The 111,739-nt window shown below is 62.4% G+C and carries 110 protein-coding genes, 2 pseudogenes and 1 riboswitch (2 of these 113 cut by a window edge); of the genes and pseudogenes, 57 read left to right on the top strand and 55 right to left on the bottom strand.

Going from position 1 to position 111,739, the window contains the following annotated elements; genetic code table 11:
* The 3 genes in view from C5J24_RS14640 to C5J24_RS14630 are tightly spaced (at most 29 nt apart) and all read left to right on the top strand, a layout consistent with a single transcriptional unit that may run on beyond the window.
* Positions 1-752: the 3' portion of a metal ABC transporter ATP-binding protein gene (locus C5J24_RS14640; protein WP_105418797.1), read on the top strand. Its footprint begins 16 nt before the window's first position; only the last 752 of its 768 coding nucleotides appear in the window; its start codon lies beyond the left edge, outside the window; its stop codon occupies positions 750-752.
* A complete protein-coding gene (locus C5J24_RS14635) occupies positions 749-1,621 on the top strand; it encodes a metal ABC transporter permease (RefSeq protein ID WP_105418795.1) in 873 nt (290 codons plus the stop codon). Before C5J24_RS14640 ends, C5J24_RS14635 begins: the two co-directional genes overlap by 4 nt.
* A 29-nt stretch (positions 1,622-1,650) precedes the next feature.
* A complete protein-coding gene (locus C5J24_RS14630; protein ID WP_105418794.1) occupies positions 1,651-2,550 on the top strand; it encodes a metal ABC transporter solute-binding protein, Zn/Mn family in 900 nt (299 codons plus the stop codon).
* Between the two features lie 43 nt (positions 2,551-2,593).
* On the opposite strand, the gene C5J24_RS14625 is transcribed toward C5J24_RS14630, so the two are convergent.
* The 9 genes from C5J24_RS14625 to C5J24_RS31880 form a co-directional block, all read right to left on the bottom strand.
* Positions 2,594-2,902 carry a Dabb family protein gene (locus tag C5J24_RS14625; protein ID WP_046631154.1) on the bottom strand — a complete coding sequence of 103 codons (309 nt, stop codon included), beginning with the start codon at positions 2,900-2,902 and terminating at the stop codon, positions 2,594-2,596.
* 63 nt (positions 2,903-2,965) lie between these two features.
* Complete coding sequence (locus C5J24_RS14620; RefSeq protein WP_205836940.1) at positions 2,966-3,775, bottom strand: endonuclease/exonuclease/phosphatase family protein; 810 nt, start codon at positions 3,773-3,775, stop codon at positions 2,966-2,968.
* A 3-nt stretch (positions 3,776-3,778) separates the two neighbouring features.
* A complete protein-coding gene (locus C5J24_RS14615) occupies positions 3,779-4,507 on the bottom strand; it encodes a bifunctional 2-polyprenyl-6-hydroxyphenol methylase/3-demethylubiquinol 3-O-methyltransferase UbiG (protein ID WP_105418793.1) in 729 nt (242 codons plus the stop codon).
* A gap of 24 nt (positions 4,508-4,531) precedes the next feature.
* Positions 4,532-4,972: a ribonuclease HI gene (rnhA, locus tag C5J24_RS14610; RefSeq protein WP_046664522.1), complete on the bottom strand. Its 441-nt coding sequence runs from the start codon at positions 4,970-4,972 to the stop codon at positions 4,532-4,534.
* Positions 4,969-5,952, bottom strand: a complete 984-nt coding sequence (locus C5J24_RS14605; RefSeq protein ID WP_105418792.1) for a homoserine kinase — start codon at positions 5,950-5,952, stop codon at positions 4,969-4,971. The genes rnhA and C5J24_RS14605 overlap by 4 nt, the downstream gene beginning before the upstream one ends.
* Positions 5,953-6,094: 142 nt before the next feature.
* The gene (ispH, locus tag C5J24_RS14600) at positions 6,095-7,102 is read right to left on the bottom strand and encodes a 4-hydroxy-3-methylbut-2-enyl diphosphate reductase (protein WP_105419089.1); all 1,008 of its coding nucleotides are present in this window, start codon (positions 7,100-7,102) and stop codon (positions 6,095-6,097) included.
* A gap of 4 nt (positions 7,103-7,106) precedes the next feature.
* Positions 7,107-7,298 (bottom strand): DUF1304 family protein, encoded by a 192-nt coding sequence (locus tag C5J24_RS32565; protein WP_256427174.1) that lies wholly within the window; start codon positions 7,296-7,298, stop codon positions 7,107-7,109.
* A gap of 59 nt (positions 7,299-7,357) precedes the next feature.
* Positions 7,358-8,005 (bottom strand): invasion associated locus B family protein, encoded by a 648-nt coding sequence (locus C5J24_RS14590; protein WP_105418790.1) that lies wholly within the window; start codon positions 8,003-8,005, stop codon positions 7,358-7,360.
* 134 nt (positions 8,006-8,139) lie between these two features.
* A complete protein-coding gene (locus tag C5J24_RS31880; RefSeq protein ID WP_172723980.1) occupies positions 8,140-8,451 on the bottom strand; it encodes a hypothetical protein in 312 nt (103 codons plus the stop codon).
* On the opposite strand from C5J24_RS31880, the gene coxB reads away from it, so the two are divergent.
* The 9 genes from coxB (at position 8,417) to C5J24_RS14550 (ending at position 16,782) form a co-directional block, all read left to right on the top strand.
* On the top strand, positions 8,417-9,301 hold the full coding sequence (gene coxB / locus C5J24_RS14585) for a cytochrome c oxidase subunit II (RefSeq protein WP_046631144.1): 885 nt from the start codon (positions 8,417-8,419) through the stop codon (positions 9,299-9,301). The genes C5J24_RS31880 and coxB overlap by 35 nt on opposite strands.
* An 18-nt stretch (positions 9,302-9,319) precedes the next feature.
* The gene (gene ctaD, locus C5J24_RS14580; RefSeq protein WP_105418788.1) at positions 9,320-11,026 is read left to right on the top strand and encodes a cytochrome c oxidase subunit I; all 1,707 of its coding nucleotides are present in this window, start codon (positions 9,320-9,322) and stop codon (positions 11,024-11,026) included.
* Positions 11,027-11,093: 67 nt separating this feature from the next.
* Complete coding sequence (locus C5J24_RS14575; RefSeq protein ID WP_105418786.1) at positions 11,094-12,050, top strand: heme o synthase; 957 nt, start codon at positions 11,094-11,096, stop codon at positions 12,048-12,050.
* On the top strand, positions 12,050-12,187 hold the full coding sequence (locus C5J24_RS31875) for a hypothetical protein (protein ID WP_046664528.1): 138 nt from the start codon (positions 12,050-12,052) through the stop codon (positions 12,185-12,187). Before C5J24_RS14575 ends, C5J24_RS31875 begins: the two co-directional genes overlap by 1 nt.
* A 9-nt stretch (positions 12,188-12,196) precedes the next feature.
* The gene (locus tag C5J24_RS14570; protein ID WP_105418784.1) at positions 12,197-12,832 is read left to right on the top strand and encodes a cytochrome c oxidase assembly protein; all 636 of its coding nucleotides are present in this window, start codon (positions 12,197-12,199) and stop codon (positions 12,830-12,832) included.
* Positions 12,833-12,883: 51 nt separating this feature from the next.
* Positions 12,884-13,759, top strand: coding sequence for a cytochrome c oxidase subunit 3 (locus C5J24_RS14565; RefSeq protein WP_046664530.1), 876 nt, complete (start codon positions 12,884-12,886; stop codon positions 13,757-13,759).
* 67 nt (positions 13,760-13,826) lie between these two features.
* Positions 13,827-14,597, top strand: a complete 771-nt coding sequence (locus tag C5J24_RS14560; RefSeq protein ID WP_046664531.1) for an SURF1 family protein — start codon at positions 13,827-13,829, stop codon at positions 14,595-14,597.
* Positions 14,598-14,690: 93 nt separating this feature from the next.
* Entirely contained in the window at positions 14,691-16,106 is a 1,416-nt protein-coding gene (tldD, locus tag C5J24_RS14555) for a metalloprotease TldD (RefSeq protein WP_105418782.1), read from the top strand.
* A gap of 19 nt (positions 16,107-16,125) precedes the next feature.
* Entirely contained in the window at positions 16,126-16,782 is a 657-nt protein-coding gene (locus C5J24_RS14550; protein ID WP_245446641.1) for a glutathione S-transferase N-terminal domain-containing protein, read from the top strand.
* Here C5J24_RS14550 and C5J24_RS14545 read toward each other — a convergent pair.
* The gene (locus C5J24_RS14545) at positions 16,763-17,071 is read right to left on the bottom strand and encodes a pyrophosphatase (RefSeq protein ID WP_105418781.1); all 309 of its coding nucleotides are present in this window, start codon (positions 17,069-17,071) and stop codon (positions 16,763-16,765) included. The two genes, C5J24_RS14550 and C5J24_RS14545, sit on opposite strands and share 20 nt — an antisense overlap.
* Positions 17,072-17,199: 128 nt before the next feature.
* Between C5J24_RS14545 and C5J24_RS14540 the strand changes: the two genes are divergently transcribed.
* The 3 genes from C5J24_RS14540 (at position 17,200) to C5J24_RS14530 (ending at position 19,485) form a co-directional block, all read left to right on the top strand.
* A complete protein-coding gene (locus C5J24_RS14540; RefSeq protein WP_105418779.1) occupies positions 17,200-17,991 on the top strand; it encodes a sulfite exporter TauE/SafE family protein in 792 nt (263 codons plus the stop codon).
* A gap of 165 nt (positions 17,992-18,156) precedes the next feature.
* Positions 18,157-19,140, top strand: coding sequence for a polysaccharide deacetylase family protein (locus C5J24_RS14535; protein WP_172723979.1), 984 nt, complete (start codon positions 18,157-18,159; stop codon positions 19,138-19,140).
* Positions 19,141-19,143: 3 nt separating this feature from the next.
* Entirely contained in the window at positions 19,144-19,485 is a 342-nt protein-coding gene (locus tag C5J24_RS14530) for a type II toxin-antitoxin system RelE/ParE family toxin (RefSeq protein WP_105418775.1), read from the top strand.
* Between the two features lies 1 nt (position 19,486).
* Here the strand turns inward: C5J24_RS14530 and C5J24_RS14525 are convergent, their stop codons facing one another.
* Both C5J24_RS14525 and pdxH read right to left on the bottom strand, forming a co-directional pair.
* Positions 19,487-19,798 (bottom strand): helix-turn-helix domain-containing protein, encoded by a 312-nt coding sequence (locus tag C5J24_RS14525; RefSeq protein WP_105418773.1) that lies wholly within the window; start codon positions 19,796-19,798, stop codon positions 19,487-19,489.
* Between the two features lie 65 nt (positions 19,799-19,863).
* A complete protein-coding gene (pdxH, locus tag C5J24_RS14520) occupies positions 19,864-20,484 on the bottom strand; it encodes a pyridoxamine 5'-phosphate oxidase (RefSeq protein WP_105418771.1) in 621 nt (206 codons plus the stop codon).
* Positions 20,485-20,548: 64 nt separating this feature from the next.
* Here pdxH and C5J24_RS14515 point away from each other — a divergent pair, with 64 nt between their 5' ends.
* The 4 genes from C5J24_RS14515 (at position 20,549) to C5J24_RS14500 (ending at position 24,006) form a co-directional block, all read left to right on the top strand.
* Positions 20,549-21,007: an RT0821/Lpp0805 family surface protein gene (locus C5J24_RS14515; RefSeq protein ID WP_046664537.1), complete on the top strand. Its 459-nt coding sequence runs from the start codon at positions 20,549-20,551 to the stop codon at positions 21,005-21,007.
* A 271-nt stretch (positions 21,008-21,278) separates the two neighbouring features.
* Positions 21,279-22,427: a DnaJ C-terminal domain-containing protein gene (locus C5J24_RS14510; protein WP_105418769.1), complete on the top strand. Its 1,149-nt coding sequence runs from the start codon at positions 21,279-21,281 to the stop codon at positions 22,425-22,427.
* Between the two features lie 150 nt (positions 22,428-22,577).
* Positions 22,578-23,396 (top strand): enoyl-ACP reductase FabI, encoded by an 819-nt coding sequence (gene fabI, locus C5J24_RS14505; protein ID WP_046631120.1) that lies wholly within the window; start codon positions 22,578-22,580, stop codon positions 23,394-23,396.
* Between the two features lie 22 nt (positions 23,397-23,418).
* Positions 23,419-24,006 (top strand): histidine phosphatase family protein, encoded by a 588-nt coding sequence (locus C5J24_RS14500; protein ID WP_105418767.1) that lies wholly within the window; start codon positions 23,419-23,421, stop codon positions 24,004-24,006.
* Positions 24,007-24,063: 57 nt separating this feature from the next.
* Here the strand turns inward: C5J24_RS14500 and C5J24_RS14495 are convergent, their stop codons facing one another.
* The gene (locus C5J24_RS14495) at positions 24,064-24,324 is read right to left on the bottom strand and encodes a DUF1344 domain-containing protein (RefSeq protein ID WP_037084286.1); all 261 of its coding nucleotides are present in this window, start codon (positions 24,322-24,324) and stop codon (positions 24,064-24,066) included.
* A 298-nt stretch (positions 24,325-24,622) separates the two neighbouring features.
* Between C5J24_RS14495 and C5J24_RS14490 the strand changes: the two genes are divergently transcribed.
* The 5 genes from C5J24_RS14490 (at position 24,623) to C5J24_RS14470 (ending at position 30,781) form a co-directional block, all read left to right on the top strand.
* Positions 24,623-27,784, top strand: coding sequence for an EAL domain-containing protein (locus C5J24_RS14490; protein ID WP_245446639.1), 3,162 nt, complete (start codon positions 24,623-24,625; stop codon positions 27,782-27,784).
* Positions 27,785-27,918: 134 nt separating this feature from the next.
* Positions 27,919-29,016, top strand: coding sequence for a chorismate synthase (gene aroC, locus C5J24_RS14485; RefSeq protein WP_046664542.1), 1,098 nt, complete (start codon positions 27,919-27,921; stop codon positions 29,014-29,016).
* 12 nt (positions 29,017-29,028) lie between these two features.
* Positions 29,029-30,129 (top strand): 3,4-dihydroxy-2-butanone-4-phosphate synthase, encoded by a 1,101-nt coding sequence (gene ribB, locus C5J24_RS14480; protein WP_105401986.1) that lies wholly within the window; start codon positions 29,029-29,031, stop codon positions 30,127-30,129.
* Positions 30,130-30,218: 89 nt separating this feature from the next.
* A complete protein-coding gene (locus C5J24_RS14475; protein WP_105418763.1) occupies positions 30,219-30,473 on the top strand; it encodes a BrnT family toxin in 255 nt (84 codons plus the stop codon).
* The gene (locus C5J24_RS14470) at positions 30,464-30,781 is read left to right on the top strand and encodes a BrnA antitoxin family protein (RefSeq protein ID WP_046664545.1); all 318 of its coding nucleotides are present in this window, start codon (positions 30,464-30,466) and stop codon (positions 30,779-30,781) included. Before C5J24_RS14475 ends, C5J24_RS14470 begins: the two co-directional genes overlap by 10 nt.
* A 6-nt stretch (positions 30,782-30,787) precedes the next feature.
* Here the strand turns inward: C5J24_RS14470 and C5J24_RS14465 are convergent, their stop codons facing one another.
* The 12 genes and pseudogenes from C5J24_RS14465 to C5J24_RS14415 all read right to left on the bottom strand — a co-directional run bounded on the left by C5J24_RS14465 (position 30,788) and on the right by C5J24_RS14415 (position 41,858).
* Complete coding sequence (locus C5J24_RS14465; RefSeq protein WP_105418761.1) at positions 30,788-31,789, bottom strand: Gfo/Idh/MocA family protein; 1,002 nt, start codon at positions 31,787-31,789, stop codon at positions 30,788-30,790.
* Between the two features lie 196 nt (positions 31,790-31,985).
* Positions 31,986-32,126: pseudogene (locus tag C5J24_RS32200) on the bottom strand (mannonate dehydratase); the annotation flags it as partial.
* 21 nt (positions 32,127-32,147) lie between these two features.
* Positions 32,148-32,265: pseudogene (locus tag C5J24_RS32670) on the bottom strand (hypothetical protein); the annotation flags it as partial.
* 21 nt (positions 32,266-32,286) lie between these two features.
* Positions 32,287-33,354, bottom strand: a complete 1,068-nt coding sequence (locus C5J24_RS14455; protein WP_105418759.1) for an ABC transporter ATP-binding protein — start codon at positions 33,352-33,354, stop codon at positions 32,287-32,289.
* 4 nt (positions 33,355-33,358) lie between these two features.
* Entirely contained in the window at positions 33,359-34,591 is a 1,233-nt protein-coding gene (locus tag C5J24_RS14450; RefSeq protein ID WP_245446638.1) for an AGE family epimerase/isomerase, read from the bottom strand.
* A gap of 2 nt (positions 34,592-34,593) precedes the next feature.
* Positions 34,594-35,487, bottom strand: a complete 894-nt coding sequence (locus C5J24_RS14445; protein WP_205412865.1) for a carbohydrate ABC transporter permease — start codon at positions 35,485-35,487, stop codon at positions 34,594-34,596.
* Positions 35,484-36,371 carry a carbohydrate ABC transporter permease gene (locus C5J24_RS14440; protein ID WP_105418757.1) on the bottom strand — a complete coding sequence of 296 codons (888 nt, stop codon included), beginning with the start codon at positions 36,369-36,371 and terminating at the stop codon, positions 35,484-35,486. Before C5J24_RS14440 ends, C5J24_RS14445 begins: the two co-directional genes overlap by 4 nt.
* A gap of 120 nt (positions 36,372-36,491) precedes the next feature.
* Positions 36,492-37,799, bottom strand: a complete 1,308-nt coding sequence (locus C5J24_RS14435) for an ABC transporter substrate-binding protein (protein ID WP_105418755.1) — start codon at positions 37,797-37,799, stop codon at positions 36,492-36,494.
* Between the two features lie 88 nt (positions 37,800-37,887).
* Complete coding sequence (locus C5J24_RS14430) at positions 37,888-39,159, bottom strand: neutral/alkaline non-lysosomal ceramidase N-terminal domain-containing protein (RefSeq protein WP_105418753.1); 1,272 nt, start codon at positions 39,157-39,159, stop codon at positions 37,888-37,890.
* Positions 39,156-40,295, bottom strand: a complete 1,140-nt coding sequence (locus C5J24_RS14425; protein WP_105418751.1) for an N-acetylglucosamine-6-phosphate deacetylase — start codon at positions 40,293-40,295, stop codon at positions 39,156-39,158. The genes C5J24_RS14430 and C5J24_RS14425 overlap by 4 nt, the downstream gene beginning before the upstream one ends.
* A gap of 2 nt (positions 40,296-40,297) precedes the next feature.
* On the bottom strand, positions 40,298-41,077 hold the full coding sequence (locus C5J24_RS14420) for a sugar isomerase domain-containing protein (RefSeq protein ID WP_105418749.1): 780 nt from the start codon (positions 41,075-41,077) through the stop codon (positions 40,298-40,300).
* Entirely contained in the window at positions 41,070-41,858 is a 789-nt protein-coding gene (locus tag C5J24_RS14415) for a 6-phosphogluconolactonase (protein ID WP_245437330.1), read from the bottom strand. The genes C5J24_RS14420 and C5J24_RS14415 overlap by 8 nt, the downstream gene beginning before the upstream one ends.
* A 236-nt stretch (positions 41,859-42,094) precedes the next feature.
* Here C5J24_RS14415 and C5J24_RS14410 point away from each other — a divergent pair, with 236 nt between their 5' ends.
* From C5J24_RS14410 to glgB, 7 genes are all read left to right on the top strand, one after another.
* Positions 42,095-43,087 (top strand): LacI family DNA-binding transcriptional regulator, encoded by a 993-nt coding sequence (locus C5J24_RS14410; protein WP_105418747.1) that lies wholly within the window; start codon positions 42,095-42,097, stop codon positions 43,085-43,087.
* Positions 43,088-43,151: 64 nt separating this feature from the next.
* The gene (locus C5J24_RS14405) at positions 43,152-43,445 is read left to right on the top strand and encodes a DUF3175 domain-containing protein (RefSeq protein ID WP_105418745.1); all 294 of its coding nucleotides are present in this window, start codon (positions 43,152-43,154) and stop codon (positions 43,443-43,445) included.
* A gap of 25 nt (positions 43,446-43,470) precedes the next feature.
* A complete protein-coding gene (locus tag C5J24_RS14400) occupies positions 43,471-43,989 on the top strand; it encodes a cupin (RefSeq protein WP_105419079.1) in 519 nt (172 codons plus the stop codon).
* 331 nt (positions 43,990-44,320) lie between these two features.
* The gene (locus tag C5J24_RS14395; RefSeq protein ID WP_105418743.1) at positions 44,321-45,301 is read left to right on the top strand and encodes a tripartite tricarboxylate transporter substrate binding protein; all 981 of its coding nucleotides are present in this window, start codon (positions 44,321-44,323) and stop codon (positions 45,299-45,301) included.
* A 258-nt stretch (positions 45,302-45,559) separates the two neighbouring features.
* Positions 45,560-48,814, top strand: coding sequence for an alpha-1,4-glucan--maltose-1-phosphate maltosyltransferase (locus C5J24_RS14390; RefSeq protein WP_105418741.1), 3,255 nt, complete (start codon positions 45,560-45,562; stop codon positions 48,812-48,814).
* Positions 48,815-48,832: 18 nt separating this feature from the next.
* A complete protein-coding gene (gene treS / locus C5J24_RS14385; protein WP_371674393.1) occupies positions 48,833-52,138 on the top strand; it encodes a maltose alpha-D-glucosyltransferase in 3,306 nt (1,101 codons plus the stop codon).
* Positions 52,135-54,342 (top strand): 1,4-alpha-glucan branching protein GlgB, encoded by a 2,208-nt coding sequence (gene glgB / locus C5J24_RS14380; RefSeq protein WP_105418739.1) that lies wholly within the window; start codon positions 52,135-52,137, stop codon positions 54,340-54,342. The genes treS and glgB overlap by 4 nt, the downstream gene beginning before the upstream one ends.
* Positions 54,343-54,392: 50 nt before the next feature.
* Here glgB and C5J24_RS14375 read toward each other — a convergent pair whose 3' ends face one another.
* The gene (locus tag C5J24_RS14375; RefSeq protein ID WP_105418737.1) at positions 54,393-55,586 is read right to left on the bottom strand and encodes a winged helix-turn-helix domain-containing protein; all 1,194 of its coding nucleotides are present in this window, start codon (positions 55,584-55,586) and stop codon (positions 54,393-54,395) included.
* A gap of 108 nt (positions 55,587-55,694) precedes the next feature.
* Here C5J24_RS14375 and C5J24_RS14370 point away from each other — a divergent pair, with 108 nt between their 5' ends.
* The 3 genes from C5J24_RS14370 to C5J24_RS14360 are packed head-to-tail and all read left to right on the top strand — an operon-like array spanning position 55,695 to position 57,568.
* Positions 55,695-56,372: an energy-coupling factor ABC transporter ATP-binding protein gene (locus C5J24_RS14370; RefSeq protein ID WP_105418735.1), complete on the top strand. Its 678-nt coding sequence runs from the start codon at positions 55,695-55,697 to the stop codon at positions 56,370-56,372.
* A complete protein-coding gene (locus tag C5J24_RS14365; protein ID WP_105418733.1) occupies positions 56,369-56,974 on the top strand; it encodes an energy-coupling factor transporter transmembrane protein EcfT in 606 nt (201 codons plus the stop codon). The genes C5J24_RS14370 and C5J24_RS14365 overlap by 4 nt, the downstream gene beginning before the upstream one ends.
* A gap of 30 nt (positions 56,975-57,004) precedes the next feature.
* Positions 57,005-57,568 (top strand): biotin transporter BioY, encoded by a 564-nt coding sequence (locus tag C5J24_RS14360; RefSeq protein WP_105418731.1) that lies wholly within the window; start codon positions 57,005-57,007, stop codon positions 57,566-57,568.
* A gap of 14 nt (positions 57,569-57,582) precedes the next feature.
* Here the strand turns inward: C5J24_RS14360 and C5J24_RS31865 are convergent, their stop codons facing one another.
* Positions 57,583-57,981: a thioesterase family protein gene (locus C5J24_RS31865; protein WP_172723976.1), complete on the bottom strand. Its 399-nt coding sequence runs from the start codon at positions 57,979-57,981 to the stop codon at positions 57,583-57,585.
* Between the two features lie 147 nt (positions 57,982-58,128).
* Between C5J24_RS31865 and C5J24_RS14350 the strand changes: the two genes are divergently transcribed.
* From C5J24_RS14350 to dxs, 8 genes are all read left to right on the top strand, one after another.
* On the top strand, positions 58,129-59,061 hold the full coding sequence (locus C5J24_RS14350; protein WP_105418729.1) for a histone deacetylase family protein: 933 nt from the start codon (positions 58,129-58,131) through the stop codon (positions 59,059-59,061).
* Between the two features lie 3 nt (positions 59,062-59,064).
* Positions 59,065-59,319 carry an exodeoxyribonuclease VII small subunit gene (locus C5J24_RS14345; protein ID WP_038540522.1) on the top strand — a complete coding sequence of 85 codons (255 nt, stop codon included), beginning with the start codon at positions 59,065-59,067 and terminating at the stop codon, positions 59,317-59,319.
* 161 nt (positions 59,320-59,480) lie between these two features.
* Complete coding sequence (locus C5J24_RS14340) at positions 59,481-60,416, top strand: TAXI family TRAP transporter solute-binding subunit (RefSeq protein WP_245446647.1); 936 nt, start codon at positions 59,481-59,483, stop codon at positions 60,414-60,416.
* 195 nt (positions 60,417-60,611) lie between these two features.
* On the top strand, positions 60,612-62,720 hold the full coding sequence (locus C5J24_RS14335) for a TRAP transporter permease (RefSeq protein WP_105418725.1): 2,109 nt from the start codon (positions 60,612-60,614) through the stop codon (positions 62,718-62,720).
* A 10-nt stretch (positions 62,721-62,730) separates the two neighbouring features.
* Complete coding sequence (locus tag C5J24_RS14330; protein WP_105418723.1) at positions 62,731-63,090, top strand: DUF1850 domain-containing protein; 360 nt, start codon at positions 62,731-62,733, stop codon at positions 63,088-63,090.
* 89 nt (positions 63,091-63,179) lie between these two features.
* On the top strand, positions 63,180-63,572 hold the full coding sequence (locus C5J24_RS14325) for a DUF86 domain-containing protein (protein WP_245437329.1): 393 nt from the start codon (positions 63,180-63,182) through the stop codon (positions 63,570-63,572).
* A 10-nt stretch (positions 63,573-63,582) separates the two neighbouring features.
* A complete protein-coding gene (locus C5J24_RS14320; RefSeq protein WP_105418722.1) occupies positions 63,583-64,506 on the top strand; it encodes a pirin family protein in 924 nt (307 codons plus the stop codon).
* A 101-nt stretch (positions 64,507-64,607) separates the two neighbouring features.
* On the top strand, positions 64,608-66,527 hold the full coding sequence (gene dxs / locus C5J24_RS14315) for a 1-deoxy-D-xylulose-5-phosphate synthase (protein ID WP_105418720.1): 1,920 nt from the start codon (positions 64,608-64,610) through the stop codon (positions 66,525-66,527).
* A gap of 24 nt (positions 66,528-66,551) precedes the next feature.
* Here the strand turns inward: dxs and C5J24_RS14310 are convergent, their stop codons facing one another.
* The 5 genes from C5J24_RS14310 to C5J24_RS14290 all read right to left on the bottom strand — a co-directional run bounded on the left by C5J24_RS14310 (position 66,552) and on the right by C5J24_RS14290 (position 72,005).
* Positions 66,552-67,391 (bottom strand): 2OG-Fe(II) oxygenase, encoded by an 840-nt coding sequence (locus tag C5J24_RS14310; protein ID WP_105418718.1) that lies wholly within the window; start codon positions 67,389-67,391, stop codon positions 66,552-66,554.
* 256 nt (positions 67,392-67,647) lie between these two features.
* Complete coding sequence (locus C5J24_RS14305; protein WP_105402015.1) at positions 67,648-68,235, bottom strand: YceI family protein; 588 nt, start codon at positions 68,233-68,235, stop codon at positions 67,648-67,650.
* Positions 68,232-68,825, bottom strand: a complete 594-nt coding sequence (locus C5J24_RS14300) for a cytochrome b (protein WP_105418716.1) — start codon at positions 68,823-68,825, stop codon at positions 68,232-68,234. Before C5J24_RS14300 ends, C5J24_RS14305 begins: the two co-directional genes overlap by 4 nt.
* A 121-nt stretch (positions 68,826-68,946) precedes the next feature.
* Positions 68,947-69,942: a DUF4424 domain-containing protein gene (locus C5J24_RS14295; RefSeq protein WP_105418714.1), complete on the bottom strand. Its 996-nt coding sequence runs from the start codon at positions 69,940-69,942 to the stop codon at positions 68,947-68,949.
* Between the two features lie 122 nt (positions 69,943-70,064).
* Positions 70,065-72,005, bottom strand: a complete 1,941-nt coding sequence (locus C5J24_RS14290) for a methyl-accepting chemotaxis protein (RefSeq protein ID WP_105418712.1) — start codon at positions 72,003-72,005, stop codon at positions 70,065-70,067.
* A 153-nt stretch (positions 72,006-72,158) separates the two neighbouring features.
* Between C5J24_RS14290 and C5J24_RS14285 the strand changes: the two genes are divergently transcribed.
* Both C5J24_RS14285 and C5J24_RS14280 read left to right on the top strand, forming a co-directional pair.
* A complete protein-coding gene (locus C5J24_RS14285) occupies positions 72,159-72,923 on the top strand; it encodes a TlyA family RNA methyltransferase (protein ID WP_105418710.1) in 765 nt (254 codons plus the stop codon).
* A complete protein-coding gene (locus C5J24_RS14280; RefSeq protein ID WP_105418708.1) occupies positions 72,920-74,164 on the top strand; it encodes a class I SAM-dependent RNA methyltransferase in 1,245 nt (414 codons plus the stop codon). The genes C5J24_RS14285 and C5J24_RS14280 overlap by 4 nt, the downstream gene beginning before the upstream one ends.
* Before the next feature lie 26 nt (positions 74,165-74,190).
* On the opposite strand, the gene C5J24_RS14275 is transcribed toward C5J24_RS14280, so the two are convergent.
* The 5 genes from C5J24_RS14275 to C5J24_RS14255 all read right to left on the bottom strand — a co-directional run bounded on the left by C5J24_RS14275 (position 74,191) and on the right by C5J24_RS14255 (position 77,856).
* Positions 74,191-74,565, bottom strand: a complete 375-nt coding sequence (locus C5J24_RS14275) for a hypothetical protein (protein WP_105418706.1) — start codon at positions 74,563-74,565, stop codon at positions 74,191-74,193.
* Positions 74,566-74,648: 83 nt separating this feature from the next.
* A complete protein-coding gene (locus C5J24_RS14270; RefSeq protein WP_105418704.1) occupies positions 74,649-75,407 on the bottom strand; it encodes a crotonase/enoyl-CoA hydratase family protein in 759 nt (252 codons plus the stop codon).
* 11 nt (positions 75,408-75,418) lie between these two features.
* Positions 75,419-77,212, bottom strand: coding sequence for an acyl-CoA dehydrogenase (locus C5J24_RS14265; protein ID WP_105418702.1), 1,794 nt, complete (start codon positions 77,210-77,212; stop codon positions 75,419-75,421).
* A gap of 108 nt (positions 77,213-77,320) precedes the next feature.
* Positions 77,321-77,641, bottom strand: coding sequence for a type II toxin-antitoxin system PemK/MazF family toxin (locus tag C5J24_RS14260; protein ID WP_105418701.1), 321 nt, complete (start codon positions 77,639-77,641; stop codon positions 77,321-77,323).
* On the bottom strand, positions 77,641-77,856 hold the full coding sequence (locus C5J24_RS14255; RefSeq protein ID WP_080719117.1) for an antitoxin MazE family protein: 216 nt from the start codon (positions 77,854-77,856) through the stop codon (positions 77,641-77,643). The genes C5J24_RS14260 and C5J24_RS14255 overlap by 1 nt, the downstream gene beginning before the upstream one ends.
* A 134-nt stretch (positions 77,857-77,990) precedes the next feature.
* On the opposite strand from C5J24_RS14255, the gene C5J24_RS14250 reads away from it, so the two are divergent.
* A complete protein-coding gene (locus C5J24_RS14250; RefSeq protein WP_105419071.1) occupies positions 77,991-78,986 on the top strand; it encodes a transporter in 996 nt (331 codons plus the stop codon).
* Between the two features lie 67 nt (positions 78,987-79,053).
* Here the strand turns inward: C5J24_RS14250 and C5J24_RS14245 are convergent, their stop codons facing one another.
* From C5J24_RS14245 to C5J24_RS14235, 3 genes are all read right to left on the bottom strand, one after another.
* The gene (locus tag C5J24_RS14245; RefSeq protein ID WP_105418699.1) at positions 79,054-79,506 is read right to left on the bottom strand and encodes a BA14K family protein; all 453 of its coding nucleotides are present in this window, start codon (positions 79,504-79,506) and stop codon (positions 79,054-79,056) included.
* A gap of 193 nt (positions 79,507-79,699) precedes the next feature.
* Positions 79,700-80,122: a BA14K family protein gene (locus C5J24_RS14240; RefSeq protein ID WP_105418697.1), complete on the bottom strand. Its 423-nt coding sequence runs from the start codon at positions 80,120-80,122 to the stop codon at positions 79,700-79,702.
* Positions 80,123-80,225: 103 nt separating this feature from the next.
* Positions 80,226-81,470, bottom strand: a complete 1,245-nt coding sequence (locus C5J24_RS14235; protein ID WP_105402028.1) for an aromatic ring-hydroxylating dioxygenase subunit alpha — start codon at positions 81,468-81,470, stop codon at positions 80,226-80,228.
* Positions 81,471-81,571: 101 nt separating this feature from the next.
* Positions 81,572-81,806: riboswitch (cobalamin riboswitch) on the bottom strand.
* A gap of 165 nt (positions 81,807-81,971) precedes the next feature.
* Here C5J24_RS14235 and C5J24_RS14230 point away from each other — a divergent pair.
* The 4 genes from C5J24_RS14230 to C5J24_RS14215 are packed head-to-tail and all read left to right on the top strand — an operon-like array spanning position 81,972 to position 85,444.
* Positions 81,972-82,583 (top strand): DUF6656 family protein, encoded by a 612-nt coding sequence (locus C5J24_RS14230; protein WP_105419069.1) that lies wholly within the window; start codon positions 81,972-81,974, stop codon positions 82,581-82,583.
* A 33-nt stretch (positions 82,584-82,616) separates the two neighbouring features.
* Positions 82,617-83,594, top strand: coding sequence for an L-threonylcarbamoyladenylate synthase (locus tag C5J24_RS14225; RefSeq protein ID WP_105418695.1), 978 nt, complete (start codon positions 82,617-82,619; stop codon positions 83,592-83,594).
* A 27-nt stretch (positions 83,595-83,621) separates the two neighbouring features.
* Entirely contained in the window at positions 83,622-85,067 is a 1,446-nt protein-coding gene (locus C5J24_RS14220; protein ID WP_105418693.1) for an FAD-binding oxidoreductase, read from the top strand.
* A complete protein-coding gene (locus C5J24_RS14215; RefSeq protein WP_105418691.1) occupies positions 85,064-85,444 on the top strand; it encodes a winged helix-turn-helix domain-containing protein in 381 nt (126 codons plus the stop codon). Before C5J24_RS14220 ends, C5J24_RS14215 begins: the two co-directional genes overlap by 4 nt.
* 16 nt (positions 85,445-85,460) lie before the next feature.
* Here C5J24_RS14215 and C5J24_RS14210 read toward each other — a convergent pair whose 3' ends face one another.
* Positions 85,461-88,052, bottom strand: a complete 2,592-nt coding sequence (locus tag C5J24_RS14210) for a DUF1217 domain-containing protein (protein ID WP_172723975.1) — start codon at positions 88,050-88,052, stop codon at positions 85,461-85,463.
* Positions 88,053-88,356: 304 nt separating this feature from the next.
* Here C5J24_RS14210 and C5J24_RS14205 point away from each other — a divergent pair, with 304 nt between their 5' ends.
* Positions 88,357-88,923 carry a DUF6101 family protein gene (locus C5J24_RS14205; RefSeq protein ID WP_037084360.1) on the top strand — a complete coding sequence of 189 codons (567 nt, stop codon included), beginning with the start codon at positions 88,357-88,359 and terminating at the stop codon, positions 88,921-88,923.
* Positions 88,924-89,003: 80 nt separating this feature from the next.
* Here the strand turns inward: C5J24_RS14205 and ubiA are convergent, their stop codons facing one another.
* From ubiA to C5J24_RS14185, 4 genes are all read right to left on the bottom strand, one after another.
* A complete protein-coding gene (gene ubiA / locus C5J24_RS14200) occupies positions 89,004-89,954 on the bottom strand; it encodes a 4-hydroxybenzoate octaprenyltransferase (protein ID WP_105418687.1) in 951 nt (316 codons plus the stop codon).
* 123 nt (positions 89,955-90,077) lie between these two features.
* The gene (locus C5J24_RS14195) at positions 90,078-90,887 is read right to left on the bottom strand and encodes a MipA/OmpV family protein (protein WP_105418685.1); all 810 of its coding nucleotides are present in this window, start codon (positions 90,885-90,887) and stop codon (positions 90,078-90,080) included.
* Between the two features lie 100 nt (positions 90,888-90,987).
* Positions 90,988-92,244: a cyclopropane-fatty-acyl-phospholipid synthase family protein gene (locus C5J24_RS14190; protein ID WP_105418683.1), complete on the bottom strand. Its 1,257-nt coding sequence runs from the start codon at positions 92,242-92,244 to the stop codon at positions 90,988-90,990.
* 170 nt (positions 92,245-92,414) lie between these two features.
* On the bottom strand, positions 92,415-94,712 hold the full coding sequence (locus C5J24_RS14185) for a Tex family protein (protein WP_105418681.1): 2,298 nt from the start codon (positions 94,710-94,712) through the stop codon (positions 92,415-92,417).
* Between the two features lie 226 nt (positions 94,713-94,938).
* On the opposite strand from C5J24_RS14185, the gene C5J24_RS14180 reads away from it, so the two are divergent.
* The 5 genes from C5J24_RS14180 to C5J24_RS14160 all read left to right on the top strand — a co-directional run bounded on the left by C5J24_RS14180 (position 94,939) and on the right by C5J24_RS14160 (position 101,571).
* Positions 94,939-95,148 (top strand): hypothetical protein, encoded by a 210-nt coding sequence (locus C5J24_RS14180; protein ID WP_105418679.1) that lies wholly within the window; start codon positions 94,939-94,941, stop codon positions 95,146-95,148.
* A 146-nt stretch (positions 95,149-95,294) separates the two neighbouring features.
* Positions 95,295-96,566 carry a phosphoribosylamine--glycine ligase gene (purD, locus tag C5J24_RS14175; protein ID WP_105418677.1) on the top strand — a complete coding sequence of 424 codons (1,272 nt, stop codon included), beginning with the start codon at positions 95,295-95,297 and terminating at the stop codon, positions 96,564-96,566.
* A 101-nt stretch (positions 96,567-96,667) separates the two neighbouring features.
* Positions 96,668-97,186, top strand: a complete 519-nt coding sequence (locus C5J24_RS14170; protein WP_105418675.1) for a plant virulence effector HPE1-like domain-containing protein — start codon at positions 96,668-96,670, stop codon at positions 97,184-97,186.
* Between the two features lie 279 nt (positions 97,187-97,465).
* Positions 97,466-99,319: a methyl-accepting chemotaxis protein gene (locus C5J24_RS14165; protein ID WP_105418674.1), complete on the top strand. Its 1,854-nt coding sequence runs from the start codon at positions 97,466-97,468 to the stop codon at positions 99,317-99,319.
* 398 nt (positions 99,320-99,717) lie between these two features.
* Complete coding sequence (locus C5J24_RS14160; RefSeq protein WP_105418672.1) at positions 99,718-101,571, top strand: methyl-accepting chemotaxis protein; 1,854 nt, start codon at positions 99,718-99,720, stop codon at positions 101,569-101,571.
* 66 nt (positions 101,572-101,637) lie between these two features.
* Here the strand turns inward: C5J24_RS14160 and C5J24_RS14155 are convergent, their stop codons facing one another.
* The 6 genes from C5J24_RS14155 to C5J24_RS14130 all read right to left on the bottom strand — a co-directional run bounded on the left by C5J24_RS14155 (position 101,638) and on the right by C5J24_RS14130 (position 108,641).
* Entirely contained in the window at positions 101,638-101,952 is a 315-nt protein-coding gene (locus tag C5J24_RS14155) for a DNA-binding protein (protein WP_105402043.1), read from the bottom strand.
* Between the two features lies 1 nt (position 101,953).
* Entirely contained in the window at positions 101,954-102,274 is a 321-nt protein-coding gene (locus tag C5J24_RS14150; protein ID WP_105418670.1) for a type II toxin-antitoxin system RelE/ParE family toxin, read from the bottom strand.
* Between the two features lie 48 nt (positions 102,275-102,322).
* Positions 102,323-104,665, bottom strand: coding sequence for a glycine--tRNA ligase subunit beta (glyS, locus tag C5J24_RS14145; protein ID WP_105418668.1), 2,343 nt, complete (start codon positions 104,663-104,665; stop codon positions 102,323-102,325).
* A gap of 88 nt (positions 104,666-104,753) precedes the next feature.
* Positions 104,754-106,685 (bottom strand): DUF2207 domain-containing protein, encoded by a 1,932-nt coding sequence (locus C5J24_RS14140; protein ID WP_371674312.1) that lies wholly within the window; start codon positions 106,683-106,685, stop codon positions 104,754-104,756.
* Positions 106,686-106,727: 42 nt separating this feature from the next.
* Positions 106,728-108,002, bottom strand: a complete 1,275-nt coding sequence (locus C5J24_RS14135; RefSeq protein ID WP_105418664.1) for a 3-phosphoshikimate 1-carboxyvinyltransferase — start codon at positions 108,000-108,002, stop codon at positions 106,728-106,730.
* Positions 108,003-108,089: 87 nt separating this feature from the next.
* Entirely contained in the window at positions 108,090-108,641 is a 552-nt protein-coding gene (locus C5J24_RS14130; protein ID WP_046611032.1) for a LemA family protein, read from the bottom strand.
* A gap of 200 nt (positions 108,642-108,841) precedes the next feature.
* Here C5J24_RS14130 and C5J24_RS14125 point away from each other — a divergent pair, with 200 nt between their 5' ends.
* Positions 108,842-109,036, top strand: a complete 195-nt coding sequence (locus C5J24_RS14125; RefSeq protein ID WP_105402048.1) for a hypothetical protein — start codon at positions 108,842-108,844, stop codon at positions 109,034-109,036.
* 46 nt (positions 109,037-109,082) lie between these two features.
* Here the strand turns inward: C5J24_RS14125 and C5J24_RS14120 are convergent, their stop codons facing one another.
* From C5J24_RS14120 to C5J24_RS14110, 4 genes are all read right to left on the bottom strand, one after another.
* Positions 109,083-110,036, bottom strand: coding sequence for a glycine--tRNA ligase subunit alpha (locus C5J24_RS14120; RefSeq protein ID WP_105419067.1), 954 nt, complete (start codon positions 110,034-110,036; stop codon positions 109,083-109,085).
* A gap of 206 nt (positions 110,037-110,242) precedes the next feature.
* Positions 110,243-110,371: a hypothetical protein gene (locus tag C5J24_RS32560; protein WP_256386079.1), complete on the bottom strand. Its 129-nt coding sequence runs from the start codon at positions 110,369-110,371 to the stop codon at positions 110,243-110,245.
* A gap of 29 nt (positions 110,372-110,400) precedes the next feature.
* Entirely contained in the window at positions 110,401-110,592 is a 192-nt protein-coding gene (locus C5J24_RS14115; protein WP_007772443.1) for a hypothetical protein, read from the bottom strand.
* Between the two features lie 27 nt (positions 110,593-110,619).
* Positions 110,620-111,486, bottom strand: coding sequence for a S49 family peptidase (locus C5J24_RS14110; protein ID WP_105418663.1), 867 nt, complete (start codon positions 111,484-111,486; stop codon positions 110,620-110,622).
* A 166-nt stretch (positions 111,487-111,652) separates the two neighbouring features.
* Between C5J24_RS14110 and C5J24_RS14105 the strand changes: the two genes are divergently transcribed.
* Positions 111,653-111,739, top strand: the start of a protein-coding gene (locus tag C5J24_RS14105; RefSeq protein ID WP_105418661.1) for an Nramp family divalent metal transporter. 1,254 nt of this gene lie beyond the right edge of the window; 87 of the gene's 1,341 nt are visible here — the first part of the coding sequence; its start codon is at positions 111,653-111,655; its stop codon lies beyond the right edge, outside the window.

Below are 111,739 nucleotides of genomic sequence, written 5' to 3'. Positions count from 1 at the left end.
CGCTCGATAACCTCACGGTCACCTACGACCGTCATCCCGCCGTCCATCACGTCTCGGGTTTCTTCCGGGCCGGCAGCCTGACCGCGATTGCCGGGCCGAACGGCGCCGGCAAATCGACGCTGATGAAGGCGATCATGGGCGAATTGAGGCCCGCGGAAGGGCGGCTGCAGCATCACCTCGTCCGCAGCGATTTCGGCTATCTGCCGCAAGCGGCGGACATCAACCGGCGTTTCCCGATCTCCGTCCTCGATACGGTCCTGCTCGGCGCGTGGCGGCATACGGGAGCCTTCGGGGCGAACGGAGCGAAGGAACACGCCCAGGCGGCCGCGACGCTCGCCGCCGTCGGCCTCGGCGGGTTCGAACGGCGGCCGATCGGCTCGCTTTCGGCTGGCCAGTTCCAGCGGGTGCTGTTTGCACGCCTCCTGCTTCAGGATGCGAAAGTCATCCTGCTCGACGAGCCATTTACCGCAATCGACGCGCGCACGACACAGGACCTGCTCGACATCGTCGCGCACTGGCATGGCGAGGGCCGCACCGTCATCGCCGTGCTGCACGACCTCGAACAGGTGCGGACGCATTTTCCCGAGACCTTGCTTTTGGCCCGCGAATGCATCGCCTGGGGGCCGACGGCGGAGGTGATGTCGGCCGGCAATCTGCTCAAGGCGCGGATGATGGCGGAGCGATGGGACGACGGCGCCGGGATTTGTGAGAGCCCAAGCGGAAAGGCCCCTACCAACGGGGTTGTCGCATGACCGCCTACGATCTGCTGATCGCGCCGTTTGCCGATTACGGCTTCATGCGCCGGGCGCTGGTCGCCTGCCTGTGCCTGGCGCTCGGCTCCGGACCGATCGGCGTCTTCCTGATGCTGCGGCGCATGAGCCTGATGGGTGATGCCATGAGCCATGCGGTGTTGCCGGGTGCGGCGATCGGTTATCTCGTCGCCGGCTCGCTGTCACTGACGGCGATGGGGATCGGCGGGCTCGTGGCGGGTCTTTCCGTGGCTCTGCTCTCCGGCGTGGTCAGTCGCGCCACCGTGCTGCAGGAAGATGCGAGCTTTGCGAGTTTCTACCTGACCTCGCTGGCCCTGGGCGTGCTGATCGTCTCGCTGCGCGGATCCAATATCGACCTGCTGCACGTGCTGTTCGGCACCATTCTCGCGATCGACGGCCCCGCACTCGCCCTCATCGGCTCGATCACGTCGGTAACGCTCATCGCCCTTGCCCTGGTCTACCGGCCACTGGTGGCGGAGTGTTTCGATCCGGGCTTCCTGCGCACCGTCGGCGGCCGCGGGCCGGTTTATCACGCACTGTTCCTGCTGCTCGTGGTGCTGAACATGGTCGCGAGCTTCCAGGCGCTCGGTACGCTGATGGCGGTCGGGCTGATGATGCTGCCGGCCGCGGTGGCACAGCTCTGGGGCCGCAGCCTGACCGCAATGATAGCTCTTGCCGCCGGCACGGCGGCCGTCTCTGGCTATGTCGGGCTGGTCGCCTCCTATCACCTCGAACTCGCCTCCGGCCCGACGATCATCATGACGGCGGCGGTGATTTACGGCCTTTCCATTTTCTTCTCGCCGTCGGGCTTTGCCCGGCGGCTGTTTCCCAGCCCACATCTGAAGGGCTGATACCACCGGTCAATCTCAAGGAGACCTCGATGATATCCCGCAGACTGCTTCTCTCCGCCACCATTCCCGCCCTCATGGCCTTTTCCGCCGTGCCGGCCTTCGCCGACACGCTCAAGGTCGTCGCCTCCTTCACGGTGCTCGGCGATGTCGTCTCCCAGGTGGGCGGCAAACACGTGAAGGTGACGAACCTTGTCGGCCCGAACGGAGATCCCCATGAATTCGAGCCATCGCCGACGGACGCCCGAAACCTCAAGGCGGCGCAGGTGGCCTTCGTCAGCGGCGAAGGCCTGGAAGGCTGGATGGACCGGCTGATCACCGCCTCAGGCTACAAGGGCAAGCCGGTCGTGGTGTCTGAAGGGGTGAACACGCGCACCATGGACGAAGACGGCAAGACGGTGACCGATCCGCATGTCTGGAACAGCCCGGTCAACGTGAAGGTCTGGGTCGCCAATATCGAGAAGGCGCTGTCAGAGGCGGATCCGGCCGATGCGGGCGCCTTCAAGGCGAATGCCGAAGCCTATCTCCAGAAGCTCGACGCGATGAATGCCTACGCGCATTCCAAGTTCGACGCGGTGCCGACCGACCGCCGCAAGGTGCTGACCAGCCACGATGCCTTCGGTTATTTCGGCCGCGAATACAATGTCAGCTTCCTGGCGCCGCTCGGCCTCTCGACCGAGACCGAAGCCTCGGCCGCCGACGTCGCCAAGCTGATCCAGCAGATCAAGGCCGAGGGCGTAAAAACCTACTTCCTCGAAAACTCCAACGATCCGCGGCTTGTGAAGCAGATCGCCAAGGCGACCGCTGCCCAGCCGGGCGGCGAACTTTATGTCGAATCGCTCTCGGATGCCAAGGGGCCGGCGCCGACCTATGAAAAGATGTTCCGCTACAATGTCGATCAGATCGCCGCGGCGATGGCGAAGTCGAGCTGACCCCGCGATAGTAGGCTGCGGGCAAACGCCCGCGGCCCTTTCCTCAGACCGCCATATCGAAAACCAGAAGCCCCGACAGCCCGCCGTCCGCAGAGCCGATGATCCGGTCGCCGACAGCTATGTGGTCCGGATGGACGAGATAGGCGTCGCGGGCCTCGGGGTTCTCGAAGGTCACGATGAAACCGTCGAGAAAGCCGCCGTTCAGGCCTTCCGGCGAAACGTTCTGGCCGAACTTCACGTCGAGGATGCCGGGCGTGACATCTTTAAGCGCGGCGACCGCATCGTAGATCGACTGCTTGTCGGCCTGCTGGATGGCCGCCTTGAACCGAACGAATACGCAATGCAGGATCATGAGCGGACCTCCCCGGGTTGTTGGCGGCAGAATAGTGACTGATGCTGCGAGCGCAACAGCGGCTCAGGCGATTTCCAGAAGAAGCGCGCGGTGGTCGGAAACTTCAGGCTCGGCGACCACGTCGAAACTCTCGACCTTCACATCCGGCGTCACCAGCAGGTAGTCGGCATAACGGCCGTCCTTCGGATACCAGGAGGTGCGGGTGTCGGTGAAGCCGCGGGTGGTGACGAGATCGGTAAGGCCGAGTTTTCCGAGGATGGCGAAGGTCTCGCTGCCGGGCAGAAGATTGAGATCGCCGCAGACGACCAGCGGCTCACCCGGCTGCCAGGCCTTTTCGATCAGCGCGACGAGAGCATGCGCCTGGGCCAGCCGGGCCGGCGTGTCGCCCTTTCCGGCAAGATCCCGCAGCCCGTGCATCTGCACGATGGTCACCGCCGAGCCTATCCCGTAGCGGTGGATGCGGACGGCGTGGGCGTTGCGCGAGCGCGGATGTTCGCCCCAGCCGCCGGCCGAAAACTCTCCATGGACGAAACCAAGCTGCTGGCCGATGATGGGCAAAGAACCGCGCACGAACGTGGCGAGGCCGAATTCGGAGCCGACCTCCCGCTCACCCTCGAACAGCGTACCGCGGGCGGCCGGAGCGTACATCGCCTCATGGTCGGGCAGAACCGCCTTCACATCCTCGTAGAGGCTGGCCCGCTGCGGCAGTTCGAAGGCGCCGTCGCGATAGGCCAGCCAGTCGGCGGCTGCATCCGGCGTGCGGGTGACTTCCTGCAGGCAAAGCACATCCGGATCGGTGTCCTTGAGATATTGCATCAGCGGCGCATGGACGCGGCCGCCCCAGGCGTTGAGGGAGATCAGGCGCAGGGTCATCGCTCAGCGCTCCGCGGAAACCATGAGGATCATCGGACGATCCATTTCCTCGGCAAGTGCCGGATTGGCAGCAAGCTGATCCGGCGAGGGATGCCATTCGATGACACGGCGGATGGCAAAACCGCCATCGATCAGCGTGTTCAGCGTCGTGCCGATGGTGCGGTGATATTTGACGACGCCCTTGGCGAGCCAGTCGGTCGTGCGCGGGCTCTCGACCGAATAACCATCCACCGGCCAGAATCTCTGGCCCGCGTCATCCGTCCGCCAGCCGGGATTTCGGGAGGCCATGTAGATCGGGTGTTCGATGGTGAAAACGAACTTTCCACCCGGCGCGAGGGCAGAATGAACCTCTTCTACCTGCCGGCCGAAATCCTCAAGATAATGGAAGGCGAGCGAGCTGTAGGTGAGATCGAAGGCTGCCGCGGGCAATTCGACCCGCTCCAGATCGGCAATCTCATAAACGATGGCCGGGTGGGCGTTTTCCGTCCGGGCCTTGCCGATCATGTTTTCCGAAAGATCGAGGCCAAGCACGGAGGCAGCGCCCTCCTCTGCCGCAAAACGGGAGAACCAGCCGAAACCGCAGCCAAGATCGAGGATGCGCAAGCCGTTCAGCGCGGGAAGCAATGTGCGGATCGTCGGCCATTCGGCGGCGCCGGCCAGCCCATGCACAGAGCGGCCGAGCTGGCTGTAGCCCTCGAAAAATTCCGGTGTGTCGTAGACGTTCTGGGCCATCGATCCTCTCCCAGGCTTGGCCGGTTATCTTTTCTTGAACGGCGCCATGCCGAGGCGGGCAAGCTCATCGGCGCGCTCGTTTTCCGGATGGCCGGCATGGCCCTTCACCCAGTGGAGCGTCACCTTGTGCTTGTTGCGCGCTTCCTCAAGCTGCTGCCAGAGTTCGGCATTCTTCACCGGCTTCTTGTCGGCGGTCTTCCAGCCGTTCTTCTTCCAGCCGAAGATCCATTTGGAAATGCCATCCATCACATATTTGCTGTCGGTGTGAAGGTTGACTTCGCACGGGGTTTTCAGCGCGTTCAGCGCGGAGATCGCCGCCATCAGCTCCATGCGGTTGTTGGTTGTCTCCGCTTCGCCGCCGAACATTTCCTTTTCCGTGTCGCCATAACGCAGGATGGCGCCCCAGCCGCCCGGGCCGGGATTGCCGGAACAGGCGCCGTCGGTGAAAATCTCTACCTGCTTCATGATGCGGACAGTCTTTCTTCAGTCAGCCCGTACTCGGTGGCTGATGCAATTTGGCGGTGGAAGCGCAGCTTGCGCAGATATTCAAGCGGGTCCTTCTTGACGACCAGCGCGCCGGCCGGCGTCGTCAGCCAGTCGTAAAGCCGCGTCAGGAAGAACCGCAGCGCCGAACCGCGGGCGAGGATCGGCAGGGCCTCGATCTCGCCTGCGTCGAGTGGACGGACGCTCTGGTAGCCTTCGAGCAGCGCCTGGCCCTTGGTGAGGTTGTAGGCGCCGTCCTTTTCGAAACACCAGGCATTCAGGCAGATCGAGACGTCATAGGCGAGCAGGTCGTTGCAGGCGAAATAGAAGTCGATCAGGCCGGACAGCTCGTCGCCGAGGAAGAAGACATTGTCCTGGAAGAGATCCGCATGGATGACGCCGGCCGCCAAATCCTTCGGCCAGTTCCGGTCCAGGTGATCGAGTTCCGAGGAGATTTCGTCCTGCAGGCCGGTTTCGACTTCGTCGGCGCGCGCGGCGGACTTTTCCCAAAGCGTCTTCCAGCCTTCGACGGAAAGCGAGTTCGGGCGCGTCAGCTCGAAATCCTGGCCGGAGAGGTGCATGCGGGCGAGCGCCTTGCCGACCTCGCGGCAATGTTTCGCCTCCGGCTTCCTCAGCCACATGCCTTCGAGGAAGGAGATGAGCGCGGCGGGCCGGCCGGACAGGGTGCCGTAGAGATTTCCGTCGTTGCGCGGCAGGGGCAGCGGGCAGGACAGGCCACCGGCCGCCAAATGCTGCATCAGGCCGAGGAAAAACGGCAGGTCGCGCTCGTCCGTCCGCTTTTCGTAAAGCGTCAGGATCAGCGGATCGCGGGTCGTATGCAGCAGGAAGTTCGAATTCTCGACGCCCTCGGCAATTCCCTTGTAGGAGGTCAATTCGCCGACATCGTATTCGGTCAGGAACTGCTTCAGGTCGTCTTCGGTGATATCGGTGTAAACGGCCAAGGTGTCATCCCGCTTGATTCTGCCGCGCAGATAGGTGATGGGGCTTTCCTAGCGGCTCGCCCGGCCCTTCGCTAGAGGTCAGGGCGTCCGAAGCTGAAATCGGACCACTCTATCGTTTTTTCAGGCTTCGCCGGGCTGCTCCTCACCCATTCACCCAGGCCATGTCATCAACCGTCAGAGGCACGCCGCGCAGCTCGCGGTTGACGAGGAAGTTTTCGGTTTCCTCCGCGGTGATCGCCAGCTCGATCTCGGCGTCGAAACGCTCCTTGAAGGCGGCGATGATCTCGTCGACGATGACTTCCGGGGCGGAGGCGCCGGCGGAAAGGCCGAGCGTGCCGATTTGGCCGATCTCGTCCCAGTTCAATTCGGAGGCGCGCTGCACCAGGAGGGAGCGCTTGGCCCCTGCCCTCAGCGCCACTTCGACCAGCCGCTTGGAATTCGACGAATTGGGAGCACCGACGACGATAAAGAGGTCGCAGCCGGGGGCAGCTTCCTTGACCGCTTCCTGGCGGTTGGTGGTGGCGTAGCAGATGCTGTCGGCGGAAGGCGCCGTGAGGTTCGGGAAACGCTCCTGCAGCTTGGCGATGACGCCTGCCGTGTCGTCCACCGAGAGGGTCGTCTGGGTGACGTAACCGAGATTGTCCGGATCTTCGGGGACATAGGCTTCCGCGTCGGCGATCGTGTCGATGAGCGACACCGTGCCCGGCGGCAGCTGGCCCATCGTGCCGATCACTTCCGGATGGCCGGCATGGCCGATCAGCACCACATGGCGGCCGAGGCGCTGGTGGCGCATCGCCTGCTTGTGGACTTTCGACACCAGCGGGCAGGTCGCGTCGAGATAGAAGAGATTGCGGGCCTCGGCATCCTCGGGCACGGATTTCGGTACGCCATGTGCGGAGAAGACTACCGGCTGCTCGCGATGTTCGGCCGGGATCTCGTCCAGTTCCTCGACGAAAACGGCGCCCTTCGCTTCGAGACCCTCGACCACATAGCGGTTGTGGACGATCTCGTGGCGGACATAGACCGGCGCGCCATAGGCTTTCAGCGCCAGCACGACGATCTGGATCGCCCTGTCGACGCCGGCGCAGAAACCGCGCGGGCCGCAGAGACGAATCTTGAGCGGGCTTTTTTCAGGTATGGATGATGCCATCAAATCAGGACGCCAGGACTGTCAGCACGAGAGCGAAAATGGCCGGACCGCCCTGGATGAGCAGGATGCGCGGCTTGACCGACCACGCGCCATATATAGCGGCAATGATCACGCACACAAGAAAGAAGAGCTTCAATTGGAAAGCGAAGGCGGGATCGCGTGGCGCACCATGTCGTCGAAACGCACGGGAAATCACGCCTGCCCTCAAGGCCCATAAAGCTCCGATCGCCTTCTTATGACGTCACGCTTATGACGTCACGGAAGCGCGTCGTAGCCTGGGCCGAAGCCGGTGAGCTCGATCGGAATACCGACCCGGTCCTGATCTGCGGATTCGCGCAGGGCAAAGACGGCAGCCTTGCCGGCGCGCAGGATGCGCATCAGTTCCTCGTCGATCTCCACTTCCACATAACAGCCCTCGGAGAAGCAGCGGGTGAAATAGGCGCGGCCGATATTGTTGTTGTCGACATAGAGTTCCATGCCGTCCTTCAGGAGCACGCCGAGCGGCGCGAGGATGCGCAGGATGCGTGCCTTGCGGTCGGCGGTCTTCAGCACCACCACCGACAGGCCGACTTCCGGCCGGTCCTCGGCGATGACGTTCTGCATCAGCGCGCACTGGTCGGCGGAAGCGCCGGCCGGCCGGTCGCAGATGATCGACCACGCGCCATGGTTCTCGCGCACGTTGCCCGGGGGCTGCGCCTGCTGCCCCGGAGGCTGCTGGGCCTGCCCGTTCGGCGCCGGCCGGGGTGCCTGCGGTCCCGGCTTGGCGCCCTGTGCCGGAACGGGGGCCGACTGGGGTGCAGCGGGCCGCGGGCCGGGCTGCGGCTGCTGCGCCAACGCGGGAAGCGAAACGGCGGCTGCAAGCATCACGGCTAGACCGGCGCAGATCAGGGAGGGACGACCCATGGAAACCTCTGGAAGACGAATCAGTGCGGCTATTCTTGTCGTTCACTAGACGAAATGAAAAGCCCTGACCTCTTTCCAGTGGAGTACGGCGAAAGTGGGACCCGCCGGGCCACGTGGCCCAGCCGTCACTTTTGTCAGGAAAAAGCCGGATTTTGGCCCTCGTGCGGTCTATAATGACGCAGCCGGAGGTGTTGAAGGCCTTTGAAATAAGACCTCGGCCCGGTCGAAAAAGCAGGCTGCGGCCCCTGATTATCGCGGGATTCCAAGCTTATCCCCGAGGCGCAAAAATGCCGCACGGGCTTTTCCCGCCAGATATTGCGGCGGCAGGCAAACTGTGATTGAAGCAGACCATATAGCTTGGATTCTGCGTTCGGTTTGATCGAGATCAGACGCATGGGGAGATATGTAGTGATGAACAGGGCTTTTGCAGTGATGACGGCGCTCATCTGTCTGCTCTTTGCTTCCGCAGGTTTTGCGGACCAGCCACATCCGTGGCAGATTGACTTCCAGGCGGCAGCAACGCCGATCATGCACCAGATCCGCTGGTTCAACCACTATACGCTGTGGTTCATCGTGCCGACCACGCTTTTGGTTCTGGCCCTGCTGGTCGTCGTCGTCGTTAAATTCCGCGCCAGCGCCAATCCGGTACCATCGCGGACCAGCCACAATACGGCGATCGAGATCATCTGGACGCTTGGCCCGGTTCTCATCCTCTTCTTCCTCGCCATTCCCTCCTTCAATCTCCTGAATGCCCAGCTCGAAATTCCGGAATCGGACATGACGGTCAAGGCCACCGCCACCCAATGGCAGTGGAACTATGAATATGAAGGCACGCCAGCACCGGTCGCCTTCGACAGCTTCATGCTGAAGGACCAGGACCGCGCCGCCGCCGGCAAGACCGATCCTGCCGTCTATCCGCGTCTTCTCGCCGTCGACAACGAAATGATCATCCCGGTCAACAAGACCGTGCGCGTGCTGGTGACCGCCGCTCCGTCCGACGTCATCCACGCCTTCGCAATGCCGGCTTTCGGGCTCAAGATCGATGCCGTTCCGGGCCGCCTGAACGAAACCTGGTTCAAGGCAGAGAAGGAAGGCCTCTATTACGGCCAGTGCTCCGAACTGTGCGGCAAGGACCACGCGTACATGCCGATCGCCATCCGCGTCGTCTCGGAAGACAAGTACAAGACCTGGCTCGCAGCTGCTGCGACCGACCTGCCGGGCGCCTACAAGGCTCTCGTGGCTGCGGTCGACAAGCCTGCCGGCAATTTTGCCGTCGCGGCAAATGAATCCAAGTAATACAGAGGAGTGAGGACAATGGCTGGACATTCCGCTCACGACGATCACGCTCATGCTCGCACCTCTCACGATGATGCGCATGCCCACGACGATCATCATGATCATTCGCACACGCCGACCTTTGCTCAGCGTTGGCTGTTTTCGACCAACCACAAGGACATCGGCACGCTCTACCTGATCTTCGCGATCTTCGCGGGCATCGTCGGCGGACTTCTGTCGGTCGCCATGCGTATGGAACTGCAGGAACCGGGCATCCAGATCTTCCATGGTCTGGCATCGATGGTCTACGGTTTCCAGGGCGATGCTGCCATCGACGGCGGCAAGCACATGTTCAACGTGTTCACCACCGGCCACGCGCTGATCATGATCTTCTTTATGGTCATGCCGGCGATGATTGGCGGTTTCGCCAACTGGATGGTGCCGATCATGATCGGCGCGCCGGACATGGCCTTCCCGCGCCTGAACAATATCTCCTTCTGGCTGATCGTGCCGGCCTTCCTGCTTCTGCTGCTTTCGATGTTCGTCGAAGGTCCTGCGGGCGCTTACGGTGTCGGCGGTGGCTGGACCATGTATCCGCCGCTCGCGACCATGGGGCATCCGGGTCCGGCCGTCGACCTGGCGATCTTCTCGCTGCACGTCGCCGGCGCCTCCTCGATCCTCGGTGCGATCAACTTCATCACCACGATCCTCAACATGCGTGCTCCGGGTATGACGCTGCACAAGATGCCGCTGTTTGCCTGGGCCGTGCTGGTCACCGCCTTCCTGCTGCTGCTCTCGCTGCCGGTTCTGGCGGGCGCCATCACCATGCTTCTGACCGACCGCAACTTCGGCACGACCTTCTTCTCGCCGGAAGGCGGCGGTGACCCGATCCTCTACCAGCACCTGTTCTGGTTCTTCGGCCACCCGGAAGTGTACATCCTGATCCTGCCCGGTTTCGGCATCGTCAGCCACATCGTCTCGACCTTCTCCAAGAAGCCGGTCTTCGGTTATCTCGGCATGGCTTACGCCATGGTCGCGATCGGCGCCGTCGGCTTCATCGTCTGGGCCCACCACATGTACACGGTCGGCATGTCGCTCGATGCGCAGCGCTACTTCGTCTTCGCGACGATGGTCATCGCGGTTCCGACCGGCATCAAGATCTTCTCCTGGATCGCCACGATGTGGGGCGGGTCGCTGACCTTCTCGACGCCGATGATCTGGGCGATCGGCTTCATCTTCCTGTTCACCGTCGGCGGCGTCACGGGCGTCCAGCTCGCCAATGCCGGCCTCGACCGCTCGCTGCATGACACCTATTACGTCGTGGCCCACTTCCACTACGTTCTGTCGCTTGGCGCGGTCTTCGCCATCTTCGCGGCCTGGTACTACTGGTTCCCGAAAATGTTCGGCTACATGTACAGCCAGCGGATCGGCAACCTGCATTTCTGGGTCATGTTCATCGGCGTCAACCTGGTGTTCTTCCCGCAGCACTTCCTGGGTCTTGCCGGCATGCCGCGCCGTTACATCGACTATCCGGATGCGTTCGCCGGCTGGAACTACGTTTCTTCCATCGGCTCCTACATTTCCTTCGTCGGTGTGCTGATCTTCCTCTTCGGCGTCTGGGAAGCCTTCGCAAAGAAGCGCATTGCCGGCGACAATCCCTGGGGCGAAGGTGCGACCACGCTGGAATGGCAGCTTTCTTCGCCGCCGCCGTACCACCAGTGGGAACAGCTTCCGCGCATCAAGTAAGCGCTAGATCCTTGAAAAAGGGCATCGCGGCAGCGCGATGCCTTGAAATACCAAACAGGACGGTTCAATGACGGTTATGGACAATCACGACGCTCTCGGCACCGATGGAGGCTCACGCCTCTCGGAAGCGAGTGCGCGCGATTTCTTCGAACTCCTGAAGCCGCGGGTGATGTCGCTCGTGGTCTTCACCGCATTCGCCGGTCTCATTCTCGCGCCGGGTCAGATCAACCCGGTCCTCGGCGTGATTTCCATTCTCTGCATCGCCGTCGGCGCCGGCGCCTCGGGTGCGCTCAACATGTGGTACGACGCCGATATCGACGCGATCATGACCCGCACCGCCAAGCGCCCGATTCCGGCCGGCCGCATCCTGCCCGCGGAAGCGCTTGCCTTCGGCCTGACGCTCTCGGTCTTCTCGGTCGTCATCCTCGGCCTTGCGGTCAACTGGTTCTCGGCGGGCCTGCTCGCCTTCACCATCTTTTTCTATGTCGTTGTCTACACGATGTGGCTGAAGCGCTCGACGCCGCAGAACATCGTCATCGGCGGCGCTTCCGGCGCCTTCCCGCCGATGATCGGCTGGGCCTGCGTCACCGGCGGCGTATCGCTCGACAGCATCCTGCTTTTCCTGATCATCTTCCTGTGGACGCCGGCGCATTTCTGGGCACTCGCGCTCTTCAAGATGCGCGACTACGGCTCGGTCGGCGTGCCGATGATGCCCAATGTCGCAGGCGAGGCCTCGACCAAGAACCAGATCATCGTCTATGCGGTACTGACTGCGGTGATCGCTGTCGCTCCTACCCTCACCGGACTTGCGGGCCTCGGTTACGGCATCTTCGCCGCCTTGCTCGGTGCGATCTTCGTCATCTGTTCCATCGCCGTCCGGCGCATGCCCGACGGCGATGAGAAGATGATGCCGGCGAAGAAGATGTTCGCCTATTCGATCTTCTATCTCTTTGCGATCTTCTCGGCCCTGCTGGCCGACCGGCTGCTCGCGGGATTGCCGCACCTCGTGGGAGGTCTGCTGTGATGGAAAAAATCAAGCTCAGCGAAGCCCAGAGGAAGTCCCGCCGCAACCGCAATGTCGCGCTCGGCATCGTTCTCGCCGGGCTCGTGGTCCTCTTCTACATCATGACGCTGGTGAAAATCGGCGGAGTCGGGAACTAGGGTGGAGCGATGACGGACGTCAATCAGAACGGTCAGGCAAAGCGGGTCAGCAACAGCGCGATCTTCGCCGGCTGCGCCGTTTTCGTGGCTGGCATGGTCGGTGCCGCCTATGCTTCCGTGCCGCTCTACCGGCTGTTCTGCCAGGTCACCGGCTATAACGGCACGACCCAGCGCGTCGAGCAGTATTCCGACAAGATCCTGAACAAGCCAATCCAGGTGACGTTCGACGCCAACATTTCGCCGGGCCTGAACTGGGAGTTCAAGCCCGCCAAGGCGGTCAGTCCGAAGATCGGGGAGACCGTGCAGATCGAATACACGGCGACCAACCGGTCGTCCAAGCCGACGACGGGCAGTGCCGTGTTCAACGTGACGCCGATGGAAGCGGGCGCCTATTTCAACAAGGTCGAGTGCTTCTGCTTTACCGAGCAGACGCTGCAGCCCGGCCAGTCGGTCCAGATGCCGGTGGTGTTCTTCGTTGACCCGGAGCTCGCCACGGCCCAAGAGACCAAGAACATCAAGACGATCACCCTGTCCTACACCTTCTATCCGAGCGAACCGGGCAAACCGGTCGCGGCTCTGCCGGAAGGCCCGAAGGCAGGCGCCCAGAAGACGGGCGCCCAGAACACAGGCGTGGGGAAACTTTAAGAGGGTTCGCCGGTTTTCCGGCGGAGCAGGCATTCATCCGGGGATTCTGACATGGCCGACGCGCATCAGAAAAATCACGACTACCACATCATCGATCCGAGCCCGTGGCCGATCCTGGCTTCGCTCGGTGCCTTCGTCATGACCTTCGGCGGCGTCGCCTACATGCGCTATCTGAAGGGCGGCGAGTTCCATCTTTTCGGCCTTAACTGGGCGAGCCCATGGTGGTTCTACGGCGGCCTGGCGATCATCATCTACACGATGATCGGCTGGTGGACGGACACGGTCAAGGAAGGCAATTCGGGCGCTCATACCCGCGTCGTTTCGCTGCATCTGCGCTACGGCATGATCATGTTCATCGCTTCGGAAGTGATGTTCTTCGTCGCCTGGTTCTGGGCCTTTTTCGATGCCAGCCTCTACGCCAACGAGGCGATCCAGGCGACCCGCGTCGAGTTCCTCGGCGGTCAGTGGCCGCCGAAGGGCGTCGAGGTGCTCGACCCCTGGCACCTGCCGATCTACAACACGGTCATCCTGCTTCTGTCCGGCACCTGCGTCACCTGGGCTCACCATGCGCTGCTGCACGGCGACCGCAAGGGCCTGATCAGCGGTCTGGCGCTGACCGTCGCACTCGGCATCCTGTTCTCCTGCGTCCAGGCTTACGAGTATATCCACGCTCCGTTCGCGTTCTCGAACTCGATCTACGGCGCGACCTTCTTCATGGCGACCGGCTTCCACGGTTTCCACGTCCTGGTCGGCACGATCTTCCTGGCTGTCTGCCTGCTGCGCGCCATCAACGGCGGTTTCACGCCCACCCAGCATTTCGGCTTCGAAGCCGCTGCCTGGTACTGGCACTTCGTCGACGTGGTGTGGCTGTTCCTCTTCTTCGCCATCTACATCTGGGGTGGCTGGGGCGCACCGCTCGCCCATTGAGCCAGGGGACATGAATTCCGGGAGGGCGGCGACAAGCCGCCCTTCTGCTTTTTGAGGACTGGAACGAATGGCAACCAAGGCTCCCTCGCAAACCACATCGGATAAGAGGCCCGTCCGCGGCCGTGGCCGGGTGATCGCGACCGCCGTCGTGGTGCTGGCGGCGCTCGCCATCCTGCTGTCGCTCGGCACCTGGCAGGTGGAGCGGTTGCATTGGAAGGAAGGCCTGCTCGCCGATATCGCCCAGCGGCGGTCGGCGGCACCCGTCGCGCTTTCCGATATCGAGGCGATCGGGAAATCCGGCGGCGATATCGAATACCGCCGGGTATCGGTCACCGGCACGTTCAACCATGCCGGGGAGCGGCATTTCTTCGCGACCTTCGGCGGCCAGACCGGCTTCTACGTCTATACCCCGATGACGCTTGCCGACGGCCGCATCCTGTTCGTCAACCGCGGTTTCGTGCCCTATGAGATGAAGGACCCGAAAACCCGTACGGCCGGGGAGGTTGCCGGCCAGCAGACCGTCACCGGTTATGCGCGGGTGCGGCTTGGCGAAAAGCCGTCCTCGATCGTCCCGGACAACGATCTCGCCAAGAACATTTTCTACTGGAAGGATCTCGACGCCATGGCCTCGACCACCGGTATCGATGCGTCGAAGGTCGTGCAGTTCTTCGTGGATGCCGATGGGTCGATCGTCAATCCGGGCGGCTGGCCCAAAGGCGGCGTCACCCAGTTCGACCTGCCGAACAGCCACCTGCAATATGCCGTGACCTGGTACGGCCTTGCCGCGGCCCTCGTTGCCGTCGTCATCGGCATGATCTTCCGCCGCAAACACGCCTGAGCCGGCAGGTTAGGCTTGCTTCGGTCCCTCCCCGGACCTACATCGGTTGGAGCAGAGCGCGCGTCTTCATAGGGCAGCGCCGAAGGAGCACCCATGAACACCGACCTTCTCAACCTTTTCGACTGCGACGAGACCAAGCTGCGCTCGATCCTCTCCGAGGCGCTTACCGGCGCCGATGACGGCGAGCTTTTCGTGGAACATGCCCAGGCGGAATCGCTGACCTTCGACAACGGCCGCCTGAAGGGCGGTTCGTTCAACACCGACCAGGGGTTCGGGCTGCGCTCTGTCGCCGGCGAAGCGGTCGGTTATGCCCATGCAGGCGAGCTTTCGGCGGCAGCGCTGTCCCGCGCCTTGGATGCGGTGCGGGCCGTCACCGCCGGTTATTCCGGCTCCTACGCGGCCGCTCCCCAGCGCACCAACAAGAAATATTACGGCGACGAGAACCCGATCGGATCCCCGAGCTTCGAAGAGAAGGTCAAGCTGCTCACCGATATCGACGCCTATCTGCGCTCCAAGGACGACAAGGTACGGCAGGTAACGGCAACGGTGTCCGCAAGCTGGCAGGTGGTCGACATCCTCCGCGCCGATGGCCACCGCGTGCAGGACATCCGCCCGATGACCCGCATCAACATTTCCGTCGTCGTCGGCGACGGCGACCGGCAGGAGAGCGGTTCGTTCGGCACCGGCGGCCGCATCGGCTTCGGCGATTTCGTGACGGAAGGCAACTGGCAGACCGGCGCCGACGAGGCGCTGCGCCAGGCGCTCGTCAACCTGACCGCCATCGACGCGCCGGCCGGCACGATGGATGTCGTGCTCGGCTCCGGCTGGCCGGGCGTGATGCTGCATGAGGCGGTCGGCCACGGGTTGGAAGGCGATTTCAACCGCAAGAAGACCTCGGCCTTTGCCGGGCTTCTCGGCGAGATGGTCGCGGCCCCCGGCGTCACGGTCGTCGACGACGGCACGATTGACAACCGCCGCGGCTCGCTCACCATAGACGACGAGGGCACGCCGTCGGCCTACAACGTGCTGATCGAGAACGGCAAGCTCGTCGGTTACATGCAGGATCGCCAGAACGCCCGGCTGATGGGCGTCCAACCGACCGGCAACGGCCGCCGCCAGGGTTATGCCTATACGCCGATGCCGCGGATGACCAATACCTACATGCTCGGCGGCGACAAATCGCCCGAAGAGATCATCGCCTCGGTGAAGAAGGGCATCTATGCCGTCTCCTTCGGCGGCGGCCAGGTGGACATCACCTCGGGCAAGTTCGTGTTCGGCTGCACCGAGGCTTACATGATCGAAAACGGCAAAATCGGCCCCGCCATCAAGGGCGCCATGCTAATCGGCAACGGCCCGGATGCGATGCGCCGCGTCTCGATGGTCGGCAACGACATGAAGCTCGACACCGGCATCGGCAATTGCGGCAAGGGCGGCCAATGGGTCCCCGTCGGCGTCGGCCAGCCGCATCTGCGGATGGACCAGGTGACGGTGGGCGGGACGAAGGCGTAAGGCGCTTCCGGGAGATGTTATGCGCCTTTTATCGCGGCGGCAGAATTCAGCCGGCGAACGAGTGCGCATCGCGCTCAATCTCAAGGCCATTCCCTATACCTACCTGCCCGTGGGATCGTTAGCGCCCGGGGAATACCTGCGCCTCAACCCACAGGGATTGTTGCCCGCCCTCGACATCGGCGGGCAGATCATTCCCCAATCGTCGGCGATCCTCGACTATCTCGAGGAAAGCCATCCTCTGCCCGCGCTTCTGCCTAAAGACCCGCTGCTTCGCGCGCAGGCGCGGGGTTTTGCTGGGCTCATCGCATCCGAAATGCATTCGATCACTGTGCAGCGGGTGCGCCGGTTCCTCCAAACCGATCTGGAACTCAGTTCAGAGAAGGTGCAGCAATGGGTTTTGCACTGGCTGACGTCCGGACTGAAGGCGTTGGAAGAGACGCTGCGCGATCGGCATGAACACTTCGCCTTTTGTTTCAGCAACGAGCCGGGATGGGCGGACCTGCATCTTATTCCGCAGTTGAGCAACTGCGCAGGCTCGGTTGTGATCTCTCGGCCTACCCGGAACTCCTGGCCGTCGAAGCGAAATGCGTCGAGCTTCCTGCCTTCCGTTTGGCACGCCCGGAAGCGCAGCCGGATTTCCCCGGCGCGATCTGATCCTATTCCTCATCCGGCCTGAACAGCCATTTCCGCTCGATCGCCGCTGCCAGGTCAATCCGATTGTTGCGGGCAAACAGCAGGACGTGGCCGAGAAGATCGGCCGTCTCGTCGGCGAGGTCGCGGGCGAGAGCCTCGTCGCTCCTGCCCTTCTTCCGTCCGCGGCCGGTGGCGCGGTTCCAGGCCTGGGTCAGCTCGCCCATCTCTTCCTGCAGCTTCAGGAGAAACCAGTCGGGATCGCGGACCATTCCGTGGGTTTCGGCGTAATCCGCGGATGCGGCCTCGAACTGTTCGACAAGTTTGCCCAGCATGGCGTTCTCCTTTTGTATCCACAGGAGAATGCCGATTCCCGCGCCGTGTCCAGAGGGTTTGCTTGACACCCTCATCCAAATCCCGGCAGGTGCGGGTCACTCGATCCCATCTGCATACGGCATTTTCCATGGATTCCGCCAACCCGATTTCCGCTTTGCTGGATGCATGGATTCCGGGCCATGGGCCGGCACAGCTCGTCTTTCTGTTCCTCTCGGCGCTGATCGCCGGGCTGGCGCGCGGGTTTTCCGGGTTTGGCGGAGCGCTGATCTTCGTTCCACTCGCCGGTGCCGCCGTCGGGCCGAAGATCGCCCCTGCCCTGCTGCTCGTCATCGACGGCGTGACGACGCTCGGCATGGTGCCGGACGGCTGGAAGCGCGCCAACCGCCGCGAGGTGGGCACGATGCTGATCGGGACGCTGATCGGAGTGCCGGCCGGCACGACCCTCCTGGCGGTGATCGATCCGACGGCGCTGCGCTGGCTGATCTCGGTCGTTGTGCTCTTTCTGTTGGTCTTCCTGATTTCCGGCTGGCGTTACCACGGCAAACCGAAGACGCCGCTGACGATCGGCGTCGGAGCGCTTGCCGGCCTGTTCGGCGGTGCCGCGCAACTCTCCGGTCCGCCGGTCGTCGCCTACTGGCTCGGCGGTGCCATCCCGCCGCTCACCGTGCGCGCCAATCTGATCCTCTATTTCGCGCTTTCGACGGTGATTTCCGCCACCGCCTATATCGTCGGCCACCTTTTGACCCTCGACGTTCTTGCGCTCGCGCTAATCGCCGGGCCGGGTTACGGCCTCGGTGTGCTCGCCGGTTCGAAACTGTTCGGCTTTGCCTCCGAAGGCACCTTTCGGCGCATCTGCTTCATGCTGATCGCCATGGCGGCGATCGTCAGCCTGCCGCTTTTCGACGCGCTGCGGCCCTGACCAAAATCAAGCCCCTCTTTGTTCAGCAAGGCTTAACCCGTCCGGCAGTAGGGTCGCGCACTACGAAGTAACGTGGGCGTGATCGCGGTGGGGAATACCAGGGAGAGGTTTCAGGCGCTTTGGCGCCGGGATGTCAAACGCCGGCTTGTCGCCGGCGGCCTCGACATGGCTGCTGCACTTGCACGTGCCGGGATGATGCCCAATGCCCGCGGCCACGGCGCCATTTTCACGCTCCACCATGTGCGGCCGAAACAGAGCCGGCCACTGCAGCCGAGCGGCCATCTGGAAGTGACGCCGGATTTCCTCGGCGAAGCGATCGAGCGGCTTTCGGCCGAAGGTTACGAATTCATCCCCTTGAGCGACGTGCCGGCACGGCTTGCCGCGCCGACCAAACAGCCGTTCGCCGCCTTCACACTCGATGACGGCTACCGCAACAATGCCGAATACGCGCTGCCCGTGTTTGCCCGCCACGGCGTGCCCTTCACCATTTTCGTCACCCGCGGATTTGCCGAGCGGACCCATTCGCTCTGGTGGGAGACGGTCGCCGAACTGCTCGGACGCGAGCGGGAAGTGAGCTTCGATTTCGGCGGCGGGCCTGAAATCCTCAACCTCACCTCGGAGGCGCGCAAGTTCGACGCCTTCGACCGGTTTTCCAGCTATGTCCTCGAAGTCGAGGAATCCACCGCCGTCTCACGGATCGATGCGCTGGCGAGAAAACACGGCGTCGATCCGCTGAAGATCACCGCCGACCTGACCATGAATGCAGAAGAGCTCCGCTCGGTCGCCGCCCATCCGCTGGCTTCGCTTGGTGCCCATACGACGAGCCACCGGGCCGTCGCACGGCTTTCGGCGGAAGACGCCCGCGCGGAAATGAAGCAGTCCGCCGACTGGATCGAGGCTTTGACCGGCGAACGGCCGGACACGATCGCCTATCCCTATGGCAGCCGCGCCGCGGTCTCCGAGCGCGACTGCGCGATTGCCAAGGAACTCGGCTTTTCGGTCGCGGTGACGACCCAGCCCGGCACGCTCTGCGCCAGATCCATGAACCGGCTCACCGGCCTGCCGCGCATCTCGCTCAACGGCTACTACCAGCAGCCGCGCTATGTCTCGGCCCTCGCCTCAGGCATCCCGTTCGCGATCGGGCGATGAAACATGGCGAAGTCCTTTGAATTCGTGAATTCTTCCACGAAAAAGGCCTTCCAGGAACTTCCAAAAGATATCCAGATCCAGTTCGCCAACGACCTCCAGCGGGTCCAAGAAGGGCTTCAGCCTCTTTCGGACTTCAAGCATCTGAAGGGCATTGGAAATGGCGTCATAGAGCTCATCGAGAACGGGAGCCCGGCCTATCGCGCCGTCTATTGCGCCAAATATCTCGATACGGTTTTCATTCTCCACGCCTTCACCAAGACGACGAATGGCGTCAACCGCAAGGCAATGGATACGGTCCAGGGTCGCCACAAGACGATGTTGCAAATCGTCAAAAATCGCAAATAGATCAGGCCGCCTCAACCACCTCGCAGATCACCCTGTGCTCGGCGCTGAAGGACGGCTTCAGGCGAACGCCGAGCTTCGCAAGATAGCCGATCAGCTTGTCTGCCGAGAACAGATGTATCTTTCCGCGCATCAATTCGCTGACGCGGGGTTGAGGAATGTCGAGCGCCCCGGCGATATCCGCCTGCTTCCATTTCCTGTCTTCAAAGATGGCGATCAGGGTCGTCAGCAGGTCCGAGCGAAACCGTAGGTCGGCAGCCTCGATCGGATCCTCCGTGACGGCGTCAAAGATATTCTCAAAGACCAGGCGTTCCATCTTCGACCTCGATATACGACTTTCCGTATAATCTAGATGCAAACACATGCCTGGTCAATGACAGATCACGGATACATCCGCACCTTTTCCCAAGGTCCGTCGGCGACGGAGCGGCGGAATTCGATGCGGTCGTGCAGGCGGAACGGGCGGTCGTGCCAGAACTCGATCGACACCGGCTTGATGCGGAAACCGGACCAGTAGGGCGGGCGCGGAATGTCGCCGATCGCGTAGCGGGCGGTGTATTCGGCTACCGATTTTTCGAGCGCGAAGCGGGTTTCGAGCGGACGGGACTGTTTCGACGCCCAGGCGCCGATGCGGCTGCCGCGGGGGCGCGAGGCGTAATAGGCGTCCGCCTCGGCGTCGCTCACCACCTCCACCTCGCCGCGCAGGCGAACCTGGCGACGCAGCGATTTCCAGTGGAAGCACATCGCCGCCTTTTTCTGACCGAGGATCTCGCGGCCCTTCTGGCTTTCGAAATTGGTATAGAAGACGAAACCGTTTTCGTCATACCCCTTCAACAAGACCATGCGAACGTTCGGCATGCCGTTTTCGTCGACGGTCGCAACCGCAACGGCATTCGGATCGTTGGGTTCTGAGCTCTCGGCATCCTTCAGCCAGGAACCGAAAAGCGCGAAAGGTTCGTTCTCCGCGGTGAAGTCACCAGTTGTTAACCCGCTCTCAGACATATTGAATAAAATACTCCCAATCTCATGAAAAATGCCCGAGTTTTTCAGTCGGACAGGACGCACGGTGGTAGTGATAGCAAAGTCGAAGAGCCGCACAAAGAGGTCGTTTCTCCTCGGCAGACGGGCAGCCGCCCTCTGCCTTGCAGGGCTTTCGCTTGCCGGTTGTACCAGCAGCCTCGATCTCTTCGGAAGCGCGCCCAAAGTCGACCGCTCGATCGCGACCGGCACCGTGCCTAGCGCGTCTCAGCCTACCGGTGCGACGCTTTCCGACGAGGCGACGGTGCGTAACGCCGTCTCCTCGGCCGATCTTGCCAAAGTCGGAGCAGCCTCGGTTCCGTGGGCGAATACCACGACCGGCAGCGCCGGCGTCGTCTCGCAAATCCGCGAGGCCCGCAACGGCGAGCAGATCTGCCGCGCCTTCACCACCACGCGGCATTCCTACGAGGGTATCGCCATGTTCTCCGGCCAGACCTGCCTGACCGGCAGCGGCGACTGGATGCTGACGGCCTTCGACCGCCAGTAGTCGCGGTCGTCCCTCCCCCAAGACCGAGCCTGCAAAATTCGTTTCGGGCGTTTCCGTGAAATCGCGCTGGAAACCATTCGTTTACCTTAACGACCACGACTGGAGGCGGCGTAACCACTGATTCACAAGTCCTAACATAGGCTCGCCTGATGTAAGCAGTAATCTGCCCGGAACATGAGGAACCGGCCGATGGCTGTCGGAGTTGTGACGAGTATCGGGGGTCCAATGATCAAGCGGGGGCCCGCCGTTTCAAGTAACCGGTGGTCCCACAATGCGTGATCCCTATTCTCTTCTTGGCGTGAAGCGCAATGCCGAGCCCGACGAAATCAAGGCAGCCTGGCGCGCCAAGGCCAAGACCGTTCATCCCGACCAAAACCAGGACGATCCGTCTGCGACGAGCCGTTTCGCAGAGATCGGCCAGGCCTACGAGGTCCTGAAGGATCCCGAGCGCCGCAAGCGATACGACAGGGCCGCCGAGATGCACCAGACCATCATGCAGCAGCGCAATGCCGCCCGCGAAGCCGCCGAGCGCGCCAAGGCCGCAAAGGCCAATGCCGAAAAGGTCATGGAAGAACTCGCCAAGACCAATGCGCAAAACGCCAAACCCCAGGCACAGGGACAGGCGCAGGCTCGCGGCCAGTCCCAGGCCCAGGCCCAATCTCAGGCTCATCCCCAGAACCAGTCCGGCCCGGCAGGCGAGACGCCGGAGGACATGATCGAGCGTATCTTCGGCGCCGCGGCGGCCGACCAGGCAAAATCTCACACGGGCGGCTCGGCGCAGACCAACGGCGATTCGGCGGAAACAGCCAAGGCAGATGTATCGGGGAGCGAAAGACCGCCCCTGCCGGCGCTTGCCATCGACCTGATCGCCTCCATCGTGCGCCGCTTCCGCGGCACGACGCCTGCTCCCGAAAAGGCTCCGGATATTTCCGTCGAGGCAACGGTGACCTTGGAGGACCTCCTGAAACTCAACGCGGTCACGCTGAAGATGGCTGACGACCGCGAAGTCCGCCTTGTGCTGGAAAAAGGCATGACGGAAGGCCATGTGGCGCGGTTGAAAGGCCAGGGCCTCAAGCTCGCCGGCATGAAATCCGGCGATCTTCTCGCCTCTATCAAGGTTTCCCGCGACAGCCGTTTCCGCGTCGAAGGTTTCGATCTTCACACGACCTTGTCGATTTCGCTCGAAGACGCGGTGCTTGGCGGCGACGCCTCGGTCGAGACGCCGGAAGGCAACCGCAACATCAGCATTCCGGCATGGTCCGGTTCCGACCAGACGGTTCGGCTGAACGGCCTTGGCCTTCATGACGATGCCGGCGGCCGCGGCGATCTCGTCGTCGAACTGCGCGTCGTCCTGTGGGAAAAACCGAACGAAAAGGTCACCGACCTGATGCGGCACATGCGTCACGGGCTGTATGTCTGACGGCATCGCCTAGTATGACAGTTTTGCGTCGGTATTCACCGCTAAGCACCCTTTGTTACGGCTACTAACACGAGATGATCCAAGTCTGCTTGAACCCTTGAGCTGCCTATGTCATAGGCAGCGTTCATCTAAGGTATCAGGGGACTATGAATGGTTCAGGCTTCCGGCCTCATGGCAGGCAAACGCGGTCTCATCATGGGCGTTGCCAATAATCGTTCGATCGCGTGGGGCATTGCCAAGGCCATCCACCAGCATGGGGGGGAAGTCGCGTTCACCTACCAGGGCGATGCACTCAAGAAACGCGTTGAGCCGCTCGCCGCCGAGTTGGGCGCCTACATGGCCGGCCATTGCGACGTCGGTGACGAATCGACCATCGACGAGGTTTTCGACAATCTCGAAAAACACTGGGGAAAGATCGACTTCCTGGTGCATGCGATCGGCTTTTCCGACAAGGACGAGCTGACCGGCCGCTATGTCGACACCTCGGCGGACAATTTCGCCAAGACAATGCAGATCTCGGTCTATTCCTTCACGTCCGTCGCAAGGCGGGCGGAAAAGCTGATGACCGACGGCGGCTCGATGCTGACCCTCACCTATTATGGTGCCGAAAAGGTCATGCCGAACTACAACGTCATGGGCGTTGCCAAGGCGGCACTCGAAGCCAGCGTCAAATATCTTGCCGTCGATCTGGGTCCGAAGAACATTCGCGTCAACGCGATCTCGGCCGGGCCGATCAAGACGCTTGCCGCTTCCGGCATCGGCGACTTCCGCTACATCCTCAAATGGAACGAATACAATGCGCCGCTGCGCCGTACCGTCACCATCGAGGAAGTGGGTGATGTCGGCCTCTACATGCTGTCCGACCTGTCGCGCTCCGTCACCGGCGAAACCCATCATGCCGACAGCGGCTATCATGTCGTCGGCATGAAGGCCGTCGATGCGCCGGACATTTCGGTCATCAAGGACTGATGCTGTTCCAGGGACGTCTGCCGTGCTCATCTACATGATCCGCCACGGGCAGACGGACTGGAATGCCGAAGGCCGGCTCCAGGGCCAGCAGGACATTCCGCTCAATGCGCTCGGCCGTTCTCAGGCAACGCGGAACGGCGAGCGGCTGCGCGAGATGATCGGCGCGGCGGACGGATTCCGCTTCGTCGCCAGCCCCCTGTCGCGTACCCGCGAAACCATGGAACGGCTGCGTACCGCCATGGGCCTCGATCCCCTCGCCTACGGAACCGACGAACGGCTGATCGAGGTCTCCTTCGGCGACTGGGAGGGCCATACGCTTGAGGAAATCAGCCATGTTTCTCCTGAGCGATTGAGCGCTCGCGCCGAGCAGAAGTGGAGTTTCATCCCGCCGGGGGCGTCGGCGGAAAGCTATGAGATCCTCTGCTGGCGGATCGGCGCCTGGCTGCAATCTCTCGACGGTCCGACCGTCTGCGTCAGCCATGGCGGGGTGATCCGCTCGCTCTTCCGGCTGATCGGCAACCTCGACGAGGACGAGGCCGCCACCGTTCCGACCCCGCAGGATCGCATCCTCGAGGTCGATACCCGCAACAACCGGATACAATGGCTCTGAACTGCGCCAACCCTGCGCATCGGATATTCTAAATTATACTTCGCTAAATCTTCAGTCTTACTGGACGATCTGAAGGTCGTCGACGACGCGGTTGCCATCGACAACCGTGTAGAAGACCAGCACTTTGACGCCCGCCTTCAGGCCTTCGAAATTGAACTCCTCGGGCACCTTATAGGTCTTTCCGTCGTCCAGCGTGAAGTTGAGCGCCTTTGCGTCCACGGCCTTGATCGTGGCTTCGACATCGGCACTTTGCGCCCAGCTGTTGAGGGGCGAAAAGACGCTGGCCGTGGCAAGCAGAGCAGCAATCAGGATGCGCATGGTCGAAAGCCTTGATGAGGTCGATGATGTCTCGTTTCGACGCACAGATAGCCTGCTGATTGTGGCGAAAATCGCCCGGCACCATGACATTTTCCGTATAAGTAATGAGCTGATAGTTAACGCTTTTCGAGAACCGAATGCCGCCTTGCGGCCGAGCCAGTCACGCCGGCGAACTTATTCAAAGTATTCGTACAATAAATCGCGCCAAAGTTTGTAGGGTGGGATGAAAGCGTAAATTAACCCCCTCCCCATAGGCTGTTCCGTCATGCCACAGGGGTTAATGAGAAGGTTCGCGCGCGTGAAATTCTGGCCGTCGTCCGGTTCCAAGTCACTGCGCCTGGCGCGCAGCACCAAGACGCCGACGGCAATCGCGTTCGTTATCGCCCTTACGGTGATCTCGACCGGCGTGATCGTCGACCAGCGTTATACCGAGGGCTTTCGCAGCGACCTTCGGGCGACGACGGAAAACGTTGCCGGCCTGTTGGCACGGCGCCTCATTGCGCGCGTGGAGACCGACACCGCCGCCGCTGGCCATCTGGCTCACGCCCTGAGGGAGGACGCCGAAGGCTCGGTTGATGAGTTCAAACATTACGTCGACAAGGAACTTGGCGAGGCGACGCATTTTTCCGGCGTCGCGGTCGCGCCCAATTTCGAGTTTCCCCAGGTCATCACGCGCGACGGCGTTGCCGGCGGCACGCCACGCAAGATCGACAGGATCGATGTGCCACGCCTTGCAGACGACCTGAAATCCGTCAACGGCCGGAACCGTGTATCGCTGCTGAGCGGCAGCCAGGAGGGACACCTGACCCTGGTCGTGCCGGTGCCGAAGGAAGAGGACGGCACCGACCTGTGGGGCGCCATCGCCGTGCTGATCGACAAGCAGGGCCTGATGGAAGCTTCCGGCGTCACCTTCTCCCCCGCCACGGCGATGAAACCGAACCTGATTAATCTCGAGTGGCTGAATGTCGTCCTGCGGGACGTGGACCGGCCGGAATATTTCGCCTTCTTCGGCAATGATTCCATCGAGGACCAGTCTCCGATGAAATGGACGGTGCCGATCGGTGGTGCCAACTGGACGCTCCTCGCCGCCCCTCGTTCCGGCTGGGACATCGTGCCGCCCAATCAGCTCGTGATCCGCCTCGCCCTCGTGATTGCCGCACTCGCGGTGATCGTGCCGATCTTCATCGCCACCTCGCTGATCTCGGAGCGCAACCGCAATATCGAGGCGCTGAAGGCGCGTGAACTCAATCTGATAGAGCTATCGCAGCGCTTCAACCTTGCCATGGAAGCTTCCAATATCGGGATCTGGGAGGTGACCGGCAACAGCAACAGTCTCTTCTGGGACAGCCGAGCCGCCGGGCTGCACGACAAGCCGGCTGCAAGCGAAGGCAATCGTCTCTACGACTGGCTCGGATCGATCTATCCGCCCGATCGGACGGCGGCGGAGACACATTTCCTCGACTGCGCCTCCGGCAACATGCCTTGCAGCGAGACCTACCGCGTGCAGTTGCCGGACGGCACTCTGCGATACCTGAGGTCGGCGGGTGCAAACTATCGCAATGCCGACGGTACGCTACGCACCACCGGGATTGTCTGGGACGTCACCGGCGACGTGGTATTGACCCAGACGCTGCGCAACGCCAAAGAAAATACCGACATCAAGAACGCCGAACTGGAGCTGGCGCTCGATGAGCTGTCAAACCGCGAGCAGGACCTGGAAGAGCTGTCGACCAAGCTGGACCTCGCGCTCGACTCCTATAACTGCGGCATATGGGAATCAAACCCGGTAACCCGGGTCGATACCTGGGATGCCCGCATGTGCCAGCTGCACGGCATCCCCTTCACCAACGGCTTCGTCCGGGTCGATGACTGGATCGAGCTTATCCATCCCGACGACCGGGAGCTTGCCAAACTCAGCTCCTATCATTTCACGGAGAACTTCCGGCCGGATCCGCTGGTCGTGCGGGTGCCCCAGCCGGATGGCTCGATCCGCTACATCCGCTCCATCGGCAAGATGCACAAGACGCGCGACGGATTCAAAAAGGTGGTGGGCATCGCCTTCGACGTCACCCAGGATGCCATCCTGACCAGGGAACTCAAGGCTGCCAAGGACGAGGCCGATGCGAAGAACGCAGAGCTCGAACTCGCCAAAAGCCGGATCGAGCACAATTCCCTGCATGACCCGCTGACACTGCTGGCCAACCGCCGCAAGCTCGACATCGAACTCGACCGGCTGTCGCGCTCCAGCCATACCGAGCGCCAGAAGTTCTCGATCCTGCATCTCGATCTCGACCGCTTCAAGCAGATCAACGACACGCTCGGTCATGCGGCCGGCGACGCGATGCTCGTGCACGCCTCGCGCATCCTGTCGCGCAACGTCCGCGGCAGCGATATCGTCGCACGTATCGGCGGCGACGAATTCGTGATCCTCGCCTCCGGCAATTCCAGCGCCGAAGAGATAGGCCAGCTCGCCCAGCGCATCATCGCGGAATTTCACCAGCCGATCGATTTCGAAGGTTTCGCCTGCCGCTGCGGCGTATCCATCGGTATCGCCCAGGCAAGCGGCATGAATGTCGATGCGCGCCGTACTCTCGTCAATGCCGATATCGCGCTCTACCGGGCGAAGGGCATGGGCCGCAACCGATACGAATTCTTCACGCAGAACCTGCAGGCCGAGATCGTCAGCCACAAGCGTACCGCCGACGAGGTGCTGGCCGGCATCGACAACGACGAATTCATCGCCTTCTACCAGCCGCAGTTCGATGCCCGCACCAACCAGCTGACCGGTGTCGAGGCGCTGATCCGCTGGAACCATCCGCATCACGGGATTCTTGCGCCCGACCGGTTCCTGAAGATTGCCGAAGACCTCAATGTGTCCGCCGCGCTCGACCATATCGTGCTCCAGACGGTCTTGAAGGACAAGATGCGCTGGGCAGCACTCGGCATCCGGATACCGAAGGTTTCCGTCAACGTCTCTTCGAAGCGGCTGCATGACGAGGCACTGATCGACACGCTGCAGACGCTGGCGATCGTGCCCGGCGAGATCTCATTCGAACTGGTGGAATCGATCTTCCTCGACGAGAGCGAAGCATCGGCGGCCGGCAATCTCCAGCGGATCAAGGAACTCGGCATCGATATCGAGATCGACGATTTCGGCACCGGCCATACCTCGATCGTGAGCCTTCTGAAGCTGAAGCCGAAGCGGCTGAAGATCGACCGCCAACTCGTCATGCCGATCCTGACCTCGCCGCAGGAACGGGCGCTGGTGCGCTCGATCATCGACATCGCCCGTTCGCTCGGCGTCGAAACGGTGGCGGAGGGGGTCGAGACCATGCAGCATGCGAGCCTTCTGCGCGAACTCGGCTGCGACCTGCTCCAGGGTTATGCCTTCGCCCGGCCGCTTTCGTTCGACGATTTCACCGCAGCCGCGCATGCGGGCTGGCGCAAGGCCGCGGCCTAGAGCCACCATTGTTCACCAATCGCGCCGCGACTGTTCTGCCAAGAAACACTTGTCGCCCGGCAACCTTTTCCATATGACAACCGCGTCAGAAGTTGGCGGAAGGCCAGCTCCGCCACAGCTGGTCCTGTAACGCCATGTCGCACAACACTTTCGGTCACCTTTTCCGCGTCACCACCTGGGGTGAAAGTCATGGTCCGGCACTCGGCTGCGTGGTCGACGGCTGCCCGCCCGGCATCCGCTTCACGCTTGCGGAAATCCAGGCCTGGATGGACAAGCGCAAGCCCGGCCAGTCCCGGTTCGTGACGCAGCGGCGAGAGGACGACATCGTCAAGGTGCTCTCCGGCGTGATGATGGACGCCGACGGCGAGACGATGATCTCGACCGGCACGCCGATCTCCATGCTGATCGAGAATACCGACCAGCGCTCCAAGGACTACGGCGAGATCGCCCGCCGCTACCGTCCCGGCCATGCGGACTATACCTATGACGTCAAATACGGCATCCGCGACTATCGCGGCGGCGGCCGCTCCTCGGCCCGCGAGACGGCAGCCCGGGTTGCCGCCGGCGCGCTCGCCCGCAGGATCGTGCCGGGCGTGCAAGTCCGCGCCGCGCTGATCCAGATCGGCAAGCACAGGATAGATCGCGCCAACTGGGACTGGGATCAGGTCGGCCAGAACCCGTTCTTTTGCCCGGATGCAGCGATGGTGCCTGTCTGGGAAGACTATCTCGACGGCATCCGCAAAGCCGGTTCCTCGATCGGCGCCGTGGTGGAGGTGATCGCCGAAGGCGTGCCCGCCGGTCTCGGCGCTCCGGTCTATGGCAAGCTCGATCAGGATATCGCCAGCCTTCTGATGTCGATCAACGCCGTCAAGGGCGTCGAGATCGGCGACGGTTTCGGCGTCGCAGAACTTTCCGGGGAGGAAGACGCCGACGAGATGCGCATGGGCAATGACGGCAAGCCCATCTTCCTCTCCAACCATGCAGGCGGCATTCTCGGCGGCATCTCGACCGGCGAGGCGGTGGTCGCCCGCTTCGCGATCAAGCCGACCTCCTCCATTCTCACCGAGCAGCGCTCGATCGACGTCGACGGCAACAATGTCGAAGTCCGTACCAAGGGCCGCCACGACCCCTGCGTCGGCATCCGCGCTGTGCCGATCGGCGAAGCGATGGTTGCATGCGCGATTGCCGATCACTATCTCCGCGACCGGGCCCAGACGGGGCGAAATCTCTAGGAAACAACACCCATGGCCTATGATCAGAAGCGCGTCGTCGATGCCCTCCGCGCATTCGAAGCCGGCGAAATCGTCGTCGTCACCGATGACGACGACCGCGAGAACGAAGGCGATCTGATCGTCGCCGCGGTCCACTGCACGCCCGACAAGATGGCCTTCATCGTGCGCCACACGTCCGGCATCGTCTGCGCGCCGATGCCGCGCGAGGAGGCCAAGCGGCTCAACCTCAATGCCATGGTGGCGGAAAACGACAGCGCCCATACGACCGCCTTCACCGTCACCGTGGACTTCAAGCACGGCACGACGACCGGCATTTCTGCCGAGGACCGGACGCTCACCGTCCGCAATCTTGCCAATCCGAATGTCGGCGCGAGCGATTTCGTGCGGCCCGGCCACATTTTCCCGCTGATCGCCCGCGAAGGCGGCGTGCTGATGCGCTCCGGCCATACGGAAGCGGCCGTCGACCTCTGCAGGCTCGCCGGCCTTCCGCCGATCGGTGTCATCTGCGAACTCGTCAATGACGACGGCACCGTGACGCGCGGCCAGCAGGTTACCGACTTTGCGGCCAAACACGGATTGAAGCAGGTTTCCGTCGCCGACCTGATCGCCTATCGCCAGCGCAAGGAAACGCTGATCGAACTGCAGACATCGTTCGACGTCGAGACGCCGCACGGCAAGGCGAAGGCGCATGCCTATTCGCTGCCTTGGGACCCGATGCAGCATGTGGCGGTGGTCTTCGGCGACATCCGCGACGGCGTCGACATTCCAGTCCGCCTGCATCTCGAAAACGTCACCCGCGACGTGTTCGGCACGCAGCGCTCGGTCGATCGTTACATGGCGAAAATCGAGGAAGAGGGTCGCGGCGTGATCATCTACCTGCGCGAAGGTTCGGTCGGCGTTGGCCAGAAGGACCATGGCCGCAAGCTGCGCCAGGACCAGGAAGGTCATGCCGAAGCCCAGGCCCGCGAGAGCGAATGGCTGGAAATCGGCCTCGGCGCACAGATCCTCAAGGATCTCGGCGTCACTTCGATCAAGCTGCTGACCCGTAGCGAGCGCCACTATGTCGGCCTCGAAGGTTTCGGCATCAAGATCGCCGAGACGGTGATCTGCTGACCGCCCTCAATCCTTAGGGTTGTAAAAGGTTTCGTACCGTTCCATCGTCGCTCGTTGTCGGGCGGCGATTTTTCGTGTACGGATAATAGTTGAAAATCATTTGGGACGAGACGAAGCGGATTGTGAATCTCGAGAAGCACGGTCTCGATTTCGCTGATGTTGGCTTTTTTCACTGGGAAACGGCTGTGATGGAACGTGGTCATTCCGGCCGCACCAAAGCCATCGGCTATTTCGAAGATGGTACCGCGGTGGTGATTTTTGTGAAGCTGGGGACGGAAGCCACCTCGATCATCAGCTTCCGACCCGCCAACGCGAAAGAAAGGAGGCTTCTCCTATGGCAATGAAGCATCGAACTCTAAAAGAATTCCAGCCGGGGCGCGGCTACACCAAGGAAGATTGGGACTCCGTGGACAGCCCGCCGCTTACTGATGAAGAACTAGCGAGCATGCGTCCCGCACGTGAAGTCATGCCGCCGGAATTCTTCGAAGCTATCGAAGAACTTCGCCGTACTCGCGGCCGGCCGAAGGTCGAGGCGCCGAAGGTGGCCGTCACGCTGAGGCTCGATCCGGACGTGCTCGAAAAATTCAAGGCGTCCGGCAAGGACTGGCGCGCCAAAATGGCCGAGGAACTGCGCAAGGCAGCCGGCCTCTGAGACGGTCTACCGGCCAGCAGCCAGAATCTGCTCGATGAAGTGGTGCGCCTTGAGCGCATCCTCGCCGGTGACGCGCAGCGGTGCACCGGTTCGAACCGCATCGATGAAATTCCCGATCAGGGCCCGGTGCATCTCGTGGCCGAAGGCCATAGGATTGGCGCCGGCCCCGCTGCCGGAATTCTGGCCGCCCTCGGTGACGCTGGTGCCGTCCATGAAGGCGGCCTTCAGCGTATCGCCGGTCAGGACTGCCGTACCGTGGGTGCCGAGCAGCTCGATGCGTTCCGGCAGGCCGGGATAGGCGCAGGTGGTGGCGTTCAGCGTCCCGATCGCACCGTTTTCGAATGCGAAGGTCGCCGTCACCAGGTCTTCGGTCTCCATCGAATGGATCGGGCTGGTGCGGACGAAGGACGAGACGTCTTTCGGGGTACCAGCATAACTCAGCAGCAGGTCGATCGTGTGGATGCCCTGGGTCAGCAGCACGCCGCCACCATCCCGTGCCATCGTGCCGCGGCCTTCGACGTCGTAATAGCTTTGGGGTCGCCAGTTGCGGATCGCGACGGACGCCTCGATCAACTGCCCCAACCGCTCGGACTTGACGATCTCATCGAGTTTCAGCGCCGCCGCGCGAAAACGGTTCTGCAGCACCATGGACAGCAGCACGCCCGCTTGCCTCGCGGCACGGACGATCGCCTCGGAGCGCTCGAACGAGATATCGAGCGGCTTTTCCAGCAGGATATGCTTCTTCGCCGCCGCGCAACGCTCTACGAGTTCCAGATGGCTGCTTGGCGGGGTGAGGATCAGCACCGCCTCGATCGTCTTATCCGCGAAGATCGCATCGAGATCGCCGGTCGTTGGGATCGGGTATTGGGCGGCAAACGCTTCACGCCGGGCTGCCGTCTGGCTGAAAGCCGCGACGCATTCGATCCTGTCGGACAAATCGAGCAGGGCGCGGGCGTGGTGACCCGCTGCCATGCCGAGCCCGATGATTGCTACTTTCAACTTCGTCATATTAACCTCCCGGTACACATAAAATATCGTTTGCGGCGAGCCGCCCCTCATCCGCCTGCCGACACCTTCTCCCCGCTGGGGAGAAGAGACATGCCGAGCCGTCACTCCTCCTCCTCTCCCCAACGGGGAGAGGGTGGCCGAGCAAAGCGGAGGCCGGGTGAGGGGGCCGCTTGTTCCGGCGTCCGCCAAGCAAGCCTTAACCCAAAACCTCAAGCGTGCGCATGATGCCGCGCAGCTCTGCCAGCCCTTTCAGTCGACCGATGCAGGAATAGCCGGGATTGACGCGTCTGCCTATGTCGTCGACGATCGCGTGGCCGTGGTCGGGTCGTGACGAGATCATTGTCGGGATTGGCGCCGTAGGAGCCGGTACAGAGCGTGATGCCGTTCGACGGTGACTTAATCCCGGCGCCGGCCTGTTTCACATGCGAAAGCTTGACCGTGTCGTCCGGTCCGAACCAGCGCCAAGTCTGTTCCATTGTCGTCCTGCCTTATGCTTGTCAGCCGAGCCGCATGCCGGTGGCGGCGTCGAAGATGTGGCTGTTGGTGGGCGCGAGCGCCAGATTGAGCACCTCGCCGGTCTTGATGAAAAGCCGCTCGCGCAGCTGCGCCGAGAATTTCTGGCCGTCGACGGAGCCCTGCACGAAGGTTTCCGAACCGGTTGGCTCGATATTCGTCACGGTCATCGGAATACCCTCGTTTCCGGCGGCGATGGCGAGATGTTCGGGGCGAATGCCGTAGGTGACAGCGGTGCCGGGGGCGGCGGAAGCCTCCGGTCCAAGCGGCAGGCGAACACCGTTTCCGGTCAGCACGGACTTACCGTCATCGGCCATCGTGCCGGAGAGGAAATTCATCGAGGGCGAGCCGATGAAGCTCGCGACGAAAGTATTGACCGGCTTGTCGTAGAGCTCCAGCGGCGCGCCGACCTGTTCGACGATGCCATCCCTCATCACCACGATCCGGTCCGCCATGGTCATCGCCTCGATCTGGTCGTGGGTCACGTAGACGGTGGTGGTCTTGATGCGGGCATGGATATCCTTGAGCTCCGCGCGCATCTGCACGCGCAGCTTGGCATCGAGGTTGGACAGAGGTTCGTCGAACAGGAAGACCTTGGGATTGCGGACGATGGCCCGGCCCATGGCGACGCGCTGGCGCTGGCCGCCGGAGAGTTGCTTCGGGTAACGCTTGAGGTAATCGGTAAGTCCGAGGATACGCGCGGCATCATTGACCCGCTCGGCGATCTCCTCTTTGGATTTCTTAGCGAGCCGCAGCGAGAAGCCCATGTTCTCGGCAATCGTCATATGCGGGTAGAGCGCATAATTCTGAAAAACCATGGCGATATCGCGGTTCTTCGGCTCGACCTCGTTGATGACGCGACCGTCGATGCGGATCGTGCCGCCCGAGATGTCTTCAAGCCCGGCGATCATCCGCAACAGCGTGGACTTGCCGCAGCCGGAGGGGCCAACGAGGACGACGAAGGCGCCATCCGGCACATCGACCGACACGCCCTTGATGGTCTCGAGGTCGCCATAGGCCTTGCGGACGTTCTGGATTTCAACGGAAGCCATGTATTTATCCTGAAACTGCTCGGGTTCGGGGCTTCAGCCGATCTGCGGCGCGGATGGCGGCGAGCAGGCTGAGGCCGGTGTGGTAACCCGGATCGAGATCCGGCGTGGCGGGCACGAAATCGACGGGGCCGTCCCTGGTCATCGTCTGGTAGGCGAGCGGCGGTGTGCCGCGCCAGTAGCGCTCGAAGAACGCGCCGTGGGCGGCCTTCCAGACATCGAGGCTCTCGGCACTGCCGGTGCGTTCATGAACAAGGGCGGCGGAACGGATGGCTTCCGGCAGCGACCACCAGGGGCAATAGGGGCTTTGGGCCTCGCCAGTCTTGATGGACACCGTGAGCGTGATGCCCGGCCCCACGAAGCCCTTGCGGAAGGACGAGACGAGGATGCGTTCCAGCGTTTCGATCAGTGCCGGATCGGCGGTGTCGTCGAGATAGTCGAGCGCGAAGCCGACGAACTCGATTCCGTGGCCGACATTGCATAGGTCCTCGCCCGGCACGTTGCGCAGCAGGCCGGTCGCGGCATCGTAATGCCTGTCGATGACATGGGCGATGAACCGATCGGCAAAGGCGAGATGCGCCGTGTGGCCGGCGCGCTTTAGCATGCCTGCGGCACCGAGCAGGATCATCCGCGGGCCGAAATCTTCGGGCTGGACGGCAAGGCTGTGGAGCGAGAGCGGCCGGCGTTCGTCCATCTGGAAACGGCCCGTTTCAACGGCGGTGATCACACGGTCGAAATAGGCGAGGTGACCGGCGATATCCGGCAGGCCATATCGGCTTGCGGCTGCCACCAGCCCCTTGGCCACGAAGGCGTCCGAATAGGTGTAGATCAGCGCCGGTTTTTCCTGAGCGTGGAGCACGTTGGACTGATCCGCATAGACGGCCTGCAGGTCGCGATCGTAGCAGAAATAGGCGTGACCATCCGGCTTGCGCAGGGCAGCCAGAAGCTCGTAGAGGCGGCGGCCGGCGGTATCGAGCTTTTTCGCGAGCGGCGGCAACTCGTCTTCAAAGAACTCCGCATGTCCGACCAAGGCTTCCAGCCCCCGCCCCTGAATCCAGCCGTGGGTGTAATCCGGGCCACGGGTGCCATCCTCCGAACCGTAATCCTTCAGCGTCAGGCTGTTCTGCTTGGTGTTCAAAAACCCACCGCCGAGTATCGGCCGCTGCAGCATCCAGTAGAGAGTGCCGGCATTGGCGGCGGCATAGGTTGTGCGGGCTTCTGCCAAGAAATCCATCGCCATCGTCACTCCTTGAGCCCGGTGCTGGCAACGCCCTGCACGAAATTTCGGCGCAGGATGACGAAGAGCAGGATGGATGGAATGAGGACGGTGGCGGAGGCGGCGCTGAGGCGGCCGAGATCGACCGTGAAGCCGGTCTGGAAAAGCGCCAGCCCGACCTCGATCGTATAGCTGGTGCGGGTCGTGGTGACGATCATCGGCCAGGCGAAGGCGGTCCAGGCCTGGAAGAAGGCGAGCACCGCCAGTGCGCCGAGCGCGCCGCGCAAAAGCGGCAGAACGATATGCAGGAAGATCCAGAACTCGCCGGCGCCATCGATACGGGCCGCTTCCAGCAGTTCGTCGGGGATCGAGTGGATAACGTTCTGGCGGATCAGGAAGATGCCGAAGCTCATCACCAGATAACCGAGCAGCAGGCCCCAGACGGAGTTGAGGATGCCGAGGCTTTTCGCCTGAAAATAGAGCGGGATCATGTAGACCTCGAACGGCACGATGGCGGTTGCGAGGAACAGCGCGAAGAGGATGTTCAGCGTCCGGAAGCGGAACTTGCCGAAGATGTAGCCGGCGATCGCCGAGGTGGCGACGATGGCGATCGTCGACATCACCGCAAAGGCGATGCTGTTGGCGATCCAGCGCAGGAGTGGCGTTTCGCCAAGCACGGCCGCGAAATTGGCAATGGTCGGGTCGCGCGGGATGATGGTCGGCGGCCAGCTGAGCATTTCGGCCGGGGTCTTGAAGGCGTTGGCGACCAGGAATACCAGCGGCAACAGCATCAGGATCGAGACGACGATCAGGAAGACGTCGATCGCGAAGTTCATCACCCGCTTCTTGCGGCGCAGACGCACGCCCTCGGAAAGTTCTTCGGTGGTGGGTTCGATATAGTTCACGGGATTGGTGGTCATGCCTTGCCCCTTTCCCGCAGTGTCGAGAACTGGATGAGCGTCAGGCCCAGCACGATGACCAGAAGCACGACGGCCTCGGATGCCGCGTAGCCGACGCGGTAATTGCGAAAGCTGTTTTCCAGCATGTCGAGAACCAGAACCCGCACCTGCCGTCCGGGCGCCCCTTGCGCATCGGAAGCGAGCACGAAGGCCTGGGCGTAAACGTTGAAACCGGAAACCAGCGTCACGACCGACACATAGAGCGTGATCGGTTTCAGCATCGGGATCGACAGGTACCAGAAGCTCTGCGGTCCGGAGGCGCCGTCGAGCTTGGCGGCTTCATAAAGCGAGACCGGCAGGTTCTTGAAGCCGACGATATAGATCAGCACCGCATACCCCAGCGCCTGCCAGGAGCAGAGCACGATGATGCAGATGACCGACAGGACCGGATCGAACAGCCAGGATTGCGCCGGGATGCCGAAGAAAGTCAGAAGCGCATTCAGCGGGCCGAGGCGAGCGTCAAAGATCCATTTCCAGGCCATGGCGGCGGGAACCAGCGACACGACATGCGGAATGAAGATCGCGGTCTCGTAAAAACCGGCCATCCGCGAGCGGGTGCGATGAAAGATCAGCGCGGCGATGACCAGCGCCATCGGGATGGTCAGGATCAAGACGCCGAAGGCGATGATCGTGGTGTTGACCAGCGCATCGATGAACAGGTGGTCGCCCATCAGCTCGCGGAAATTCGCAAGGCCGACGAAGGGCTTGTTCTTCGACAGGATGTCCCATTTGAAAAGGCTGAGCCTCAGCGTGTCGGCGATCGGATAAAGCCGGACATAGGCAAAGATTGCCAGGGTCGGCAAAATCGCAAGGATCGCAAAAATCCATCTTTTGCGCTTCAGCATAGAGTTTTGGCCTGTAGACAGCAGGGTTCGGCCGCGGCGCGGGTCGGACCCTGGATCCCCGTTTAAGTGCCCGGAGCAATGATGCCCCGGGCCCATGCGATTGGCGAGTGGTGCCGGCGATTATTTCGCGCCCAAGCCTTCGCGGGTGAGGATTGTGTTCACTTCGTCGCTGGCCTTCTTGAGGAAGGCATCGATCTTGGCATCGTCGCCGGCCATGGACGCGTCGCCGAAGGCAACGACGAGCTGCGCGGCAACGCGGGTCAGGATCTCTTCGATCGGGCCGATCGACGGCAGCGTGAAGAACTCGTAGCCCTTCGGATAATCGACGAAGGCGGCGAAGGCCGGCTGCTTGGAGGTGACGGCCGAATAATCGACGCCTGAGCGGTTCGGCAGCCAGCCGACGTTCTGGAGCAGCCAGACGAGGTTTTCCGGCGAGTTGGCCGCCTTTGCAAATTCCCAGCCGGCTTTGGCATCGGCACCCTTGCCGGCGACGTAGAGGTTGGTGGGCAGCGCGATCGAACCCTTCGGCAGCGGCGCGGTGGCGTATTTCAGATCCGGCGCTTTCTTGGCGATATCGCCGATCACCCAGGATTCGCGGATGAACATCGCGGTCTGGCCGCGCTCGAAGGCATCGGCGTCCGCCGGCATCTCTGGGGAGACCGTCTTGGTGGTGAAGATGTTGGTGAGATACTGTTTCAGCGCCTTGCGGCCCGCTTCGTTGGCGAAATTGGGCTTCCACTTGCCGTCGCCGGCGGGGGCGAGGATCGCGCCGCCATATTGATGCATGTTGATCCAGAATTTCTCGGCAATGCCCTGGCCGCCGCCCGAGAGGCGCATGCTCCAGCCGGAGACGGTGGCCTTGCCAGATGCATCGCGCTTGGTCAGCTTCTCTGCATAGGCGGAATAGTCCTCCATCGTCTTCGGCGGGGCGGTCAGGCCGGCAGCCTTGAACATGTCGGTGTTGTAGTAGAGAGCGCCCTGGCCGCGGAAGAGCGGCACGCCGTAGATCTTGCCGCCCTTGCCTGCGGTGTCGCTGAAGAACTTGTCGAAGTTCTTCGGATCCTTCACGAAGGTCGAGATATCCGCCGGGGCTTCCGGAAGAAGATCGTTTTCAAGGTAGCGGGTAGCGGTCGAACCGGAGAGCTCGATGACCGTCGTGCCGTCCTGGCCTCCGGTGAGGCCAAGCGCGACGCGCTTTTCATGCTCGCGAAGGGCAATCGCCTCGACCTTCACCTCGAGTTTCGGATAGGCGGCCTTCATGCCCTGCGCGACATGTTCATAGAACGGCGCCATTTCCGGATAACCGCTCCAGACCGTCAGCGTTTCGGCCGAAACGGCGGACGCGCCCGAGAGAAGGGCTGCGCCGAATGCCGCGCTCATAAGCAGCGCGCGGGTCGAAATCCTCGTCTTTGCTGATCTGTTTTTCATGTCCCTGTTCCCTTGTTGTTGTTAACAAAAAGCTCTCATGCAACCGGTTGCGTGTCAAGCATCGGATCGTTTCCGGCGGCCCCTTGGCTCATGCGGCGCCGCTTCCGCTGGAGGTCTCGTTGGCGAGCCGGATGGCGCAGGCCGCAAGCGTTTCCGCCGAGCCCGGCGCGAAGGTCGCCGCCAGGCCGTAATAGCGATGCGCCTCGTCCACCTCGTAGCCGCCGAACCGGAATTCGCCGGCCGGCGGGATGTAACCGGGATTGTCGTCGGCAAAGCCGATGACGAAGGCTGGCTTGTCCAGACCAAGTGCAGCCCGGATTGTCAGCGCCGTCTCCGCAAAGATCTCACCCGGCAGCGCGACGATCGGCACGCCGCCCCAATCGAGCACGGTCACCCGCGCGGCAAGCGGCTCGGGCTGGGTAGGCGCTATGTCGCGCGCCCAATCCGCCCAATAGCCGAGCAGGCTTTTGCGGGCGGGTTCGACGTTCAGGGCCTCGTCCCGCCAGCGTTTTTCGAGGGTTTCCGGCGGTTCGGTCTCGCGGCACTCGAAGGTGAGGCTGACGATCGCGTTGCGGGCGCTGACGGCGTCCGAAACCGGGTGTTCCGCAGCGCCAAGCGCCGCCTCGGCAATCTTGCGGCCGATCCGTTCGGCGGCAGCAAAGCTGCGATCCGGGTTCGCGGCAAGCGAGATCGAGGCATGCGCCGAGTGGCCGGTATTGGCGTCGCCGACGCAGCCGGTCATGAACAGGGCGACCGCGCCGGGATGAGCTTCTTCCAGCGCATGGCGAACGAAATGGGGATAATCGGCCGTCCAGAGGAGATTGTCGGCCGCCAGCACGACCGGATGGCACGCATAGGCGGTGACGACGGCGATCATGTTGCCATCCGCAGCGCGGATGCGAAGATGTGGCAGGGAAGTGTCCACGGGTCCGCCGGGATGGCGCCGATTGCGCGCAATCCCCGGATCACTTCCCTGCCCCACAGTGATGGTTGCCGGCCGGCGCGCCGTGGCGGCCTTGTCGATGGCGGCGATACAGGCATCTTCCAATCGCTCCAGATAGGCCGGATCAGCGGCGATGCTGAGCCGTCCGGCCATGGAAACCGGACCACCGTGATTGTGGAGTGCTGCGACCACGACGTTTTCTGCCGGCAGGACGCAGCGCCTGCGGATCCGGGCGCTCGTCGCGGCATCGATGCCGATGACATCGGCGACAACGATGGCGGTATCGCCGACCACCACGGCACGCGCCGTCAGGGCGTCATGGGCGCCCCTGGCCGACAGCGTGCGGGCCGCAAAGCCGGACATCGCAAGGCCGGGCGGCGGGGTGATATCGACGATGGCAACTCCGGCCCGGATCATGCGCAGGACGCCTTTTCGCCGTGGACCCAGGTTTCGCGGATAGACAGTTCCCGCTCGCCTTCCGACCATTCGAAGCGGATGAGGTCGGCCCGCGCGCCGACTTCCAGCCGTCCCCGTCCACCGACGAAACGGCCAGGATTTACGGTCGCGAGGAGAAGCGTATCGGCAAGTGGAAGGCCTGCCATCTGCGACGCGATCGCGACATTGGCCGATAGCGGCAGGCTGGCGCCGGCGAGATAGGGCGTGCCGGCGACGCTGATGCGGCCTTCGGCAGACACCTCGACGCGGCCGCCGACCGGCTGGTCGTAGATGCCTGGGGGCATGCCGGCGAGCGCCACCATGTCCGACACGAGGATCGCCCGATCCAGGCCCTTGGCGCGCAGCATGGCCTTGAACGTGTCGGCCGGCAGGTGCCAGCCATCGGCGATGAAGCTTGCCGTCAGCCGGTCGTCGGCAAGCTGCGCCCAGATGAAATTCGGGTGCCGCGGCAGCATGGCGGCGGCGCCGTTGCCGAGATGAGTGGAAAGGACCGCACCCGCCTCCGCCGCCGCTTGGATTTCCTCCGGCGTCGCGGCTGTGTGGCCGAGTGCCACGTGGACGCCTCTCGCCGTGAGAGCGCGGATGTAATCGACGCTGCCCTCATGTTCCGGCGCAAGCGTCACCATCGAGACCAGATTGCCGGATGCGTGCTGCCAACGGTCGAACTCTTCGATCGACGGCGGACGGACATGCGCCAGCGGATGGGCGCCGCGCGGGCCGTCCTTGTCCGAAATCGACGGGCCTTCGACATGTATGCCCGGCACCATTTCGGCGATCAGCCGGTGGCCGGCGCGGATTTTTGCGATATCGGCGAGGGCCTGAAGGAGGGACGTCTCGGGCGCCGTGATAAGGGTCGGCAGCCAGGTTGTGACGCCGACGCTTAGCAATTCCTCGCAAAGCGAGAGGAGGATGTTGGGAGTGACTTCGCCACTGTTCAGATCGAAGCCGCAACAACCGTTGACCTGCAGGTCGATCAGCCCGGCGGAGAGGTAACGCGGGCTGGTATTTTCCGCCGGGCGGATGGCGGCAATCCTGCCGTCGGCGACTTCGATCGCAAAACCTTTGCCGGTGCGGGGATCGATACCGTCGACGACCATGGTCAGAGCGCCCTCACCCGGCCTTGGAAATTGGCGATGAAGCGGCCGTTCGCCTCGTCGCCTCCCGGCGCATTGCCGCTGCGCCAGACCGGCGGCTCTATCCCCCGTTCGACAAGCTTCGCCACCGTGCGGATCACCAGGCAGTTCAGGGTGAATGCGTTGGCGAAGGTGGAGATTGCCGCGATATTTTCGCCCATGCCGGGGACCTTCACCACCGCATCGCCGATCGGCACCTTGCAGTCGATGGCGATATCAACGATGTCGTGGAGGTTTTGTCTGGTCGGATGGCGGGCCGGATGGTCCGGCGAGGTTTTCGACGCGTGCTCGCGGGAACTGACGCCGATCAGGAAGGCGCCGCGGCGTTTGGCCTCCAAAGCCGCATCGATCAGCGCGGCATTGATGCCGTAGGCGTTGACGAGGATCAGCAGGTCGGCATCTCCCAGCCGCTGGTTTGATATCACCACCTTGCCGTAGCCGGGCGTGCGCTCGATCGCCATGGAGCGGAGCGCACCGTTCGAGAGCAGCGTGCCCTCGTCGAGGATGGCGCTGATATGCATCAGCCCGCCGGCGCGGAAAAAGACCTCCTGCGAGGCGAGATTGGAATGGCCGCCGGGGCCGTAGATATGCACCAGCCGATCGGCGGCGATCTGATCGGCGAGTTTTGCCGCCGCCTGGTCGAGAGGGGCCTTTTCTTCCTCCAGAACCCGGCGCATCAGGGCATGGGTCGAGGCAAGATAACCTTCGCAGAGCGCGTCCGCATCGATGACGGGATGATCAGGCATCGGGGTCGGAGTCCTTGTCGATATAAAGGGTGCAGGCGGCGTGGAAACGCAGGACGCTTGCCGGGCATTCGGTGGTCAGCGGGCCGTAGAGCGTTTTCGAAACGGCATCGCGTTTGACGGCGCCCGGCACCACGCAAAACATCCGGTCGGCCCTGAGCAGGCGCGGCACGGTCAGCGTGATCGCTTCGTTCGGCACTGAAGCAAGATCGGAAAAGCAGTCGTCATCGACCTGCTGCTGGCGGCAGATATCATCCAGTTCGACGATCTTGACGTCCAGCGGGTCGTTGAAATCGGCGACCGGCGGGTCGTTGAAGGCAATATGGCCGTTGACGCCGATGCCGAGGCAGACGAAATCGATCGGCCCTTCGTTCAGCAGATCGGAATAACGGCGCACTTCGGCGCCCGCATCCGGCTCGGGGGTGATGCGATGCACGGCGGCGAACGGCAACTTGGCGAACACATGTTCGTCCAGCCAGTTGACGAAACGCGCCGGCGAGGACGGCGACAGGCCGATATATTCGTCCATGTGGAAGGCGGTGACGCGGCCCCAGTCGATGCCCGACGCGGCGCAGAGCGCCTTCAGCATGTCGGCCTGGCTGGGGGCGGCGGCGAAGATCATTCTGACCCCGGCTTGGCTCGCGAGGCGCTCGACCAAGGCGGCGGCAATGTCGGCGGCGGCAGCGGCACCCATCTCGGCCCGTGTTGCAAAGCTTTCGACCGAGAGGCGGTCGAAGGTCCGCCGCGTTTCCGGCGAAGGACGATGGGCGGTGGCGATGGTCAACGCAGTCTCCATGTTCATGCCATGGGAAGCCGGCGGCGCGCAGCGCTATAGAATGGCCGCATCCGTTGCAGTTCCCCTTGTTCTTATTGACCGAAGACTTCCATGCAACCGGTTGCATGTCAAGTGGATGAATGTCAGTCTGCAAGGGTGGGGCAGAATTGATAGCGCCTCGGACTTCATGCTAAGTGCCAGGGCCAAACGGGCGAGTTCTCAATTTCCACGATCAAGCGGGGCCGATGATCAAGCGGACCAAAGGCGTCACCATCAGCCAGGTCGCGGATGCGGCAGGCGTTGCGCGTTCCAGCGTCTCGCGCGCCTTCACGCGGCCGGACATGCTCTCCCCGGAAACCGTGACGCGGATCATGAAGGCGGCGGAAGCGCTCGGTTATGTGCCTAACCACACCGCGCGGGCGCTCAGCACCGGGCGGCACGGCAATGTCGGTCTGATCGTGCCCGATATCGCCAACCCGTTCTTTCCGCCGCTGATCCAGGCGGCCCAGCTCGAAGCTGACAGGTCCGATTTCTGCATCTTCCTCGGCAATACCGAGGAGAATCCGAAGCAGGAGGACAAGCTGGTCGGCCGGTTCGCCGGCCAAGTGGAAGGCCTCGTGCTCGCCTCCTCACGCCTTTCGGACGAGCGCATCCGCGCCCATGCCGGCCAATTGCCGCTGGTGCTGATTAACCGCGATATCGACGGCATCCCGCGGGTGCTGATCGACAGCGGCTCGGGTGTTCGCGAGGCCGTCGAGCATCTCGCGAAGCTCGGGCACCGCCGGATCGTCTATGTCAGCGGTCCGTCGAATTCCTGGTCAAACAAGCAGCGCCGCACTGCCATCAAGGCTGCGGCATCAAGGCTTGATATCGTGGTCGAAACCGTGCCGGCGGTGCTCGCAAGCTACAATTCCGGCCGCAACGCGGTGAGCGCGATCCTCGCCACTGGCGCCACGGCGGCCGTCGCCTTCGATGACCTTACGGCGCAGGGCGTGCTGGCCGGGCTTTCCGAAAAGCGGGTCTCGGTGCCCGGCGATTTCAGCCTGATCGGCTGCGACGACGTGCTTGGGGCCGTCACCTATCCCGCGCTGACATCCGTCTCCAACCGATCGACGGAGGCTGGCCGGGTCGCCGTCTCGCTGCTCCTCGACATGCTGCAGTCGCGCGCCATCCGCGACGTGCGCTATGTGCTGGAAACGCATCTCGTGGTGCGTAATACGACGGCCGCGGCGCGATAGACGCGGGAACCTTGCCGGCAGCGGCCGGTTTGGGAGGATATGCAATCTTCCACGGGAGGTTCCCATGCCAAAGAAGAACAAGAAGAAATGGTCGAAGGACGTTGCCGAACACAGCGACGCCATGGACCTGAAGGATGGCGTGTTCAAATCGCGCAGCCCGAAAAAGATCGCCGATTCCCTCAAGCACTCCGCCGAAACAAGCGACAGGCGCAAGTCGAGCCCGTTCCAGTCGGCCATGTCGATGCTGAATTTCTACATCAACCGCGCCGGCGAACAGCTTTCGAAATCGCGCCGCTCCACCCTGGAAAAGGCCAAGGACGAGCTTCGCAAGGATTTCGGCCGTGGATCGAAGCATTAAGATCACGCCGCCGAGCCTCGATGCCATGACCTCAACCGCCGACTCCACCTTCGAACCCATTTTCTTCGAGCCCAGCGACTGGGTGCCGAACAATCCCGGTTTGCCGGTGCTGGTCTGTCGCCAAGCCATCGCGGCGGAAGGCGAGATGGCGCCGAAGTTCGAAAGCCGGTTCAGCGAAAATGGCTGGGAGGGGATCTGGCGCAATGGCGTCTTCGATTATCAGCATTATCACACCGGCGCCCACGAAGTGCTGGGCATCGCCGGCGGCCGGGCACGGCTGCTGATCGGCGGGCCTGACGGCACGGAACTCAGCGTCCATGCCGGAGACTGCCTGATCCTGCCTGCCGGCACCGGCCACATGCGGATCGATGCCAGCCGGGATTTCCTGGTGATCGGCGCCTACCCGCCCGGACAGGAGGCGGATATCCAGACAGGGCCGGCGAGCGAAGCGCACCTTGCCCGGATCGCCAGCCTGCCGCTTCCCAGGACAGATCCTGTGGGAGGCGCGGGTGGTGCTCTTCTTCGCGCATGGTCGCGGCGCTGATCTTTCAGTTTACCCGCATGTAACCAGCACGTCGGCGCATGCCCCAAGAATGACGAGCCTCCTATCTTGGTCCGGCTTTCCGAGTGGCGGAATATTGCAGTTTCGTGCTGGAAATCGCCCACAAAACAAGCATTGCAACGTTGCAGCATAAGCGCGGCCCTTAGAGCCATTAGATTTCGGCTTGAAGGCGCTTTCACGCCGGCAGAGCGTTTGACGGCCTTCAAAATGTATGGCCTCCTTATATCACGACGCGAGCGGGAGGAGACTGTTCGCGTCATCACATTCCGGCTTCGCCCGCGATGTTCCGGACTGACTCTAGGAGGAGAGTGCAGTGAAGAAATTTCTAGCAGGCGCCCTAGCGCTGGTGTTTTCCGCATGCGTTCCGGGAGGTATAGCCACCGCCGCCGACGACAATTACCCAAGCCGGCAGATCACGCTGATCGCCGGTTTCCCGGCCGGCAGCGGCGCGGACGTCTATGCCCGCTTCTTCGCCAAGAAACTCGAAGAGCAGCTCAAGCAGACCGTCATCGTCGACAACAAGCCGGGCGGCCTCGGAAGCCTTTCGGTCGTGGCGCTCAAGAACGCCAAGCCGGACGGTTACACGATGCTGATCGGCTCGGCAGACCAGTTCACCGCCGCACCCTACGTCTTCAACGCCCCGCCCTATGATCCGCTCAAGGATTTCGATTATGTCGCGCCGGTGTTCAGCCAGGCATTCATGATGCTGGTCAACGCCAAGTCGCCCTACCAGAAGATTTCCGACCTGACCAAGGCGATGAAGGAAAAGGGCGCCAAAGGCTCCTACGCCACGTCGAACTTCCCGTCTGTCATCCTGGCCGAAATGTACAAGGCCAATACCGGCGTGCCGGACACGCTTCAGGTTCGCTACAAGACCAGCGCGGACTCGCTCAACGACTTTGCAAGCGGTGCCATCGATTACATGGTCGGCGACCCGGTCTTCGGCCTTGCCCGCTCGCGTGACGGAACGTTGCGCGTGCTGGCCGTCAGCACTGCCAAGCGCATTTCGTCTGTCCCGGACATCCCCACCTTCGCCGAAGAAGGCGTGCCGAATGTCGACGTCCGCATCTGGTGGGTTCTCGCCGCGCCGAAGGGCACACCGAAGGCCATCCTCGACAAGATGCACAAGGTGATGACGCAGGTCACCACCAGCGAGGACGCCCGCAAGTTCGTCGGCACCAATGGCGGCGAGCCGATGACGCTCGACAGCCCGCAGGCGACCCTCGACTATGCGACGATGGACACCAAGCGCTGGGAAGGGTGGGCCAAGATCGGCAAGATCGAAAAGCAATAGGCTTCCGGAAACATGACCGCACCAGCAAGGCCGGAGCGATCTCCGGCCTTTTCTGTTTCAGCTTGTCGGAAAATAAGGCCTACGAGGCGCCCTCGGGGACAACTGCGGATTGATCATCCGCTTCAATGACTTCCGTCAAGATGCATGTCCGGAGAGCGTGAAAACCGGCTGGCCTCAGGACTTTTATCGGAACAAGCGCCGCCGCCCGACAGTTAGACCGCAAATTCGACGGCTCTAATCTGCGGCGAGGAAAATCCGATGAACACGCGCCCCCAATTCATCGCCGGGACATCCCTCGCGCAACTCCCACCACAGATCTACTACGTTCATCCCCTGATGCTGAGAGGGCTCGACGCCTGGCGGGAAGTTTTCGCGCATGCCAGGGATCTCGGTTTCGATACGGTGCTGACGGCGTCGCTTTTCGAACGGGGCCGCAATGCCAGCGTCTTCGTGACGAAGAATTTCGATCGGCTCGACCCGGAGCTTCAGCTCGGTTCCTCCGTCGAGGACGGCATAAAGGCGCTGATCCAGGCGGCAGGCGAAAGCAAGGTCAAGCTGATGCTCGACCTCGTGGTCGACCGGGTCGCGGTGGATGCGGGACATGCCGGGCCGATCCTTGCCGATCCGCGCGTCGCGCCGCGCGACAGCTGCAGCCGCGGCATCGATTTCATGAGCGAAGCCCGCCATATCGAGGATTGGCGCAACCGCATGGCGCGGCTTGCCGGCCTCGGGATTGCCGGTTTCCGCTGCCTCGGCATCGGCCGCCTGGCGCCGGAAGCCTGGTACGACCTGATCGTCTCGACCCGCAAGGCGACGCCGGAAACCACCTTCCTGGCATGGACGCCCGGCACCTCTTTCGAGGATCGGAGGGCGCTCGAGGGCGCCGGTTTCGACGGCAGCTTCTCGTCGCTTGCCTGGTGGAACCTGGAGGAGCGCTGGATCCTCGACGAATACCAGATCCAGCGGCAGCTCGGGTATCAGGTCACGTTTCCGGAAGCGCCTTTCGGCAAACGCATCGCCCATGGCACAGACAGTTGCGAAGTGCTGCAAAGGAAGGCGGTCCGATCGCTGAAGCTCGCCTCGACCTTCGCAAGCGGGCTGATGATCCCGATGGGTTTCGAATTCGGCGCTTCCACGCCGCTCGATCCGCTGCACGGTGACGGGATGGGCCTCCGGGGCCTGCGCGAACAGGGCTCCTTCGACCTCTCGGTCGATATACGCAGCGTCAATGCCGGTACCAACAAGACCGCTGCCGGGTTCGCCCGCCAGCCGCTCCGTCTCATCTCCACCAGCCAGACGCCCGCCGTGGCGCTGATGCAGACCGACCGGGAAGACGTCCGTTCGGCGCAGAAGGTGCGGGTCGTGGTTTTGAACCGCGATCTGCGCCGTGCCGTGGCGGCACCCTTCAACGCCCTCCGCGAGGCGGCGTCGCCGTTCCTGCCGCTCGAAGCGCCGGAGGCGGATGGCGAAGCCTTTGCCGCACAGCTCAAGCTGAAACCCGGCGAGATCAGGATATTCGAAGGCCGGTCGTCGGTGCCGATTGTCGATGCCGCGCCGGTACCCTCGGTCGACAAGGCGACCGCCTCACCCCGGCTGGCAATTGAGAAGATCACGCCTTCCGTCGATGACGGCCGTTTCGTGGTCAAACGGGTGGTCGGCGAGACGGTGAAGGTCGAGGCGGACATTTTCGGGGATGGCCATGATCCGTTGGCGGCGGCGCTGTTGTGGCGTGCGGCCGACGAGACGGAATGGACCGAGGAGCGCATGCAGCTCGTGCTGAACGATCGCTGGAACGCGGAATTCACGCTGAAGCGGATGGGCCGCCACGAGTTCCTGATCGAAGCCTGGCGCAATCCCTTTGCGATCTTCCGCCATGAGTTCGTGAAGAAGCACGAGGCGCGGCTCGATCTGCGGCTGGAAATCCAGGAGGGCATCAACCTCGTTCTCGATGCGCTGGACAATTCGTCGGGCAGGATCAAGACCCGCCTTAAAAGCCTGTTCGACAAGCTGACCGAGGTGCAAGACCCGCAGCGCACGGAAATCCTTCTGGCGCCCGAGACCGCGGATCTGATGGCGGAGGCCGACCGCCGGCCGTTCAAGGTCCGCTCGCAGGCGATCCCGGTCGATGCGGAACGTATCGCTGCCGGTTTCGCCAGTTGGTACCAGATCTTTCCCCGCTCGCAGAGTGGCGATCCGAACCGGCACGGCACCTTCGACGACGTCATCAGGCGACTGCCCGCCATCCGCGACATGGGTTTCGACGTTCTCTATTTCCCGCCCATCCACCCGATCGGCAAGACCAACCGCAAGGGCAAGAACAATTCGCTGAGCCCCGCACCGGAGGATCCGGGCAGCCCCTATGCGATCGGCTCGGAGGAAGGCGGCCATGATGCTATTCACCCTGAACTCGGCACGTTCGAGGACTTCCGCCGGCTGGTGGACGCCGCCAAGGACGAGGGCCTCGAAATCGCGCTCGACCTCGCGATCCAGGCTTCGCCCGACCATCCGTGGCTGAAATCGCATCCCGGCTGGTTCGACTGGCGGCCGGACGGAACGATCCGTTATGCGGAAAACCCACCGAAGAAATACGAAGACATCGTCAACGTCGATTTCTACGCCCATGACGCAATCCCCTCGCTCTGGGTCGAGCTCCGCGATGTCGTGCAGAAATGGGTCGACAACGGCGTAAAGCTGTTCCGCGTCGACAATCCGCACACCAAACCCTTCCCCTTCTGGGAGTGGCTGATCGCCGACATCCGCGCGCGGCATCCGGACGTCGTCTTCCTGTCGGAGGCCTTCACCAAGCCGAAAGTCATGTACCGGCTCGCCAAGGTCGGCTTCTCGCAGTCCTATACCTATTTCACCTGGCGCAATGCCAAGTGGGAGCTCGAGCAGTATATGCGCGAGATCACCACCGAGGAGCCGAAGGAGTTCTTCCGGCCGCATTTCTTCGTCAACACCCACGACATCAACCCGGACTTCCTGCAGAACGCGCCGCGTCCCGCCTATCTGATCCGCGCAGCACTTGCCGCGACGCTGTCCGGCCTCTGGGGCGTCTATAACGGTTTCGAACTCTGCGAAGGACGGCCGGACGCCAAGCGCAAGGAATATGCGGATTCGGAGAAATACGAGATCCGCGCCTGGGACTACGACCGGCCCGGCAACATCAAGGGCGAGATCACCCTGCTCAACCGGCTCCGCCGCGAGAACCCGGCGCTGCATTCGCATCTCGGCCTGCAGCTTCTCCCAGCCTGGAACGACAACATCATGTTCTTCGAGAAGGCGAGTGCCGGTCGCGAGAACGTCCTCCTGATCGCGATCAACCTCGATCCTTACAATGCCCAGGAGGCGGATGTCGAAATTCCGCTCTGGTCATGGAACCTCCCGGACCATGGCGCACTTGACGTCGAAGACCTGATCACCGGCCACAAATTCACCTGGGCCGGCAAGGTGCAGAGGCTGCGTCTCGATCCCCATTGGGGCCTGCCTTTCGCGATCTGGCGCGTGCGATAGGGAGGAAAGCAAATGGATATGACGAGCGCGAACCGGAGCCAGGGGCAGAACCAGGCGCAGATGAATGAGGGCGATCCGCTATGGTATAAGGATGCCATCATCTATCAGCTCCACATCAAATCGTTCTTCGATGCCAATGGCGACGGGATCGGCGACTTTCAGGGCCTGCACGAAAAGCTCGACCATATCGCCTCGCTCGGCGCCAACGCGATCTGGCTGCTGCCCTTCTTCCCCTCGCCGCGCCGGGACGACGGCTACGACATTGCCGACTATGGCAGCGTCAGCCCCGATTACGGCACGGTCGACGAATTCAAGGCTTTCGTCGAGGCGGCGCACCAGCGCGGCATCCGGGTCATCATCGAACTCGTCATCAACCACACGTCCGACCAGCATCCGTGGTTCCAGCGCGCGCGCCATGCGCCGGCCGGCTCTCCGGAACGGGACTTCTACCTCTGGTCGGATACGGACCAGAAATTCCCGGAAACCCGGATCATCTTCCTCGACACCGAGAAATCCAACTGGACCTGGGACCCGGTCGCCGGCGCCTATTACTGGCACCGCTTCTATTCCCACCAGCCGGACCTCAACTTCGACAATCCGCAGGTGCTGGAGGAACTGCTCGGCGTGATGCGCTTCTGGGCCGATACCGGCATCGACGGGTTCAGGCTGGATGCGATCCCCTATCTCGTCGAGCGCGAGGGCACGAACAACGAGAACCTACCCGAGACGCACGAGATCCTGAAGAAGATCCGCGCGTCGCTGGATTCCACCCATCCCGGCAAGATGCTTCTCGCCGAGGCCAACCAGTGGCCTGAAGATACGAGCGAATATTTCGGCGACGGCGATGAATGCAACATGGCGTTTCATTTCCCGCTGATGCCGCGCATGTACATGGCGATCGCCAAGGAAGACCGCTTCCCGATCACCGACATCATGCGGCAGACGCCGGAAATCCCGGAAAACTGCCAATGGGCGATCTTCCTTCGCAATCACGACGAGCTGACGCTCGAAATGGTGACCGACGAGGAGCGCGACTACCTCTGGAACATCTATGCCGCCGACCGCCGCGCGCGCATCAACCTCGGCATCCGCCGCCGCCTTGCTCCCTTGATGGAGCGCGACCGCCGGCGCATCGAGCTGATGAACGCGCTGCTTCTCTCCATGCCCGGAACGCCGGTTCTCTATTACGGCGACGAGATCGGCATGGGCGACAACATCTATCTCGGCGACCGCGATGGGGTGCGCACCCCGATGCAGTGGTCGCCGGACCGAAATGGTGGGTTTTCCAAGGCCGACCCGGCCCGGCTGGTGCTGCCGCCGATAATGGATCCGCTCTACGGATATGAAGCGCTCAATGTCGAGGCGCAGGGGGCCGACGCCCATTCGCTGTTCAACTGGACGCGGCGGATGCTGGCCTTGCGCAACAAACATTCCGCATTCGGGCGCGGCGCGCTCAGATTCCTGGCGCCGGGCAACCGCAAGATTCTTGCCTATCTGCGTGAATATAACGGCGACACGATCCTCTGCGTCGCCAATCTCTCGCGCCTGCCGCAGGCGGTCGAACTCGACCTGGCACAGTTTGCCGGGCGCGTGCCGATCGAGCTTTCCGGCATGTCGCCCTTCCCGCCGATCGGCCAGCTGACCTACCTGCTCACCCTGCAGCCCTACGGTTTCTTCTGGTTCCATCTGGTGGCGGAAGCCGACGGCCCTGTCTGGCGCAAGGAACCGCCGGAGCAGATGCAGGACATGGTGACCATGGTGGTACGCCGCGACCTTCAGGAACTGGTCGATCAGCCGAGGCTGTCGGCGACGTTGTCGAACGAAGTCCTGCCTGCCTATCTCGGCAAGCGCCGCTGGTTCGGCGCGAAAGGCGAAGTCCTGAGCGGTGCTTCGCTGGTCGCCGCAATGCCGATCGCGTTTGCCAACAACATCCTGCTCGGAGAGCTCGAAGCCGAGGTGAACGGGCGCAAGGATACCTACCTGCTGCCGCTCGCCGTTTCCTGGGATGATGCCCAGCCGACGGCGCTCGCCCAGCAACTGGCGCTCGCCCGCATCCGCCAGGGCCGCCGGGTCGGCTTCCTGACCGACGGGTTCGCGATGGAAGGACTGGCACGCGGGGTGATCCGTGGCCTCTGCGAGCGGTCGGTGATCTCCGGTCGCGCCGGCACGCTGGAATTCATTGGCACCGAGAAGCTCGACTGCCTGACCGTCAACGACGAGATGGCCGTCCACTGGCTGTCCGCCGAGCAATCCAACAGTTCGCTTATTCTGGGCGACATGGCGATGGTGAAGCTCATCCGCCATGTCTTCCCCGGCATGCATCCCGAAGTGGAAATGACCCGATACCTGACCAATGTCGGCTATCAGAACACCGCCCAACTGCTCGGCGAGGTCGCCCGGACGGCTCCGGACGGCAACCGCTACACCCTGATCATCGTACAGAGCGCGATCCGCAACCAGGGCGACGCCTGGAACTGGATGCTCAGCAACCTCCGCCGGGCCATCGACGAGATCGTGGTGACCGGCCTTGAGGGCGAAGTCGTGGACGAGCACTTCAAGCCGCTGGTGAATTTCGTGGCGGCGATCGGCAAACGGCTCGGGGAGCTGCATGTGGCCCTCGCCCAGCCGACCGAGGACCCGGACTTCCAGCCGATCCGGGCAACTGTGGCGGATGCCGAAAAATGGCGCGCGGCTGTCACGGCTCAGATATCCCACAGCCTGTCGATCCTTGAAAAAACGGTCGAAGGGATCGAATCGGATATCGCCCGCGAGGTTAAATCGCTGCTCGATCGCCGAGAGGACCTCCTCGGCCTCGCCACCCATCTGGCAAGCGAAGTGGAAGGCACGCTGATGACCCGCAATCACGGCGACTTCCATCTCGGCCAGATCCTGGTCGCGGAAGGCGACGCCTATATCATCGACTTCGAAGGAGAACCGACCCGCGATCTTTCCGAACGCCGCGCCAAGACCAATCCCTTGCGCGACGTCGCCGGTCTTCTGCGCTCGCTCAGCTATCTCGCAGCCTCTGCCGATCTCGACCGGGAGATGGTCAGCGAGGTGGAAGACGCGCGCCACAAGGCACTGGTCGGGCGTTTCATGGAGATGGCGGAGCCGGCCTTCCTCGAAGCCTATTTCGAAGCCGTGAGCGACTCACAGGAGCTGCGCATCGCGCCAGAGGCCCGCGGGCGCATTCTCGATCTCTTCCTGCTCGAAAAGGCAGCCTACGAGATCGCCTACGAAGTGCGCAGCCGGCCCCATTGGCTTCCCCTACCGCTTGCCGGCTTCTCGGCGATCGCATCCCGACTTCTGGAGAACGTTTCATGAGATACGAGCGCACCGATTTGATGATCGGCACCGTCCAGGAGGGTCTGCAGGCCCTGGTCGAAGGGCGGCACGGGGACCCGTTCTCGATCCTCGGACGCCATCAATACGGCAACCTTACCGTGGTCCGGGCGCTGCTGCCGGGTGCGCTGTCGGTCGAAGTGGTGGAGGCCGATACCGGCAAGGTGATGGCCGAACTCGAAATCATCCACGAGGGCGGGTTGTTTGCCGGGGTGACCGGCAGCACTGCGCCATATTTCTTCCGGATCCGCTGGCCCGACGCCATACAGGAGATGGAAGACCCCTACTCCTTCCCGCTGCTGCTCGGCGATCTCGACCTGCATCTGATCGGCCAGGGCACCCACTATGATCTCGGCCGCACGCTCGGCGCCATCCCGACGGAGGTCGAAGGGGTCGAGGGCGTGCGCTTTGCCGTCTGGGCGCCGAATGCCCGGCGCGTCTCGGTCGTCGGCGACTTCAATTCCTGGGATGGGCGACGTTATCCGATGCGGCTGCGTCCGCAGGCGGGCATCTGGGAACTGTTCATCCCGCGCCTGACCCATGGCGAGCGCTACAAGTTCGAGATCCTCGACGGCAACGGCAATCTGCTGCCGCAAAAGGCCGACCCGGTTGCCCGCGCCAGCGAGGCTGCCCCGTCGACGGCCTCGATCGTCGCCTCCTCGAAACCGTTCCGCTGGAGCGACGAGGACTGGATGTGCAGGCAGCGCGCAGACCGGGATCGCGAAGGCGCGATGTCGATCTACGAGGTGCATTTGGGCTCCTGGCTGCGGATCGCCGAGGAAGGCAACCGCTATCTCGATTGGGTCGAACTCAGCCAGCGGCTGATCCCCTATGTGCAGAACCTCGGCTTCACCCATATCGAGATGCTGCCGATCATGGAACATCCGTTCGGCGGCTCCTGGGGTTACCAGCCGCTCGGGATGTTCGCCCCGACCGGACGCCACGGCACGCCGGAGGATTTTGCCTATTTCATCGATCGCTGCCATCAGGCCGGCATCGGCGTCATCCTCGATTGGGTGCCGGCGCATTTCCCGACCGACGTCTGGGGGCTGGCCAAATTCGACGGCACGCCGCTCTACGAGCATGCCGATCCGCGCGAGGGGTTCCACAGAGACTGGAACACGCTGATCTACAATCTCGGCCGCAACGAGGTGAAGGGGTTCCTCATCGCCTCGGCACTCGAATGGCTGGAGCATTACCATGTCGACGCTTTGCGCGTCGATGCGGTCGCCTCGATGCTCTACCGGGACTACAGCCGCAACGAAGGCGAATGGATTCCGAACAAATACGGCGGGCGTGAGAACCTTGAGGCGGTCGAGTTCTTCAAGCACCTGAACAGCATCGTCCACAACCGCTGCCCGCATGCCTTCACCGCGGCAGAGGAATCGACCGCTTGGCCGGGCGTCACCAGGAAGATCGAAGAAGGCGGCCTCGGCTTCGATTTCAAATGGAACATGGGCTGGATGCACGACACGCTGCATTACATGCAGGACGACCCGGTCTACCGGAAATACCATCATGGCGCGATGAGCTTCGGGATGATCTATGCCTATTCCGAGCGCTTCATCCTGCCGCTCTCCCATGACGAAGTGGTGCACGGCAAGGGCTCGCTGATGGCCAAGATGCCCGGCGACCGCTGGCAGAAACTTGCAAACCTTCGCGCCTATTACGGCTTCATGTGGGGCCATCCCGGCAAGAAACTGTTGTTCATGGGCGGCGAACTGGCTCAGGAGAGCGAATGGAACCACGACGCCTCGGTCGTCTGGGACCTGCTCGACAGCCCGGACCACGCGGGCGTCCAGCGGCTCGTCCGCGACCTGAACGCCCTCTATGCCCAGGAACCGGCGCTGCAGTTCGGCGACCTGCACCACGAGGGTTTCGAGTGGGCGGTGGCCGACGACGCGGCGAATTCCGTCTACGGCATGCTGAGGAGCAGCCAGGACCGATCATCGCACGTGCTTGTCGTCTCGAACCTGACGCCGATGCCGCGGCACGGTTATCGCATCGGAGTCCCGGCGGAGGGACGCTGGGAGGTGGTGCTGAATACCGACGCGGCGCTTTATGGCGGATCCAATCTCGGACAGACGGAGGCCTGGACGGAGCGGCAGGCGGCGCATGGGAGGGAGTTTTCGATCTCCGCGGTGCTGCCGCCTCTGGCGACGGTGTTTCTGCGGTGGCGGGGGTAGAACCTGACGTGACGCAAACGGTGCGGCCTAAGGTTTTTCGCCGGCCGCGCTTATTCGCCCCGCCAGCCGGCCTGATAGGTAATCTTATCCACCCCCGCGAACCGCCCGACCCGAAGCAGTTCCGCGTCCAGCTTCTCCAACCTGCCCGCCGAAGCCCGCACGCCCTTTTCCAGCCATAGCCGCTTCACATCCAGCGTGCCGGACTTGCGGTCCGCCTTCATGTCGATGCGGCCGATCATGCGGTCGCCTTCGAGCAGTGGGAAAACGTAGTAGCCGTATTGGCGCTTCGGCTCCGGCACGAAAACCTCGATGCGGTAGAAGAAGTTGAACAGCCGCTCGGCCCGGTCGCGGTTGCGGAGCAGCGGATCGAAGGGGCTGAGCACGCGCACGCGGGCCGGTGGTTCGGGGATGTCCCCAAGGTTTTCGGGAAAGCCGAGGAAGGCGAAGGACGGGCGGGGCTTGCTGCCGTCGGCGGCCTCGATCAGCACCTCGGTCAGTTCGCCGCGATGGGTCTTCACCCATTCCTTTGCCTCGTCCGGCGTGACCAGATCGAAAAAGGCGGCAAGTTCTCCGGAGGTCGCAAAACCGAGGCGGGTCATGGCGCCGCGGCAGGCCCAGTCGATGAATTCCTCGTGGCTCACTTCCGGCTCGTGATGCTGCCGCGGGATCACCCGTTCCATCAGGTCGTAGATCTTCTGGAAGTTGACGCGGCCGGCGATTGCCAGTTTGCCGGTGTGCCAGTAATATTCGAGCGCCGTCTTGTTCGGATGCCAGTTCCACCAGCCGCCGGACTTGTGATCCTCCTGCTTCATGTCGCGGGACATGATCGCGCCGTTTTCGGCGATGTGCTGGAAGGTCTCTTCGAAGGCGGCGTCGAACCCTTCGCCATGCCATTTCCTCCAGCGTTCGGCGAGGATCGGCTCGCGGCGGCGAAAACGGTGTTTCCAGTAGCGGAAGAAGCTGGCCGGAATGATCGAGGCGTCATGCGTCCAGTGTTCGAACAGCTCGCCGTCCTTTTCCAGAAGCGCGGTCAGGTGTTCGCGCCGGTAGGTCTGGTTGCGCGAAAACAGGATCATGTGGTGGGCGCGCTCGACGGTGGCGATACTGTCCACCTGGACGAACCCGAGATCGTCGATGAGCTGCAGCAGGCCGGCTTTGGTCAACGCGCGGCCGGGCGGTTCGCAGAGCCGCTGCCGTTCGAGGAAGATCTTGCGGGCCTGATCGTTCGGAATGAGAATCGCCATGGCATCTAGACTAGGATACCGCCGCGCCGGATTCAATGTTCACGTTCGGTTCCGCATTCCCCTTCCCCATCTTCCGGTCTATAGACCGCTGAACATCGAGGGACAGGCTTGGATATCCGTTTCGAACAGGCAGAAGCTCGTTTCGAGGGGCGCACGGTGGTGCATCCGCTGACGCTTCGCTTGAGCGAGCGGCGGATCGGCGTGATCGGCCTGAACGGCTCCGGCAAGACGACATTCGCGCGGATGATCAACGGGCTGGTGCTGCCTGCCACAGGCCAGGTGACCGTCAACGGGTTCGATACGGTCAAGGACGGCGACAAGGTCCGCGGCCAGGCCGGCTTCATCTTCCAGAACCCGCAGAACCAGATCATCCTGCCGATCCTCAAGGAAGACATCGCGCTGGGGCTGAAATCGAGAAAACTCTCGAAGGCGGATACGGAGGCGGCGGTCGAGGCGGTACTTGCCCGTTTCGGCATCGCCCATCTGGCCGACCGGCGTGTGCATGAACTTTCGGGCGGAGAACTGCAGCTGGCAGCACTCGCCTCGGTTCTGGTGACCCGACCGGATATCCTGATCATGGACGAACCGACCAACCAGCTGGATCTCAGGAATCGCGATCTCGTGGAGAGAACGATCCAGGGGCTCGACGAAAATGTCGTCGTCATCAGCCATGACCTCGGCCTGATCGCCGATTTCGACCGGGTTCTGCTCTTCCATGAGGGCCACCTCGCCAATGACGGCGCGCCGGCCGAGGTCATCGCCCGCTACCGCGAGCTTGCGGCATGAAGACGCTTTACGTGGAAGGCGATACGTTTCTGCACCGGCTTTCGCCGCGGGCGAAGCTTCTCGGCCTTGCGGCACTCAGCCTCCTGCTTTTCGTCATCCATTCCCCGGCTGTTCTTGTCGTCGCGGCCATTCTCGGCGGCATCGTCTACTCGTCGCTCCGGCTCGGATGGCGCCAATCCTGGCTGCGGCTGCGGCCGATCCTGCTGACCATCGCCATCGTCGCGATCTTCACGCTTGTCCTCAACGGCCGAGACGATGCACTGGTCGTCGTCACGCGGCTGACGGCCCTTACCCTCTTCGCCGCGGCGGTGACGGCGACCACCAGCACCGGCGATTTCATCGACGAGATCACCCGCCTTGCCATGCCGCTGGAGCGGCTGGGGCTCGTCAGGGCGGCGGATATCGGGCTTTCGATCGGTCTCGTCATCCGTTTCGTGCCGGAAATTCTCGGCCGGTACCAGGCAATCCGCGACGCGCACCGCGCCCGCGGATTGAAGGTCCGGCCGCTGACGCTGGCGGTGCCACTGATCATCCTGACCCTCAAAAACGCCGACGAGATCGCCGCCGCCATTGACGCACGTGGCATCCGGGCGCAGAAATGACCCCATATGACAACCAGGGATTCGCATAGCATGACCACCCGTGATCTCGTTCTGGCCGCCCTTTTCGCCGCCATTATCGTGGCGCTCGGTCTCGTGCCGCCGATCATGCTCGGCTTCATTCCCGTGCCGATCACTGCGCAGTCGCTGGGCGTCATGCTGGCGGGCGTCATCCTCGGTGCCAGGCGCGGCGGTTTCGCGGTGCTTCTGGTCCTGCTGCTGGTCGCGATCGGCCTGCCGGTTCTATCGGGCGGACGCGGCGGCCTTGCCACCTTTGCCTCGCCGACCGCCGGTTATCTCGTCGGCTGGTTCTTCGCGGCCGTCATCACCGGTTATTGCTCCGAGCGTTTCGTCGATCGTTCGCAGAGCGGCATCGTACAGATCACCGGCTTTTTCCTCGCAGCCCTGCTCGGCGGCGTTGTTGTGGACCATGCGCTCGGCATCTTCTATCTCGCCTATGTCACGGGCACCGGGCTTCCGACCGCCTTCATCGGCGACCTGTCCTTCGTTCCGGGCGATGTTCTGAAGGCGATGATCGCGGCACTTGCAGGCCGCGCCGTGATGGTCGGTTATCCGTTGCTGCCGCAACGGGCCTGATCGGCCGCGTCCAATTAGTCCAGGAACTGGTAGAGCCAGTCGCGCAGATCTTCGGGGAGCGGCACCGGTTCACCGCTTTCGGGGTCGCAGGTCATCCAGACGATCTCGGCTTCCGCGACGGCCTCATTGCCCCGCAGCATATGCACGAGGAAACCTGCCGACTTTCCGCCGATCTTGCTGACGCCGATATGCGTTTGGACGACGTCGCCCAGCTTCAAGGCCGAGTGAAACGTGCAGGTGATCTTGCCGATCCTGAAGAACGGATCGTCCTTTTGCGGCTTGCGGCGGCGCCAGAATTCCGTGACGGCTTCTTCCGCCCGCACGACATACGACGATCGGAACATCTCCCCGTTCATGTCGACATCGCGGAAAGGAACCCGGAATTCCTGAGACTTGACTGACTCTTTGGCCACGATACCCTCTGGGTTGCACCCCTCTATGTAAGACCATTCTTTCAAGCTAAACAAGCGCAAGAGCAAGGGGTTGCGGCTTGAAAAAGTCAGCTTTCTGCGCCATGTCGGAAAGGTCCAGACCGGACTGACCCCTGACGAGGCCGCCGCATGACCACGCGCCTTTACGAACATAAGATCTTCCTCGAACACAGCACGCCCGAAGGACATCCCGAACGGGCGGACCGGCTGCGCTCGCTGGCGATCGCGCTGGAACATCCGAATTTCGCCAGGCTCGACCGCAAGGACGCTCCCCAGGCGAACGAGGACGCGGTTCTGCTCGCGCATCCGGAGGAGCACCTGCGCGCCGTCATGCGCGAAATCCCCGAGGAGGACACGATCCGCCAGATCGAGGCGGACACCTATGTGGGGCCGAAGAGCTTTCAAGCCGCGCTGACGGGCATCGGCGGCGCGATGGCGGCCGTCGACGACGTGGCGACCGGCAAGGTGGACAACGCCTTCGTCGCGGCGAGGCCGCCCGGCCATCACGCCGAAAAAGACAAGGCAATGGGCTTCTGCCTGTTCAACAATGCGGCGATCGCCGCCCGCCATGCACAACGGAAATACGGTATCGAGCGCATCGCGATCGTCGACTGGGACGTGCATCACGGCAACGGCACGCAGGACATTTTCTGGGACGATCCATCGGTGCTGTTCTGCTCGACGCACCAGATGCCGCTTTATCCCGGCACCGGCGCCAAGGACGAGACCGGCACCAAGAACAACGTGGTCAACGCCCCGCTTTCGCCCGATACCGGCAGCGAATATTTCCGCGAGGCCTTCAAATCGCGCGTGCTGCCGGCGCTCGACAATTTTCGGCCGGATTTCATCATCATCTCGGCCGGCTTCGACGCGCATCACCGCGATCCACTGGCCCAGATCAATCTCGTCGGCGACGATTTCGACTGGGCCACCGGCCGGCTGATGGAGATCGCCGGCAAATATGCCGGCAACCGTATCGTCAGCCTGCTCGAGGGCGGATATGATCTGGAAGGGCTCGCCGAATCGGCGGGCATGCATATCTGCAGACTGATGAAGGGATAGACGATGACCGAAAACACCGAGAGCCTCGATGTGAGCGGCTATTCCTTCGAGAAGGCCGTTGCCGAACTCGAAAGCATCGTGGCGCGGCTGGAACGGGGCGACGTGGCGCTCGACGAATCGATCGCCATCTACGAGCGCGGCGAAGCGCTGAAGAAACATTGCGAAAAGCTGCTGACGGCCGCTGAAAACCGCATCGAAAAGATCCGCCTCGATCGCGCCGGCAAGCCGCAGGGCGTCGAACCGCTCGACGGCGAGTGACCGCCGCAGCCTAAAACCAAAGTCTTACAACCTTCGCAAGGATTGCGTCACAAACCGATTGACGCACCGGGACCGCCTCCCCATGATAGCCACCATCTAAGTGGTTACTTTGGGAGGAGACCATTATGAACTTCGGCGTGAAGCCCAGTAAAATCAATCTCATGTTCGTGGCGGCACTTACCGTTTCGACGGCATTTTCCGCCGCCGGCGCGAAGGCTGCGGAATTCATCAACGTACTGACGGGCGGCACCTCGGGCGTGTATTATCCGCTCGGCGTGGCGCTTGCGGAAATCTACGGACAGGGGATCAAGGACGCGCGCACCCAGGTGCAGGCAACCAAGGCTTCCGTCGAGAACCTCAACCTGCTGCAGGCAGGGCGAGGCGAGATCGCCTTTTCGCTCGGCGATTCCGTGCAGGAAGCCTGGAAGGGCAACAAGGAAGCGGGCTTTCCCGCCAAGCTCGACAAGCTGCGCGGCATCGCCGCCATCTACCCGAATTACATCCAGGTCGTCGCCAGCGCCGAGTCCGGCGTGAAGACGCTCGCCGATCTCAAGGGCAAGAGCCTTTCGGTCGGCGCCCCCGCCTCCGGCACGGAACTCAATGCCCGCGCCATCTTCACGGCGGCCGGCATGTCCTACAAGGACCTCGGCAAGACCGAATACCTGCCGTTCGCCGAATCCGTCGAGCTGATCAAGAACCGCCAGCTGGATGCGACGCTTCAGTCGGCAGGTCTCGGCGTCGCCTCGATCCGCGATCTTGCGACATCGCTGAAGATCAATGTGGTGGCGATCCCTGCTGCCGAAGTCGCCAAGATCGGCGCGCCTTATGTCTCGGTGAAAATCCCGGCCGGCACCTATGAGGGCCAGACCGCCGATGTCGAGACCGCCGCCGTCGGCAATTTCCTGATCACCCATTCGGGCGTATCCGACGAGACCGTCTACCAGATGACCAAGCTGTTGTTCTCCAACCTGCCGAAACTTTCCGCAGCCCACGCCGCCGCGAAGGCGATCGACCCGAAAAAGGCGCTCGAAGGCATGCCGGTGCCGCTGCATCCGGGCGCCGAACGGTATTACAAGGAAGCCGGGTTGATGAAGTAAAGCGATAGGCAGACCGTGCCTATTGCAAGTCCCCTCCTCAACCCCTCCCCACAAGGGGGAGGGGCTTAACCTGCCGCACCGCCGACGCCCACTTGGTCGGGAGAGAGCCGAGGGCCACCTCCCCCCTTGTGGGGGAGATGGCCGGCAGGCCAGAGGGGGTTTCCCGACAGACCAGAGAGCTTGCCGAGAGAACCAATGTCCGAAACCCCAACGCAAAACCCGATCACCTCGCATTCGGCGGAAGAGCCGATCGAGGGCCTGCCGGCCGGCTTCGGCGAAGGGATCACCGGGCGGATTGCCTTCTGGATCGCCTTTGCCTTTACCCTTTTCCAGCTCTGGACCGCCGCCTACGGCACGCTTGCGAGCCAGATCGTCCGCGCCATGCATGTGGGCTTCCTGCTGCTGCTCGGGTTCGTGCTGATCGGCAATCTCGTCGCCAAGACGAAAGCCGGCAAGATCTGGTTCTGGGCACTCGGTATCCTCGGCTTTCTCACCGGCATCTACAATTGGGTGTTCTATACCGACCTCATCCAGCGCAGCGGTTTCCTGACGACGCCTGACCTCGTCATCGGAGCCGTGCTCATCGTGCTCGTCTTCGAAGCGGCGCGGCGGCTGATGGGCCTGCCGTTGACGATCATCGCCGCCATATTCCTCGCCTATTGCTTTTTCGGGCAATACGCCCCGGGGCCGTTCATCCATCGCGGCTATGATTTCGAGCAGATCATCGAGAATTTCGCCTACGGCACCGAAGGCATCTACGGCACGCCGATCTACGTCTCGGCGGCCTATATCTTCATCTTCGTGGTCTTTGCGGCATTTCTGGAACGCGCCGGCATGCTGGCGCTGTTCAACGATTTCGCGCTCGGCCTCGTCGGCACCTGGCGCGGCGGGCCGGCGCAGGTCTGCGTCATGTCCTCGGCGCTGATGGGTACGATTTCCGGCTCGGGCGTCGCCAATGTCGTCGCCTCCGGACAGTTCACCATTCCGCTGATGAAGCGCTTCGGTTTCCGCTCCGCCTTTGCGGGCGGCGTCGAGGCAACGTCCTCGATGGGCGGCCAGATCATGCCGCCGGTCATGGGCGCCGTCGCCTTCATCATGGCCGAGACGCTCAATGTCTCCTATGCAGAGATCGTCAAGGCGGCAATCATCCCCGCCGTGCTCTATTTCGGCGTCTGCTTCTGGATGGTGTTCCTCGAGGCGGGCAAGGCCGGCCTCAAGGGCATGAACAAGGCCGACCTGCCGAACCCCTGGGCGGCCGTCAGGGAGCACTGGCCCCTGATCCTGCCGCTCGCCGCCCTCGTCTACCTGCTGTTTGCCGGTTATACGCCGATCTTCGCCGGTACGATGGGGCTGGCGCTGGTCATCGTACTGATCCTCGGCATGCCGCTTGCCGCAAGCATCGGCCCGCTTGCCTTCCGTCTCGTCTTCTGGGTCGTGCTCGGCATCGCCGCCGCCTCATTCCTGCGTTACGGGGTAAACTTCCTGGCGATCGTCATCCTCGCCCTGATCGTTGGCTGCATCTTCGTCAAGGGCGGGCGCGAAACGCTGGCGATCTGCCGCGACGCCATGGCCGAAGGCGCCAAGAACGCGCTGCCGGTCGGTATCGCCTGCGCCATCGTCGGCATCGTCATCGGCACGCTGACCCTGACCGGGATCGCCTCGACCTTTGTCGGTGCGATCATCCGTGTCGGCGAGCACAACCTGTTCCTGTCGTTGGTCCTGACGATGATCACCTGCCTGATCCTCGGCATGGGCATTCCGACGATCCCGAACTACATCATCACCTCGTCGCTTGCCGGCCCTGCCCTTCTGGAACTCGGTGTGCCGCTGATCGTCAGCCACATGTTCGTCTTCTATTTCGGCATCATGGCGGATCTGACCCCGCCGGTAGCACTCGCAGCCTTCGCGGCGGCACCGATGGCCAAGACCTCGGGGCTGAAGATCGGCGTGGAGGCGACCAAGCTCGCGACCGCCGGTTTCGTCGTACCGTTCATGGCCGTCTACACGCCGGCTCTGATGCTGCAGGATCCGGGTGCGATTGCCGCGGCATGGGGTTACCCGGTCGAGGTCGCCTATGTCTTCCTCAAGGCATGCTTCGGCATCGCGCTCTGGGGCACGGCGGTCGTCGGCTTCCTGTTCGCCCGCATGGCACCGTGGGAGCGGCTACTGGCCGTCGTCGCCGGTGCAAGCCTGGTTGTTGCGCTTCCCTGGACCGACGAACTTGGCTGGACCCTAGGCGTCGTCTTTGTCGCCCAACACTGGTGGCGCAACCGCAACGCGCCTGCCGCACCGGCACTGACATGAGCGCCGGGCAATGAGCCTCTGCATCCTGGCGGGCGGCAAGCTGACGGCGCTCGCAATCTCGGCGTTCACTCTCTCCTGGACCCATTCGGTGCAGAAGACGGAATGGCGGGAGACCTGGGCCGTGACGCCGGCCGGGCTGGAGCTTCGGCAAGCCGAGGTCAAAGGGTCCGGAGCGGGCATGGAGCCCGGAGCGGGCGCGGTGCTGAAGGACGGCTGGTGGGTTTGGCACCCGACGCTGCCGCCGCAGGAACGCATTTCACTGGCGGCGTCGGGCATGACGCCGGGTGGGTGGAGGCTGTGTCATGCGGACGGCTGCGTCGAGCTTGGGGCGACGGCTGGGGATGAGGTCGCTTTGAGCGGGTGTCGCTAGCGCTCTCGACCAAATCCGAGGGCTCCACTATATTGTCCATATGGACAAGGATCTGGTTATCGCCAAGCGCGGGAGCTTCAAAAAAGAACATGCCCCGCTTCATAGACGGGATCGCGCCGTTGCCTTCTAAACGTCCTTTGACGCGGATTCATGATATCGTTGAGAATGGTGCTGCGATCCTTGAATATACCCAGGGCATGGACTTTCGGGCTTATATAGGAAATCGGCTCGTCCGTGACGCGGTCGAGCGATGTTTTGAACGTGTTTCCGAAGCGTCGATCAGACTTAGTTCGTTGGCCGTGGAACTGTTTCCCGCGCATGACTGGCTCGCCATTCGAAATCTCGGCAATATTCTAAGGGATGACCACGACGATGTCCTGGATTCCATAATTTGGACGACCATCGTCGAGCGTCTCCCTCCCCTTCTCATTGAACTCGAAACGTTCCTGGCGCAGTATCCGGCCGAACAGGAAACACTGTAGCGAGTACCCCATGTCCTTCTTCCCCGGAAACGACCCGGTCGCGGGTGACGCCTTTGCCTGTGATGCGATCGAGAACCTGATCATTCCGCGCACCAGCGATATCGGCGGGTTTTCCGTGCGGCGCGCTTTGCCGAGCCGGCAGAGAAGACTGGTGGGACCTTTCATTTTCTTCGACCGGATGGGACCGGCGCTGCTGCGGGCCGACGAGGCGCTTGATGTCAAGCCGCATCCGCATATCGGGCTTTCCACCGTCACCTACCTGTTCGACGGGGAGATCAAGCATCGCGACAGCCTCGGCACCGAACTGGTCATCCGGCCGGGCGACATCAACCTGATGACCGCCGGCCGCGGCATCGTGCATTCGGAACGCACGCCTGAAAACCTGCGCGGTCATCCGATGTCGGTCTCCGGGCTGCAGACGTGGCTGGCACTGCCGGATGACAAGGAGGAGATCGATCCGACCTTCTCGCACACGGACAAGGAAAAAATGCCGGTCATCGATGCGGACGGCGCGAACGGCCGGGTGGTCATCGGCGCTTTCGAGGGCCTGGGCTCGCCGGTCTCGACCTTCACCGACACGCTCTATGTCGATCTCCGCCTCGAGGCTGGCAAGCGCTTCCCGTTTGCAGCGGCGCATGAGGAACGGGCGATCTACATTCTCTCCGGCGAACTCGTCGTTTCGGGTGACCGGTTCGCAGCCGACCAGCTTCTGGTCTTCCGTCCGGGCGACAATATCACGCTCGAAGCCGGGGCGCCGGGCTGTCACCTGATGCTGTTCGGTGGCGCCGCTCTGAACTCCAGGCGCTACATCTGGTGGAACTTCGTTTCCTCCTCCAAGGAGCGTATCGAAAAGGCGAAAGATGAGTGGCGCACCGGCCGTTTCGACATCGTGCCCGGGGACGAGGAGGAGTTTGTCCCCTTGCCCGTAGCCTGAAATCGGTTAGAACCGCGGGTCATGCAACTTGAAAAAGCCTGCTTTCTTCTCATGTTGGGGAGGAACGCGCTTCCGGAAAAGAGCAGAAAAGGCCACTATTCGTGACATCAACTCCCGCCACGCCATTGCTCGACAAGGTCATGCTTCCTGCCGATCTTCGCGAGATCGAAGATCGCGACCTGACGCAGCTTGCCCGCGAATTGCGCGACGAGATGATCGATGCGGTGTCGCGGACCGGCGGTCATCTCGGCGCCGGCCTCGGCGTCGTGGAACTGACGATCGCCATCCACAAGGTATTCAACACGCCGGACGACCGGCTGATCTTCGACGTCGGCCACCAGTGTTATCCGCACAAGATCCTGACCGGCCGGCGTGACCGCATTCGCACGCTGCGCCAGGAGGACGGGCTTTCCGGCTTCACCCGCCGGGCCGAGAGCGAATACGATCCGTTCGGCGCTGCCCATTCCTCCACCTCGATTTCGGCCGGCCTCGGCATGGCGGTCGCAGCCGACCTTTCCGGCTCGAAGCGCAATGTCATCGCGGTCATCGGCGACGGCGCGATGTCGGCCGGCATGGCTTATGAGGCGCTCAACAATGCCGGCGCGCTGGATGCGCGGCTGATCGTCATCTTGAACGACAACGACATGTCGATCGCCCCGCCGACCGGCGCGATGAGCGCCTATCTGGCGCGTCTCGCCTCCGGCCGCACCTATATGGGCTTTCGCGATCTCGGCAAGAAACTGACCGCCTACCTCGGCAAGAATGTCGACCGGGCAATCACCCGTGCCGTCGAACATGCGCGCGGGTACGTCACCGGCGGCACCATGTTCGAGGAGATGGGTTTCTACCATATCGGTCCGATCGACGGTCATTCCTTCGACCATCTCCTGCCGGTACTGCGCAATGTGCGCGACAACGCCCGCGGTCCGGTGCTGATCCATGTGGTGACGCAGAAGGGCAAGGGTTATGCGCCGGCGGAAGCCGCCGCCGACAAATACCACGGCGTCAACAAGTTCGACGTCATCACCGGCGCGCAGGCGAAATCGAAACCGAACGCGCCGAGCTACACCAGCGTGTTCGGCGAGGCGCTGGTTCAGGAAGCAGGGCTCGACGAAAAGATCGTCGGCGTCACTGCCGCGATGCCGAACGGCACGGGCATCGACAAGCTGGCGGACGTCTTCCCGGCCCGCACCTTTGACGTCGGCATTGCCGAACAGCATGCGGTGACGTTTGCAGCGGGGCTTGCGGCGGAGGGCTTCAAGCCGTTCTGCGCGCTTTATTCGACCTTCCTGCAACGAGGTTACGACCAGGTCGTCCACGACGTGGCGATCCAGGGACTGCCGGTCCGCTTCCCGATCGATCGTGCCGGCCTTGTCGGCGCCGACGGGCCGACCCATGCGGGATCGTTCGATACGACCTTCCTCGCCACCTTGCCGGGCATGGTGGTGATGGCTGCCGCCGACGAGGCGGAGCTGAAGCACATGGTGCGCACGGCTGCTGCCTATGACGACGGCCCGATCTCCTTCCGGTATCCGCGCGGCGAAGGCGTCGGCATCGAACTGCCGGAACGCGGTCAGATTCTGCAAATCGGCAAGGGCCGGGTGGTGAAGCAGGGTGCCAAGGTCGCCTTGCTCTCCTTCGGCACGCGCCTCAAGGAATGTGTGCTTGCAGCCGAGGATCTCGATGCTGCCGGGCTTTCGACGACGGTTGCGGATGCGCGTTTCGCCAAGCCGCTGGACCAGGATCTGATCCGCCAGCTCGCCCGCCATCACGAAGTGCTCATCACCATCGAGGAAGGTGCGGTCGGCGGCTTCGGCAGCCATGTGCTGCAGTTCCTCGCGACCGAGGGCCTGCTCGACAACGGGCTGAAGATCCGCTCGCTGGTGCTGCCGGACATCTGGATGCAGCAGGCGAGCCCGGATGCGATGTACGCCAAGGCCGGCCTCGACCGCGCCGGCATCGTTTCGACCGTCTTCAGGACGCTCGGCCAGCCGCAGATCGGTGTCGGCTTTGCCGGTTGAGCCCGACCGTCGGGTTCTCTCGGCCTAGAAACCGAGTCTGCTCAAGGGCCCGATGATCCTGCGATAGAGCATCGGCGGCGTGAACTCCCGCAGCACGTCACGGCGGATTTCGGCATAGTCCTTCTTATCCGCCGAGTTCGGACGCGGCTTGAAGAGCGTCGAATGCGACTTGCGGGATTCGTCCCAGGTCGCCGTGTAATAATAGAGGGCGATCGAGTCCCTCGTCTTGTCTTCCGGATGGTTCACGACGCTGGGATTGCCGTGGAAAGAGTCCGATGTGGTCGAGAAGGTGACCATGCGGTTGAACAGCGGGGTGAAACTGTGCACCTTGCCCTTCATCTCCTTGTCCCAGATTTCGAACGAACCGCCCCATTCCTCCCGCCAGCCCTTGTTGAGATAGATCAGCGTGTTGAGACGGCGCTCGACCTTCATCTTGGAATGAAGATTGAAATCCGCATGGATATCGAGATGCCCGCCGTTGGCGGTCTCATGGACGCCGGCGCCGAAAAAGAACGGGTCCGGGATCAATCCCTCGATGCCGGTCATCTCCTCCAGGAACAGGACGAAGGGGCGCGAATTCAGCGCGTAGAACAGGTTCTTGGTGTAGGCCGGAAGCCGCTCCGGAGCGTAGGAGACCTTCTTGTTCTCCTGCGCCCTCGCAAAAGTCGTCTCCTTTTCCGGGCGATTCCTGAGGTCGGCCAGGACGTTTTCCAGAACCTGCTCGGGCAGGAAATTGTCGATGCAGATATGCGGATAAGGCGATGCCGATTGGTAAGCCTCAGCATAAGTCCTGGCCATCGAGCGAGCAGCATCAACATCTGCCAGAAGAGTATCCGGATCAATGGGATATACTAACTGCGCCATTACACTCCCCCAAACTATACTTCGGTCACAGTGTCATATTTTTTGGGTGGCGCAAGCATGCCAAAAGCCCATACTTCGAAAGCGTTAGTTGTTAGAGGAATTCCAAATCAAGCCGCTTCTTTTGAAATCCTGCAGTAGAATCAATAGTGTCGGTCGACGGCGCCTCGTACCCCGGCGCCCCTTTTTCAAGGCAAGGCTCCGAAGCAGTATGCTTCTACGTCGAATGAAGTAATGGGGCCAACCGAGGGCGCTGTATCTAGCTCCGCTCGCCCTCGATCACCATGTCGAACTGTACGACATTGGAATAGATCGGCGTGCCGACATCCATGGCATAGCGCGAGCGGTAGATCTTGCCGCTGACGTTGAAGCCTATCTTTCGGCCGTTCCAGGAGGTCAGTTTCACATCGAAGATTTCGGATGAGCTATGCCCCTTGGCGGTCAGCGTGCCGGTGATGCGGGCGCTGTCCGGGCCGGTCTGCTCGATCCGCTCCGACCGGAACGAGATCGTCTCGAACCGGGAGGAATCGAAGACGGCGCCAGAGCGCAGGAAAGCATCGATGCGATCCTGGCCGGTGCTGACGCTTTCCGGCTTCAGGTCGAAATTCACCATGGAATGGGCGAGATCACCGGCTTTCAGGTTGAACGTGCCCGAAAACTTGCCGAATTTGCCCTTGATGCCGCCGCCGCCGACCTGATCCACAGCAAAGGCGATACGGGAACCGGGCGTGATGGCATAACGCCCGGCCGCCTCCGTGAGGCTCGGGACGTCGACCGCGGAGAAGCTGGCCTGCGGAAGCGACATGGTGAGCAGCATTGCTGCGATGACGGTTGCCTTGCGGGTCATGGTCCCGGCTCCTCGATTGACGTTTTAACGGTGTGGTGCCGGCTGCCGAGCATGCGGGTGAGCACGTCGTCGTGCCTGACATAGTGGTGGTAGAGTGCGGCGGCGGAATGCAGGAAGACGAGCGCCAGCGTGGAATAGGCGAGAACCGCATGGACGGTCGTCCACCACGCCTCGGCCGCTTCCGACTTCGGCACCGGAAGATGCGGAATGACGACGAGGTTGAACGCGAAGGTCGGAATTTCGAGCGGCGATACCGAAGCGATCATCCAGCCGGCCACCGGCACAGCCACCGCCAAGGTCAGCAGCAGGTAATGCATCACATGTGCCGAGCGACGCTCCAGGACACCCAGACCTTCCGCGGGCTTCACCCGCGCGACGGTCAGCGAACGTACGAGCCTCACGGCGGCCAGAAGAAGCGCCAGCATGCCGAAGGACTTGTGCCACTGGAAGAGCTGGAACTGCAGGGCGGGATCGATCGATCGGCGGGTCATGACAAAGCCGAGGACCAGCAGGCCGAGGATCAGCACCGCGATCAGCCAGTGCAGAGCAATCGCGACAAGATCATAGCCATCGGCGGAGCGACGCGGCATGGGATGTTTCCGGAATTCTTCGGCAATTCACAGGCGGAAACATCGTACTTTCCGACCTGACCGGCAAGCGCCGTCGCGATCACGCTCATTCAATATTATTGAATAGGGATTTGTGCCGCCGTTACTGATCGGCGGCCGTCAGGAACAGGATGTTCAAATCCTTTTCCGGGGAGAAATCGTCGGCAGTCATCTCGAAGGTCGTCGGGCCGACCTTCTTAATACCGTTGCCGCAGAAGCTGACGTAGTCCTGCGCCCTGCCCTTGTCGATCGTCAGCTTGAACTTGCCGATCGAGCCGCCCCAGTTGGCACCGGTGGTGAGGATATACGACACCCATTGCTCGGTATAGTTCGGGCCGCTTTTCCCAGCCGCGGCTTCGAGCTTTGCGGCCGTCTTCAGGAAGGCGGCGTCGATGCAGTAGCGGTCGGCATAGTCCTTGTGGTTCGTCGCCGGCTTGCCCTGGTCGATGAAGGTCATGGCGACCGTGCCGCCGACGCTCGGCTTGTAGCGGTGGCTGACGCGGACGGGTTTGCCAGCCGGGAATTTCGTCTTCCACCAATAGACCGATCGCAGCGTCCAGGCCGGCGCCAGGTCCTCCTGCCAGCCCTTGCCGGCATCGTAACGGTTGACGAACACCAGCCCCTCGGCGATCCAGGCGGCCTTCACGTCTTCGGGCAGGGCCTTGAGCGCGGCAAGCGTCCTTTCGCTATAGGGCAGAAGCGGAATGTTGCGCGCAACGAGTTCGTCGGTGCGGTCGACGCCGGCCGCCAGCACCCGCTGCTGCAGTTCCGGCTTGATCTGTCGGCTGTCCTGCACGACGGAGAAACCGAGGAAATTGTCGGCGTCGGTATCGTCGAGCGCGATATTGCTGTCCATGCTGCCGGTGATATCCGGCATCGGGAAGGCGATGACGCTTTCGACGTCCTTGTCGCTGGTGTTCTTGAAGACGTAATCGACCAGCACTTCCTCACGGGAAATGTAGAGCTGCTCCTCGGCCATGGTGACGTCGGAGGTCTGGACGTAGATCAGCCCGCCCGTCTTCAGCTCCGCCATGGTATCGTTGGCGAGTGCCGGGTTCGAGACAAGCAAAAGCCCGCCGATCAGCAAGGTCCACCGCATTTCCGTCCCTCCGGTTCGTTGCCGGCTTTCCGGCCGCCGGAAGATAGACGCAAATGCTGAAACAGAGAAGGCAGGCCGGAGGGTCTTCCGGCCTGCCTTTGAGATCGAGCCCTATGGGCGGATCAGAATTCCGACCACTCTTCCTTCACGGCCGCGGCGCTCGCCGCCTTGCCGGAAAAGGCGCGGGCGACGGTGGACCGGAGGGCATTTGCCGGCGATGCCACGGAACGGGCTGCCGACGGGGCCGCAACCGGACGAGAGATCCGGGCCGCCGGTGTGCCCCCGAAGTTGAACTGCCTCAGCAGGGCATCGAGCGCCTGAGCTTCCTGGGCAAGCTTGTGGCTTGCCGCGTTCTGCTCTTCGACCATGGCGGCATTCTGCTGCGTGCCCTGGTCCATGGCGTTGACCGAGGTGTTGATCTCCTGGAGGCCGGTCGACTGCTCGCGGGTGGAGATGACGATGGCGGAGAGGTGCTGGTTGATCTGCTGCACTTCGCCGACGATTGCTTCCAGCGCCTGGCCGGTCTCACCGACCAGCGCGACGCCCGCATCCACCTGCTGGCTGGAGGTGGTGATCAACGCCTTGATCTCCTTTGCCGCATTGGCGGAACGCTGAGCGAGCTCGCGGACTTCCTGTGCGACGACCGCGAAACCCTTGCCCGCCTCGCCGGCGCGGGCCGCCTCGACGCCTGCATTGAGCGCGAGCAGGTTGGTCTGGAAGGCGATATCGTCGATGACCGAGATGATATTGCTGATCTCACCGGACGACTTCGAGATCTGCTCCATGGCGGAGACCGCCCGGCGGACCACCTCACCCGATTTCTCGGCGCCGATGCGGGTACGCTCGACGCGCTGACCGACATCTTCTGCACGGCGGGCCGATTCCTTGACCGTCGTCGTCACCTGTTCTAGTGCTGCGGCTGTCTCTTCGACGGCTGCGGCCTGCTGTTCGGTGCGACGACCGAGATCGTCGGCCGCGGAGCGGATTTCGCCCGCGCCGGAGCTGATCGCAGAGGCGTTCTCGCCGACCGCCTGGAGGGCTGACTGCAGCCGGCCGAGCGCCTGGTTGAAGTCGGTGCGCAGCCGGTCGAGATTCCCGGAGAACGGCTTTTCGATGCGGTAGGCGACATCGCCATCGGCAAGGCTTGCAAGCCCGGTGGCAAGGGCGTCGATCGCAAATTCGAGATTGGTGGCTTCGCGGGCCTTCTGGGCGTCGTTGTCGAGACGTTCGCGCTCGCTGGTGTCGCGCAGCATGTCCGCATCGCGGGCCAGGCGCTGCTTTTCGATGGCAGCATCCTTGAAGACCGTGACGGCCTTGGCCATCCGGCCGACTTCGTCGCCACGTTCGAGAGCCGGGACCTGGATGTCATGATTGCCGCCTGCAAGGCTGGTCATGGCGTCCGTCATGCCGACGATCGGCTTGACGATGACGCTCGACAGGGCCAGCACGAGGGCAACCGCGATCAGGCCGGCAATGCCGCCGCCGATCAGAAGCGTCAGCAGCAGGTCGGTGTGGGCGCGGGTCTGGGCATTGACCATGGCGGTGGACAGGTCGAAAGCCTGCTTCTTGATCTTGGCGGCAGCCTCGCGGAAGACGTCGAGCTGGCCCTTGGACTGGTTGCGGCCGATCTCGATGACTTCCTCGATCGGCTTGCTGGTGTTCTTGCGCGCATCGAGCTGCGGAACGGTGAGCTGGGTGTGGAACACATCGGCTGCAGCCCGCATCGCATCGAGCGAAGTCAGCATGTCCGGCATGCCGGCGGCCGCCTTCTTGGCGGCGTCGATCGCCGTAATCATCTTCTCGCGGTTGCTGAAGACGTCCGCATAGGTACTGTCGCTCTTGAAGAGCAGGAAGCCGCGCTGATTGACGGCTTGTTCCAGCATGGCTTCGAGCGCTGCGTCCACATGCATCAGGATGGTCTGGGAAACGACCTGCTGCGCGGAAGACCGGCTCGATTTCAAGGCCTGCCAATAAACGCCGGCGGAGGCCAGCAGACAGACCGACATCAACGCCGCAAAGGTGATGATCAGCTTCTTGTTCAGGGATAGGTTTTTAAGCGACATCAGTGGCTTCCGCTCTCAGTTGAAACAGCATTGGACATCTCCTCCATCCCGGAGAGAATCTCAACATCATTAAAATTTGATTGAACGCGGCTGCGAGTTTTCATGGATCAAGCCCCTTGCAAGCCAGGCGATAGGCAGGCATTGACTGCACCCATGTCCTCAACTCCCGAAAACCAACGCCTCGACCAGCTTCTCGTCTCGCTCAATCTCGTCGCGAGCCGAGCCCGTGCGCGCGACGCGATCGCCCGCGGCACCGTTACCGTCAACGGCCGTGTCGTCACCAAGCCGAGCCTCACCTTCCCGCTCGATGCGCAACTCACGATCGACGACCCGGCGCAGGATTACGTGTCCCGCGCGGCGCTGAAGCTTGTCGCGGCGCTCGATCACTTCAAGCTCGACCCGGCAGGCCATGACTGTCTCGATATCGGCGCTTCCACCGGCGGCTTTACCGAAGTGCTGGTCATGCGCGGCGCGGAACATGTCACCTCGATCGACGTCGGCCACGGGCAGATGCATCCGCGACTGCTCGCCGAGCCGCGCGTCACCAATATCGAAGGCCTCAACGCCCGCTATCTGACCGCCGAGGATTACGACGACCGCGAGATCACCTTCATCGTCTCCGACGTTTCGTTCATTTCGCTGAAGCTGGCGCTGGCGCCGGCGCTGGATCTTGCCGAGCCCGGCGCCCATTGCGTGCTGCTGGTCAAGCCGCAATTCGAGGCGGGACGCGATGCGATCAGCAAGGCCGGACTGCTGAAGGAGCCGGAGACGGCACCCCAGGTCGCAGCCGAACTCGAACGCTGGCTCGTCGAAGATATCGGCTGGGCGAGCCTTGGGATGATCACCTCCCCGATCGTCGGCGGCGACGGCAACCAGGAATACCTGCTCGCAGGCGTGAAGCCCGGTGAACCGTCATGAGCACGGTCACCGTCACGATCAACCGGCTCGGCGCGCAGGGCCACGGCATCGCCAATGGCGAAGACGGCCCGGTCTATGTGCCCTACGCTCTTCCTGGCGAAACCCTGGCGATCGCCCGCAACGGCGACCACGGCACGGTCATGTCGACGTCCAACCCGTCGCCGGACCGGGTTACGCCGCCCTGCCGCCACTTCGGGCCTGACAGCGACGCGTGCGGCGGCTGTTCGCTGCAGCATCTGGCCGACGCGCCCTACCATGCCTTCAAGCGCAACCTCGTCGTCGAGGCGCTGAAATCCAAGGGCCTGACGCCTGACGTGGGCGAGCTGGTCATCGCCCATCCCGGCGAGCGTCGTCGGGTGGTATTTTCCGCCCGCAGGACCGAGAAGGAATTGCTGCTCGGCTTCAACCGCGCCGAGACCAACCATATCGTCTCGATCGTCGAATGTCCCATCGCCTCGCCCGGCATCGTTGCCCGGCTCGAGGCGATCCGTGCGGTGGGCAAGGCGCTGGCGACCGGCTCCGATACGTTCCGCATCGCGGTTCTGGAAACGCTTGCCGGCCTCGACCTTGCCGCGGACGGGTTGAAGCCGCTCGACGACAAGCAGCGGCGCCTGGTCACCGAGACGGTGCTGGCGCTGAAAAACATTGCTCGGGTTTCTGCCAACGGCGAGATCGTCATCGAATTGCAGAAGCCGCTGGTGGATTTCGGCGGCGTCAAGGTCTCTCCGCCGCCCGGCGCCTTTACCCAGGCGACGAAACCGGCGGAAGACGCGATGGCAGAACTGGTGCTGTCGCATGTCGGCAAGGCCAAGCGGATTATCGACCTGTTTGCCGGCTCCGGCACATTTTCCCTCCGGCTCGCCCGCATCGGCAAGGTGCATGCCGTCGAAGGTGACGAGAAGTCGGTCAAGGCACTCGATCACGCCGCCCGCAACACGCAGGGGCTGAAGCCCGTATCGGTGGAGAAGCGCGACCTCTTCCGCCGGCCGATGATGGTGTCCGAGCTGAAGAACTACGACGCCGTCGTCTTCGATCCGCCGCGCGCCGGTGCCGAAGTCCAGATGAAGGAACTTGTCCGGTCTGGCGTGAAGACGGTCGTGGCGGTCAGCTGCAACCCACTGACGCTCGCCCGCGACCTCAGAATTCTTGTCGACGGCGGATACCAGATCAAGGCCGTCACCCCGATCGACCAGTTCCTCTGGTCGCCGCACGTGGAGGCGGTAGTACTGCTGCAGAAGTAAGCTCGGGCAGAAGACCGCCGGGCCTCTTACCGATCCAGATCGAGCGTGCCGCTGCCGACGACGCCGGAGCAGCGGCAACGGCCGCCGACGCGGCCCGGTTCGGCGTTGCAGACATAGGGACGACGGCGATCCATGCTCGGCGGCGGAGAGACGACGCAGACATAACGCTGCGGGCGCGGGCGATCTCTATCGCGGTCACGGTCGCGATCCCGGTCCCCGTCACGATACCGGTCACGATCATCGTCACGGCGGATGATGACGCCGTTCGGGCCGATGGTGACGGAGGGGCTCTGGGCGAGCTGCAGCGGCTGGCTCTGCAACGGAAATGCCAGCGTCTCGGCTTGCGCCGGCGCTATTCCCAGAAGCAATACGAGCAAGCACGACCAGAAACGATAGGACATTCTTTCCTCCCAGATTGTGGAGGCAATCTAACGCCGAAGCTGCATCAAAAGAAGACGGGAGCAGAGTTTCCCGCGGGACACCGTTAACGTCGCATGAAGGCCTCGAAGGCGGCCCGCGCCTCGGCACTTTTGAGCTGGGCGGAGAAATGCACCAGTTCCTCATCCATGCGGGCAAGCACCGCATCGCGCGGTCCGCGCACCAGGTCGCGGGCGATCCTCAGGGCCTGGGGCGGTTTCGCCGCAAGGCTTGCGGCAAGCGCCAGCGTCTCGGCTTCGACCGCCTGCGGCTCCACGATCTTCCAGATCAGCCCGGCATCGAGCGCCGCCTGGGCGGAAAATCCCTCACCCGCCACCAGCATGGCAAATGCGCGCTGGTGGCCGATAACTTTCGGCGCCAGCAGGCTGGAAGCGGCTTCCGGCACCAGCGCCAGGTCCACGAAGGGCGTCTTGAACAGGCTGCGGGCGGACGCGACCGTCAGGTCGCAATGCATGTTCAAGGTGGTGCCGATGCCGATCGCGAGGCCGTCGACACCGGACACCAGCGGCTTTTCGGCAAGCGCCAAGGCCTTGATGAAAACGGCGGCGGCAGGCGCATCCTTCGATCCGGACATGGCATAGGCGAGGAAATCGCCCATGTCGTTGCCGGCGGAGAAGCAGCCTTCGGTGCCCAGGAAGGCGACGGCGCGCACGGCGTCGTCGCGGTTCGCCTCTTCGAGCGCCGCGGTCATGCGGTTGTACATGGCCGAGGTGATGGCGTTCTTCTTTTCCGGCCGGTTGAAACGGATCACCATGACGCCCGGCTGGGCCTCGGGGCGCTCGACGAGGATGTGGATGTCGCTCACGGATGTCTCCTTCAGGCCAGGATCGCGCGGGCGGCTTGCAAGCTTTCGGCGCCTGAAATCACGCGGTCCTTCAGCGCCGAGGTTTCGGCGAGCAGGTTTTCGGCCATGAAGCGGCAGAGCGCGACGCGCTTTTCCGGGCCGCCGTTATCGGCGGCAACAAGCGCGCCCTTGGCAAGATAACAGCCGGTCAGCACCAGGCCGAACAGGCGCTGATAGGGCGTCGCACCGGCGAGCGCATCGGCGGTCCTGCCGGCGCCTTGAGTTTCCAGGAGCCAGCCGGTGGCGGTTTCGAGCGCGGCGATGGCGGCGCGCAGACGATCGCCCGTCTCGCCGAATGCCGTATCGTTGGAGGCGGAGACCTTGTCGGCGATCTCCTTCAGCTCTCCGATGAAGCCGCGCACCTGGTCGCCCGAAGAGAGCGGCAGCTTGCGGATCACGAGGTCGATCGCCTGGATGCCGTTTGTGCCCTCGTAGATCGGCGCGATGCGGGCGTCGCGCAGGTAACGGGCAGCGCCCGTCTCCTCGATGAAGCCCATGCCGCCATGCACCTGGATACCGAGCGACGCGACGTCGACGCCGGCATCAGTCGCGAAGGATTTGGCGATCGGGGTCAAAAGCGCTGCCCGTTCGGTCCAGTGGCGGGCCTCGTCGCCTTCGGTGTGGTGCGACATGTCGGTCGCGTGGGCGCAGGCGTAGCAGATGGCGCGAGCGCCTTGGGTCAGTGCCTTCATGGTAATCAGCGTGCGGGCGATGTCCGGATGATCGATGATCGGGCTCATGCCAGTCCCCGACCAGCCGGGCGCCTTGCCTTGGGTGCGTTCCCTGGCAAAGGCGACCGCCTTCTGGGTTGCGGCTTCGGCGATCGCCACGCCCTGCATGCCGACCGCCAGACGCGCATTGTTCATCATCGTGAACATGCAGGCGAGGCCCTTGTTCTCCTCGCCGATCAGCCAGCCGATCGCGCCCTTGTCCTCCTCGTTTCCGGGCGTGAACTTGCCGTCGCCGTAGATCATCGTGCAGGTCGGCGAGCCGTGGATGCCGAGCTTGTGTTCGATCGAATGGCAGAAGACGTCGTTGCGCGCCTCCAGCGACCCGTCGTCGCCCACCAGGAATTTCGGGACCAGGAAAAGCGAGATGCCGCGGGTGCCGACAGGCGCATCGGGAAGCCGCGCCAGCACCAGATGGATGATGTTGTCGGCAGCGTCGTGTTCGCCCCAGGTGATGAAGATCTTCTGGCCGAAAATGCGGTAGCTGCCGTCGTCGCCGCGCTCGGCGCGGGTCTTCAGGACGCCGAGATCGGAGCCGGCATGCGGCTCGGTGAGGTTCATGGTGCCGGTCCATTCGCCGGACACCAGTTTTGCGAGGTATTTTTCCTTCAGCGCCTCGCTGCCGTGCGCGACCAGCGCTTCAATGGCGCCCATGGTCAGCGTCGGCGCCAGGGCGAAGGCCATGGAGGCGGAATTCCACATTTCGAGCGCGGCGACGTTCAGCATATGCGGCAGGTTCTGGCCGCCATAGGCTTCCGGCGCGGTCAGGCCGTTCCAGCCGCCTTCCCGCCAATGACGGTAAAGTTCCGGCCAGCCGTCCGGTGTCGTCACCTTGCCGTCGGTGAGGCGGGCGCCCTGTCTGTCGCCGATCTCACCGAGCGGCGCCATCTCGTTGCCGGCGAACCGCCCCGCCTCCTCCAGGATCGCCTCGACCAGATCGGCGCTCAAGTCGCCGAACCTGCCGATCTCCAGGGCGTCCGAAAGGCCCGCCACATGGTTCAGGGTGAAGGCGATCTCCTCGACCGGTGCCTTGTACATGATGCTCCTCCTCCTAGGCGCAGCTGTGACTGCCGTATTCTAGCCGATTCTGCTCCGTCGGCATTCCTCATATGCTTTTTACGTAAACGTAAATGCGGTTGTCAATGTTCAGGCCAAGCCAAAGAACACGGCAAGCGACCGATTCACGGCTACGAGAATGTCATCTTCGATCGAGCCGAAAACCCTCCCTATCTTTTCCCGCTTGAGGGTCATCGCCTTGTCGATCATGATCTGGGAGGGGCTGTTGAGCGCGTTGCTGGGCGTGGGCTGGACCATGATGCGGATGAGCGGCGTATCCACAATGGTACTGGACAGCAGCAGAACCGTCAGCGTGTCCGTGTCGAAGAGGTTGGATTGGATTATAAGCGCGGGACGCGGTTTTCCGAAATCGCCAGCAAGAGCTACCGTAACAAGATCGCCCCTGCGCATCATTGCTCCCCGAGATCAGCCAGGGCATCATCCAGAAATTTCATCAGATCGGGATCTGCCGCATCCGCCGCCGCGACCAAGCGCGACTGCCGATGGCATTCCTCTGCAAAACCGGGGCGCCGCGTATCGGGAACCCAAATTTGCACTGGACGCAACCCGGACGCTCGGAGATTTTCACGACGCTTTCTGACGCGCTCATTCACGGAACTGGCCATATGAAATACTCCTTGATTTGTTACATGTAACAAATGGCATTGGACCGTTCAAGGAATTTTTAGAAAATCTTGTTGAAACGAGCGTTACACAAAGGGTCTATGGAGTGATGCCTATGCTTCCGGATTCCTCGCCCATGTCCCTCATGAACCCCGCTGTCCCAGGCCTCGTCTGGGCCTATCGCTTCCATCCGGGATCGGCGCCCTGCACCCGGTTGCCGCTCGATGCGGCGCGCAGCGATCTCAATGTCGGCGATGGCTTCCTGTGGCTGCATCTCAACCTCGCCGACAGCCGGGTCAACGCCTTCCTGGAGAGCTTTCCAGGCCTGACACCGCCGGCTCTCGCCGCACTCACCACCCACGACACGCACGCCGCCGTGACGCTCGACGAGCAGCTCGTCTATGGCACGCTGGTCGATTTCCAGCGGGAATTCGATAGCGAGACACGCAATATCGGCTGGCTGCATTTCTTCGTCTCGGACAGGATCATCATCACCACCCGCCTGCAGCCCCTGCGCTCGATCGACCGGGTGCGGGCGGCGATAGAAAAGAACGCCTCGCGCTATAAGAAGCCGATCGACGTGTTCGAGACACTGGTCGCCGAGTTCCAGCGCACACTGATCGTGCTGGTGATGGAGCTCACCGAAGAAATGAACATCATCGAGGATTTCGTCTACGACAACACGCCGCGCGATGAACGCCGTCGGCTGGCGCCGATCAGGCGGACGGTGGTCAGGCTGCACCGGCACCTGCGGACGGTGCTGACGCTGCTGCGGCGCGCAGCGGCGACCGACGACGACGAGATGCCCCCCGGTTTCGACGACGCCGCCTCCCGGCTGATCGGCCGGCTGGAGGCGGCGGACCACGACGTCTACGCGCTGCAGGAGCGGGCGCGACTGCTGCACGAGGAAATCGACTCGAAGCTCTCCTCAGAGACCAACCGTCACCTCTACATCCTGTCGCTGATGACCGCCTTCCTGCTGCCGCCGACCTTGGTCACCGGCTTTTTCGGAATGAACACCTCGTCGCTACCCTTCGAGGGAGGCTCCGGCGGAACGGCCTATGCCTTCGGCCTGATCGGCATTTCGGTGCTTGCCGCCTGGTGGCTGTTGAAGCGCACCGGCATTCTCTGACCGCCGGACAAACGAAACCCGCCCGGGTTCGATACCGGACGGGTGGGATAATGCCTGCCGGGCGCTCTTAGAAATAAGGCGAATAGCAGGTCTGGCGCCGACCGTAGTTCGGCTGGAACGAGTTCGAATAGGCGTCGTAGGAACGGTAGCGATCTGCACACCATTCGTAGTGGCGCGGATTGATGTCGTCTCCGCCGCCATAGGCCGGAGCCGGCTCGGCGTAACGCGGCTGGGAGGCAATGGCGCCGCCGATCAGGGCGCCGGCACCGAATGCCGCCAGCGGGAACCAGTAGCCGTTATGGCGGCGATAACCCGGACGGTAGTCGCGATAACCGCGATGCCCGCCATACCAACCGCCGCCATGGCGACGGTACTGCACGAGGGCCACGTCGGTGTTGGCGCCGGTTTCGATCCCTGCGGCCGGAGCGGACGGCAGCGGCATCGCCTGAGCCGGCATCAGAGAGCCGGCGAGAACGGCAGCGGAGATGCCCGCAACCGCGATCTTCTTCAAAAGAGTCATGTTAAGTCCCCAGATCCCTTGTCTATGTTTCAATTTTCGACAGCCAATTATTTCAGTATGCAGTGAATTTCAATTTTGCCGCAACCTTAGGAAGTTCATCCTGAATGCGCAATTAACGTGCGCCGCGACGAAGCAAGCCCGGCCGCTGGCATATGCCGCGACCGGGCTTGGCGTAGAGGTGGCCAATGCCTGCTTATCTGTAAGGCGAGATGCAGCGTGCCCGCACGCCGGCGCGCGGCGCATAGGTATCGTCCCAGGCCCGATAGCTGCGATAACGGCTTTCACACCAGGCGACGTGACGGCTCGAATAGCCGCCCCGGTCGGCCTGTATGGCACCACCGATGATGGCACCGGCGCCGAAGGCGGCGAGCGGGAACCAGAACCCGTTGTAATAACGGTAGCCGGGCCGGCGATCGCGATAACCGCGGTGGCCGCGATACCAGCCATAGCGGTCACGCCGGAAGTCGCGACGGTACTGGACATTGGTGATATCCCCGGCGGCCGAAATGCCTGACGGGGGAGCCGGCATCTGAATGGCCTGCGCTGGCACAAGCCCGGCAAAGGTGGTCGCGATGGCAACCGCCGCCGCAGTCAGACGTAGACGAAAGGCGTTCATGTGTTTCCTCATTCTGATTTTTAATCAGAAAACAACGCCAGACGCAGGTTTCGGTTCCTGGAAGCGCGCCCGGCACCGATCACCGCGGATCACGAATTGGCGATCAGGCGACGATCGAAAGTTGCGCCTGGTCGCCCTGCAGCCGGTTGACCATGAAGTTCGAATACCATTCGACGAACTGCATGACGCCGCCTTCGTGGAGTGGCGAATAGGGACCCGGCTCATAAGCGGGCGAGCGGATGCCGAAGGCGTTTTCCTCGACGATCTGGCGGTCCTGGTCGTTGGTCATGTTCCAGACATGGGTCAGTTCCTCGAGATTGTAGTCGACGCCCTCGACCGCATCCTTGTGGACCAGCCATTTTGTGGTGACCGCCGTTTCCTCCGGCCCGAGCGGGGTGACGCGGAACGAGATCGCGTGGTCGCCCAGAATGTGGTTCCAGCTGCTCGGATAGTGGAAGAGCAGCATGGTGCCGATCGAGTTGATCGTTACGTCCTCGGAGAGTTTGCGCTGCACGGCGTTGCGGCCGCTCATCGTATAACTCTCGGCATCTTCGATCAGCGGCATGCGCGCGACGCGGAACTGGCCGGTCTCGTCCATCCGGAATTCGCTCGGCAACCCGGCCTCCTCGCAACGCTGCCAATGGGCGGCGATGACCGGATCGTCCTTGGCGCCCTGGACGCCGGTTGCGGTGGGCGATTCCGGATAGGTGCGGCAGAGCTCCGGGTGGTTGGCGGCGCAGTGGTAGCACTCGCGGTTGTTTTCCCAGACGAGCTTCCAATTGCCCTTCTCGATGATCGTCGACTGGTGCGCGACCTTGGCTTCCGAGAGGCGATGCGGGGCCATATAGGGCTCGATCGCCGCACGAACCGGCGCGAAATCCGGCGCCTCGTTCGCAAGGCAGATGAAGATAAAGCCCGCCACGCTTTCGCAATGGACCTTCTTCATGCTGAACTGGGTCTTGTCGAAGTCCTGGCCCATCTGGCGGCCGACCAGAAGCGAGCCGTCCAGCTCGTAGGTCCATTGGTGGTAGGGACAGACGAGCCGGACCGCCGAGCCATGCTCCTTGGTGCAGACGCGGCTGCCGCGATGGCGGCAGGTATTGTGCAGCGCCCGGATCTGGTTGTCGCGGCCGCGCACGACGACGACCGGATAATCGCCGATCTGCAGGGTGAAATAGGCTCCGGCCTTGGGCAGCTCGCAATCATGCCCGACGAACAGCCAGTCGCGATACCAGATCATTTCCAGATCGAGCTTGAAATAGGCGGGATCGGTATAGAAGGGCTGTTCGAGGCTGAAGCCTTCACGGCGGTTCTTAAGCTGCCGCAGGGCTTGATTGCGAATTTCCATATTATCTTCCTCGTCAATGTGGACAGCGGAAGGACATGGAAATGCCGGCCGGCCTTCAAGGCCCACCCAACACCCTGTCCCGAACGCCCGCCGCGTCCGGTCGTCATTTTTGATCCCGAGGCTGGTTTCCGGGCTCAGGAGCTTGTCCCGTTCAGGGGACCGGCTCGGCGCCTTCCCGGGTGGCCCTTGCGGCTCTTTCCCAGTGGCTCATGCCGTGCCTTATTGCTCCACCACCGTTGCGGGGGCAGCGCCAGATTAGGGTTTCTAAAGACCCCTGCCGGCTTCCCAATTCTCCGCCTTCCCTAGTCAGGCGGCACCTCAAGATCGAGGCGGATATAATCATCGAGCGAGCGTGTCGCATAGGCGACATTGCGACATCGGCAACCGCGTTGGCGACAGCGGCGAAACGGCCCAAAATGCAACACTCCAGCCCCGCGAAAGCGAAACCTGTCATTAAGGGATAAGCCATAAAATCCCGGCGTGAATGGGAGCGATGCCACCGTGCAGGCCAAGGGAAAGATCCGTTACTACAAAGCCCCTCCACCGCCTCCGGCGCCGGTGGTAGTGAAGACTGCTTCCCATTCCGAATTCCTCCGGACGGGGCGCAGCTCCCGCTACAATCCGGTCTGGCTGCCGGAAGAGCGCCGCTATCTCACCCATAACGAAGTCGCCGAGCGCACGGGCAAAAGGCTCGAGGCAGCTGGGGAAACGAGCCACAACCGGATCAACTCCTTCCATCGCTCGATCAACTTTCCGAAGATCATCTTCCACCACACGCTCGATGAGCGGCCGCATCTCGGCTATTGCCACGTCACCGCGGCAAGAACGTTTCTTCCACGCGGCGGCCCGGTGAGCTGGTCGTTCTATATCGCCAACTTCTTCTCCAAGATCGGCGAGGAAGAAACCTTTTTCGAGCATATCAGCCCGGCCAATTCACGCATGTATTTTGCCGTTGCGGTCGAACGCGAGGCGGGTCAGCCGCTGCAGATCAACCGCACGATCCGCAAGAACGGCCTTCTGTTCCAGACCAATGATCCGATGGAAGCCATCAAGAACGTGCTGATGCTCGGCACTTCCAACGAAATGCTCCGCGAGATCATCAAAAAGCTTTGAAGACGCCCGGGTCCGCGTTATTGACGGGCGGATATGACGGCTCAAATCATCGACATCACCCGGGATCATGCCGGCGCGCTTCGTCAAGCCTGCACCGTCCTTGGCGACGGCTTGCCCGTGGCGATCCCGACCGAGACGGTCTACGGACTTGCGGCCGACGCCACCAATCCCGCCGCCATCACCCGCATCTACGAGACCAAGGGCCGGCCGCGCTTCAACCCGCTGATCTGCCACATGTCGGATCTCGACATGGCCGAGCGCTATGCCGACTTCGATCCGATCTCGCGCAGGCTTGCCGAAGCCTTCTGGCCAGGCCCCCTCACCCTGATCCTTCCGCTGAAGCCCGAGAGCGGCATTCATGCGCTGGCGACGGCCGGGCTCGATACGATCGGCATCCGGCTTCCCAAGGGCTTCGCTTCCGAGCTCATCCGCGCCTTCGGAAAGCCACTCGCGGCCCCCAGCGCCAATACGTCCGGCAAGGTGAGCCCGACCAGCGCGCGCCACGTGGCCGACGACCTGGGCGAGAAGCTGGCGTTGATCATCGACGGCGGTGCGGCTCCGGTCGGTGTCGAATCGACCATCGTTCGCGTCGAGAACGGCGTGATCCGGCTGCTGAGACCGGGCGGAGTGGCCGCCGAAGAGATCGAGAAGGCAACCGGTCTTGCGGTGATCCGGCCTGAGGGACCGGCGGCGATCATCGAGGCTCCCGGCATGCTGGCCTCTCATTATGCGCCGGGTGCAGCGGTGAGGCTCAACGCCGACCATGTCGTGGCCGGCGAGGTGTTGATCCGGCTCGGTTCTGCTCCAGTGAAGGGAATGGAACTCGCCGCGGCGGTTTTTGACCTGAGCCCGTCCGGTGACCTTGCGCAAGCGGCGGCAAATCTGTTCGATTACCTGAAGCGCGCCGACGCCACCGGCGCCGCCAGCATCGCCGTCACGCCCATTCCCGACCATGGGCTCGGCGAGGCGATCAACGACCGGCTGGCGAGGGCGGCCGCCCCGCGGGAATAAGCCGGGGCTAAAGAGGAGGAGACGCCGATGGACATTTCAGGGCCGAACCCAGAGCTTCTCGACCGCTTCGCGGCGATCGTCGGTAAGAACCACGTCCTGCGCGACGCCAACGATCTTGCGCCGCATCTCGTCGAGGGCCGCGGGCTCTACAAAGGTTCTTCGCCGATGCTCCTGAAGCCGGGCTCGGTCGAGGAAGTGTCGGCGATCCTGAAGCTTGCGAGCGAAACCGGCACGCCGATCGTGCCCCAGACCGGCAATACCGGCCTCGTCGGGGGGCAGACCCCGCGTACCGGCGGCAGCGACCTGATCGTCTCGCTCGAACGGATGAACCGCATCCGCGACGTCGATCCGGTCGCAAACGTGCTGGTCGCCGACGGCGGCGCCATCCTTGCCGACGTGCAGAAGGCGGCGGAAGCGGTCGACCGGCTGTTTCCGCTGTCGCTCGGTTCGGAAGGCTCCTGCCGCATCGGCGGCAACCTCTCCACCAATGCCGGCGGCACCGCCGTGCTCGCCTACGGGAATACCCGCCAACTCTGCCTCGGGCTCGAAGTGGTGCTGCCGACAGGCGAGATCTGGGACGGCCTGCGCCGGCTCAAGAAGGACAATACCGGCTACGACCTGCGCGACCTCTTCATCGGCGCGGAAGGCACGCTCGGCATCATCACCGGCGCGGTGCTGAAACTCTTCCCGCAGCCGGTCGGGCACCAGGTCGCACTTGCCGGCCTCAACTCGCCGGCAGACGCGCTAAAACTCTTCGAGCGAGCCTCGAACCTCTGCGGCACGGCGCTGACCGGTTTCGAGCTGATGCCGCGCATCGGCATCGAATTCGTGGCTCGGCATATAGAGGGCGTGCGCGATCCGCTCTCCGAGCCGCATCCGTGGTATGCGCTGATCGACATATCGACTTCGGATTCCGCCGAGACAGCCAATTCCATGGTGCAGTCGCTGCTCGAACAGGGTTTTGAAGCGGGCCTCATCCGCGACGCCGTGATCGCCTCCTCCGTCGCCCAGCAGAAGGCGCTCTGGCACATGCGCGAAAGCATGTCCGACGCCCAGAAGCCGGAGGGCGGCTCGATCAAGCACGACGTGTCGGTGCCCGTCTCGAAAATCCCGAGCTTCATGGCAGAGGCCGAGCAGGCGGTGCTGGCAGCCATGCCGGGAGCCCGGGTCTGCGCCTTCGGCCATCTCGGCGACGGCAACATCCATTACAACATCTCGCAGCCGACGAGCGCCGACATGGCCGCCGACAAGGCAGCCTTCATCGGCCGCTGGCGGGAAATCAACGCGATCGTCCACGGCATCGTGCTCGCCGCCGGCGGGTCGATTTCGGCTGAACACGGCATCGGTCAATTGAAGCGCGACGAGCTTGCCCATATCCGCTCGCCGATCGAGATGGACCTGATGCGGCGCATCAAGCAGGCGTTCGACCCGGCCGGCATCATGAACCCCGGCAAGGTCGTGATCATTCCATGAGCCAACCGTCGAAGACCACGATCCGGATCGACCTCGACAACGGCGTGCGGCTCGGTCCGGGCAAGGCGCAGCTTCTGGAACTGATCGCCGAACACGGCTCGATCCGCGCGGCTGGCGCCTCGATCGGCATGTCCTACCGGCGGGCATGGCTGCTCGGAGACGAAATCAACCGGATGTTCAAGGAGCCAGCGATCTTTACCCGCCATGGGGGGAAAAGCGGCGGGGGTGCGGGCCTGACCGAATTCGGCCAGGAACTGCTGTCCCGCTACCGGCGGATGGAAAAGGCAAGCCGCGACGCCATGCGCGCGGACCTCGACTGGCTCGAATCGAACGCCGATCCGCACTTTGAGACGACCGGCAAGAGCGATGACGCCTGAGAAGACCGGTTAGCTCTCAGCTCATCCTGATCTGGGACAATGCCCACAGGGTATCCGAGCTGATGCCCGCCGAGCCGCCGCCGCCACTCAGGATGCTCACCGCCGATGCCGTGTTCACACTGTTCTCCAGATCGTACATGATCGTGAAACGCTGCACCAATTTCCTCACCTTTTCCGGATCGGAAAGGTCTTCGAGATCGAGCTTCTTCTCCACTATCTTGGCCTGCTGATCGACATCCATATTGCCGATTTCCGGAGGCAGGCTGAAGGTGATGCGGAAGAACTCCATCAGCGCCTCGTCGCCGAGGATCACGTAAGGATCGGTGATGCTGTCGGACATGCGCTCGAAATAGAGCGCGAGGCGGACACCCGGATTTTCCTCGCCCTGCTGGGTTTCGAGCATCTGGCGGACGTAAAGGTCCTGGGTCGCGACAACTTCGCCGCCGTTCTGGGCCTCGCCTGCGGCGCTGCGGTCGATCTCGCCCTTGGAATCGAAGTTGAAGGTGCCGACGATCTGTGCAAACCGCTTGTCCGTCTGGGTATTGACGAAGCTCTCGGGATCGGCGGGATCCGAGTTGAAAGCTTCCTTCAAGAAGTCGTTGGTGACCGTGGAAGGATCTATCCCCTTGGAGATCATCAGGATGTCGAGCGTCTTGCGGTCGGCCAGCAGCTCGTCGCGGCTGCCGATACGCTGCATCGCGGCGGTATAATATTTCGCCTCGGTCTGGGCTTTCTCCCTGGCCGCCTTGAGTTCGTCGCCTTCCATGAACCGGCTTTGGCGCAGGATATAGTCCTTGGCGACATTGGTGATCGCCGCATTGGACTGGAGCAGCACCTGCCGCGTGACGCCCCCTTTTGTGTCGAAGTTGAAGAACTTGGCAAGCGAGACGAAGCGCTCGTCCTTCAGCTTGTAGATATAGCTGTTCGGATCGGAAAGGTCGCTTTTCAGGGCTTGCTTGATCGTCAGTTTCGAAACAGTCGTCGGGTCGAGGCCAACCGCCTCAAGAGCAAAGTCGAAGGAGTCCTGGGCGTCCTTGTGCAGGAAGTCGTCAAGCGTCTTCACCTCAAAAAGCCTGAGCTTGTAGAACTTGATGGTCTTGTCGAGATCCGCTTCCTGCTTGTCGTCCCAGCGGCTCATGTAGTTGCTGCGGGTGGAGCTGGTCTGCAATTCGTCCTGGGCCTGGCCGGCGGCGACGGTACCGTCGGTATTGAAATTGAAGGCCTTCGCCAGGTCGAGATATTCCGGATTGGTCGCGCCGAACCGATTAGCGTAGCTGTCCGGATCGGAGAGGTCGCTCGTCAAGATCTGCTCGATCGTCGATTTTACGACCGTGGCCTTGTCGAGATTGAAGGCAACCCTGATATATTTGAGAAGTCGCGGGTCGTCGATGAAGTCGCTGATATTGTCCGCCGTCTTGAGCTCCTGCTCGAAGAGCTCCTGGTTGAACATCGCCTCGGCATGCGTGATACGGGTCTGCTTGTTGAAGAAGCCGCCGACGATCTCCAGCAGCTTTTCCGGGGTGACCGCGCCGCCTGCAGGCACCGAGCCGTCCGCATTGAAGTTGAAATCCTCGGCAAGCGATTTCATCAAGCCGAGATACGGCGCATCGGACGCCCCGGCGGCGATGAGCTTTGCTAGTTCGGCGCGCCGCTCGGCCGTCTGGGCGATCGGCACCAGCCTGCCATCCAGCTCGGTGTAACGCGTCTGCGATGTGGCAAGAGTGTCCTGGTCCCTCTGGATCGCCTCTACCGTTTTTGTCAATTCCACCTGCATAGCGTCGATCTGGGATTGGACCGCCGCGGGATCGCTGCTGCCGGGCAATTCAGCCTGCTTGGCGGCGATCTGTGTTTCGAGATCGGTTTTCCTCTGCTGGCCAAGCGCGAGCGAATCCTGCAGAGCGGGAATGCCGGTACTGAGGCTCAGCCGCTCGGCAAGCTCACTGTCCTCGGTTTTCATCGCATTATGCTGGTCGAGAGTGTTGCCGTAGGCGGTGTTGTAGAAGCTGGTCGGGTCGGCCGGATCGCTAACCAGCACGCCGCGGATCGCATTGTAATTGTAGTATTTCGTATCGATGCCATAGGCAGTGAACAGGTAATCGCGGAGCCTCGGATTGGCCAGCAGCTGATCGACGTTGGTGATATTGCCGGTATCGCCCAGCATCGCCTTGAAATAACGGGTGTCGTCCTCGAACACATCGTTCTGGGCGGCGATCGTCTGGTCATAGGTATCGAAGAGCTCCTCCATCTGCCCATTGGACTGGGCGGCGGCCCCTTCTCCGTTGGAAACGCCGAAATTGAAGGCTGCGGCGATATTCTGATATCGATCGTCGGTCAGGCGGTTCGCAAAGCTGTTGTCGTCGCTGAGATCGCTTTCCAGCACCTGCTTCATGAACGCCTTGGCGTAGATCATGTCATCCAGGCCATGGGCCTGCATCGCATAGGAATAGAGACGATAGTTATCGAGGAACTCGTCGACCGTTTTAATCTTGCCGATATTTTCCTGGTAGTATTTCGTGTCGCTGACGACCATCGTCTGCCCAGCAATCGTCTTCAGGCTTTTCTGCATGTCGCGATTGACAAGATCGAAGGTGAGATAGGTCGATACCACGGAAAGGCCCCACGAGTCGGAATGATGCTGCCGCAATCATCGCGACCTAGCCTTGCCCGGGGCTTTTCTGGGCGTTCCGGCGTCCCGCCGGGATTGTCCCAGGCCTGCACAGGAATGCCGCGATTCACCTTCCGGAAACCCAAAAGCGTGCCCTTTCGCTAACCATCCAGGCAGGCAAGGCTTCTTTAACCGCTATTTTTAAGCAGTCTCGAACATGGCCCGCCCTATGCTTTGGCTATCAGAGGACAAAAGTCCCGTAGAGAAACCGGCAACGGCTCTCAGGTAAAACAAGGGTAGCATATCGATGACCAACACTGTTCTGAAGCCCGTTTGGGCAGGGTCGACATTCAGGCTCGATCCGTCTCGTTTCCCGCAGCAGGTTACCTATGCGCTGCGCGAGACATCAGGAGATGTCTCCATCACCATCGACGAACGCGGCGCTGTGCTGCGTAAGATCCTTCCCGCAAGCGGCCTGCCACTCTCCTTCGCCTTGCCCGCCCGCGCCTTCAAAGGGGTTGCGGCCCGCGCCATAGACCACGGCGACGGCGAGGTGACGGTCACGCTCGAACTGCATCACGACGATCCGGATCTGTGCATTCCGCTGCTCGTCGCCCACGACCTCTGCGACATCGCCGCCGACTGGCGGAGCTGGTCGGACGCCTATCGCATTCCAATGCTGATGGTGGAAGCCGACGGCATCGCCCGGCCGCTGGAAAACCACATCGGCGACGTGCGCACCAATGCCGTCAGGCAGCGCCGCCGTCATTCCTATTTCGCGGCTCGTCGCCCGCGCTTCCTGGTCCGCCGCACCACCGGCAGCCTCGGCGTGACGATGAAGATCGAAGGCAAGGAAATTATCGCGCGTCGGTAGGGCTTTGCTTGTCCCTTTGTCCACCGCCCGCGCGATAAGGTGGGAGAGAGCCCGATCCTCAAGCGGTCGGGCTTTTTCCATTAAAGGGCGAGCGACAGGGCGAGGCCGGCAAACAGGATCGCGCCGACCCGGTTGTTCGACTTGAAAAGCTTCAGGCACTGGTCGGCATTGTCGATATCGAGGACCAGAACCTGCCAGCCGAACATCAGCGCCGCGGCGGAAAGGCCGAGATAGGCCAGGAAACCGACGCCGGCCGATCCGAAAGCGAGCAGCAGGAAGACGAGCGTCAGGCCGTAAAGGCCGATCAGCCAAGGCTTGGTATTGTCGCCGAACAGACGCGCGGTCGAGCGTACCCCGATCAGCTCGTCATCCTCCTTGTCCTGATGGGCATAGATCGTGTCGTATCCGATCGTCCAGGCAATGGCGGCAAGATAGAGCCAGATGGCCGCAAGCGAGAGACTGCCGAACGTTGCGGCCCAGCCCATCAGCGCGCCCCAGGAAAAGGCGACGCCCAGGAAAAATTGCGGCCAGTCGGTAAACCGCTTGGCGAACGGATAAATCGCCACCACTGCCAGGGACAGGATGCCGAGCAGGATGGTGAAAGCGTTGAACTGGACAAGGACGAGCAGACCGATCAACGCCTGCACGGCGATGAAGACCTTGGCCTCGAAGCGGGAGACGCGGCCGGAGGGCAGCGGCCGAGAGCGGGTGCGCGCCACTTCCATGTCGATGTCATGGTCTACCAGATCGTTATAGGTGCAGCCGGCGCCGCGCATGGCAACCGACCCCAAGAAGAACAGCACGAGGTGGAAAAGCAGGAGACCGAGAGAAAACGCGCCCTCCTCTTGGGCAGCGTTCGCCGCCAGTGCCGCTGACCAGAAACACGGCCACATCAGAAGCTGCCAGCCGATCGGCCGATCCCACCTTGCAAGCTGCGCATAGGGCCAGGCCGGCCGCGGCAGAACGCGGTAGACCCAGTTGTCGGATGGAGCGTCGGCCACGCGGCCGCTGAAATCGTCGGCGTTCGTCATGGCCGGTTCTAGCGCCGGCCGAACGTTGCGGTCAAGCCGGCGCTCTGTCGCCTCACAAGCGCGGGAGAGCCGCGCCTTCCGTCGCGAGCACGCTCACGCCTTAAGGCATAGAAGAGCTACGCCTCAGGGAAGCGAGAAGCCGAATTTGTAGCTTGCCGAAACGCCGAACATCAGCTGGTTCTTGGAACCCCGCTCGCGCACCAGGCTGCTGTCGGCGACATCGCCCGTCAGCCGCTTGTATTCGGCAAACGAGGTGAGCTCGAGCTGTTCGGTCGCCTTCCAGGTCAACGCCGCGCCGACGCCGACAGAATGCAGGCCGCTGCCCGGGTCGTAGGCGGAGAGGCCCGACGCTGCGGACTCGCTCGGGGTGACCTTGTAATAGGCGTCGTTGTAGCCGTTGCTTGCCCAGGTCGCCCGCGGACCGCCGGAAAGCCTGAGATCCGGCTGAAGATCCGTGAAAGCATCGACGGAGACATCGGCGACGACGCCGTCATGGCTGCGGATGCCCTGGCGGATTTCGGCCCGGGCGCGGATCCAGTCGGTCGGATAGATATCGATGAAGCCGCCGAGTTCGCCGCCGAGCTTGACCTCCTTCAGGCCCTTCAGGTCATCTGAGGTATCGCCGTCGCGCGGCATGATCAGCTTGGCCGCCACGCCGGCGCGGATCGAACCCTGGTCGATCAGCGCGAACGAGATGCTGTCGTTGCGGGAGGAGAAACGTGCCTGTTTACTGTTCTGGCGGCCGAGCGAGATGATCGGCGAGAACTGCAGGCTGCGGCCGTTGTCACCCTCGAATTTCGGCGCGACGAAACCGGCGCCGCCGAGCGTCAGGTACCAGTCGCCGGACCAGAAGCCTTCCTGGGCCGCGGCGCTGCCGGGAGAAACGATCGAAAAGACAGAAATGAAAAGGGCAGCCCGAAGAGGCAGGGACATGGCAATGGATCCTGAAAACGCAAAACAGAACAGAGACCCCACTGGGGATTTCTGTTCTATTATCGCATTTCCATTGCCAGCTTGTTAACCAAGCGGAAGTTCAGACGGCAACCTTGTCGAGCGGGATGCGGCTTTCTTCGAAGGCCTTGAGCTCCGCCTCGCGCTCGTAGATGTAATTGCGGTTGTCGGGAACGGCCGTGCGTTTCTTGACGATCTGCATCTGGAAGATGAAGAAGCTTTCGTGGGTGAAGGCCATTTCCGAACCGGCCAGATAGAACTCCCACATCCGCACGAAACGATCGTCGTAAAGCGCCGCCGCCTTGTCCTTGTTGGCGATGAACCGCTCGCGCCAGTGGCGCAGCGTATGGGCATAATGCATCGGCAGGATTTCGATGTCGGAGACGAGCAGGCCGGCCTTCTCGACCGCCGGAATCACTTCCGAGATCGCCGGAATGTAACCGCCCGGGAAGATATATTTCTCGATCCAGGGATTGTTGATCAGGGCCGGATAGGGCTGGCCGATCGAATGCAGCACCATGACGCCGTCATCGGCGAGCACGTCGTTCACCTTGTCGAAGAACTTTTGATAGTTCAGCCGGCCCACATGCTCGAACATGCCGACGGAAACGATACGGTCGTAACGCTTGTCCGGGGCTAAGTAATAATAGTCCTGCAGTTCGAAGCGGACGCTGTTGGCAAGCCCGCGCTTGGCGGCGCGCTGGCGGGAAATCTTGAGCTGCTGGGTCGAGAGCGTGATGCCGGTCACATCGACGCCGGAAGATTCCGACAGATACATGGCCATGCCGCCCCAGCCGGAGCCGATCTCCAGCGCCTTCTGGCCCGGCTCGGCAAGCAGCTTGGCGACGATGTGGCGCTTCTTGGCGATCTGCGCCTCGTCGAGCGAAATCCCCGGCGGATTGAAATAGGCACAAGAATATTGCCAGTCCTCGTCGAGGAAGAGCGAAAACAGCTTTTCGTCGAGGTCGTAATGATGGGCGACGTTGCGCCGATTGTGGTTGATCGGCACGCGATTGCGGAACTGGGAAACCAGCACGCGGGCGATGCCGCGCCAGATCATCCCGAAGGTCAGGCCTTCGCTGAGGGTATTGTCCTTGATAAGCGCCAGGAACTCGTAGATGTCGCCGTCATCGATGACGAGACGGCCATCCATGTAAAGCTCGCCGAGCTTCAAAGGAGGATCCGCCACCAGTTCGCGTTCGGCGGCCTCATCGATAAAGCGTATCGAAACGGACCGCCCACCGCCGCCGCCATAACGCTGCTCGCCGGCCGAACCGCGTACGATCAAAGTTCCAGTCTTGATGATTTTGCTGAGAAGATTGTGAAGGGACGAGGCCACGGACCCACCTCCAAGAATACTAAGGATGCCTTACTAATCCAAAATCTAGTCGTTTCTGTGCGACTTTCAAGCACATTGCAGCCATGAAAATGACATAAAAAAACAGGCCGTCAAACCCCTGGCTGACGGCCCGCACGCTGTGATTGAGATTTTCCGGAAGCCCGTGAAATTTACTTGCGTTTTAAAGCTTCTGCGAGTGCTGCACCAAAAGCGCCCTGAGATGAAGGTTTTTCAGTTTTCATCATTTTCGGGTTAACCGGCCGGACGTCGCGGTCTCCGCGGGGAGCGGGTGCTGCCTCGCCGCCGTCCTTGCGCATGGTCAGCGCTATCCTCTTGCGCTTCACATCGACCTCGACGACGCGGACTTTGACCACGTCGCCGGCCTTTACCACCTCATGCGGATCTTTGATGAAGCGGTCGGCGAGCTGCGAGACATGGACCAGCCCGTCCTGGTGCACGCCGATATCGACGAAAGCGCCGAAGGCGGCGACATTGGTGACGGTGCCTTCGAGCATCATGCCCGGCTTCAGGTCGGTGATCTCGTCCACGCCTTCGGCAAAAGTGGCGGTCTTGAAGCTCGGGCGCGGGTCGCGGCCGGGCTTTTCCAGTTCGGCGATGATATCCTTGACGGTCGGCAGGCCGAAGGTCTCGTCGATGAACCGCTTCGGGTCGAGCGCCTTGAGCGCTGCGCTGTCGCCCATCAGCGAGCGGAGGTCACGGCCGCAGGCGGCGACGATCTTCTTGGCGACGCCATAGGCTTCCGGATGGACGGCGGACGAATCCAGCGGCTCCTTGCCGTTCGGGATGCGCAGGAAGCCTGCCGCCTGCTCGAAGGTACGGTTTCCGAGACGGGCGACCTTCAGCAGGTCCTTGCGGCTCGAAAAAGCGCCGTTCTGGTCGCGATGGGCGACGATCGCCTCGGCAATCGACCGGCTGAGGCCGGAGACGCGGGCGAGCAGCGGCGCGGACGCCATGTTCAAATCGACGCCAACCGCATTCACCGCGTCTTCGACCACCGCATCCAGCGAGCGGGACAGTTTTCCCTGGTCGACATCGTGCTGGTACTGGCCGACGCCGATCGATTTCGGTTCGATCTTGACCAATTCCGCCAGCGGATCCTGAAGGCGGCGGGCGATGGAGACGGCGCCGCGCAGCGACACGTCGAGGCCGGGGAATTCGAGAGCGGCAGTTTCCGACGCCGAATAGACCGATGCGCCGGCTTCCGAGACGATGACCTTGGTGGGTTTCTGCCCGGGCAGGTTCAACAGCATGTCGGCGACCAGCTTTTCCGTCTCGCGGCTGCCGGTGCCGTTGCCGATGGCGATCAGCTCGACATTGTGTTTGCGGACCAGCGAGGCGAGCTCGGCCTGGGTGCCGCGGATGTCGTTCTTCGGGGGGAACGGATAGACGGTGGTGGTTTCCAGCAGCTTGCCGGTGGCATCGACGATCGCGACCTTGACGCCGGTGCGGATGCCCGGATCGAGGCCCATCGTGGTGCGCGAGCCGGCGGGTGCGGCGAGCAGCAGGTCCTTGAGGTTGCGGGCGAACACGTGGATCGCCTCCTCCTCGGCGCGCTCACGCAATTCGCGCATCAGGTCGAGTGACAGCGAGACCGAGAGCTTGACACGCCAGGTCCAGCCGGCGGCTTCCATCAGCCAACGGTCGGCGGCCCCACGGTCGCGGATATCGAAGGCGAGCGCGATGATACGCTGGGCGGGTTTTACCGGCGACGGATCGTCGTGATCGACTTCGATCGTCAGCGTCAGAAACTCCTCGTTCCAGCCGCGCAGCATGGCAAGCGCGCGGTGGCCGGGAGCGGTTGCCCATCGCTCTGAATGATCGAAATAGTCGGAGAACTTGGCGCCGGCCTCCTGCTTGCCGTCGACCACCCTGGCCTTCAGCGTCGCACCGGCCCGCATATGCTGGCGCAGCCGGCCGAGCAGGTCGGCATTTTCGGAGATCGTCTCGGCGACGATATCGCGGGCGCCTTCGAGCGCACCCTTCACGTCGGCGACCTCGTCCTTGACATAGGCTTGCGCCAATACCGCCGGATCGGCGCTGCGGTCGGCCCAGATCGCTTCGGCCAAGGGTCCGAGGCCACGTTCGCGGGCGATCTCGGCGCGGGTGCGGCGCTTCGGCTTATAGGGGAGATAAAGGTCTTCGAGCTCGGCCTTGGTTGTGGCCTTGCCGATCTTTGCGGCAAGCTCGTCGGTCATCTTGCCCTGCGTATTGATCGAATCGACGATGGTGGAACGGCGTGCTTCGAGCTCGCGCAGATAGACCAGCCGTTCAGACAGGTTGCGGAGCTGCGTATCGTCCAGCCCGCCGGTCACTTCCTTACGGTAGCGCGCAATGAACGGCACGGTGGCGCCCTCGTCGATCAGCCCGATCGCGGCGGCGGCCTGTTCGGGACGGGCATTGATTTCCGCGGCAATCGCGGCGGCAAGGAAACGGAGATCGGCGGCCATGGGCGTCCTCGTTCAAATGGGAGGCGCGACCATAGTCGAAGTTTGTGGCAAGGCAACGTGGCGAATGCCGGTTCCACAATTTGCTTGGCGCCAACCGTGCCGGAACGAGACACGAGGTGACCGATTGCTAACCAAGGCCCTGTGGAAAAGAACCAACGCACTCTCACCTCCGGCAAGAGGCTATTAAAATCATTCCGCCGCATGATGTGGCCGAATGGAGATACGAATGCCCAAAAACGCCGCCAGGACACTGGCATTTGACACGGCGGTCGCCAATGAAGAGCTAGAGGCTGCCATTTCCTATCTCGAACAGAAGCTGAACGATGCGTCCCTTCGGAACGAACCGGTGCCTTTCCTCGCCTATCGGAACAGGGTGATCTTCCAGACGACACTGGACATCCGACGTGGCGCCAAAAATCGGCGCGGTGAATTCTGACCTTTATCGAACGCAACGGCCTCCCATCGAAACGCCATGATGGCCACAAGATGGGAGGCCACCTAAGCCTTGGCCCTTGACCTTTGCCTCCCCTCCCCTTAACCGCCGCGCAAGGCCAAGGTTTTCAGCGCAGGCGAGGGCAGGACATGAAAGTTCTCTTGATCGGTTCGGGTGGACGCGAGCACGCGCTCGCCTGGAAACTCGCCCAGTCTCCGAAACTCGGCAAACTCTACGCCACCCCCGGCAATCCCGGCATCGCCGATCATGCCGAACTCGTATCGATCGACATCGACGATCATGCCGCCGTCGCGGCCTTCTGTCTCGACAACGCAATCGGTCTCGTCGTCGTCGGGCCGGAAGCGCCGCTCGTGGCCGGGCTTGCGGACCATCTCCGCGCCAAGGGCATTGCGACCTTCGGTCCTTCCGCAGCCGCCGCCCAGCTCGAAGGCTCGAAGGGTTTCACCAAGGATCTCTGCGCCCGCTACGATATCCCGACCGGCGCCTATCGCCGCTTCACCGACGCTGCCGAGGCCAAGGCCTATGTGCACCAACAGGGCGCACCGATCGTCGTGAAGGCAGACGGGCTTGCCGCCGGCAAGGGCGTCACCGTCGCCATGGTGCTCGACGAGGCGCTTGCCGCAATCGACGACTGCTTCGACGGCGCCTTCGGGTCTGCCGGTGCCGAAGTGGTGGTCGAAGCCTATCTGGACGGCGAGGAGGCAAGCTTCTTCTGCCTGTCCGACGGCAAGTCAGCGCTGGCGCTGGCGACGGCCCAGGACCACAAGCGGGTCGGCGACGGCGATACCGGCCCGAATACCGGCGGCATGGGCGCCTATTCGCCCGCTCCCGTCATGACACCGGACATGGTCGCGCGCACCATGAAGGAGATCATCGAGCCGACGATCCGCGGCATGGCCGAAAGTGGGCATCCCTTTACCGGCGTATTCTTCGCCGGATTGATGATCACCGCCAAGGGTCCGGAACTGATCGAATACAATGTCCGCTTCGGCGATCCCGAATGCCAGGTGCTGATGATGCGGCTGAAGAGCGACCTGCTCGACCTGCTGCATGCGGCAGCGACCGAAACGCTCGACCAGGTTTCCGCCGAGTGGAGCGACGACGTGGCGCTGACCGTGGTGATGGCCTCCAAGGGTTACCCGGGCGCCTACGACAAGGGCACCCGGATCGCCCACCTGCCGGAGGATGCTGCCGGCGGCAAGATTTTTCACGCCGGGACGGCCCTCAAGGACGGCAAACTTGTCGCAACGGGCGGCCGCGTGCTGAACGTCACGGCGACCGCCGGGACCGTCGCGGATGCGCAGGCGCGCGCCTACAGGCTCGTGGACCAGGTCGAATGGGAAAACGGCTTCTGCCGCCGCGATATCGGCTGGCAGGCAGTGGCGCGCGAAAAGAGCTGAGTGCCGGAAACGCCAAGTTCATTCAAAATTTACCGATTATCCAGACGGGATAGAAACGAAGCGGCGGTAAACATTGGGGACCTCAAGAAGGATTCCCGGTCATGCGTCTCGTTCTGGCTACAGCTCTGGTGTTTGCAAGCGGTTCCGCTTTCGCGTCCTCGATCACGGTGATCAACAGCGCGCACCAGCCAAGCGTCAGTATCGTCACTAAGACCTGCGCAAGCTGCCCGGTCGCCGTGGCCCCGAAATCCGACGAGGCGGCCTACAAGGTTCCCGATCTGCCGGCCGGCACCCAGAAGACGGAAGTCATCGAGATCAACGGTGAGAAGAAGCTGGCGCGCACCGAAGCCTGGCTGGGCGGCTCGCCGGTGGTTCATGTCAGCAAGCTGCCCCAATGGATGGCCGAGGAAAAGGCCATTGCCGAACTTCACCCGACGACCAACGGCTCGACCCAGACGCAGATCGTCGCCGCCGAAGCACCGAGTGATGGCATCGATACCGACGCCATGACCAGTGCCGTGAAGACAATCGGCGACGCGTCGGTCGGAATTGCCGAAGCTTCGTTCGCGCCGAAGCCGCTGGTCCTCGACATGTTCGAGCTGCGCATCAACCGGTTCTAAGTTAGAAAATCATTATATTTACATAGCAGAAAGTGCTTCTGGAACGCCGTTTCACGGCATGCGCGCAAATTGTGCATCGTCAAATCCGACCTGCCCAAAATATTTGCGTTCGGGGCTGTCAAGACCCCGATAATTAAATTTTTATTCAAATGTTCGAGATCACTCTCGCGTCATAGTGCGATGTAAGCACGTGACCGGCGCAGGACGCGCTTCCCCAAAAACTTCGCCCCCGCTCCGGCTCCTCCGGGAGAGTTCGGCTGCCTGAAAGTGAGTCGAAACATGAAGAATCTCAAGATTTCCCACCAGTTATTGACCATGGTGGCAGTGCTCATGGTGGCTTTTACCGCCGTCACCTACTATCAAATCCGCACGTCGATCGCCTCCATCTATGCCGAGCGCTACGAAATGCTGCGCACCCAGGTGGAATCGGGCATTTCCATCCTGCAATCCTATTACGACCGGGAAAAGTCGGGCGAGCTGAAGCGCGAGGACGCGCAGAAACTGGCTTACGCAACCGTGGCAGGGATCAAATACGAGCCGGCCGGCTACATCTTCGGCCTGAACTACGAGACGGTGACGCAGTTCCACTTCAATTCCAAACTGATCGGCGTGAACCAGAAGGGTCAGCCGGACAAGATGGGCAACCTGTTCCGCGAAGAGATGGTCGCCAAGGGCCGTGCCGGCGGCGGCGTCACCACCTATTACTGGGAAAAGCCCGGCATGCCGGCTGACAAGGTCTTCGAAAAGGCCGCCTATTCCCGCGCCTTCGAGCCTTGGCAGCTCATTGTCGGCACGGGCGTTTACACCGACGACCTCGACGCCAAGATCAACAAGGCGATCCTGGAAGTGGTCGGCATCGGCTTCATCGCCTTCCTGTTCGCACTCGGCGTCGCCGTCCTCGTCATCCGCAACATCACCAAGCCGCTGGCCGCCGTGCACACGGCCCTGCAGGCCGTCGCCGATGAAAATGTCACCGCGACGATCCCGCATACGGACATGTCGAACGAAGTGGGCATGATGGCGCAAGCCACCCAGGCGCTGCAGGAAAAGATTCGCGAACGCCATGCCATGGCCGATCGCGAGGAAAAACAGAAGACGGAACTCGATCGCGAGCGCCAGCAGAATGTCGATATGCAGCAGCAGGAAGCCGCGCTGCAGACCCGTGTGGTCTCCACCATCGGCGAAGCGCTGGAAGCGCTTGCCCAGGGAGACCTCACCGTCCGCTGCAGCGATCTCGGAGCGCGCTACGAGACGCTGCGCCATAACTTCAACGAAGCGCTCGCCCATCTCGAAGCGGCGATGAGCAAGGTCAATGCCAAGGGCATTGACATCGGCGGTTCGAAGGAAGAAATCCGCCGCGCCTCGAGCGAGCTGTCGCAACGCACCGAACGCCAGGCCGCCAATCTCGAAGAGACGTCCGCGGCTCTCGACGAACTCACCGTCGCCGTTCGCCAGACGGCCGAAGGTGCACATGAGGCAGCACAGCGCGTCACCTCGGTCAGCGCCGAGGCCACCCGTTCCGACCAGATCGTCGCCCAGGCGATCGACGCGATGGGCGGCATCGAACATTCGTCGGACGAGATCTCCAAGATTATCGGCGTCATCGACGATATCGCCTTCCAGACCAACCTGCTGGCCCTCAATGCCGGCGTCGAAGCAGCCCGCGCCGGCGAGTCCGGCAAGGGTTTTGCGGTCGTCGCCCAGGAAGTGCGCGAACTGGCCCAGCGCTCCGCCGCTGCGGCCAAGGAGATCAAGGACCAGATCTCGCGTTCTTCCGGACAGGTGCAGAACGGCGTGCGCCTCGTCGGCGAGGCTGGCGAAGCCCTGAAGCGGATTTCCAACCAGGTGAAGGCGGCGAGCGACATCGTCGGCAAGATCGCCCATTCGGCTTCCGAACAGGACACCACGCTGCGCTCGATCTCGTCATCGCTGAACCAGCTCGACGCGGCCACCCAGCACAATGCGGCGATGGCGGAAGAAACGACCGCCTCGGCCGAGGCGCTTGCCGCCGACACCGATGAACTGCTGAGCCTGATCAGCAGCTTCCGCATCAGTGCAGGCCACGACACCGGCTACAATGCCGGCGCCGGCAGCCTCAACCGCGTCGCGCAGAAGATGCGCCGCGCCAGCTAATCAAAGTTAGTCGGGGGACGGGGAACCGCCGGGTCGAAAGATCCGGCGGCTGCATCATAAGAGATAATAAGCCACATAATAGAAATTCAACTCAAGTATATAATGCATGGACATTAAATACTATTTCCAAACCGCTTCAGCTTATTGAGCCTTGATGCTCAAATTTCTTTTTTTTGGCGACAGCTTTAAACGTACTTCCTCGTAAAAACATACGCATAATTTCTCTGGATTGTTAAATATCATCCCTGAAATTCGCTTTTGTTAAATTTTTATTCAAATATTGCATCATATTCTCTCGGGTGTGCGATGCAGCACATTTCCACGCGCAGAAGCGCCTCTCCATTCAGAATCATTCTTCCAAGTCGCTCGAGGCGAGCTCAATCACTTATGGAACGAACATGAAAAACCTGAGGATTTCAAACCAGCTCGTCCTGCTGGTTCTGGCCCTGATCGCCGGCTTCGCTGTCGTGACCTATTTCCAACTCCAGACCTCGACGCGCGCTATCTATGCCGAGCGGTATGGAATGCTGCGGACCCAGGTGGAGTCAGGTATCGGCATCCTCAAGAAGTTCCAGCAGCGTGAGGCGGCCGGTGAGCTGACGCGCGCAGAAGCCCAGAAGCAGGCCTTCGCCGCAGTCTCCGCCATGAGCTTCCAGCCCGACGGCTATCTCTTTGCCTATGACTACGACGTGAAGATGCTGATGCATCCCGATCCGAAGAAGGTCGGCGAGAGCGGCAAGGGCAAACCTGATTCTGCCGGAAAACTGTTCCGCGACGAAATGGTCTCCGTTGGCAGATCCGGCGGCGGAATTGTCGATTATATAAGCACGACCAAGCCCGGCCTGCCTGATGGCGACTTTTCGAAGAGCTCCTATGCGAAGGCATTCGAACCCTGGCAGATGGTCCTTGCGACAGGCGTCTACACCGACGACCTGCAGGCACAGATACGCGGAATGGTGCTGGACGCACTCGCTATCGGTGCGCTCGCGTTGATAATCGCCCTTGCGGCTGCCTATGTGGTAATCCGCGGCATCACCAAGCCGCTCGCCGCCGTGCATGGCACGCTTCAGGCGGTCGCCGACGAAAACGTCACGATCGCCATCCCGCATACGGACATGTCGAACGAAGTGGGCATGATGGCGAAGGCCACCCAGGCGCTGCAGGAAAAGATCCGCGAACGCCATGCCATGGCCGATCGCGAGGAAAAGCAGCGCCAGGAGCTCGACCGCGAACGCCAGCAGAACCTCGCCGGCCAGCAGCAGGAAGCCGCAAGCCAGGCCCGCGTGGTCTCCACCATCGGCGAAGCGTTGGAATCACTCGCCCAAAGCGACTTGACGATCCGCTGCGGCGATCTCGGCCCGCGTTACGAGACGCTGCGCCACAACTTCAACGAAGCACTCGCCCATCTCGAAGCGGCGATGAGCAAGGTCAATGCCAAGGGCATCGACATCGGCGGCTCGAAGGAAGAAATCCGCCGCGCCTCGAGCGAGCTGTCGCAACGCACCGAACGCCAGGCCGCCAATCTCGAAGAGACGTCCGCGGCTCTCGACGAACTCACCGTCGCCGTTCGCCAGACGGCCGAAGGTGCACATGAGGCAGCACAGCGCGTCACCTCGGTCAGCGCCGAGGCCACCCGTTCCGACCAGATCGTCGCCCAGGCGATCGACGCGATGGGCGGCATCGAACATTCGTCGGACGAGATCTCCAAGATTATCGGCGTCATCGACGATATCGCCTTCCAGACCAACCTGCTGGCCCTCAATGCCGGCGTCGAAGCAGCCCGCGCCGGCGAGTCCGGCAAGGGTTTTGCGGTCGTCGCCCAGGAAGTGCGCGAACTGGCCCAGCGCTCCGCCGCTGCGGCCAAGGAGATCAAGGACCAGATCTCGCGTTCTTCCGGACAGGTGCAGAACGGCGTCCGCCTCGTTGGCGAAGCCGGCGAAGCCCTGAAACGGATTTCCAACCAGGTGAAGGCGGCGAGCGACATCGTCGGCAAGATCGCCCATTCGGCTTCCGAACAGGACACGACGCTGCGCTCGATCTCGTCGTCGCTGAACCAGCTCGACGCGGCGACACAGCACAATGCGGCGATGGCGGAAGAAACGACCGCCTCGGCTGAAGCGCTTGCCGCCGACACCGATGAACTGCTCAGCCTGATCAGCAGCTTCCGCATCAGTGCAGGCCACAATACCGGCTACAATGCCGGTGCCGGCAGCCTCAACCGCGTCGCACAGAAGATGCGCCGGGCCAGCTAATTAAAGTTAGTCGGGGGACGGGGAACCGCCGGGTCGAAAGATCCGGCGGTTTTTTTGGGGTTAAGATCAGGCGGCGGCCACTGCCAGGTGGATGCCCGAGCTTTCCTGCAATTGCCGGATGACATTGAACAGATTATCGGCGCGCGGATTGCCTTTTGGCCCGAACATTCGCATCAGGCTCTTGGCCGGCATATCGACCTTTTCGGCCAATGTCTCGAAACCGATCGTAGCGTTGATGAAGTCGCGCAGCACGCTCTTACCGGTTTCGAGATCGCCTTCCAGAAGAAGTTCGACCGCATCCGAAAGCAAAGCGGCGCGAAATGCCGGATCCTGATCCAGCCGGGCCTTCACCGTTTCCTTGAATTCGCGTGTCAGGGCCATATCAGCTTCCCTTCCTGGATTTGTAGTTCTGCCAATAGCCAAGCGCGGTCTCGATATCATTTTGCTGGCGCTGTTTGGTCCCGCCGACCAACAGGATCACCAGTTGCTCGCCGTCCCGACCGAAATAGATCCGGTAGCCGGGTCCATAGTCGATCCGGTATTCCAGCACTCCGGCGCCGACCGACTTCACGTTCGAGAGGTTGCCTTGTCCGATCCGCGCCAGCGCAATCGTCACCTTCGAGGCCGCACGGGACTCGATCTTCGAAAACCACCGCCCGAAGGGGCTCGATCCATCTGGTTCAAGGTATTCGGTGATCTTCATTGGATGATGGTAACATATGCGTCACCATCATCCAATAGCGTCGGATGTTCAGCCGCTGATCTTGGAAAAGTCCGCGACGGTCGCGGTCGCTTCGCGGATGGCTTTCAGGAGCGCCAGGCGGTTGGCGCGGATGGCGGTGTCCTCGTCGTTGACGAGCACATCCTCGAAGAATTTGTCGACGGGGACACGGAGTTTCGACAGGGCTTCCATGGCCGAGCGGAAGTCTTCCTTGGCGACGGCCTCGGCCGCTTCCTTCGAGGCGACGGTGATGGCTGCCCAAAGCGCCTTTTCGGCATCGAGCCTCAGCAGTTCCTCGGAAACGCCATCAGCAACAACGGTGCCCTTCTTCTCTTCCGCGGCGAGCAGCTGCACGGCGCGCTTGGTGCCGGCGAGCAGGTTCTTGCCGTCTTCCGAGGTGATGAACGCCGTCAGCGCCTCGACGCGCCGGGCGACCATCAGCAGGTCGTCGGAGTCGGGCGTCAGGACGGCGTCGATCAGGTCGTGGCGGGCGCCCTGATCGCGGAGATAGACTTTGAGGCGGTCGTGGAAGAAGGAGAGGAGGTCTGAGGCCTTATCCCAAGCAATCGGCCCCATGACTTCCGCCAGCACCTCAGCGCTTGAAGGTCCCGTCAATCTGTCCCGTATTTCCTCGAAAGCCTCCGGGGAAAGAAGTCCGAACTCTACCAGCCTTCTAGCATTCTCCACCTCAGGCAAAGCACTGTCGAACTGCCAAGCCACTGTTAGGATTGCAAGTGTCTTCACCATTTGAAAACGAAGTGCAACGCGGACGTTCCGTTCCAGCAGGATGCGCACCACACCAAGCGCCGCACGACGCAGCGCATACGGATCCTTCGAACCCGTCGGCTTTTCGTCGATCGCCCAGAACCCGACCAGCGTGTCGAGCTTGTCGGCAAGCGCGACGGTCAAGCCGACCTTATCCTCGGGTAGGCGATCCGAAGGGCCGTTCGGCTTCCAGTGATCCTCGATGGCAGCGGCAACGGAGGCATCCTCGCCCTGCAGCAGCGCGTATTTACGCCCCATCAGGCCCTGCAGTTCAGGGAATTCGCCGACAGCTTCGGTGCGCAGGTCGGCCTTGGCCAGTACCGCGGCGCGATCCACGAGCTTCGGATCAGCACCAACGATCGGAGCCAGTTCCTTCGCCAAAGCACGGATGCGTGCCACGCGCTCCCCCTGCGTGCCGAGCTTGGCGTGGAACGTCACGTTCAGCGCGTCGAGCTTTGCCATCCGCTGGTCGAGCGGCTTTTCCTTGTGCAAGCCGAACTTTTTGAATGACTCCTCAAGCGTGTCGAGATCGGGCATGTCGCCCTGGTCGCGCGTCCAGAAATGCTTGGCGTCGGAGAGACGGGCGCGCACGACCTTGCCGTTGCCGTGCATGATCTCCTTGCCGCCGTCCTTCGCCTCGATGTTCGAGATCAGGATGAAGCGGTTCGAAAGCCCTTCCCCGCCGGCCTGCGGGCGGGTGACGAAACATTTCTGGTTGGTCTTGATAGTCAGGCGGATGATTTCGGAGGGGATTTCGAGATAATCCTGTTCGAACTCGCCCATCAGCACATGCGGCCATTCGACGAGCCCGGAGACTTCCTCCAGAAGGCCCTCGTCCTCGACCAGATCGAGGCCGTTGGCAAAGGCGAGATCGCGGGCGTCGTGCAGGATGACGTCCTTGCGGCGGTCGGCATCGAGCATGACCTTCGCCTTTTCGAGGCTCGTCACGTAGTCGTCGAAACGGCGCACGGTGATGGCGTCAGGCGCGTGGAAACGATGGCCGTAGGTGATGTTGCTGGCGGTCAGCCCGTCGATCTCGAAGGGGATGACCTGGGTCTCTTCATGTTCGGGACCGAAGACGCAGACGATCGACTGCAGCGGGCGCACCCAGCGCAGGCTTTCCGGGCCCTTGCCGTCGATGCCGGCGAAACGGGCGCCTTTCGGCATCGAGGCGGCACCCCAGCGCATCGATTTCGGCCAGGGGAAATTGCGGATGATGCCGGGCATCACCTCGGCGATGATGTCTTCCGCCGGACGGCCGGGCCTGGAGATGACGGCGACGTAGAAATCGCCCTTCTTCGGGTCGTTGACGACCTGCGCTTCCGAGATCGACGACAGGCCTGCTCCGCGCAGAAAGCCGGCGATGGCGCCTTCCGGCGCGTCGGTGCGCGGACCCTTGCGTTCCTCGCGCTGATCTGCCGAGCGGGCCGTCAGGCCGCGGATATCCAGCGTCAGGCGACGCGGCGTCCAGTATTCGCGCGCACCCTCATAGGTCAGACCCGCTTCCACCAGCGCGTCGGTGACGAGCTTTTTCAGGTCTCCCGCCGCCTTGCGCTGCATGCGGGCGGGAATTTCCTCCGAGCGGAGTTCGAGAAGCAGATCGGGCATCGATAATCAACTTTTTGATGATTGTTCAACAGGGCGTGGCCTTAGCAAGCCCGCCGCCAAAAGTCACCAGCCGGATTGGGGAAAGTGTTTACCAGCCGCCTCCGCCGCCGCCGCCTCCCCCGCCGCCGGACGAACCGCCGGAAAAGCCGGAGGAGGAGGACGAGGATTTTGGGGCGGGGATGGTCGAGGCGATGGTGGAGGCCATCGAGGAGGAGAAACCGCCGATGCGGTCGCCGAAATTGGATCCGTAATTGCCGCTATACCAGCCGGGCGCATAGGCGCCGGCGGCAGCGCCTGCCGCGGCGCTTGCAAGCCAGGTCTCGAATGTGTTGCTCCACGGCTTTTCGACGCCGAGCGCTACCGCATAGGGCAGAAGCTTTTCGAAATGCTGCGGCGACATGGTAGGGGCGCCGGCCGTGTTCATGCGGTCCTTTTCGGCGAGCGTCAGGTAGATGCGCAGGCCCTCTATGCCATCCATCAGCTTGCGGCCGAGCGGCGTCGGCGCACCTATCAGGAAGAAGAAGATGACGTTGGCGAGCACGATGCCGCCGACCGAGACCAGGATCGGCCAATGCTCGTTGCCGGTCATCTCCGACAGGACCGCCACGAGGATGGCCGAGCCGATCGAGATCGCAACGAGGCCGATGACGCCGAGGATAACGACCGAGACGATTTTCGATAACAGCGACGAGCCGCGGCGGAAGCCCTTGCCGAAACCGACAGCAAGGAAACCGAAGACCACGGCAAAAAACGCGGGGATGATCAGCATGGCGATCATGTCCGGTTCGAGATTGCCGAACACCAGCAAAGCCACGATGGAAAGCACGCTCAGGATGACGCCGCCGATCACGTAGCCCTTGTTGCCGTTGTAATATTTGCCGCGATGTTCCTTCTCGATCGCCTGGCGGAAGCTCGCGCCGACCGACTGGACAGTGGTGCCGTGGGCCTCGTCGATGATCAGTTCCTGCCCCTTGGCCCCGATGGAGCCAAGGATCGAGGCCTGGCCGATCGGCACCGTCCTCGGCACTGCCTTGTCGGTGCGCCGGATGACGATCTTTTCCGCGAGATCCTCCAGCGTCACATAACCCTTGACCGCCAGATCGAGCGCGCTTGCGGCAAACGCCGTCCAGCCGCCGCCGGAAAAGCCCTTGTTGTCGATGTAGTTGACGAGGGCCGGCGACAGCCCCTCCGGCGCATCCCAGCGCGGCACGACGACGCCTCGATCCGGATCGCGACCGACGCGGACCCAGAACGCTGCATAATAACCGACGACGAGGACCAGGCCGACGATCGAGATGATCGTCCCGATATTGTCGCGCCACCACCACGCGCTTTCCTGATCCCGGGAGGGAGGAGCTACAATCCCCTTGGGAAAGCCCGCGACGATCGTCAGCCCCTCCTGCGCGCCGAGCGGTCTCGTGGTCGAGAACACTGCCTGATTGCCGTTCGCCTGCATGCGGGCATTGCGAGCGGTGGAGCCGAGCGGGCCGGTATAGGCGGCGGTCTGGTTTATCCGGGCGCTGCCCGGCAGTGTCACCCGCGCCGAGGCCTGGGCGATACGGAATTCCCAGCCATTGCCGGTCGCGTTCCAATAAAGCTCGTCGTGGTCGTCGAAATAACGGATCTGACGGTCGGTCTTGTAGGTGAAGACGAAGGTGTGTTCGCCATCCCGGAGGAAGACGTCCTTGTCGCCGGAATAGATGCGGATGCCGCCGGTGACGCTTTCGGTATGGAACGGTTCGGGCTGGCTGTCGCGGGTGACGGAAACGACCTCGAAGCCGACCCGCACGGTGCGGCCAGCCGCATCCGTCATGGTCAGCGGGAAGTCGCGAAACAGGCCGCGCTTGATCCTGTCGCCTTCGGAATTGGCGACGATCGTTTCGGCAACCGTCAGGTCGCCGTTTTCCGCGACCTGGATGTCGGAATGATAGGAGCGGATATATTCTTCCGCGGCGGCGGGCAGCGCCGCCGACAGGGAGAAAAGCAACGCCAGGCCAAGGCCGGAGAACCACCGCATCACGACATTCCTCCTCTTCGGCACCAGCCGATCCGGGTTTTCCGCTTAAACTATGTCCGTGTATTCGACGCCGAGCGAGGCCAGTACATCCCAATAGCTGGGGAAGGTCTTGGCGACGCAATCCGGATCGAGAATGGTAACGCCGCCGATCATCAACCCCGCCAGCGCAAAGCTCATGGCGATGCGGTGGTCGGCGAAGGTATTGATCTCGGCCGGCAGGGTCTGGCCGGCAAGCGACGGGTCGGAGGCGACGATCAGGTCGTCGCCCTCTTCCGTCGCAAGGCCTTCGCGAATGGCGTTGAGGCCGAGCGAGAGCGCCCTCACCCGGTCGCATTCCTTGACGCGCAGGTTGGCGATACCGGTAAAGCGCACCGGCGTCTCGTTGAAGGCGGCCAGCACCGCGAGCGTCGGCACCGCATCCTGCATCTGCGAACCGTCGATTTCGGCCGGCAGGTGGGGGAATTGTGCGATCACTTCGTAAGCCTTGGCATCCGGCTGGGTGAAGGCGGTGGCCGCCACGCCGAGATCGATGGCACCGCCGGTCAGCACCTCGGCGGCCCAGAGATAGGTGGCGGCCGACGCGTCCGGTTCAATCACGAAATCCGCCGCGCTATATCCGGTCGGCTCGACCTTCCAGGTCGCAGCATCGTTCTGCTCGACCTTGGCCCCGAAAGCCTGCATGGCGGCGAGCGTCAGGTCCACATAACCGCGGGCGCCGATTTCCGCGCCGGCCAGCGCAACCGTCAAGGGGGCGTTGGCGCCTTGGCTGACAAGCGGCCCCGCCATCAGCAGCGCCGAGACGTATTGGCTGGAGAGACCGGCATCGATCTCGACGCGGCCGGAGGCGAAATGGCCATTGCCGCGAACCGTCACCGGCGGGCAGCCGGTCGGCGCTTCGGCATCGATGCCGAGCGATTTCAGGGCGGCGACCAGCGGGCCGATCGGCCGCTTGCGCATGTGTTCGTCGCCATCGACGACGACGGTGCCCGCAACGGAAGCGACAGCCGCCGTGAGGAACCGGGTCGCGGTCCCGGCGTTGCCGAGGAACAGCGGGGTAGAGGGCGGCAGAAGCTTGCCGCTGCCGGTGACGACAAAGGTGGTCTCGTCCGGCTCGTCGACCGAAACGCCCATGGCCCTCAAAGCGTCGGCCATGTAGCGCGTGTCGTCGCTGCGCAGGGCGCCGGTCAACCGGCTGGTGCCGCTGGCAAGGCCTGCCAGAAGCAGCGCACGGTTGGTGATCGACTTGGAACCCGGCGGCATGGCGCGTCCGGAAAGCGGCTTGCCCGGCGGCAGGATGGTGAGTTTGGCTCTACCCATGATATTCGTCTCTTAACGCCAATGGAATGCCGCAACGAGCGGCCGACCGCGCTCTTAAACCGTTGCGGCACGAAGGTCCAATGGCGGATTTCAGAACTTGACGGTCGGGACCGCCCGATCGGCGGCGTTCTCGATCTCGAAATACTCGCGCTTCGAGAAGCCGAACTGGCCGGCGACGAGGTTGTTGGGGAAGCTCTCGACCTTGACGTTCAGATCGCGAGCCGCACCGTTATAGTACCGCCGCGACATCTGGATCTCGCTCTCGATGGTTTCGAGCGAGGCCTGCAGTTCGGAAAAATTCTCATTCGCCTTGAGATCCGGATAGGCCTCGGCAAGCGCGATGATCTTTCCGAGTGCCTGGCCGAGCAGGCCTTCCGCCTGGGCGCGACCGGCCACATCGCCTGCCGGCACCGCCTGCGCCTGGTTGCGCAGCTTGACGACTTCCTCGAACGTGCCCTTTTCGTGCGCGGCGTATCCCTTGACCGTCTCGATCAGGTTCGGGATCAGGTCGGCGCGGCGCTTCAACTGAACGTCGATGCCGGACCACGCCTCCTCCGCCATCTGGCGGGCTTTGACGAGGCCGTTGTAGATCATAACGACGTAGAATGCGACGAGAACAATTATGCCGATCAAAATGTACATCTGAGTCTCCTGACTTGCCATTGCGATGGGACAGTAGAGGCGTGGTATAAAAAAGTGGTTGAAGTCATCGATTATTTTTCACGGTCAATTTTTTGACTTACCGCAAAGTCCCGACCGTCCGGATGCCCTAGATTCTCTTACAGAAAACGGGCTGCTCCGAAGATTCGGCCCCACCTCAAAACAATCTGGATGGAATTGCCATGGCGTGCCTGGTGCGAACCGCCAATGTGCTGGCGTTTGCCGTGCTGTTTTTTCAGTACGGGGTGATGATGAGGCCGCCGGAGCCGGCCGGCACGCGCCGGTTTCTGCAGATCTATGCAGGGCAGCTTCCGACCGGAGCCTATCCGACAATCAAACCCGTCTGGCAGCTGGGCACGCAATGGACTGCCGTTTGAACGGTTCGCCGCGCTGCGTCAGTCCCGATCCAGGAAAACCCGGACCTCAGGCGGCCCGGCCGAAATTCGCACCACCGGCATCCGTCATCAGAAAGGCCTCGCCGCAGGCTTTCGCCAGCGTGCGGACGCGCAGGATATAGCTCTGGCGTTCGGTGACCGAGATTACCCCGCGGGCATCGAGCAGGTTAAAGACGTGGCTCGCCTTGATGCACTGGTCATAGGCGGGAAAGACGCATTTATGCAGCATCTGGTTGGCGTTCGCGCCCGGAGCGCCGGCCGCGAGCAGTGCCTGGCATTCCTTCTCAGCGTCGATGAAATGCCGGTGCAGCATGGCGGTATCGGCAAATTCGAAGTTGTGGCGGGAATATTCCTGCTCTGCCTGCAGGAAGACGTCACCGTAGGAGATCTTTTCCTCGCCCTCGCGGCCGTTGAAATTGAGCTCGTAGATGCTGTCGACGCCCTGCAGATAGGTGGCGAGGCGTTCGAGGCCATAGGTCAGTTCGCCAGCGACCGGCGCGCATTCGATGCCGCAGACCTGCTGGAAATAGGTGAACTGCGAGACTTCCATGCCGTCGCACCAGCATTCCCAGCCGAGGCCCCAGGCGCCGAGCGTCGGGCTTTCCCAGTCGTCCTCGACGAAACGCACGTCGTGCAGCAGCGGATCGAGGCCGATCGCCGCAAGCGAGCCGAGATAGAGTTCCTGCAGGTTCGGCGGGTTCGGCTTCAGGATGACCTGGAACTGGTAATAGTGCTGCAGCCGGTTGGGGTTTTCGCCATAACGACCGTCGGACGGACGACGCGACGGCTGCACATAGGCAGCCTTCCACGGCTTCGGCCCCAGCGCACGCAGCGTGGTCGCCGGATGAAAGGTACCGGCACCAACTTCCATGTCGTAGGGCTGCAGGATCGCACAGCCCTTGTCCGCCCAGTAATTCTGGAGCGCGAGGATCAGCCCCTGGAAGGAGCGGGTCGGAGACATGTGGTCGGGCAGCTCGGTCATGGCCATATCTGTGTCGGTTCGAGGATGCGGACGAGTGCCACGCATCAGGGGCGCGGGTCAAGGATTTCATAGAAGAGATGCCGTGCGCATCACCGCAGATCGCGAGTTGGCGGAAATCGAAACGGCGACCTACCGGCTAGGCGACCTGCCATCCTCTGCGTAAGTTATGCGGGCTCCGACCGGACTTCACGCGTGAAGGAACGGCTTTAGTCGTTATTCGGATCGCGGCTGTTGGCTTCCTCGCGATCGAATTTCCAGCCATCCGGCAACTTCCACTTGAAAGCACGAATCCTTTCCAGTGCCGCACGCCGCTTGTCAGCATCGGTCTCCGCCACGGCAGGATTCCTCTCCTCGGACATGAGGCTTACTCCTCGTCCCGCTTCACCCTGTATTCCCCCGTCGTCGGGTCCCGTTCCAGGGTGCCGATCGCGCCGGTCTGGCGTTCCTTTTCCTCGCGGCGGGTGCGCGACGACAGTCTTTCGGCGTCCTTGATGAACTTCTTGTAGAGCATCCAGCCGCCGCCGATGACGATGATCAGAAATAAAAGCTGCGCCATTTCCCCTCTCGCGCTATCCTGACGACCTCAAAGGCCGTAGCGGCTCCACATTGCCTTTTCTTCCAGGCTCGCCGCAAGTCCCGTGACTGCGCCTGCGGCGATTTCTCCAGCTTTGCCCTCGCCGAAGACAACGCCGGGCACGCGGCGGCCGAAGAGCGTGCGGGCGCTGCCGATCAGTTCCAGCCTCGTATCCTTGCCGTAACGGCGCTTGAGGACCTCGCGCATGTCGCCGAGGCTGTCGATCAGGCCGAGATCGAGCCCGCGCAAACCGCTCCAGAACAGGCCCGAAAAGATCGTCGCGTCGTCGGCAAGCCGCTCGCCGCGGCGCATTTTGACCATCTCGATGAAGACCTTGTGGATCTCGAGCTGCAGGGCCTTCAGATATTCGATGTCGCCTTCCTTTTCCGGCTGGAAGGGATCGAGGATCACCTTGTTCTCGCCGGCGGTATAGACGCGGCGCTCGACGCCGATCTTGCGTAACAGTTCCGGAAAGCCGAAACCGCCGGAAACGACACCGATCGAGCCGACGATGGAGGTCGGGTCGGCAAAGATCTCGTCGCCGGCGAGCGCGATCATATAGCCGCCCGAGGCCGCGACATCCTCGACGAAGACCAGGACCTTCTTGTTCTTTTCTTCCGCCAGCGAGCGGATGCGCTGGAAGATCAGGCGCGACTGGACGGGCGATCCGCCGGGGGAATTGATCGAGATCGCGACGACCGGCGCATCCTTCTTGGCGAAGGCCTTGTCGAGCATCGGCGCCACGCCGGCCAGGTTGAGGCTCTGCTTAAACTGGCTGCCGCCGGCCATGATCGCTCCGTGAAGCCGCACGACGGGAATCGTCAGCCCCTTCTTACGGAACCGTTTCGGCATCAACCTCTTCAAAAACCCGGCCATTTCTTTTCCTTCTGTCGCGTTCGGCTCTGCCAAAGCATGTATGTGACGGATTTTCAAACGCAATGGCTGCGCCGCTTAAAGCAGGATTTTGATTTTCTAGTTGCGAATGACTTGCATTACCATTCCAACAAGGCATTATCCGCTCGCAAACGAAGAGAGTGTGACAATGGACGTTTTGGGTTCGAAGCAGGAAAGCGGCTGGCGGAACAAGCGGGGAGAGGCATCGCTTTCCGACGTCCATCGAAGCATCGAC

This window comes from Neorhizobium sp. T25_27 (assembly GCF_002968565.1).
In the GTDB taxonomy this organism is placed as follows: Bacteria; Pseudomonadota; Alphaproteobacteria; order Rhizobiales; family Rhizobiaceae; genus Neorhizobium; species Neorhizobium tomejilense.
Note: the sequence above shows the minus strand (reverse complement) of the source record. Positions and strands in the feature narration are given on the sequence as shown.

What these genes read in the sequence shown, in the direction of transcription:
- C5J24_RS14495 (WP_037084286.1), bottom strand. Translation starts at nt 24,324, where the DNA reads ATGCGCATCCTGATTGCTGCTCTGCTTGCCACGGCCAGCGTCTTTTCG.
- C5J24_RS14120 (WP_105419067.1), bottom strand. Translation starts at nt 110,036, where the DNA reads ATGACCGAGCTGCCCGACCACATGTCTCCGACCCGCTCCTTCCAGGGG.
- C5J24_RS14410 (WP_105418747.1), top strand. Translation starts at nt 42,095, where the DNA reads ATGATCAAGCGGACCAAAGGCGTCACCATCAGCCAGGTCGCGGATGCG.
- C5J24_RS14130 (WP_046611032.1), bottom strand. Translation starts at nt 108,641, where the DNA reads ATGTACATTTTGATCGGCATAATTGTTCTCGTCGCATTCTACGTCGTT.
- C5J24_RS14205 (WP_037084360.1), top strand. Translation starts at nt 88,357, where the DNA reads ATGACCAACACTGTTCTGAAGCCCGTTTGGGCAGGGTCGACATTCAGG.
- C5J24_RS14220 (WP_105418693.1), top strand. Translation starts at nt 83,622, where the DNA reads ATGGACATTTCAGGGCCGAACCCAGAGCTTCTCGACCGCTTCGCGGCG.
- C5J24_RS14510 (WP_105418769.1), top strand. Translation starts at nt 21,279, where the DNA reads ATGCGTGATCCCTATTCTCTTCTTGGCGTGAAGCGCAATGCCGAGCCC.
- C5J24_RS14260 (WP_105418701.1), bottom strand. Translation starts at nt 77,641, where the DNA reads ATGCGCAGGGGCGATCTTGTTACGGTAGCTCTTGCTGGCGATTTCGGA.
- C5J24_RS14340 (WP_245446647.1), top strand. Translation starts at nt 59,481, where the DNA reads ATGTTCGTGGCGGCACTTACCGTTTCGACGGCATTTTCCGCCGCCGGC.
- C5J24_RS14185 (WP_105418681.1), bottom strand. Translation starts at nt 94,712, where the DNA reads ATGGCCGCCGATCTCCGTTTCCTTGCCGCCGCGATTGCCGCGGAAATC.
- C5J24_RS14165 (WP_105418674.1), top strand. Translation starts at nt 97,466, where the DNA reads ATGAAGAATCTCAAGATTTCCCACCAGTTATTGACCATGGTGGCAGTG.
- C5J24_RS14215 (WP_105418691.1), top strand. Translation starts at nt 85,064, where the DNA reads ATGAGCCAACCGTCGAAGACCACGATCCGGATCGACCTCGACAACGGC.
- C5J24_RS14195 (WP_105418685.1), bottom strand. Translation starts at nt 90,887, where the DNA reads ATGTCCCTGCCTCTTCGGGCTGCCCTTTTCATTTCTGTCTTTTCGATC.
- C5J24_RS14375 (WP_105418737.1), bottom strand. Translation starts at nt 55,586, where the DNA reads ATGGCGATTCTCATTCCGAACGATCAGGCCCGCAAGATCTTCCTCGAA.
- C5J24_RS14240 (WP_105418697.1), bottom strand. Translation starts at nt 80,122, where the DNA reads ATGAACGCCTTTCGTCTACGTCTGACTGCGGCGGCGGTTGCCATCGCG.
- C5J24_RS14170 (WP_105418675.1), top strand. Translation starts at nt 96,668, where the DNA reads ATGCGTCTCGTTCTGGCTACAGCTCTGGTGTTTGCAAGCGGTTCCGCT.
- aroC (WP_046664542.1), top strand. Translation starts at nt 27,919, where the DNA reads ATGTCGCACAACACTTTCGGTCACCTTTTCCGCGTCACCACCTGGGGT.
- C5J24_RS14470 (WP_046664545.1), top strand. Translation starts at nt 30,464, where the DNA reads ATGGCAATGAAGCATCGAACTCTAAAAGAATTCCAGCCGGGGCGCGGC.
- C5J24_RS14430 (WP_105418753.1), bottom strand. Translation starts at nt 39,159, where the DNA reads ATGATCCGGGCCGGAGTTGCCATCGTCGATATCACCCCGCCGCCCGGC.
- C5J24_RS14560 (WP_046664531.1), top strand. Translation starts at nt 13,827, where the DNA reads ATGGCAACCAAGGCTCCCTCGCAAACCACATCGGATAAGAGGCCCGTC.
- C5J24_RS14465 (WP_105418761.1), bottom strand. Translation starts at nt 31,789, where the DNA reads ATGACGAAGTTGAAAGTAGCAATCATCGGGCTCGGCATGGCAGCGGGT.
- C5J24_RS14255 (WP_080719117.1), bottom strand. Translation starts at nt 77,856, where the DNA reads ATGGCCAGTTCCGTGAATGAGCGCGTCAGAAAGCGTCGTGAAAATCTC.
- C5J24_RS14615 (WP_105418793.1), bottom strand. Translation starts at nt 4,507, where the DNA reads ATGGCCCAGAACGTCTACGACACACCGGAATTTTTCGAGGGCTACAGC.
- C5J24_RS14360 (WP_105418731.1), top strand. Translation starts at nt 57,005, where the DNA reads ATGACCACCCGTGATCTCGTTCTGGCCGCCCTTTTCGCCGCCATTATC.
- C5J24_RS14155 (WP_105402043.1), bottom strand. Translation starts at nt 101,952, where the DNA reads ATGGCCCTGACACGCGAATTCAAGGAAACGGTGAAGGCCCGGCTGGAT.
- C5J24_RS14365 (WP_105418733.1), top strand. Translation starts at nt 56,369, where the DNA reads ATGAAGACGCTTTACGTGGAAGGCGATACGTTTCTGCACCGGCTTTCG.
- ubiA (WP_105418687.1), bottom strand. Translation starts at nt 89,954, where the DNA reads ATGACGAACGCCGACGATTTCAGCGGCCGCGTGGCCGACGCTCCATCC.
- C5J24_RS14225 (WP_105418695.1), top strand. Translation starts at nt 82,617, where the DNA reads ATGACGGCTCAAATCATCGACATCACCCGGGATCATGCCGGCGCGCTT.
- C5J24_RS14235 (WP_105402028.1), bottom strand. Translation starts at nt 81,470, where the DNA reads ATGGAAATTCGCAATCAAGCCCTGCGGCAGCTTAAGAACCGCCGTGAA.
- C5J24_RS14150 (WP_105418670.1), bottom strand. Translation starts at nt 102,274, where the DNA reads ATGAAGATCACCGAATACCTTGAACCAGATGGATCGAGCCCCTTCGGG.
- C5J24_RS14590 (WP_105418790.1), bottom strand. Translation starts at nt 8,005, where the DNA reads ATGGGTCGTCCCTCCCTGATCTGCGCCGGTCTAGCCGTGATGCTTGCA.
- C5J24_RS31875 (WP_046664528.1), top strand. Translation starts at nt 12,050, where the DNA reads ATGGAAAAAATCAAGCTCAGCGAAGCCCAGAGGAAGTCCCGCCGCAAC.
- treS (WP_371674393.1), top strand. Translation starts at nt 48,833, where the DNA reads ATGACGAGCGCGAACCGGAGCCAGGGGCAGAACCAGGCGCAGATGAAT.
- C5J24_RS14575 (WP_105418786.1), top strand. Translation starts at nt 11,094, where the DNA reads ATGACGGTTATGGACAATCACGACGCTCTCGGCACCGATGGAGGCTCA.
- C5J24_RS14350 (WP_105418729.1), top strand. Translation starts at nt 58,129, where the DNA reads ATGACCACGCGCCTTTACGAACATAAGATCTTCCTCGAACACAGCACG.
- C5J24_RS14405 (WP_105418745.1), top strand. Translation starts at nt 43,152, where the DNA reads ATGCCAAAGAAGAACAAGAAGAAATGGTCGAAGGACGTTGCCGAACAC.
- C5J24_RS14180 (WP_105418679.1), top strand. Translation starts at nt 94,939, where the DNA reads ATGCCCAAAAACGCCGCCAGGACACTGGCATTTGACACGGCGGTCGCC.
- C5J24_RS14425 (WP_105418751.1), bottom strand. Translation starts at nt 40,295, where the DNA reads ATGGTCGTCGACGGTATCGATCCCCGCACCGGCAAAGGTTTTGCGATC.
- C5J24_RS14330 (WP_105418723.1), top strand. Translation starts at nt 62,731, where the DNA reads ATGAGCCTCTGCATCCTGGCGGGCGGCAAGCTGACGGCGCTCGCAATC.
- pdxH (WP_105418771.1), bottom strand. Translation starts at nt 20,484, where the DNA reads ATGTCTGAGAGCGGGTTAACAACTGGTGACTTCACCGCGGAGAACGAA.
- purD (WP_105418677.1), top strand. Translation starts at nt 95,295, where the DNA reads ATGAAAGTTCTCTTGATCGGTTCGGGTGGACGCGAGCACGCGCTCGCC.
- C5J24_RS14540 (WP_105418779.1), top strand. Translation starts at nt 17,200, where the DNA reads ATGGATTCCGCCAACCCGATTTCCGCTTTGCTGGATGCATGGATTCCG.
- ctaD (WP_105418788.1), top strand. Translation starts at nt 9,320, where the DNA reads ATGGCTGGACATTCCGCTCACGACGATCACGCTCATGCTCGCACCTCT.
- C5J24_RS14525 (WP_105418773.1), bottom strand. Translation starts at nt 19,798, where the DNA reads ATGGAACGCCTGGTCTTTGAGAATATCTTTGACGCCGTCACGGAGGAT.
- glyS (WP_105418668.1), bottom strand. Translation starts at nt 104,665, where the DNA reads ATGCCCGATCTGCTTCTCGAACTCCGCTCGGAGGAAATTCCCGCCCGC.
- C5J24_RS14550 (WP_245446641.1), top strand. Translation starts at nt 16,126, where the DNA reads ATGCGCCTTTTATCGCGGCGGCAGAATTCAGCCGGCGAACGAGTGCGC.
- C5J24_RS14285 (WP_105418710.1), top strand. Translation starts at nt 72,159, where the DNA reads ATGTCCTCAACTCCCGAAAACCAACGCCTCGACCAGCTTCTCGTCTCG.
- C5J24_RS14310 (WP_105418718.1), bottom strand. Translation starts at nt 67,391, where the DNA reads ATGGCGCAGTTAGTATATCCCATTGATCCGGATACTCTTCTGGCAGAT.
- C5J24_RS14305 (WP_105402015.1), bottom strand. Translation starts at nt 68,235, where the DNA reads ATGACCCGCAAGGCAACCGTCATCGCAGCAATGCTGCTCACCATGTCG.
- C5J24_RS14455 (WP_105418759.1), bottom strand. Translation starts at nt 33,354, where the DNA reads ATGGCTTCCGTTGAAATCCAGAACGTCCGCAAGGCCTATGGCGACCTC.
- C5J24_RS14420 (WP_105418749.1), bottom strand. Translation starts at nt 41,077, where the DNA reads ATGCCTGATCATCCCGTCATCGATGCGGACGCGCTCTGCGAAGGTTAT.
- C5J24_RS14535 (WP_172723979.1), top strand. Translation starts at nt 18,157, where the DNA reads ATGGCTGCTGCACTTGCACGTGCCGGGATGATGCCCAATGCCCGCGGC.
- C5J24_RS14565 (WP_046664530.1), top strand. Translation starts at nt 12,884, where the DNA reads ATGGCCGACGCGCATCAGAAAAATCACGACTACCACATCATCGATCCG.
- C5J24_RS14250 (WP_105419071.1), top strand. Translation starts at nt 77,991, where the DNA reads ATGTCCCTCATGAACCCCGCTGTCCCAGGCCTCGTCTGGGCCTATCGC.
- C5J24_RS14325 (WP_245437329.1), top strand. Translation starts at nt 63,180, where the DNA reads ATGCCCCGCTTCATAGACGGGATCGCGCCGTTGCCTTCTAAACGTCCT.
- C5J24_RS14265 (WP_105418702.1), bottom strand. Translation starts at nt 77,212, where the DNA reads ATGTACAAGGCACCGGTCGAGGAGATCGCCTTCACCCTGAACCATGTG.
- C5J24_RS14400 (WP_105419079.1), top strand. Translation starts at nt 43,471, where the DNA reads ATGACCTCAACCGCCGACTCCACCTTCGAACCCATTTTCTTCGAGCCC.
- coxB (WP_046631144.1), top strand. Translation starts at nt 8,417, where the DNA reads ATGAACAGGGCTTTTGCAGTGATGACGGCGCTCATCTGTCTGCTCTTT.
- C5J24_RS14570 (WP_105418784.1), top strand. Translation starts at nt 12,197, where the DNA reads ATGACGGACGTCAATCAGAACGGTCAGGCAAAGCGGGTCAGCAACAGC.
- C5J24_RS14300 (WP_105418716.1), bottom strand. Translation starts at nt 68,825, where the DNA reads ATGCCGCGTCGCTCCGCCGATGGCTATGATCTTGTCGCGATTGCTCTG.
- glgB (WP_105418739.1), top strand. Translation starts at nt 52,135, where the DNA reads ATGAGATACGAGCGCACCGATTTGATGATCGGCACCGTCCAGGAGGGT.
- C5J24_RS14335 (WP_105418725.1), top strand. Translation starts at nt 60,612, where the DNA reads ATGTCCGAAACCCCAACGCAAAACCCGATCACCTCGCATTCGGCGGAA.
- ribB (WP_105401986.1), top strand. Translation starts at nt 29,029, where the DNA reads ATGGCCTATGATCAGAAGCGCGTCGTCGATGCCCTCCGCGCATTCGAA.
- C5J24_RS14290 (WP_105418712.1), bottom strand. Translation starts at nt 72,005, where the DNA reads ATGTCGCTTAAAAACCTATCCCTGAACAAGAAGCTGATCATCACCTTT.
- fabI (WP_046631120.1), top strand. Translation starts at nt 22,578, where the DNA reads ATGGTTCAGGCTTCCGGCCTCATGGCAGGCAAACGCGGTCTCATCATG.
- C5J24_RS14295 (WP_105418714.1), bottom strand. Translation starts at nt 69,942, where the DNA reads ATGCGGTGGACCTTGCTGATCGGCGGGCTTTTGCTTGTCTCGAACCCG.
- C5J24_RS14160 (WP_105418672.1), top strand. Translation starts at nt 99,718, where the DNA reads ATGAAAAACCTGAGGATTTCAAACCAGCTCGTCCTGCTGGTTCTGGCC.
- C5J24_RS14115 (WP_007772443.1), bottom strand. Translation starts at nt 110,592, where the DNA reads ATGGCGCAGCTTTTATTTCTGATCATCGTCATCGGCGGCGGCTGGATG.
- C5J24_RS14125 (WP_105402048.1), top strand. Translation starts at nt 108,842, where the DNA reads ATGGCGTGCCTGGTGCGAACCGCCAATGTGCTGGCGTTTGCCGTGCTG.
- C5J24_RS14245 (WP_105418699.1), bottom strand. Translation starts at nt 79,506, where the DNA reads ATGACTCTTTTGAAGAAGATCGCGGTTGCGGGCATCTCCGCTGCCGTT.
- C5J24_RS14275 (WP_105418706.1), bottom strand. Translation starts at nt 74,565, where the DNA reads ATGTCCTATCGTTTCTGGTCGTGCTTGCTCGTATTGCTTCTGGGAATA.
- C5J24_RS14320 (WP_105418722.1), top strand. Translation starts at nt 63,583, where the DNA reads ATGTCCTTCTTCCCCGGAAACGACCCGGTCGCGGGTGACGCCTTTGCC.
- C5J24_RS14620 (WP_205836940.1), bottom strand. Translation starts at nt 3,775, where the DNA reads ATGACCCTGCGCCTGATCTCCCTCAACGCCTGGGGCGGCCGCGTCCAT.
- ispH (WP_105419089.1), bottom strand. Translation starts at nt 7,102, where the DNA reads ATGGCATCATCCATACCTGAAAAAAGCCCGCTCAAGATTCGTCTCTGC.
- C5J24_RS14530 (WP_105418775.1), top strand. Translation starts at nt 19,144, where the DNA reads ATGGCGAAGTCCTTTGAATTCGTGAATTCTTCCACGAAAAAGGCCTTC.
- C5J24_RS14625 (WP_046631154.1), bottom strand. Translation starts at nt 2,902, where the DNA reads ATGATCCTGCATTGCGTATTCGTTCGGTTCAAGGCGGCCATCCAGCAG.
- C5J24_RS14545 (WP_105418781.1), bottom strand. Translation starts at nt 17,071, where the DNA reads ATGCTGGGCAAACTTGTCGAACAGTTCGAGGCCGCATCCGCGGATTAC.
- C5J24_RS14345 (WP_038540522.1), top strand. Translation starts at nt 59,065, where the DNA reads ATGACCGAAAACACCGAGAGCCTCGATGTGAGCGGCTATTCCTTCGAG.
- C5J24_RS31880 (WP_172723980.1), bottom strand. Translation starts at nt 8,451, where the DNA reads ATGAGCGCCGTCATCACTGCAAAAGCCCTGTTCATCACTACATATCTC.
- rnhA (WP_046664522.1), bottom strand. Translation starts at nt 4,972, where the DNA reads ATGAAGCAGGTAGAGATTTTCACCGACGGCGCCTGTTCCGGCAATCCC.
- C5J24_RS14445 (WP_205412865.1), bottom strand. Translation starts at nt 35,487, where the DNA reads ATGACCACCAATCCCGTGAACTATATCGAACCCACCACCGAAGAACTT.
- C5J24_RS14635 (WP_105418795.1), top strand. Translation starts at nt 749, where the DNA reads ATGACCGCCTACGATCTGCTGATCGCGCCGTTTGCCGATTACGGCTTC.
- tldD (WP_105418782.1), top strand. Translation starts at nt 14,691, where the DNA reads ATGAACACCGACCTTCTCAACCTTTTCGACTGCGACGAGACCAAGCTG.
- C5J24_RS14435 (WP_105418755.1), bottom strand. Translation starts at nt 37,799, where the DNA reads ATGAAAAACAGATCAGCAAAGACGAGGATTTCGACCCGCGCGCTGCTT.
- C5J24_RS14440 (WP_105418757.1), bottom strand. Translation starts at nt 36,371, where the DNA reads ATGCTGAAGCGCAAAAGATGGATTTTTGCGATCCTTGCGATTTTGCCG.
- C5J24_RS14280 (WP_105418708.1), top strand. Translation starts at nt 72,920, where the DNA reads ATGAGCACGGTCACCGTCACGATCAACCGGCTCGGCGCGCAGGGCCAC.
- C5J24_RS14110 (WP_105418663.1), bottom strand. Translation starts at nt 111,486, where the DNA reads ATGGCCGGGTTTTTGAAGAGGTTGATGCCGAAACGGTTCCGTAAGAAG.
- C5J24_RS14390 (WP_105418741.1), top strand. Translation starts at nt 45,560, where the DNA reads ATGAACACGCGCCCCCAATTCATCGCCGGGACATCCCTCGCGCAACTC.
- C5J24_RS14450 (WP_245446638.1), bottom strand. Translation starts at nt 34,591, where the DNA reads ATGGCGATGGATTTCTTGGCAGAAGCCCGCACAACCTATGCCGCCGCC.
- C5J24_RS14630 (WP_105418794.1), top strand. Translation starts at nt 1,651, where the DNA reads ATGATATCCCGCAGACTGCTTCTCTCCGCCACCATTCCCGCCCTCATG.